This window comes from Paenibacillus tritici, from assembly GCF_013204885.1.
GTDB lineage: Bacteria > Bacillota > Bacilli > Paenibacillales > Paenibacillaceae > Paenibacillus_AQ > Paenibacillus_AQ tritici.
The window spans coordinates 1-94,364 of sequence record NZ_JABMKX010000023.1; the positions used below are offsets into that span (position 1 = coordinate 1).

Here is a 94,364-nt window from a genome sequence, read left to right on the forward strand (position 1 = left end):
TTCGGGTAAAATAGGCATTGGTAGGGTTCCTCCTTAGTGGTTTCGCAATCCTGAGGATACCCTACTTTTTTGTTGCCTGACTAGGCTCCAAATACTGGTACACAACTTATTTTACGCCATCTGCAATTACAGGACGTAGTTGGATAAACAGCACTTACTCAATCCGATTTCCACTAAATCCTTAATATATGGAATATTAAGTGTACTTTTTCCAACTACTTACCCGCAATACTCCATTCCGACAGAATTAAGTGCCTTTTTTCCACCTCTTCTCTTACACCAGCCTAACTCAACACAAAATCTTCCTCACTCTACCTAAACTAGCTCTAACTTAGCTCTAACTCAGCTCTAACTTAGCACATACTCTCCCTTACTCTACCCAACCTTAGCCCTAACTTAGCACTTACTCTCCCTTACTCTACCCAACCTTAGCCCTAACTTAGCACATACTCTTTCTTACTCTTCTTAACCCCTCCCCAACTCCGCCCGTACTCCGCCCTATTCCGCCCTATTCCACCCTTTATCTTCCTTACTCCTCCTTACTCTTCCTTAACTGTATACCAACTCCGCCCTCACTCCCCTGCTTCCGCAGACGGCGCCGTTTCCCCGGGAAGCGGTTCTCCTGGCACGGGTTCGCCGGGCACAGCGGGCTCTTCTTCCCAGCGCTTGCGGATGAACAGCTGATAGAGCTTAACGATGATGATCTTGAGCATCATATAGACCGGAATAATCACCAAGATGCCGATAATTCCGCCGAAATCGCCTCCGGCCAGGACCAGAATGATGGTCGTCAGCGGATGGATATCCATGCTTTTGCCGAAGATATAAGGGGCTACCAGGTTATCCTGAATCTGCTGCGCGACAAGCACCACTACAATGGACCAGATGGCCGTAGACGGTGACTCAATCAAGCCGAAGATGAAGATCGGCACAGTGGACAGAATCGCTCCGATAAACGGGATAAAGTTCATCAGCACAGCAACCAGCGTCAGCAATAGCGCATACGGCAGGCCGATGATCAGGAACCCGATGTACATCAGGACACCCAGCGCCAGATTGACCAGCACTCTGCCGACGATGAAGCTGCCCATTACCCCGTCGATTTCAGCAATAACCCCCGCACCCTCTTCATGATACCGCTTGGGGAAGAAGCTCACGAGCTTGTCGCCGAACTTCCCGCCCTCCTTCAGCATGTAGAACAATAGGATCGGAAAGGTAAAGAGCACAATCGCGAAATTGGAGACGAAGGAGAATAGTCCGGACACATATACCGACGCCAGCGAGAAGCCTTTGTTCAAATAGCCCATCAATTGGTTGGACAGATTCATATTCGCGGGGATCAGATTCGACAGCAGCTCACTGTTCTCCAGCTTACTGAGCTGATCGCCCACCGCCCTCAGCACACCGGGCATATTATTAGCCAGATTCAACAGCTGATTCTGCAGCGAAGGCCAGACGCCTACCGTGAATCCCAGCAGCAGAACAGCGATAACCAGGTAGACCAGCAGGATGGCTAAGGAACGGTTCAGCTTGCGCGAGGACAGGTAATCAATCAACGGACGAAGCAGATAATAGAAGAAGACGGCCAGCATCAACGGCACAATCACGACGTTGAAGAGCGAGATAATCGGGTTAAAAATAAAATTCACCAGCGAGCCTACATAGATAATGCCCAGCACCAGCAGCACTGCAATGCAAATACGGATAAATAAATTCAATTTGACCATGGTTGACTCCCGTTCCCATATTTTGAGCGGCTATTTCTTTGTCCCTTAAATATAGTCGGTCATTCTTAATTCAGACTAAACTAAGTCTAAAGAAAAGCTAAAGATTCGGGATGGAGTAAACGCATGATCACCATCGAAACGGAAGTCCCGCTATTAATGAAGCAGCCGTCAGCGCAGGTTAGCCGATGGTCTCTACCACGTTGCCCTCTTGGTCTTTGATGTAGGTCTTTCTTACCTGCACCTTCAGTTCTTTGGCGGTGGACAGCCGGAACTCGCCCTCCTTGGGCTGAAGCTTCGTTTCCAGCTCCAGGATAGATTCTTCACTCAGGCTGATACGGACGATCTCCCCGTCCTGTACACAGCCGGTCTCTTGAGCCGGTTCCAGTATGATCTGCAGCTTCGGGCAGGTTAACCTCAGCGGCTTCCCCTTCAGCAATCGTCCGCGTAGCAGGCTGGCTACTGACGCAGCCTGCCGTGCCCCCATGGTCAGGACCGCCGGTGCGGTGCCCAGCAGACGGCCTTTTGCAGGCTCGAAGCCCAATTCATCTACATACAGAATACCCGTCTGGGACCCGTCACGCTCGATGCCCAGGCGAACGGCTTCCTTAATGGCCGGAAGCCGGAGCAGCGAATCCCGGGCAAGATCGGTGATATATGCGGGAAGCATCTCCTCGCTGGCGTGCAGGAATGAGGTCGTATTCCAGGTCATCATGGCTTCAAGTTCATCTGCTGTAATTCCCACCATCTGCAGAAATTCAACCCGTCCATTAGGCGTATCCACAGCTGGAAGCTCAGGGTCATCAATGAAAGCCAGTGCAGTCAGCCGGGTGTCCGCGCCCAGACAAATGGGTCCGTTCGCATCCAGATAATGACCGGAGGCAAAGATATTCCCGCTGGAGAATACATACCGGGCCATATTCTGGAGCAGACTGATTCCCCAACCCGGAGGCTCCTGTTCCTCTGCACTGCGGGCCAGCCGGAAAGTCAGCTCAAACCCGTAGCCGCTGTATTCAAGGTTCTCTGACTCCTTATCATACAGCTCAGAGAAACCGAAGGTTACGAAATGCCAATGCGGATAAGGCTGCTGCGCTTCATAGGCACTGATTCCGCTCAGCGGGTCTTTACCCCCCAGCCTATATGGCAGCATTGCAGCATAATGCTTCGGCTCCTGCTGTCCGTACAACCTCTTCATCTGATCTTCAATGGCATCCCAGCCGGTTGCTTCCACTTCTTCCTCGCTCATGTTCGTACCCTCCAGTCTCAGATTTATGTATAGCCGGAGCATCCGCATCCAGCCCTGAATCTCCCATTGATTACCCGTAATTCCGCTGGCATAACCAGCCCAATGTCCAGCTCAGTCTTCCCCCTTTAGACGCGGCAAAAAACGGCAAGCTCATTCGTTGAGCTTGCCGTTTCAGTAATTAGTTTACGCCAACCAGCAGGTTTTTTCTGGCTACGCCGCTTTTGGATGCTGCCTGGGCTACAGCCATGCGAATTCTCTCTACTACACGGGGATCGAAAGCATCGGGAATAATATAATTCTCATGCAGCTCGGACGGATCAATCACCGAGGAAATAGCCTCTGCTGCCGCCAGCTTCATGTCGTCATTGATATCCGTGGCCTCACAATCCAGCGCCCCTCTGAATATTCCCGGGAAGCACAGCACATTATTAATCTGGTTCGGATAGTCGGAGCGGCCCGTCGCCATTACTCTTACATGCGGAGCAGCAATCGCGGGATCAATCTCCGGCATCGGGTTCGCCATGGCGAACACAATCGGGTCTGCGGCCATGTTCAGCACATCTTCCAGCTTCAGCACATCCGGTGCAGAGACTCCGATGAATACATCCGCTCCTTTAATGACATCGGACAGACTTCCGATTTCAAGATAAGGGTTCGTAATCTGGGCGTAATCGCTCCAGTGGCTGCGCTCATAATCCGCAAGCCGGTTAATCGCGCCTTCCCGGTCCACGCCGATCAGGTTCACCGCTCCGGCATGCAGCAGCATTTTGGAGACGGAGATGCCTGCTGCACCTATGCCGTTGACTACGATTTTGACATCCTTAATATCCTTACCGCATACCTTGAGTGCGTTCAGTAGTCCGGCAGTTACGACAATTGCCGTACCATGCTGGTCATCATGGAAGACCGGGATATCCAGCTCCGCTCTTAATCTTGCTTCAATCTCGAAGCAGCGCGGAGAGGAAATATCTTCGAGATTAATGCCGCCGAAGGTTGGGGCAAGCGCTTTTACAATCGCAATGATCTCTTCCGTATCCTTGGTATCGAGACAGATCGGCACGGCATCCACATCTGCGAACTGCTTGAACAGCGCCGCTTTGCCTTCCATTACCGGCATCGCCGCCTTAGGCCCGATATCCCCAAGTCCCAATACAGCGGTTCCGTCGGATACGACAGCTACGGTATTTTTCTTCGTTGTTAGCTCATAGGCCTGAGATTGATCTTGGGCAATCGCCTGACAGACCTTTGCCACACCCGGGGTGTAGACTTTGGACAGGTCCTCCTTGCACAGAATCGGATGCTTCAGGGTAGTCTCGAGCTTGCCGCCCTGATGCAGCAACATGATTTCTTCTAATAATTCCACAATATCTCCTCCATTCAACTGGTTCACCGCTTGTTCAATCCACTGCTGATCTTCACTATGGTCCACGGAAATGACGACATCCGCACCGGTAAGGCCCGTACCCAGCTCCTTCAGCTCAGCCTTCTGGATAGTGCCCTTATAGTTCTCGGCAATACTCACCAGATTGGCCAAATAATCGCTGTTGCTGAGGTACTGGACACGAAGGGTGAACACATGGGACGGTCTGCTTACTGAATTCATAGGCTTAACCGCCCCATACAGCAATGAGCAGCGTCGCAGCAACAACGGTAATGGCTCCGCCGATACGCGTTGAGATCTGTGCGAATGGCATCAGCTCCATACGTCCGGAAGCCGACAGAATGGCTACATCGCCCGTTCCGCCAAGCCCGCCGCGGCAGCCGGTGACAATGGCCGCTTCGACCGGATACATATTGACCCATTTGCCGGTAAAATAGCCGGTGATCGTCATCGCCACGATAACGGTAGCGCAGACAATAATATAAGGAAGCGAGATCAGGGCCGCGACATCCTTCAGCGGAATGTACAGCATCCCCAGGCCGACCATGAGCGGCCAGGTTAAAGTACCGGACACAAGCTTGTAGAGCTGATAAGCGCCTTGCTCGATTTTGGACGGGAGCAGCTTGGAAATCTTCAATAATGCCGCTGTGAAGATCATCAGGATCGGGCCCGGAATGCCGACGAATGGCGACACCAGGTGCCCGGTGATGAATAAACCGCAGGCGAACAGCAGGCCGGCGCCCATCAGCAGGAAGTCCGGCTTCATACTGTCATACGTGCTGCCCGCCAGCTTCTGTCCGTCCTTCGCTTTTACCAGGACACCATTACCGGTAATGGACGGATTCTTATCAGCCATTCTTTTGAGCAGTCCGGCAACAATAATTGCAAACACATTACCGATAACCGCCGCTGGAATCATCTGAGCCACATAAGAGCCAGATTCCCCGCCTAGGATCTGCGAGAACGCGATGGACAGCGGGAGAATCCCTTCGCCTACGCCGCCGCCTATAATCGGTACGATAATGTAGAATAAGGTCCGGTGTGCGCTATAACCAAGCAGCATTCCTACGCCCAGCCCCGCACCAACCGCAGCCAGCGTTCCGGCCATCATCGGGATGAAGATGCGGATGAACCCGCTGATGAGTGTGGTACGGTTCATGCCAGTAATACTTCCGGCTACCAGAATAGAGATATACAGGTAGAGGAAGTTCGACGTTTTCATCAGGGTGTTGACCGATTCGAGGACCGAAGGGTCAAGCACATTCCAGAACACCAGGAACGATGGAATCATTAATGAGAGGATGGCGGGGCCGCCGATGTTCCTCAGAACCGGAAGCTTGAAGCCCAGATCACTGAGCAGCACCCCCAGAACGATAATTACTGCAAAGCCGCCGATCATATCGTTTGGCAGTTCACCAAGTACAGATGCCGCAAAAATAATAAGTGCAAATACCACGTACAGCGGAAGCGGAATGACGCCTACCTTCAATTGCATGAGCCGCTGGGCCAAGCCTTGTTCTCCTTGCTTCAGTACATGCTGCTGATCCGGTACCGAAAGCGGGGGCTGAATTGCTTTTTGCATGTTTACCTTACCTCCTTAACTCGTTTACAAATTCATCATAGCGGCTTTGTAAGCGCTTTTGTTTTTATGTAAGTAATAAAGAGGTTTTGTAAATTATTAAAGTAAGCGTTGTCACTGGGGGGGGAAGCGGTGGTGAAGTAGAGATGACGAGGGGATGATGTATGCATGTGATGAGGAAGGGATAAGAGGTGGTGAAGAGAAGACGTGTAATAGGGATTGCTAGAGTGTGGTAAAGGGATGGAGAATGACACAGAGTTGACTGGAAGGTGGTGAGGGGATCGCGAGTAACACTGGGTTGGCTAGAGGGTGGCAAGTAACACAGGGATGACTGGAAGGGCGGAACCGTTAGTGGAACAAATTTTGCTCGTCACACTTACTCCCAAGAAATCCAAGGGTATTTATACACCTCATTTACTCATTACACCCAATTTCAGGGAATTCAAGGGTACTTATACACTTCATTTACTCATCCCGCCCACTTCCAGGGAATTCAGGGGTACTTATACACCTCATTTACTCCTTCAGCCCAGTTTCAGGAAATTCAAGGGTACTTATACACCTCATTTACTCATCCCACCCACTTCCAGGTAATTCAAGGGTATTTATACACCTCATTGGCTCCTTCAGCCCAGTTTCAGGAAATTCAAGGGTACTTATACACCTCATTTACTCATCTCGCCCACTTTCAGGTAATTCAAGGGTACTTATACACCTCATTGGCTCATTACGCCCACTTCCAGGTAATTCAAGGGTATTTATACACCTCATTTACTCATCCCGCCCACTTTCAGGTAATTTAAGGGTACTTATACACTTCATTTACTCATCCCGCCCACTTTCCAGAAATTGAGAGGTACTTATACACTTCATTTACTCATCCCCCCACTCCCGTCCTTTCGCTCACACTAGCAACTATAGAACTATAGCGTAAGCTATAAACATTCCTCCGCAACTCAAAAAAGCTCCGCCGCAGGCGGCAGGAGCTTCAGCTTCCGTTAGATATACTTGGTAATCAGGGATTTGCCGTTCGGGGCGAGTCTGTATTTCTGAACCGGCCTGCCGATGCTTCCGTAGACCAGATCCATTTCCAGCACTCCCATCTCCGTCAGCCCGACCAGATACTTACCGGCAGAGACCCGGGAGATGCCCGACACCGCCGAAATATCCTCCGCCGAGAATAAATCGCAATTGCAGGCCTCCACCGCCTTCCAGATCGTCTGCAGGGTCTGGCGGGTGAAGCCTTTGGCCAGCTCCTGTGAAGCAGCCGGTTCCTGTTTGAATCTGGACAGCCTGTCCAGCTCGGACTGGTTCAGCCGTTCCTGGGTGCGGAACAGCCGGTTCTGCTCCCTGTATCCGTTCAGGGCAGCCCGGAGTCTGGAGAACTCGAACGGCTTGATCAAGTAGTCTACGGCTCCGTTCTGCAGCGCTTCCTGGATACTCTCCTTATCGCTTGCCGCCGAGATGACAATGACATCAATCTTGATGCCCTTGCGCCGGATCTCTGACAGCAACTCCAGGCCGTTGCTCTCTTTCATATAGATGTCCAGCAGAATCAGGTCATAGACCTGCTCCTCCAGCATCTCCAGCACCTCTTCCCCAGAGCTGGCCCACCCTTGGGCGCGGAAGCCTTCGACCTGCTCCAAGTAGAATTTGTTCATTTCCGAAACCATCGGGTCATCCTCAACGATAAGTACTTTTATCATAATGGCATATCATCACTCTTCACAGGTATCATCACTTTTCATGGATTATCGTCACTCTTCATAGGTTATCATCACTCTTCGCCATATAGGGTAGCTGAACAATAAAATCAGTTCCTTGACCGGCCCGGCTGAGATAGCGGACTGTCCCGCCCAGCTTGGCCACACTCCGGTGCACCAGATACAGCCCGACGCCCCGGTCCTTGCCTTTGGTAGAATAGCCCTGTTCGTACAGGTGGTCTCCGTTCTCTGGTGAAATGCCTGTACCGTTGTCGCTGATCTTGAGGGTAAGCAGATGATTCTCATGCCGGAATCCAAGCTCGATCTGCTTGTTGTCCGCGCCTTGGACAGCCTCCAGCGCATTGTCCAGCAGGTTGCCGGCAATCGTGACCAGCTCCCGCGAGACCTCATGATCCGCAGCTTCAGGCAGCACCCCCTCCTCCAGAATGACCAGACGCACATCTGCCTCTCTGATCCGGCTGAGCTTGCCCAGCAGGAAACCGACCATCACCGGGTCTTTGACCAGCCGGACCACGGAGTCTGCTTCCGTCTGGATGCTCTGTACCATATCCGTGAGATATTCCTCCAGCCGGTCGTAGCTGCGCATATTGGTCAGCCCCATAATAACATGCAGCTTGTTCATGAATTCGTGGGTCTGGGCACGCAGCGCCTCCGCATACAGGGAGATGCCCGAGAGGCGCTCCATTAGGATACTGATCTCGGTCTTGTCGCGGAACGTGGCAATAGCCCCTTCGATAATGCCGTTCACCCTTACCGGAACCACATTCACCAGCAGCGTGATCCCGCTCTGCTCCAATTCTTTATCCTGCGCGGCTTCCCCGGTATCCAGTACCTTCTCCATCCGCAGCAGGGGCCAGAACTGTTCCACCTGCCTGCCCACCGGGTCTTCGCTCAAGCCGAGGCTGCCCATCAGCCTTCGGGCCTCCGCGTTCACCAAGGTAATCCGGGATTCCTTATCTACAGCCAGGATTCCCTCCTTGGCCGATTGGAGCATCGCACTCCGCTCTTCCAGCAATTTGGCGATTTCCTCCGGCTCCATGCCGAACATCATGCGTTTGATTTTGCGTGCCAGCATGACGGCCCCGAACACCCCCATCAAACCGCCAACCAGTATCCCCCAGTAGATGATCCACCGGTTCTGCTGCACAGCTGACTGGACACTGTCCAGTGAAATCCCCACAGCTACAGCACCGATCTGTGTGCGATTCGGGCCGAATATCGGTGAGAACGCTCTCACGGAATAGCCCAGTGAGCCTTGGGCCGTAGATATTGTCTCCTTGCCATGCAGCGCTTCCGTCTCGTCGCCTCCCATGAAATGCTTGCCGATCTGGGCAGGGTCGGGGTGGGAGCGGCGAATGCCTTCCATATCCATCAGCACAACAAACTGGACATTATTAATCTCGCTGATCTCGGTCGCATAATGCTGGATGCTGCCGGAATCTGCCCGCTCCAGCAGACCGTCCACAACCACCGGCGTGCGCGAGAGCGTGCGGGCAATCGTGATGGCCTTGTTCTCCAGCGAGGCCTGGGCCTCACGGGAGAACTTCAGGCCGAACATGACATACACAATCAGCAGCACAACCACGACGATGCCGCAGGTCATCAGGGTGATGGCGGTCTGAAGGCGTAATCTTTTGGGGCCAATTCTCATCATGCTCCTCCCGCTCTATTCTGTAATTACCGTCCGGTTCCGCCCCTTGCTCTTCGCCAGATATAAAGCCTGATCTGCCTTCCCCAGCAGTCCCTCCAGTTCAGAGGCGTGTGAAGGATAATGGGCAATCCCCTGGGATACCGTAAGCTGTTCAGGAATCGGTGCCTTGCTCCGCTCTACGGCCTTGCGGATTCTCTCGGCAGCGCTGAAGGCTTCGGCAGGCAGGGTACGGGCCAGCAGAATGACGAACTCTTCACCGCCATAGCGGTAACAGACATCGTCCGGGCGAAGCGAGGTCACGATCATCCGGACCACATGCTTCAAGACTTCATCGCCCAGGTGATGGCCGTGGGTATCGTTCACGAGCTTGAAGTTGTCCACATCCAGCATGACCAGCGAGAAGGGTACACCGGAAGCTATCCATTGACTGATCGTATGTTCAAGTGATCTCCGGTTCATCAGACCGGTCAGAACATCCGTTGCGGCTTCCTGAGTCAACTGCTCCGTCTGCTGCTGAATGTTATCCAGGGCAAGCGATACCCCGTCGGTCAGCAAATAGGCCTCCCGGCTCCAATACCGCTTCGCTTCCTGCAATTCGATCTTTTCCGTGCCCATCCTGCTTACCACATCCGCCAGATAGACAAAAGGGCGCGCAAACTTGCGTGCCAGGAGAATAACCCCCAAGAGCAGAATGATGAACGGACCCAGACAATACCAGATCAGAATACGGATATGCCCCACCAGCTCATGCTGAATTTGACTCACCGGGGAGACGACCACGATACCCCATCCATTGGCCGGTACACTGGAGTACCCTGCAAGCAGGTCGATCCCTTTGAGGTTGCGGACGGGTTGTTCCCCGCTTTGCTTGTTCAAGAGCTGCTGCACAACGGCATTACTGCTGACATCCTGGCCGATGCGCTGCTTGTCCGGGTGATACACCAGATGACCTTCAGAATCCACAATATAATAATAAGCGCCCGAATCATCCTCTTGACCGTTGTCAAAAATCTCGGACAGAATGTTATTCTCCTGAAGATAGATGGTGCCGCTTAACATCCCGAGATAAGTACCGGCAGAACTAACAACCGGCTGGCTCAAAAACACAATTAACCGCTTGGTATTGGCAGTCAGGTAAGGGGAGGATATGTAAGGTTTACGGAGCGCCAAAGCTACCTGACTATTCTTCGAGGTGATGTGCTTGCCTGTTGTTCCCAAGCTGGCTGGGGAGACATTGCGGATGAATCCGCTGGCTTCAACCATCGTAATGGAATTGAAAAAATTGCTGCTGCTCCGCATCTGATCCAGGGATTCATTCACTTGCTCCGGCGCCATGGCTTCAATATCCGACAACCTCGCGGAGTTGTATTTCAAGCTGCTCCGCATGGATACAAACAAGGAATCCATGGTCCGCGACATACGGTCAGCATTGATATAATTCAAATGAAGCGTGGTCTTCATCAGGGATTGCTTCTTGGACTCATAGGAGCCGATCAGGAGAATACTCGAGGTCAACAGAATCACCAGCGTCACCAGACCCGTGAGCAATGTGGTGAGACTCAGTTTTTTACTTTGACAGAACGTACTCTTTAACCCTCTATACAAAACTGTAATCCTCCTTGATACCTGACAGCCATAGTAAACCCATCATACCGCAAATGCCTATAATGTTCGACACCGGATGTACCGCAGAAGAGGTTAGGTCTGCAGAAGTTCATCCACCCGCTCCTTCGCACCCTGCCAGGAAGTCATCAGGGGAAAAGCATATTCCTCCCGTGCCCTCAGGTTCCAGGGATGAGGAATACAGAGTACCTTCCTCCCTGCCTGCACAGCGGGCAGCAGGTTATGCGGGCCGTCATCAATAAGCAGATCGAAGCCGATCAGATGCTTCCGCTTGCAGGTGAAGAAATTGTCGGCCGGGATGTACGGCATGTGCTTTTGCAGCCAATTCCATTTCTCAAGCACGGTCTTCGGTACGGCTGCCGTCACAATAATGACATCATACGCGCGGTGAAGCTTCTCCATCTCTTCCACTACATATTCATCGAACAGCTCCAGCTCCTCGTACAGGCCCGGTCTGCCGAAGAACAGATCCATTGTGCTGTCCGGGTGGCGCAGGTGGTCCGTGTTCCAATCCATCATATCTTCATAACGGAGCGGATGCGTAGGAAACTCAATGTTGTTGTGGTATATCGCACGTTTGACGAGATGGCAGATCGTATCGTCCATATCGACGGCGATGATCGGTTTATGCATTGATTCTCCTCCAATTACATTTTCATTTCATTCATTATAGGCAACCGGGGAATAGGTGTCCAGACTGGCGGGTAATATGGGACTTTACTGCAACACAAGCGGAAACGGCTTTGCCGTCCTTTTAAACATATAAATTCTATATTTTGAAAAAGCACACCTCATCCTATAAAAGGAAGGGCGTGCTTTTTATGCTTTTTCGTATACGGATTTACGGGTTGCATCAAAGTGTATTTCAATCGTCGTTATCTGCGGGATCGCCCCTTGATCAGGTTAACTACGAACAATACCGCAGCGACAAACAGCAGCAGATGAATCACATTGCCCACGAGGTCAAAGATGAAGCCAAACAGCCATACTACAATCACTAGTCCAATTAATCCCCACAGCATAAGCTTACCGCCTTTCTCTTCCGGGTTATTTGTCTCTATCTTACCCGCGTGAGGGAGGGTTCAAACGGAAGCCGGCAGAATGGAAGACACTTCCGGATTGCTTAATGATGAGGCAAGCTGTTATACTGTTTTTAAATAATACACTTGTATTAAAAAGGAGAATCATCAAACATCATGAAAAACTCATCCAGTAACCGGGCATCCGCTGGCCCCAAATTGCGGAGCAGGCTGCTGAAGCTGCTGCTTGTTCTTGTGACTCTGGCCGGGCTTATCACAGGATCGGGATTCCTGTACGAAGCTATCGCCTCCACATCAGCCGCTAAAGACTATCCGGCACCGGGTAAGCTGGTGGATGCCGGAGGCTATAAGCTGCACATCCGGCAGCAAGGAGCCGGTGCCCCCACCATTATCATGGAAGCAGGCAGCGGTGAAACCAGCCTCTCCTGGAGAGATATCCCCGAACAGTTAGCCGAAGCAGCTACCGTTGTCACTTACGACCGGGCTGGGTATGCCTGGAGTGAGCAGGCCGATACCGAACGCTCTGGAGCCCATATTGTGCGCGAACTGCATACCGCCCTTCAGAATGCAGACCTTCCCGGCCCTTATCTGCTGGTCGGCCACTCCCTCGGGGGCATGTACGCCCGGCTGTTCACTCAGACTTACCCGGAGGAAGTAACCGGGCTGGTGCTGATTGACGCCAGACCGGAGAATGACGACCGGGAGACGAAGCCGATTCTGGAGGCTGAGAAGGTTGCCGGCAACCCCAGCGCTTCCCTGCTGAGCCTGCTCAAGCGATCCGGTGCGCTTCGGTTGTTCCAGGACCAGCTGCTTAAGGGACTAGTTGCGGAACAAGACCGCGGGGCATTCATTAATGTCATATCTACGCCAGAGTATTTTGCCGCCAAGGAGCAGGAAGCAGTACTGGCTGGCTCTACCGAGGATGCTATCCGTGGTCAGAACTTCGGCGCACTCCCGGTAAAAGTAATCGCCCGGGGCTTGCCCCAGGATTATGCATCCTTCGGGGTTTCCGAAGAAGCGGGCCGGCAGCTCGAAGCTATGTGGCAGGAGGGCCAGCGCAACATGCTGAATCTCTCTTCCAATAGTCAGCTTATCGTAGCTGAACGAAGCGGGCATATGATCATTCACGATCAGCCGGAGCTGGTCGTCCAGACCATTCGGAGTGTGCTGGAAGGGAAGTAACTCATGGATACATCGGCTTGATTACATTCCAGTTGGCGTGCATATACGAGGTTACCGGGGAACAGCCATTGGGCATCAGAACGCCAAGCCCATAGCTATGCTCGAATTGTACTGCATAGTACTGCATCTGCAGATCTCCCCATAAGCGGTACACGCCGAAGTCGTCATGCATAGCCGCAATATCATGGAACAGAATAACACCGTGATCCGCCAGCTTAGGCAGCCATGACTCATAATCATGCTTGACCGCCTCATAGGTGTGAAGACCGTCAATATGCAGCAGATTGATGCTATGGTCCGGAAATTCATGCAGCGCCTCATCGAAGGTCATGCGAAGCATACGGGAGATTCCGGGGTAATAGATACCCGATGACGATTGCACCGACTGATACAAGGATTCGTCATACAGCCCCGTATGCTTATCGCCCAGCCACGTATCGACAGCATAACATTCCGTGGGAAGTCCATGATCCTTAACCGCCTGACAGAAGGCGAAGTGGGAAGCGCCGTAATACGTCCCTAATTCTACGATCCTGCCAGGCTCCATATAACGAACCAGGTCGTAAGCGAATCTGCGATGCCCTTCCCAGGCGGTATTCAGATGCGTCCCCCGTTCATCCGTCTCAAACACAGGTCTGCTGCTATTCCATCCGTTCATGTATCCACCTCCTGATGAACTTCTTGATACAAGTTAGTATATTCGGACCCAGTGGATTTGGTTGCAAAAAAGCGGTACAAACCCATGCTCATTCTTCAATGAGCTTGCCGTTTGTACCGCTTATCTTCCGCTATTTCAATACGCGGAATCCGCAATAATCCATAATCAGTTCACAGAACAGCATGTTGGACCAGGAGAACCAAGGCCGGGTGAAGGCGCTGGCATCATCAGCGGAGAAGCCTTCATGGGTGAAGCCTGTATCTGCATCGGTATCCTGAATCAATTGCAGTAATCGTGCTTTCTCGCTGCGTTCCGGCGAAGTAAGACCTTGCATGGACAAGGCGATATGCCAGATATAACCCTCTGGGGTATGCGGACTGCCAATTCCTTCCGCAACCTGTCCTTTATAGTAATAAGGGTTATTTTCGCTGAGGATGAACCGCCGGGTATTACTGTACACCTCATCATCCCCGTCCGTGTAGCCCAGATACGGCAGCGACAGCAGACTTGGAACATTGGCATCGTCCATGAGATTATAGTTGCCTAGCCCATCGGTTTCATAAGCGTAGATTCTTCCATATACCGGATGATTATAAATCCCATGTTCCTGAATGCCCTGGTTAATCTCATCGCCCAGTTGCCGCGCGGCTGCCGCAAGCTGCCGATCCCCGTAAATCTCATTTGCAATTTCTTCCAGATAACTCAGAACGACAACAGCAAACATATTGGATGGAATCAGATACCCATACTTACAGTTATCATCACTTGGACGGAAGCCCGACCAGGTCATTCCGGTAGATGCCGTTTCACTGCCTTTCCCTTCTCTTGCCAGCGTGTCCGTAACCGGTGCATCCAGCCGCTGGAACGTATAAGCGGACTCTGTCTCATGCTGCTGCTCTACTCTCCATACCTTCATAATCTCATGGGCAGCCTTGCGAAAAGTCTCATCGAACTGCGTGACACAGCCGCTATTCTTCCATAGCAGATAACTGAGCTGAATCGGATAAGCCAGCGAATCAATCTCATATTTACGTTCCCAGATCCACGGGCTCATTGAAGTAAGGTCCGATTGGTGACCCTGGCCGTTCGCCTCTTCATTGAAGGCATTGGCGTAAGGATCAAGCAGAATATACTTCATCTGCCGCTGAACCAGACCGGCAATCATCGCCGCCATGTTAGGATCCTCTCCGGCAAGCAGCAGATAAGGCCGCACCTGGGCGGCGGAGTCACGCAGCCACATAGCTGGTATATCACCTGTGATAACAAAAGTGGTGCCATCCGCCTGTTGCGAAATTGTCGTTCCGATCGTATTTATGAGACAGTCCTCGAACATTTGTGCCAGTTTGGGGGAGTTTGGCAGTTCCCCCCTGACCTTTGCGATTAGAGCATGTACTGATGTTGGAATCTCATTCTTCAGCTTCAAGGTTATATATCACACCTCCAAAATAGTATACAAACAATTCAAACGCTTTCACCATAGTAAACAAATGATATAAATATGTCAATATAATAAATGGTATGTATTTAGATTGAAATATATGATAAATATGCATTATTGATATGTCATTATACACATTTGATATGTAGGAAATTCTTGTAATGCTCATTATGTAACTTATTGACCTCTTTTCAGTCACCTGAGGTAGCGTCCCCCACGCTCATCCCACCTATGTTTGTGGGATGAGGTGCACTTCTGCTCTCTATTTCCTCTCCCGGCCTACGTTTGACTAATTTAGGGGCACTTCTGCTCCCTATTTCCTCGTCCGACCTACGTTTGACCCATTAAGGTGCACTTCTGCTCCCTATTTCCTCGTCCGACCTACGTTTGACCCATTGAGGTGCACTTCTGCTCCCTATTCCCACGCCCCACCTACGCTCGACTAATTGAGGTGCACTTTTGCTCTTTATTCCTTCATCCAGCCTACGTTTGACCCATTGAGGTGCACTTCTGCTCCCTATTCCCACGCCCCGCCTACGTTTGACCCATTGAGGTGCACTTCTGCTCCTTATTTTCTCATCCAGCAAGCTTTCAGCGGATTCAGAGGGATTTATCCCTTTGGTTTCCTAGCTCAGCCAACTTTCGGCGGATTCAGAGGGATTTATCCCTTTGATTTCCCCACTTAGCCAACTTTCAGCGGATTCAGAGGGATTTATCCCTTTGCTTCCCTCGCTCAGCCAACTTCCAGCGGATCCAGAGGGATTTATCCCTTTGGTTTACTCACTCCGCCAGCTTCCGGCGGATTCAGAGGGATTTATCCCTTTCGTTTACTCGCTCCGCCAACTTTCGGCGGTTTATGAGGGTCAGTCCTTACGGACCGGCGCTGTGGATCTGCCCTTAATTAAGGCAGCCGGTAAAAGAATACGGGAAATGGACGGTTCGTTCCCTTGCATGGCAAGCACATTCTCGAAGGCCTGCTTGCCGATGCTGAACTGATCCTGCCGCATATGCGTGATCCGGCAACCCTCATGCGGCTCGGGACTGTCGAAGCAGATGACGGACAGGTCCTCAGGAATCCGCAGGCCGAGCTTGCCCGCCGCCTCTTCCACCATCAATGCAATGTTATATTCCGCAGCGAACAGGGCTGTGATCTGCGGATGCTTGCGGAGATGCTCCACCAGCCTGTCCACATCCTCTACGCGGGCCTGCGGGTCAAATACATTCGGCATGGTAGACGTCAGAGTCTCCATCCATAATTCACGGTTCACCAGCAGATTATGCTCCACAAAGGCAGCGAGAATACCGTCGATCCTTTCCTCTATAGCTGTTGTATTCGCCGGGGGTGGCGCCAGAAATCCGATATGCCGGTGCCCCAGCTCAAAAAGATAACGGGTAGCCTCCTGGGCTGCCTGAATATGGTCGGTACTTACAGAGGATGCCGGAATCCCCTTCAAATACCGGTCAATCATGACGAACGGGAATTTCTGTATGACCAGCTTCAGGATCTCGGCACTGAAATATTCGCCTTGCGCCGGAAAGATAATCAGCCCGTCCACCCCAAGCTCGAGCAGCTGTTGAATCGTCGTCTCTTCCAGCCCGGAAATCCCGAAAGACCGCCGGACAATAAGGAAGGCGTCATTCTCCCGGGAGGCTTCTTCCATGCCATAGATCAGCTCTGTACCATACATATCACTGAAGTGTGTGATAACCAGTCCGATCACCCGTCTCTTACCGGAGGTCCGGGCGATTTGCGGGAAATCAAACGGTTTCAATACTGCCGAAGCCGAAGCCGTATCGGCAACGAAGGAACCCCTGCCCGGCTGGCGAACGATCAGATGCTCATCGGCCAGCATTTTCAGCGCTTTTTTGGAAGTAATCCGGCTCACCCCGAATTCACTGCAGAGCTCTTTCTCGGAGGGAATCCGTTCTCCGGCTTTATATTCATTCTTAGTAATCCGTTCGCGCAGCGTGTGAAAAATCATCTCGTACATCGGCTTCGATCCAGTATTCTTAGCCATACCAAGCACCTCCATTACTACTTTCTCTCCAAATGTTACATCCCAATATACCATGTTATATTTGTAATGTGAAGAAAGGGTTTGCCAGGATATTTTCCGAACACCGGATAGCCTCCCGTCTCTCCAAACATAATAAGGAGACTAATGTAAGGAGGGCCCTGAGACCATGCCACAAGACAAGTTATGGATTGCCGCTTTAGGCGGAGTTCATGAGATCGGTAAAAATATGTATTTTCTGCAAGTGGGCGACGATATTATTGTCATCGACTGCGGGTCCAAATTCCCGGACGAGAGCCTGCTTGGAATTGACCTGATTATCCCGGATATCGCTTATTTACAGGACAATAAGGATAAGGTACGGGCACTGATTGTTACCCACGGGCATGAGGACCACATCGGAGGCATCCCCTATCTGCTCAAGCAGATGAACATCCCGCTCTACGCCTCCCGTCTGACGCTTGGATTAATTGAGATCAAGCTGAAGGAGCACAGGCTCCTCCGGGATGCCACGCTCCATTGTATCGACGCTGATTCCGTACTCACCTTTGGTCCGGTGACCACCAGCTTTTTCAGTACGAATCACAGTATTCCGGACTGTCTGGGTGTTGTCTTCGATACCCCTGAAGGAACGGTTGTCCACACGGGAGATTTCAAATTCGATATGACCCCGGTCAACAAGCAGTATCCGGATATCCATAGAATGGCTGAGATCGGTACAAAAGGAGTCAGGTTCCTGCTCTCGGAGAGCACGAATGCGGAGCGTCCCGGCTTCACGCCTTCCGAGCAGCTCGTCGGGGCGCATATGGAGGAAGCGTTCAAGCAGGCTGACCGCCGGATTTTTGTATCCACCTTCGCCTCCAATGTCCACCGGCTCCAGCAGGTTGTGGATGCTGCCGGACTTACCGGGCGTAAGCTTGCCCTACTGGGACGGAGTATGGTCAATGTTGTAGCCGTGTCCAAGGAGCTGGGTTATCTGAGCATCCCTGAGGGAATGCTGGTCGAGCCTGCGGAGGCTGCCAAGCTGCCGCCGCAGGAAGTAGCTGTGCTGTGCACGGGAAGCCAGGGCGAGCCTATGGCCGCATTATCCCGCCTGGCGAATTCAAGCAACCGGCAGATGGAGATTCACGCCGGCGATACCGTGCTTCTTGCGGCCAATCCTATACCAGGCAATGAACGCAATGTCTCGCGGATTGTAGACAATCTCTATATCCTCGGGGCCAAGGTTATCTACGGGTCCCGCAGCGAGCTGCATGTGTCCGGCCACGGCAGCCAGGAGGAATTGAAGCTGATGCTGACCTTAATGAAACCGGAGTATTTCATCCCCATTCACGGCGAATACCGGATGCTGCACCATCACCGCTTGCTGGCGGAAGCTGTCGGGGTGCAGGGAGACCAGATTTTTCTGTTAAAAAACGGGGATCTGGTGGAATCGGCAGGCGGCGTGGTCCGGCAATCGGGACGGGTAACGGCCGGACAGATCTTCGTGGATGGACTGGGAATTGGCGATATCGGCAATGTAGTGCTGCGGGACCGCCGTCAGTTGTCGGCAGACGGGGTTCTGATTACGGTCATCACCTTAAGCCAGGCCGACGGACGGCTGCTCAATGAGCCGGATACGATCTCACGCGGGTTCGTCTATGTCCGCAATTCAGACACCCTGATGGATGAGATCAACCAGCTCGTTAAGGCCACCCTTCAGAAGATGAGCAGAGCGGATCTGGAGCAGTGGAATATCATCAAGCAGACGCTTAAGGATTCGTTAAGCAAGTTCCTGTATGACAAAACAAAACGCCGTCCGATGATTCTTCCGATCATTATTGAAGTGTAATTCCGCAGCAAGAAGGCCCGCGATCATTCGCGGGCCTTCTAAATGAATGAGGACCTTCTACCCTGCTAAATTAGGCGAATAACGCTAAGAAAGGCACTGGTGCCAGCTCTCCCATTACGATTAGATATAGTTAGGGTTGCGTTAGAAGTATTGACAACGGAAAGGACGCTTCCTGCTGCAAGATTTCGAATATATTCCCCTCCAATTTGATAAGCGTTACTACCACTAGGTACAATTGTGTAGAACTCGCCCCCAGGAATAACCGTTCCATTTACGGCGACAGCCCACGCTATTATTTGTACTGAAACTGCTGTGGTGACCTGAAAAGCAATCCGGTAAGTTCCCGCTGTAGCGACCGTAAGCGAAGTATTGGCATCTGTTACAGTAATATCTGATGTTCCTATACCAGGAAGATTAAATATAACCTTACCTCTATTCGCAACAGTAACATTTCTTTGATTCGAAATGACATAACGATAAGAGGAAGGAAAACCAAATCCGGTTACACCCGGCTTGCCGATTGGGCCGGTTACGCCTGTCACTCCTGTCAGCCCTCTCACACCTCTGAGTCCCCTCACACCTGTAGGTCCCACTACACCTGTGGGTCCCCTCGTACCTGTCGGACCGGTGGCACCCGTTGGACCGGTTACACCAGTGGGGCCAGTGTGGCCAGTGGGACCAGCGGTTCCCGTTGGGCCGGTTACACCGGTTGGCCCCGTCACCCCTGTAGCACCTGTCATCCCTGTAGCACCCGTCAGACCTCTAGCCCCCGTCACACCGGTAGCCCCCGTCACACCGGCAGCCCCCGTCACACCGGTAGCCCCCGTCACACCGGTTGGGCCGGTTACACCGGTCGGGCCGGTTACACCGGTCGGGCCCGTCACTCCGGTTGGGCCGGTTACACCGGTAGCCCCCGTCACACCGGTAGCCCCCGTCACACCGGTCGGGCCCGTCACACCGGTTGGGCCGGTCACACCGGTAGCCCCCGTCACACCGGTAGCCCCCGTCACACCGGTAGCCCCCGTCACACCGGTACCCCCCGTCACACCGGTAGCCCCAGTCACACCAGTCGGGCCGGTCACACCGGTCGGGCCAGTTACACCGGTGGGTCCTGTCACACCCGTCGGTCCCGTCACACCGGTCGGGCCGGTCACACCTGTGGGTCCCGTCACACCGGTCGGACCCGTCATGCCTGCCCAGCCGGTTACACCCGTGGGGCCCGTCATACCCGTGGGGCCCGCCACTCCTGTGGGTCCTGTCACACCTGCCAGGCCGGTCACACCCGTTGGACCTTTTAGCCCCGTGGGGCCGGTCATCCCCGTTGGTCCCGTCATACCTGTCGGCCCCCTGACACCCGTGAGTCCCCTAACACCCGTGGGACCCGTTACACCGGTCGGACCGGTTACACCCGCCCGGCCGGTTACACCTTTGGGGCCGGTTATCCCTGTGGGACCCGTTACACCTGCCCGGCCGGTCACACCCGTTGCTCCTGTTACACCGGCTGGACCGGTTAACCCAATCGGACCGGCTACTCCTGTGGGACCCGTTACCCCCTTCTCCCCGGTGGCTCCTACCCCAACAGGCCCTGTTGCCCCTTGCTCGCCGATCGGAAGCCATCCGCCAGGATACGTTAGACCGCCGTCCTGACTGCTGCGGTAATACAGCGCAGGGTTGGAAATATACAGCTGCTGGACATAATTATCTACACGGGACACATAAATAGTCCATACCGATGGGTGTTCCACCTGTGGCCCGTCTGGCGGTGCAGGACCCGTGGGACTGTCTGAACTGTAGACACCCGGCTGATTATACAGCGCCAGTCGATTGCCCGACGGATCTTCATTGAGGGGGAAGACCCCGTTATCTGCGTTCAGAATGATATCGCCGGTCTGACCATTGACACTGAACACACCTCCGGCGAAGCCTGTTGGCCCCGTGGGACCTGTGGGACCAAGGATCGTTGGAATACCGGCTGCGATAAGCATCTTCGAATCCAGCATAATCTCTTGACGGAAAACGGTGTCCAACATAGCTTGTACATTGCTGTTAACCTGAAGCACCTCTGGCAATGTAGCAGGAGTTGAACCGGGAAGCGTGCCCAGAGCGAACTGAATCTTCTCTCCTTCGGCATTGATGATATGTGCCAGACCCAACTCCTCCATGGCGATTGATGAGAACAATAAATTCAATACATCGGCCCGCGACAAGGAGAGGGCCGGAGTAATATTGGGTATATTGGGATTGGACATGGTAAGGCCTCCTTTAGCTTATCAACCAATTCTGATTACACTCAGGAAACCATTGTCTTCACCAACATTAGCCCCTGATATCCTTTGCACTGTAGTCGCGGTATTCGTTAGAGTAAGCTTATCACCAGCATTTAAGCGGATAAGATATTCTCCTCCTATCTGATAATTGTCGCCGGTACTGAAATATCTGTGAAATTCACCGTTGGGAATAGGTGTGGCATTGACCGAAACTGTCCATCTTTTGAGTGGAATTGACTGATTCGCTATCGTTAATTGAAAGACAACTAAATAATCGCCGGCTGTATTAACCGTTACTGTGGATTGGCCATCGAATGCGATATCAGACGTCCCTGCACCAAGAACGTTGAATACAACATTATCATTAGGATTTATGGGAACATTACCGGCAGTTGTAGAAATGTACCTATACGAGGAAGCGAATCCTACTCCTGCTGAACCAGTTGAACCAGTGTGACCGTTTGGACCCCTCAGACCTGTCGGACCGGTTGGACCGGTTACACCTGTCGGGCCTTTTACACCTGTCGCACCCCTTACACCTGTCGCACCCCTAACGCCTGTCGGACCCTTCATACCGGTCGGGCCCGTCACACCGGTCGGACCCGCCACGCCAGTAGGACCGGTCACGCCGGTTGGACCGGTTACTCCCGCCCGGCCCGTTATCCCTGCCCGGCCCCTCCCACCTGTGGGACCTGTCGCACCCATCCGGCCCGTCACACCGGTCGGACCGGTTACGCCCGTTGGGCCGGTGACACCCGTTGGTCCGGTGACACCCGCTACTCCCGTTACGCCCGCCCGACCCTTCACCCCAGTCGGGCCGGTGACACCAGTGGGACCGGTAGCACCGGCCCTACCAGTGATACCCGTTGGTCCTGTCACACCTGTTAGGCCGGTCATGCCGGTCACACCGGTCGGGCCGGTTATACCCGCCACTCCGGTTATACCCGTTGGACCCGTTATACCCGCCACTCCGGTTATACCAGTCACGCCAGTTACACCTGCCCAGCCACTGACACCAGCCCGGCCGCTCACTCCCGCCAGACCTGTTACACCTGCCCGGCCCGTCACACCTGACCGGCCCGTCACACCTGCCTGACCCTGGACACCTGCCAGGCCGCGTACACCCGTCAGTCCCTTCACACCCGTAGGACCTGTCACACCTGTCGGTCCGCTCAAGCCTGCCCGGCCTGTCGGACCTGTAAGCCCCCTACCACCTGCCCGGCCCGTTACACCTGTCATCCCCGTCACACCTGCCGGACCATTCACACCTGCCCGGCCGCGTACACCCGTTGAACCCGCCAGACCAGTGGGTCCCTGCGCTCCGGTAAGCCCACTAGCGCCGCCCGGACCAGTTACACCCCTTGGCCCCGTCATACCTGCCGGGCCGCTAATACCTGTTAGCCCCCTTGGACCCGTAGGTCCCGGCGCTCCGGTGAGTCCTGTAGCGCCCCCCGGACCTGTGATACCTGAGTTCCCTCTCACTCCTCTAGGTCCTGTAGCCCCTGTACCCGTCGGACCCGTCGGGCCTCTTTCGCCAATTTCTATCCATAGCGACCAGGTAATCCCCGAATCCTGACTGTTGCGGTAGTACAAATGCGGGTTGGATATATAGAGCTGCTGGACAAAGTTACCAACCCGTGACACATAAAGAGTCCATACGGATGGGTGCTCCACCAGCGGACTGTCCGGCGGTGAAGGGCCTGCGGGATTATCTGAACTATACACGCCCGGCTGATTGTAATGAGTCAGACGATTGCCCGATGGCTCATCATTGAACGGGAGAACCCCGATCTCTGCGCTCAGAATGACATCGCCGGTCTGACCATTTACACTTAGAACACCACTCGCCGCCCCGGTAGGTCCTGCTGGTCCTGTAGGTCCAACCAAGGAGGGAACGCCCGAGGCCGTTCTCAGCTTGGAATCAAGTATGATTTCCTGGTGGAAGATTGTATCAAGCATCGCCTGACTACTGCTGTTGACATCTAAGACTTGTTCAAGCGTCGCAGGTGTGGCTCCCGGAAGGGTCCCTAGGGCAAACTGAATTTTCTCACCTTCAGCGTTGATGATATGAGCAAGCCCTAGCTCTTCCATCGCAATGGATGAAAACAACAAGTTCAATACATCATCCCGCGACAATGTGATGGTTGGTGTGATATTGGGAAGATTAGGATTCGACATGTTAATGCCCCCTTACATTCGAAATCGCAGACGGAAATATCCCTTTATTCATGCGATCCTGATTATATTTAAAAATGCACCTGTCCGGTTGACATTACTTCCTCCTACTACTAATTGGGCTGTTCCTGTATTTTTCAACGTAAGTTGAGAATTTGCAGCAAGCTGAACAACAAACTCGCCGAACATCTGAAAATATCCTGTAGTAATCTGTTGATGAAATTCACCAGTTGGAATAGGGGTTCCATTAACTGCAACCGTCATCTCCTTCTTGGCTCCGTGATCCTCATTTAGAACCGCCAGAAAGGTAATGCGGTAAATCCCCGCCAAGTCCACTGTAATCGTGTTACTCCCGTTAAAATGAACATTGGATGAAATTACATTAACGGTATTAAATGGAGTACTGCCCCCGATAGCAACGAATGTATTAATCGCTTTATTCAAGGTAACGTTACAATAAGCAGGAATAGGTCTTAATGCGGGGCCAGTCAAGCCGATGTGGCCAGTTGCACCGGTTGGACCGTTACGACCTCTGAAGCCAGTTGCACCGATTACACCGGTGGCTCCAGTGTGACCCGCGTCTCCCGTCGAGCCGGTGATCCCCGTCGGGCCGGTGGCTCCGGTTGGGCCAGTGGCTCCAGCCAGGCCGGTCGGGCCGATGATCACCCCCGTAGGGCCGGTTGCACCGGTAGGGCCGGTAGCACCTGTCGGACCAGTGGGACCGGTCAGGCCCGTGGCTCCCGCCCGGCCGGTTAACCCTGTCGCGCCAGTCGCACCCGTGGGGCCTGTCACACCTGCCCCGCCAGTGACTCCTGTCGGGCCGGTCACTCCGGTTGGGCCCGTCACTCCTGCCAGGCCAGTTACACCGCTTGGACCGCTCACCCCTATTGGACCGCTCACGCCTCTCAGGCTCACGCCAGTCGGGCCTCTCACCCCTGTCGGACCGGTGGCTCCGGTTGGACCCGTAGCACCAGTCACCCCGGTCTGACCAGTCACACCCGTGGCTCCTGTCCGACCTGTCGGGCCTGTCACTCCTGCCCGACCTGTCGGACCAGTGGTGCCCGTTGAACCGGTTGGCCCGGTGGCTCCCATCGGGCCGGTCAGGCCCTTTGCTCCCGTCGGACCCATAGCACCTGTTAGGCCGGTGACTCCCGTCGGACCAGTGGTGCCTGTCACTCCCGCCCCGCCGGTTGCCCCCGCCGCGCCCGCGGCTCCGGTCGGTCCTGTTAGCCCTGTCAGGCCGGTCGCGCCCGTAGAACCGGTCTGGCCGACCGGGCCAGTCGCACCCGTCGGGCCGGTCACTCCCATCGGGCCGGTCGGGCCCGTTGGACCAGTAGCTCCCGTTGGACCGGTTAGACCCGTTGCACCCGTTACACCCTTCACACCTATCGCACCCGTCGGACCCGTTGCACCCGTTAGACCCTTTGCACCGGTCACTCCGGTCGCACCTGTAAGACCCGTTGCACCCCTCACACCTGTCGAACCTGTAAGGCCGATCGCTCCCTTAGAACCGGTAACCCCAATCGGGCCGGTCCCACCCGCCCTACCCGTTACACCTGCGCCGGTTGGACCGGTAGGTCCCCGCTCGCCGATGGGTACCCACGGAGTCCAGTTTAAGCCGACATTCTGGCTGCTGCGATAGTATATAGCCGGATTGGAAATATAGATCTGCTGAACATAATCACCTACACGGGATACATAAATCGTCCACACTGGCGGATGGTCCACTATCGGACCGTCCGGCGGACCCGCAATCCCGGCAGCGCTGCCTGAGCTGTAGACACCGGGTTCAATGTAATTCCCAAGAATACTGGTCGGCGCCTCAACGTTGTCGATCGGGAAGATGCCATCTTCTGCAGTCAGAATCACTTCCCCCTCCTCTCCGTTGATACTGAGAACACCGCCGGGTTCTCCTCTGGGCCCTGTCGGTCCGATGGGACCGCTTACCACAGGTATGTTAGAAGCGGTCTTGAGCCTGGAATCTAGTATCATCTCTTGGCGGAAGATGGTGTCCAGCATAGCTTGGGTGCTGCTATTGACCTCCAGGACCTGTGCGAGGGTAGCAGGGGGACCGCTGATCCCCGGAAGCGTACCCAGAGCGAACTGTATTTTCTCGCCTTCAGCGTTAATAATATGGGCTAGTCCAAGCTCCTCCATGGCAATGGAGGAGAATAGCAGATTGACAACATCATCCCTTGATAAGGTGATCGTGGGAGTGATGCCCGGAATATTGGGATTCGACAATATACTTCCCTCCTTATGCTAGAGTTAATCTATCTTATTAATATCAAGCTCAAAGTGCGTGTAGTAGATGCCCTGTCGGGTAAACAATTCAGCTAATTGACTAAAAAGGTTTAATTAATCGGATTGCTAACCACATGTAATTCCGCAGCAAGAAGGCCCGCGATCATTCTCGCGGGCCTTGCTTGTTTGGTTGTCCCAGCAGCCTAGTCTGCTGGAATAACCTCGCGATCACCATACCGCCTACCGCACACGCTGGCGCAACGGATTGCCTTTCTTCATCTTATGCTCGCTGCGAACCGGCTGGCCGCCTCCTTCAGAATCCTCCTTGCTTGGCGTCACTGCGAAGAAGGACAGCAGCCCGCCGACTGCGCCTACACCCGCCATGGTCCCAAACAGGGTCCAATGCCCGCGGTTCATCAGCAGGGACACCACCGGCGGCCCCAGCGCAACGCCGATGAACCGCATGCTGCTATATAAGGAGGTAATGGTCCCCCGGCTCTCTTCCTCGATCCCTTCCGTAATCAGGGCATCCATACATGGCAGGACCACACCAATTCCAATCCCGCTTAAGCTTAAGAAGCCTACCATGAAATAGATATTGTCGCTTAAAACCGTAATCAACATGGCAGCCGTAACGATAACCATACCGCCGAAGCCGATCCACTTCATCAAAGGCTTGTTCTTGCCGATGACCTTACCGCTCCCATAGGACGCCAGACACAGCAGCGCCAGCGGAATGGCCAGTACGAAGCCTTTGTAGGCCCCATGCAGATTATACTTCGCTTCTAATGTCTCGGATAAATAGAATAACACCCCGAAGGTTGCAAACATGCAGATTCCGCCAATGGCGAAGATAGCGTACAGCCAGCGGCCCCGCTCATGCAGCGTTTCTTTGATGCCGGTCATGAATTGCTTCAGGCTTTTGGGCTCTGCCTTGTCCTCCGTCTTCGGCTTATGCACGAGAAAGATAACCAGTGCGCAGGAAATCAGACATAGCACCGGAATCGCAATGAAGGGAGCATACCACAGTATAGTCCCCAGATAAGCACCCAGAATCGGGCTTAATACTTTACCGAACGTATTCGAGGTCTCAATGATTCCAAGTCCCTTACTGACCTCTTTCTCATCCTTGAACAGATCGCCTACGAACGGAATAACAATGGGAAAGGCGCCCGCCGCACCAATCCCCTGGATGAAACGTCCTCCAAGGATGATCCAATACGCGCTGATTCCGGTGGAGAACCAGGCGGCTGCCACACATACCGCTCCGCCCACAGCTGCCAGGATCAGGCTGGGCAGAATTACTTTTTTTCGCCCATAGCGGTCTGATAAATATCCGGCCACGGGAATCATCAGAATGGCGATCAGGCCATAGACCGTGATGAGCATACTGACTTGAAAGGCAGTGATCCCCAGCTCCTTGGAGATCTGCGGCAGGATCGGCAACAGCATTGAATTGCCCAGTGTCATAATTAGCGGGATGGAAGCAAGTGCGATTAATGCCCCTTTTGACCCTTTCATTGGACGAACCACCTTCTTGTATAGTTGCATCCTGCTTATTGTGGTTCTAACGCCCGGATTTATACAGATTGTCAAGAAATGTCGGCAGCATAAAGGACAAGCGGTTAAGGGTATGCTATTGCTTGTTCAAAATTCAGCATAAAAGGAGCCTGATTATGACTGGGATTCTAGGCGGTAACCCGAAGGAAGAACCGATGCATTATGGAGAGATCTATGCGGTATGGCAAGCCTCAATGGCTGCCAAGGGAGCAATATCGTGTTACCGGGCTTATATGTATCATGCCGGTGACAGTGATCTGAAGAAAATCATTGCTGCGATGATTGATCAGGCGGAGCTGGAGATCAGTGAGTGCGACACGCTGCTGTCCGAGCAGGGGCTCGCGTCTGCGCCAGTCATGCCGAACCGGCCTGAGGCAAAGCTGGAGGATATCCCTGTCGGTGCACGGTTTACAGATCCTGAAATAGCGGCTATGCTTGCAGCGAATCTGGCTGCCGGACTTGTGGCTTGCAGCCAGGCGATGGGACAATCCATCCGTGAGGATATCGGAGCTTTGTTCGCCAAGTATCATCTGACCAAGGCGGCCCTCGGTGTGAAGAACCTGCATTTGCTGAAGAAAAAAGGCTGGCTGATCCCTCCTCCGCTGCTGGTGAAACGGCCGGAGCCTGTTAAAGCCTAAGTCTGCACCCCTGCACCTTTATTCGGTTTGCAGCAGACATCACGCAACACAAAGGACCGTCCATTATGAGGGCGGTCCTTTTAATTATCCGTATTTGTTCGTATGGATCAGCGAATCTCTCCTCTGGAAGCAATCAGCTTCTGATACCAATAGAAGCTGTTCTTCCGTACACGGCGGAGCTCCTTCAGATCGAATTCTTCGCGGTCCACATAGATGAAGCCGTACCTTTTACTGGAGCCCTGATGCGTGCTGACCAGATCAATCGCTGACCACGGACAGAATCCGAACACCTCTACACCGTCTGTCAGTGCGAGCTGGATCTGCTCGATATGCTTGCGGAAGAAGTCCATCCGGTATTCATCATTTACCGTTCCATCGTCTTCAAGCTTGTCGAACGCACCCAACCCGTTCTCCGTGACAATCAGCGGCAGATGATAACGGGAATAGATCTGGCGGAGCGTCGTTCTGAAGCCGACAGGATCAATCTCCCAGCCGAACTCTGTAGTCTGCAGATTAGGGTTCACAGACCCCCTGTAGGCTCCCGGTTCTCCGACGATTTCGTGTTGATCGCCCGTGTGAGAGTAATCATTGCCGTCATTTTTACTCTCGCCTACCGTCTGGGAGGTGTAATAATTGAAGGCAATGAAATCAGGGTGACCTTGTCCGAGGATCTCCATATCTCCTTCCTCAATGACAGGCTGATATCCTTTCTCCACCAGATAGCTCCAGGCGATATGATTATAACGTCCATAGACCGCCATATCTAAATACAGCCAATTGCGGATGGCGGCATAATTATCTGCGGCCAGCATATCCTCCGGCTTGGAGCTGGCCGGGTAGATGACCCCGATGTTGGGGGCGGGACCGATTTTGGCGTCCGGGAGCATCTGATGACATAACACCATCGCTTTCGCCTGGGCCAGGAGCATATGGTGATTCTGCTGGTACAGCTCTTTTTGCGGGTCGGTCATGTTCTCATTCAAGGTTCCAATGGACCCCGGATGCAGAATAAGCATATTCTGTTCATTGATGGTCAGCCACCATTTCACGCGGTCCCCGTAATTCTCATACAGCGTCTTGGCATATTGCTCAAAAGCATCAATAGTAGCCCGATTCGACCAGCCTCCCCGCTCTTCCAGCGCATAGGGCAGATCAAAGTGGTACATGGTTACGATGGGTTCAATCCCATACTTAAGCAGCTCGTCGATCAGCAGGCTGTAGAATTCAAGACCCTTCGGATTGACGGCTCCGTCCCCTTGCGGATAGATCCGGCTCCAGGCAATGGAGAAGCGGTAAGCCTTGAAGCCCATTTCCGCCATCAGAGCTACGTCCTCTTTATACATATGGTAGTGGTCACTGGCAACCTTGAAGTCAGTCACCCCTTCCACATGGTTGGCCAGATCAATCACGGAAGGCCCTTTGCCGTCTTCATCCCAGGCTCCCTCCAGCTGATAGGCCGAAGTAGAGCCCCCCCACAAGAAATCCTCCGGAAAAGCGTTAAGTTGTTTATGCAGCATATCGTTTCCTCCTCTGTATTGTTTAATCCACCAGGGTCAAAATAACATCGTTCTTCTCTACCTGCTTCTGGCTGGTCTCAAAGACCTCAACCTCTTTGGGAGTCAGCGTTACAATGACCGGTGTAATTGTCTGATAACCGGCTGCCTTAATCTGCTCCAGGTCGAACCGGATGAGCAGATCCCCCTGTGACACCAGGTCTCCTTCCTTGACCATAGGCGTGAAGTGCTTGCCTTTCAGGCCCACGGTATTAATTCCGATATGAATCAACAGTTCGGTTCCTGCTGCGGAAGTAATACCGATCGCATGACCCGTCGGGAAGATAGAAGTCACTGTACCGTCCACGGGAGCAACCACTTCTCCGATGACAGGATCAATTGCAAGCCCTCTGCCCATCGCCCCGGAAGAGAAGGCCTCATCAGGAACACTGCTTAGCGGGAAGGCGGCACCGGACAGCGGACTGAAAATATGCTCTTTCCTAAGGTCTGCCACCAGCGCTGATGGCTTGTCCGGCAGTACGGGGTCAACTATGGGTTGGGGCACCGTTTCCGGAGCAGAACCTTCATTCTTCGCTTTGCTCTCATACCCGAACAGCAAGGTCAGCAGCAAGCCTGTACCCAGGGAGACCACCATGGAGATAATGAAGATGGACATCGGCTGCTCGACAGGAATGGAGAATATATTATGGAACACATAAGCCGTATACAGGACGCCGAAATGACCATTGATGGCTCCCCCCAGCGCCCCGGCAATAATAACGATCGGGATCACCCGCTTATAGCGGAGGATCAGGCCGTATACGATCGGCTCGCTGACTCCGGCCAGCAGTCCGGTGATTCCCGAAGAAGCGGCGATACTCCGCAGGGAACGGTCTTTCTTGGCCTTCAGGAAGATCCCAAAAGCTACACCAATCTGGGCAAACACCGCAGCCGAAGCCATCGCCTCAATCGGATCACCGCCATTTGCTATATTCTGCAGGGTGATCGGAGTGAATCCCCAGTGAAGTCCTAGCACGACCATGAACGTCATCCCCCCGCCCAGCACAATGCCTGACAGTATACCGCTGACGCCAATCAGCCAGGTCACACCGGATGCGATCCAGTCTCCGACACTGGTGCCGAATGGACCGAAGGCCATCACAGACAGCGGAACCATAATCATCAGCGAGAGCATCGGAACCATGAAGATCTGCAGATCTTTGAGGATGATCTTCTTCAACAGCTTGTCCAGCAGTGCATAGATGCTAATGGCAATGAAGATCGGGAATACACTGGAGGCATAACTGACCATGACAACCGGAATACCTAAGAAGGAGCGTGCGGTATCCCCTTCAAGCATCCCCGTAAAGTTCGGTTCCATCAGCGCCGCACCTATAGCTCCCGCTACATAAGGATTAGCTTTTAATTTGATACCCAGCGTGATCCCCAGGAATATCGGCAGGAAATAGAATACTGCATTGCCTGCTGCGGACAGGATCAGATAGGTATCGCTTGAATCGGACATCCAGCCCAGCAGCGTAAGCACGGTCAGCAGCGCCTTGAGCATCCCTGATCCTGCCATGACGGGAATCAGCGGGGAGAAGCTCCCGGAGATGATCTCGAACACCTTGGATACGGCAGAGGTCTTCTGGCCGGAATTCTTATCGTCTGTGGAGGTGCCGGACAGGAAGCTGGTGTTCTTGACAATCTCGGCATATACATTCGCGACATTGCTGCCGACGACAACCTGGAATTGCCCCCCGCTCTCCACCACCGTAATTACACCTTCATGCTTCTCCAGCGCTTCCCTCTGCGCCTTCTTGTTATCCTTGAGGCTGAATCTCAGCCGGGTGGCACAATGGACAAGATCGTTGATATTCTCTTCCCCGCCAACAAGCCGGATGATGTCTTCGGACATTTTTTGGTTATCCATGCTGATTCTCCTTTGCTTTACAGCCAAAAAATGGGCATAAAAAAAACCTAAACGAAGATTGTGAGATCACACAAGGGTGATCCACATCTCGTTTAGGTATCGCCTGCTTTGGCAGTAACAATCCTTAGATTTAAGTTGTGACTCCAATATAGCGGATTAAGTAATCGTTTGCAAGCACTTTTACCTTTCCTTTTTCTTACACCGGATTCATATCCCGAGTAGTTACCCGCTGAATATGGATCGTAAGATAGACCTTCTCGTCAATCGACATGGCATTGCCGTATTCCTGTTCCAGGTACTGATTGATCTTGCGGGTACACTCAAAAGCCTTGGGAAATTTCTCCTTAATCTGATCGTACAGGAAGTTGTCGCCTGAAGCTGACCGCTCCTGTTCCCCGCTGATCATCCGCTGGAGAAAATACTGGAGATGGGTAAGGAACCTGGAGTAGTTGAACGAATTCTCATTGAGCTTCACCTGATATTCGTCCGTCAGAATGCTGAAGATCTCGCTCATCGCCCTGGTGACCTCTACCGTACGCTGCATCTCCTGTCCACCCTGACGGGCATTGACGAAATGCATCGCAATAAAGCTGGCTTCATCCTGATCCATATCGAGCCCGAAATGCTTGTGGATCAGACTCAGGGCATGTACACCAATGGAGAACTCCTTGGGATAGAATTTCTTGATCTGCCAGAACAATGCATTCTTCAGATTCATCGACTTCCTGTAGCGGGCAATGGCGAAATGAATATGATCAATTAACGTGATATAAATATTGTCGTTGAAGATGTCGCCCATTTCTGCTTTGGCATAGCCTATAATTTCATCGGCCAGTGAGAAATACTCAGCAGAAGTCTCTCCAATCAAATCAATTAATTTACGCGGGACTTTATCGGGCTTCAGCATGAATGTCTTCTCTATTCTGTCCTCTTCCACCCTTTGCCCAGCCTTCTTCTTGTAGCCTAACCCGTTCCCAATGACAACATATTCATGCCCGACCTGGTCCTCCGCGCGAATCACGTTGTTATTGAAAATTTGCCGGATAATCATGCCTTCACCTCTATCTGTAGACTCCCTAAAAATATATCCTAAGATAACACAGCAGTGTGAACAAAGACAAGGGGTGACGGCTGCAGGAAGAGGCCCGCGAATCTCCCGCGGGCCTGCTTCTGGTTGTCCTATTCCTGCCTTCAGATGAATAAGATATCTAAAAAGGAGGAGGACAACATTAACATATTCCTAAGCTATATGGTTCTGGGGTTATCCCTGTCGGCACCGATCGGCCCCATTAATGCAGCGCAGCTGGACAAGGGTCTGCGCGGAGGCTTCATGCACGCCTGGGTGGTCGGCCTGGGGGCCATTGCCGCCGATGTCATCTACATGCTGCTGGTCTATCTGGGCATGATTCATCTCCTGGACGCTCCATTCGTCAAAGCCTTCCTGTGGCTGTTCGGCTTCTTCGTCCTGGTCTATACCGGGGTGGAGAGCATTAAGCATTCAGGTGAGCTGTCGGCCGCAGACATGAGGGGCAGTGAGGCCTCCCTGTCCAAATCCTTCACGGCCGGGTTCCTGATGTCCCTGTTCAACCCTCTGTCCATCCTGTTCTGGCTGGGAATCTACGGCTCTATCTTAGCCAAGGCTGTCAATGATTATCCGATGCAGCAGTTACTGATTTACAGCGGCGCCATCGTCCTTGGGATACTGCTCTGGGATGTCACCATGGCCGCAGCCTCCAGCATTTTCCGCAGATTCCTGACGATCCGGGTACTGCGGGCCATCTCCGTTTGCTCCGGCCTGTCGCTGGTCGGCTTCGGCTTCTATTTCGGCATCCAGGCTGCCCGGCTGCTGTTCTTCCATTAGATCTTGTTCTTCCGCAGCCGGATGCCCTTAATCCGGAAGCCCGGACCCCCGTGCAGAGAATGGTATTGTCCCTCCTCTGCTTCCGGCTTGTCTTCCTTAGCTGAAGCAGCACTCTTGTTGCGGAAATGCTGCACGATCCAGTCCCCAAGCGCAATCAGCGATACAATCAGCAGACTGATATAGAAGCCCGGACGGCTGAGTGCATGGAACAGAGTGCCTGATACAGCAGCCATAATCAGCACCAGCCCCGTCCAGCGCTTCACTCCTCCCAGAAGACTGGGCTTAAGCAGCTTGCCCGCAGAGAGCAGGATGAACGACCAGTTATAGAGGATCATCAGTCCGGCAGCGGTGGTGATATATTCATACACCTTCCCCGGCAGCATCAGGGACATCACAATAGCACCTGTCAGACCGGCGGCAATCAGGCACAAGGCGAAGAACGGATACTTCTCCTTCCATTTCTTCGAGAACACCTTAGGCGCATCCCCCTCCTGCGCGAGAGTAAGCATCATCGAGGTGATCGCATACAGCGAGGCGGTCATCGTAGAGAAGCCTGCAATGATCAGTACTCCGTTGAACAGATGCGGCACGAAGGCCATATGGTCGCTGCGCAGGGCAAGTACGAACGGACTCTCCTTCGGATTAAAAGCGCTCAGCGGCACCATAATCACCGCCAGCCCAATTGACAGGATATACACTGACGCCAGTCCCACCAGCATCACCTTCCCCGCCTTCGGCGCCTCCTCCGGATTCTTAAGCCTGTAGGACATAATCCCAAGTACCTCTATGCCGCCATAGGCATAAAAAGCAAAAATAAACGCGGACCACAGCCCGATGCTTCCCGCTGGAAAGAGCGCCTTATAGCCCAGGGGCACCTTCGGTGTGAACGAAGCGCCGCCAATCCAGCCAGCCAGGAGCGCAGCAGCTATACCGAGGAACATAAGAATAGCCGCCACTTTGATGATGGCGAGCAGATTCTCTACCCGGTCGAAGCCTTTATTGCCGAAGAACACAATCAGCAGGCTCACCGCCGCGAATCCGGCAGCGAACACCCACATCGGTACAGCCGGGAACCAAAAACGCGAGAAAATGGATAGCGCGGTTAGCTGGCTGCCCATAATCAGCAGTTCCGAGAACCAATATAACCAGCCGCTGCCGAAGCCGGCCCAGCTGCCGAATGCTTTTTGAGCATAGGAACGGAAGGATCCCTGCTCAGGATGCTCCGCCGTCATCCGGGCCAGCGCATCGAATACAACATAAGTCCCTACTGCCGCAAGCAGGTAGACGAGCAGCACCGCCGGACCCCCGATTGAGATCGCCAGACCTGAGCCGAGAAAATACCCGGTCCCTATCGTCCCCGCAATGCCGAGCAAGCTCAGCTGCCACCATTTTAACTTCTTGTCTTTTTCAGTTGTACCGGAAGCTTGATTCATGAATTCCGTCCTCACCGTCTTCAGAATTGGAGATTTCTCTCCAATTGTAGAATTCCCGGTCCGTGCGGATTCATGAATTTTATTTTATTGATTATGGACTTGGAGCGGTGTTGAAGGTCCATTTCGTCTCATACGGAAAGTTGCTATAATCAATTTTTTTCACGATTAGACGTGCTCCGCTGCTTGTTGAATAGTTCTCGGGTGCCAATCGTTAATCCCCCTGAGCTCTCAATTCCGTACGGATGCAGCCCCCAATGCTGGGTAGGCGATCCATTATTGCATTCCGCGAGAACGAGGGGCGCTCCATCCGGAGGAGAGGAGCCGGCATCCAGACAATGCGTCTGGGTGTGCAGCGTCCCGTCTGAGGCAAATACAAAGACCTGATTGCTTGCGTTGGTGCAAGCATACTGGATCAGCTGCGCTCCTACCTCGCTGCTGCCGTTCATAACATCCGCGCACAGCCCGTTCGCCTGATTGATCAGCTGACCGCCCGGAGAGTTCCCAATGCCGTACTCCTGAACAACCTGATTCCCTTTTACCATAATCTTGCTGGTTCCCGGACAATCGGAGCTAACAGTCAAACCGAGATAGGGTGCTGTTTTAACTTTGCCGTTATAGATGGTGGTGGGTGCATAAATGGAAATTCTCGAATGAGGTTCATCGCCGCAACGGGTGTTCGTGTTGTTCCAGTCAAAATATTCTGTAAAAAGCTTAGTTCCAGTTCCTGATATTTCCAGACCCGGAGCAATCTGCACTTGACCGAGATCAAACGAAGTGCCAGCCGTAACATCTCTAACCACTACCCCATAATAACTGGGGGACCGTTCCTTCAGATGAAACTGATAGGTGTGGCCTGTAAAGACCGCAAATCTCGCTTTAGCGAAGACTTTGCGGTTTTTTCAATACATAACTCAAATATCAATCCTCGAAGCCCTCGTATTGCCGGGCACTTATTTCATTTCTATGGGCTACTTTACCCCCCGAATGATTAGCCCACACATATACTGAACCATCCATCATTAAGGAGGGCTTTATTTGTCCACGCCCAATATTCCTAATATCACTCCGTCAATCTCATTGACGCGGGATAACGTAATAAATCTGATTTTCTCTTCTATCGCTATGGAAGAACTTGGTTTGGCGCACATTATTAATGCTGAGGGAGAAAAAATTCAGTTCGCCTTAGGCACACTGCCGGGATTAAGTGGTCCACCGGCCACCCTGGCACAGATTCTACAGGTGAATAGTAGTACGCAAGGCATGATGGAAAGCATCTTACGGCAGGAAATGATGCTGGGCTCGAAGCTCAAGACGGCTGCTGGCGTCCCCAGCTTGGCGGGCTCGACAGGTCCTGTCGGGCCGACTGGCGCTCCAAGTCCCGTCACCAGCGTCAACGGCCAGACTGGAGCTATTGTGCTGGACCCTGCTGACGTAGGGGCCCTGCCCAACAATGAAGAGCCTTCCAATTCCAATTTGAAGTCGTTTACCGCGGCCGGCGTCTACAGCTCTAACAACCCCTTTGGAGCAGTGTCCCCGGATAGCCCGCCAGTAGCGCATCCGTCGGTCTGGACCCTGTATGTGTCTCAGGTTGGACGTTACATTCAGCAGATATATATCTCCAACCCTGCCCTTTATTACCGCAGCAGTTCCGATGCCGGGGTTACCTGGACGCTCTGGCAGGAAATTGGGGAACGGGGTGCGACAGGAGCAACAGGCCCGAGCGGCGCTGGCGCTACCTGAGCTCCACAGGGTGCTCTCGGATCTACTGGGCCGACCGGCGTCACAGGACCCACGGGTATCAGAGGCATCTCAGGCGCTACCGGCATTACCGGGGTCACTGGCGTCACTGGTGTTACGGGCGTTACCGGCTACACCGGCCTCACGGGGCATACCGGACCAACCGGCGTTACAGGCTCTACCGGGCATACCGGTGTGACCGGCGTCATGGGGCACACCGGCGTGACGGGACATACCGGGCCTACTAGCGTGACCGGCGTCACCGGACATACCGGGCCTACTGGCGCGACCGGCGTCGCTGGACATACCGGGTATACGGGCGTGACCGGCGTCACTGGACATACCGGGTATACCGGCGTGACTGGCGTCACGGGGCATACCGGGCATACCGGCATGACTGGCGTCCCGGGGCATACCGGGCATACCGGCATGACTGGCGTCACAGGGCCTGCCGGGTCTATCGGTATTTCCGGCTTCACTGGCCTTACCGGACCTACCGGTGTTTCCGGCATCACCGGACATGCCGGGCCTACCGGCGTTTCCGGCTTCACTGGTCTAAATCGAGGCATTACCGGTGTTACCGGTGCTACTGGCCACACTGGACCTAATGGCGTTACCGGTGTAACAAGCCTTACCCGAGGAACTACCGGCGTTACTGGCATCTCCGGACATACCGGACCTAACGGCATTACCGGCGTCACCGGTCTTACCCGAGGAACTACCGGCGTGACCGGCGTCACCGGACATACCGGGCCTACTGGCGTGACCGGCGTCACCGGTTTTACCGGACCTACCGGCGTGGCCGGGGTTACGAGCCTTACCCGTGGACCTACCGGCGTCACCGGCGTCACCGGACATACAGGACCTACCGGCGTCACCGGTGTCACGAGCCTTACCCGTGGAGCTACTGGTGTTACTGGCGTCACCGGACATACAGGACCTACCGGCGTTACCGGCCATACCGGTCCTGTAGGATTATCCAGCAAGTTTTTAAATGCCACTATCTCAAATGATGTAGTTCCTGTTATTCCAGGTAATTCCTTTATCCCTTTCGATTCATACATTCCATTTAATCCAGATAACACTATATACCCGGTTCCTAATACAGGAATATTCGTTTTAACTGGCGGTCATATTTATCTGGTCATCTATTCCATAGGCTCCCGGCAAGATAAGTCCTTTCAGCTTGTGACAGGTATCGATCCGAACGATCCAGATACCTTGGTACCAGGAACTCTTACACTGGCCACAAACGGTTCAGATGCCAATCACACTTCGTCCGCAGTTATTGATCTTAGCGCTGTACAAAGTTTAACAACACTGGCCGTCCAAAATGCCCAAGCTACTGAAGCTATTATCGATAATGACCGATGTCAATTGACTATTGTGACTCTGAGATAACGTCCATCACATCATGAAGGAGCATTCTTTTGGATGCTTTTCTTTCAGTCCAGTAGGCCATCTTCCTTCCTTATGATAAATATCGACATATACTGAAGCATCACAATATGAAGGAGGGTTTTATTTGTCCACACCCAATATTCCTAATATCACTCCGTCAATCTCATTGACGAGAGACGACGTAATTAATCTGATTTTCTCTTCTATCGCTATGGAAGAACTTGGTTTGGCGCACATTATTAATGCCGAGGGAGAGAAAATCCAGTTTGCCTTAGGCACACTGCCGGGATTAAGCGGTCCACCGGCCACCCTGGCACAGATTCTACAGGTGAATAGTAGTACGCAAGGCATGATGGAGAGCATCTTACGGCAGGAAATGATGCTGGGCTCGAAGCTCAAGACGGCTGCTGGTGTCCCCAGCTTGGCGGGCCCGACAGGTCCTGTCGGGCCAACTGGCGCTCCAAGTCCCGTCACCAGCGTCAACGGTCTGACTGGAGCTATTGTGCTGGACCCTGCAGACGTAGGGGCCCTGCCCAACAATGAAGAGCCATCCAACTCTATTTTAGGTTCCTTTATCGAATCAGGTGTCTACAGCTCCAATAATCCCAACGGAACCCCGCCTCCGGACACCCCGCCTGTAACGCATCCTGCGGTCTGGACCCTGTATGTGTCTCAGGTAGGAACTTATATTCAACAGATTTATATCTCCAACCCTGCCCTTTACTACCGCAGCAGCCCGAATGCCGGGGGGACCTGGACGCCCTGGCAGGAAATTGGTGAACGCGGTGCAACAGGTTCGGTGGGCCCGACCGGACCAGGTGCTACCGGAGCTCCACAAGGTGCTACCGGACCCACTGGGCCTACCGGAATCACCGGAGCCACCGGCGTTATCGGGCCGACCGGCGCTACCGGACCCACCGGTGTTACCGGACCCACCGGTGCTACCGGACCCACCGGAATCACCGGAATCCGGGGCGTTACCGGACCCAGCGGCGTTACCGGGCCGACTGGTATCACTGGACCGACTGGTGCTACCGGGTCCACTGGCGTCAGAGGTCCAACCGGAATCACCGCCGGAGCCACTGGCGTCACCGGACCCACCGGTGCCACCGGGCCGACCAGTACTATAACCGGACCGACCGGTGTTACCGGACCCACCGGTGCCACCGGACCGACAGGTGTCACTGGACCCACGGGCATCACTGGACCGACTGGTGTTACTGGACCCACCGGTGTTACTGGTCCCACTAGCAGCGTCACCGGACCTACAGGTGCTACTGGGCCGACGGGCGTCACCGGACCCACCGGTGCCACCGGACCTACGGGTGCCACCGGACCAACTGGCGTTACCGGACCCACCGGTGTCACCGGTCCGACCAGCACTATAACCGGAGCCACTGGCGTTACCGGAGCCACTGGAGCCACCGGAGCCACCGGCATCACCGGGCCAACGGGTGTCACCGGTCCGACCGGCGTCACGGGAACCACCGGCATCACGGGTCCTACGAGTGTTGTCACCGGTCCGACCGGTGTTACTGGGCCGACCGGCGTCACCGGGCCCACAGGCATTACCGGACCTACGGGTGTCACCGGGCCTACTGGCGCCACGGGTCCAACCGGCGTTACCGCAGGACCCACGGGCGTCACCGGGCCAACCGGCGTCACCGGACCTACGGGTGTCACAGGTCCGACCGGCGTCACCGGACCTACGGGTGTTACGGGTCCAACTGGTGTTACCGCAGGACCCACGGGCGTCACCGGACCCACGGGCGTCACCGGAGCCACGGGCGTCACCGGAGCTACCGGGCCAACAGCATTATCCAGTGACTTTGCCAATGCGACAATCGCTGCTACGGATCCTAACATTCCTCCAGGCACCCCTGTCCTTTTTGATACTATTGCACCTTCAGGAGGAAGTAACAATATAAAGCTTGATAATCTAACGGGAATATTCACTTTAACGGGCGGCCATATTTATCTGATCATCTACTCGGTAGGGTCCGGTCAGAACAGGACATTCCAGCTCGCTACAGGTACTGCCGGTTCTGTTCCGGCAACAAGGATACCGGGAACACTTACAGATGCATCAAATGGATCTGATTCTAACCATACTTCTTCCGTGATTCTTGATCTTCTTGCACAACCAAATACTGCACTGGCAGTACTGAATGCTGGAGCTACAGCTACTGTTGTCATTTCTCCGAGATGTCAAGTAACTATTGTGACTCTACAATAACATTCTAATACGGGCATCCAGTTCAGATTGTCCGTATGCTTTCACTCAATTCTTCCGTTCCACTGAACTATCAAATCATGAAGGAGGGTTTTATTTGTCCACACCTAACATTCCAAATATCACTCCGTCGATTTCATTGACGCGGGACGACGTAGTTAACCTGCTATTCTCTTCCATTGCTATGGAAGAACTCGGCTTGGCCCACATTATTAATGCGGAAGGAGAGAAGATTCAATTTGCCCTGGGCACGCTGCCAGGGATGAGCGGTCCGCCAGCCACTCTGGCACAGGTGCTACAGGTCAACAGTAACGTGCAATCCATGCTGGATACCGTCTTCAAGCAGGAGATGATGCTGGATTCGAAGCTCAAGACAGCCGCCAACCTGCCTATTGTCATCGGACCCAGCGGACCCACGGGGGCTACCGGTCCTGCAGGCGGCGCTCTAAGTGTTAACGGCCTAACCGGAGCAGTCGTACTGGAGCCTGAGGACATCGACGCCCTGCCCTTAACCGAAGAGCCATCCGCTTCCCCCTTAAGCTCGTTCACTCAAGCTGGCGTGTACAGCTCGAATGATCCCAATGGAACGGCTCCCCCTGATAGTCCGCCGGTAATGCACCCGGCCGTCTGGACCTTGTATGTCTCCCAGGTTGGAGCTTATATTCAGCAGCTATATATCTCTAATCCTGCGCTCTATTACCGCAGCAGCCAGAATGGGGGAGCAACCTGGACGGCCTGGCAGGAGATTGGTGAACGCGGTGCAACCGGGCCTGCCGGACCGACCGGGGCAGGAGCAACCGGGGCAATTGGTATCACGGGGCCAACCGGGGTCACCGGACCCACGGGGGTTACAGGGCCAACCGGCGTCAAGGGTTCTACAGGCAACAGTGGGCCCATCGGCGACAACGGCCCCACAGGGATCAAGGGACCAACCGGTATTACAGGCGCGACTGGCCCGAAACTGAGGGGCATGAGCGGACCCGCCGGCCTGATTGGACCGACTGGGGTTACCGGGCCCACGGGAATTACAGGGCCCACGGGGATCACTGGACCCACTGGCATCACCGGACCTACCGGAATTACGGGGCCTACAGGGATTACAGGGCCTACAGGGATTACAGGGCCGACGGGGATTACAGGACCGACCGGCCTTACAGGGCCAACAGGAGTTACAGGGCCAACAGGAGTTACAGGACCGACTGGCCTTAGAGGGCCGACCGGGGTTACCGGACCCACCGGCGTCACTGGACCCACCGGCGTCACTGGACCCACCGGCGTCACCGGACCGACCGGCGTTACCGGACCCACCGGCGTTACCGGACCCACCGGGGTTACCGGACCCACCGGCGTTACCGGACCCACCGGGGTTACCGGACCCACTGGCGTTACCGGACCCACTGGCGTTACCGGACCCACTGGCGTTACCGGACCCACCGGAGTTACCGGACCCACCGGCGTCACTGGGCCCACCGGCGTTACCGGACCCACCGGGGTTACCGGACCCACTGGCGTTACCGGACCCACTGGCGTTACCGGACCCACTGGCGTTACCGGACCCACTGGCGTCAACGGACCCACTGGTGTCACCGGACCCACCGGGGTTACCGGACCGACCGGCGTTACCGGACCCACCGGCGTCACCGGACCCACTGGCGTCACCGGACCTACTGGCGTCACCGGACCCACCGGCGTCACCGGACCGACTGGCGTTACCGGACCCACCGGCGTCACCGGGCCTACCGGAGTGTCAGGTTCAGCGACTGACTATCTCTATGCAACAATAGGAACAGCAGGTACAACTGCAGGCGTTTCGGGACCTGTGAAGTTCGACACAACTATCGGAACAAGCGACGATGTAACGCTTTCAGCTGGAACCTTTAGATTAAAAGCCGGGCACGCTTATCTAGTCATATACACGGTAGGGGCTGCTGCTAATAACACTTTCCGCTTAGCCCGGGGTGATTATCCTAACGCTCCAAGCGTTTTTGTTCCAGGAACTCTCTCATCAGCTTCCAATAATACAAATGTCAATCATACTACTAGTGCTATTATTGATCTTCGCTTAGTAGCAGTTGATGCTACTTTGGAGGTTCAGAATTTTGGAGGTGCGGTTGTAACTGTTAACTCTGACAGATGCGGGCTGACGATTAATACCTTGATCTAACGAACTATTGAACCATCACATTATGAAGGAGGGTTTTATTTGTCCACACCTAATATCCCCAATATATCTCCAACTATCACGTTGACGCGGGATGATGTCGTTAACCTGTTATTCTCGTCGATCGCTATGGAAGAACTCGGCTTGGCCCACATTATTAATGCAGAGGGGGAGAAGATTCAGTATGCCCTTGGTACACTGCCTGGAATAAGCGGCCCGCCTGCCACTCTGGCACAGGTGCTGGAGGTGAACAGCAGCACGCAAGCCATGCTGGATACCATCTTCCGGCAAGAAATGATGCTGGATTCGAAATTACGGGATGCCTCTCTCATTCCAACGATAACCGGGCCCACAGGACCCACGGGACCCACGGGACCTGCAGGAGCAGTCACCAGCGTCAACGGCCAGCTCGGAGCGGTCATACTGGACCCTGCGGACGTAGGGGCTATGCCCTTTAGTGAAGAGCCCTCCGCCTCACCACTAGGTTCCTTCACCGAAGCCGGCGTCTACAGCTCCAATGATCCTAATGGAACCGCGCCGCCTGACGGTCCGCCCGTCTCGCATCCGGCCGTCTGGACTCTATATGTCTCCCAGGTTGGAGCTTATATCCAGCAATTGTATATCTCCAACCCTGTCCTCTATTACCGCAGCAGCCAGAACGGGGGAGCAGCCTGGTCGGCATGGCAAGAGATTGGTGAGCGCGGTGCAACAGGACCTGCCGGACCCACCGGTCCGGGCATCACCGGGCCTACCGGACCAATTGGCGAGCGTGGACCCGACGGTGCTAACGGGGCCACTGGTGCCACTGGACCGACTGGCGTCACCGGGCCTACTGGCGTCAACGGGCCTACCGGTGTCACGGGGCCGACTGGTGTCACCGGGCCTACCGGCATCACCGGGGCCACTGGTGCCACCGGACCCACCGGCGTCACCGGATCGACCGGCGCCACGGGGCCTACCGGCGCCACGGGGCCTACCGGCGCCACGGGGCCTACCGGCATCACTGGACCCACTGGTGTCACTGGACCGACAGGCGCCACGGGGCCTACCGGCATTACTGGACCGACAGGCATCACTGGACCCACTGGCGTTACCGGACCGACCGGCGTCACCGGACCGACCGGCGTCACCGGACCGACCGGCGTCACCGGACCCACGGGCATCACTGGACCCACTGGCGTCACCGGACCGACGGGTATCACCGGACCGACTGGCGTCACCGGACCGACGGGTATCACCGGACCGACCGGCGTCACCGGACCCACCGGCGTCACCGGACCCACCGGCGTCACCGGACCCACCGGCGTCACCGGACCCACTGGCGTCACCGGACCTACGGGCGTCACCGGACCCACCGGCGTCACCGGACCCACTGGCGTCACCGGACCCACTGGCGTCACCGGACCTACGGGCGTCACCGGACCCACCGGCGTCACCGGACCCACTGGCGTCACCGGACCCACCGGCGTCACCGGACCCACTGGCGTCACTGGATCTACAGGTGTCACCGGACCTACAGGCGTCACCGGGCCCACTGGCGTCACCGGACCGACCGGTGTCACCGGACCCACGGGCGTCACCGGACCGACCGGCGTCACCGGACCCACGGGCGTCACCGGACCCACTGGCGTTACCGGACCCACTGGTATTACCGGGCCCACGGGCGTTACCGGACCGACTGGAGCAACTGGTCCGACAGGCGCAGCAATTGACTATCTATACTTCACTATAGGAGGAGGTACAGGTGCTAATCCTACAGTTGGTGCAACAGGTATAGTTCCGTTTGACACTCCAAGTAGAGCAAGTAGTACTGTAGCAGTAGCACCTACAGGGGTTATTACTCTTACAGGCGGGCATGCTTATCTGGTTATATATTCTGTTGCGGCTACGGGAACTAATCGTTCGTTCCGCCTCATATCTCCAGTCGTTCCAGCTACCCTGGTCCCTGGAACACTTGCAGGAGTATCCGGTGGTTCAGATGTTAATCATACTGCAAATGCTGTGATTGATCGCCGCGGACTAGGAGATATTACCTTGGCAGTGCAAAATGTTCTTACTAGCGCTATATCTATGGTTCCAGCCAGATGCGAAGTGACGATCATTACTTTAGTTTAATATAACGGAATTGCCTTACAGATGAGCCCGGGAACATTAAAGATTTCAACCCCTATTTTGAATCATAGCCTCTCCATCGGTAATATGGATGGGGCTTTTTCTTTTTTTATGCCAAATATTTCATTTGCTTCAATTGCATTCACCGGGAGTATTATCAGATAAGCAGCCAATACTCCGGTTGAACCATCACTGACCGTATCAAGCAAAAGCGCGAACAAAGGTCACCCACTAAAACATCACAAAGACGACGTCTATTCGGTTCTCTGAATAAACGTCGTTCTTTTGATCTATTTTCTTTAAAGTGTGGTTACTCCACAAGTCTCAACATTCGTTTTAAATTCACAGCGAATATCATTATAGTTCCCTGAATTTCATGCCAATCAATCCTGAGGAGGATGCAACATTGTACCCGTGTCTGTGCTTGAGTCCACTATTGGTAGCACCCTTCCTTCAGCGGGTATTGTTTACACTTTTCAATATCATAACTTTCAATATATCGAAAAAAAGAGACACCCTTTGTGTAGAATGTCTCTTAAAGATCTTAATGGGCTTTTTCAGTGGCCTCCATTCTTCGCAGGTGACCTTTGTTCGCGCTTTTTGTGCTATGACTTTAAGCTTGTTACCATCACAGTATCAGGTTAATCTATGCATAGACCATATAATACCTGAATCTGTAGCACCCAAATCAATAGCAAGGTTTAAACCATCAGCCTGATAGAGGACAGCAATCTGATCATTAGCCGTAAGTTCAACTTCGCCTGCCAGAGTAACCGTGCCGCTAGCCAGGAGTGTTCTAAGGGTTAAGGTTCCTGTGATATCCACATCCAGCACCGGCAATAATCCGGTCACCAGATCTATAGGTGTCGGAGTAATTCTTCGCACCACTACATATGGATTCTCATTTGCCCCGAGCGCAGCCGCGATAGCCGCGTTAGTTGCGAAATTGACGGTAGCTTCAATAGAGTATCTTCCCGTTACCGGAACGGTGAACACCCCACTTGTCTCGTTGAACCCCAGGTAACCATAATAAGGTGCTATTATCGTCCAACCGACAAGTTGTTGATCCGCATTCACAGCGAACGTAGTTAGAAATGCCGAGAATCCTTGAATGGCCAAAATCGGACCTGTGGCTCCAGTTGCTCCGGTCGCTCCAGTTGCTCCGGTCGCTCCAGTTGCTCCGGTCGCTCCAGTTGCTCCGGTCGCTCCGGTGGCTCCGGTCGCTCCAGTTGCTCCGGTCGCTCCAGTTGCTCCGGTCACTCCAGTTGCTCCGGTCGCTCCAGTCGCTCCAGTTGCCCCCGTCACTCCAGCGCCGGTTGGTCCGGTTACACCTGTAGCTCCTGTGACTCCCGTGGCCCCCGTCATGCCTGTAGCTCCGGTCGCCCCCGTTACCCCAGCACCAGTTGGTCCGGTTACACCTGTAGCTCCTGTGACTCCCATGGCTCCCGTCACGCCTGTAGCTCCGGTCGCCCCCGTTACGCCTGCACCAGTCGGTCCGGTCACACCTGTAGCTCCTGTAGCTCCTGTGGCACCCGTCACTCCAGTCACTCCAGTGGCCCCAGTCACCCCTGCCCCGGTTGGTCCGGTCACACCTGTAGCTCCTGTGACTCCCATAGCTCCCGTAGCTCCTGTGAGTCCCTTCTCTCCTACGCCAGGTCCAGTTGGTCCTCTTGCTCCGGTTGGTCCTGTAGGTCCCGTCACTCCTACGCCGGGTCCAGTTGGCCCTCTTGCTCCAGTTGGTCCTGTAGGTCCCGTCACTCCTACGCCGGTTGGTCCGGTCGGCCCGGCATCACCCGGCGCACCGGTAGGCCCCGTTGCACCTACTCCGGGTCCGGTCGGTCCAGTCGGTCCCCTTGCTCCAGTGGGCCCTGCCCCTCCACCGTTATTGTCTCCGAGCAGTTCTTCTGATACCAGCCGGTGTGCCGTTACGAGTTGGCCTGTACTGCTCTTACCCCACACCGACACTTGAACCGGACCGCTATCTTGAGACGCTTCCGGTATAACAAAGGTAAATTCAAAACCGTTAAAATCAGCGTAATAATTCCTCGTAATCACTTGATTCGCTGCAATATGATGTAATTCGCTTACATACATGGTTCTCGCTCCGGCACTCAAATAATATCCCTGAATCGATACTGTGGAAGCCGTGTCAGCACTGCGGTTATCAATTTTCACGGTAACCTGCTGAGTAGGCCTCACTCCGCTAACCGGGTTATTCTCGATCGGCCCTGTGGATAAAAAAACCATTATTCCATCACTTCCTGAGTATATTTGGATTTCATTTCAGCATACGCCCGGAATAATTCGGCATGGCCGATGCACTCCAGTCCCCCTTTTTCACTCCGCCGCCCTTCCTTAGTCATACATGCCGAGTCCGCACATATAACCGGAAATACTCCAGTCAGCAGCATGCTGAATTGATTATTATAGTAATATTCCGAGTTAACGGTTTGGTGTGGACTTCGGGCCGACAAGCTGTAATGGGGCTGATGAATAACAAAAGAGACCCTCCCGGGGGTTCACAAACCTACGGAAGGGTCCCTCTCGAATGATTATCCAGTAATATTTGCGGTTCTTGCAGTTTCTGCAGCATCCATAGGCAGAATTGTTGTACATGGACAACGGCCCACGCATAGACTTAGACAAAGACAATTTCAAATGGAGGTGCAATCTTGTCCAACCCTAACATTCCCAATATTACTCCAACCATCTCCCTGACCCGGGATCAGGCCATTAACCTGCTGCTTGCTTCCATAGCGATGGAGGAGCTGGGTCTGGCCCATATTATTAATGCAGACGGCGAGAAAATTCAATACGCCCTGGGTACGCTCCCTGGTTCTAATCATACCAAATCTTCGATTAAGGAAATTCTGGCGGTGAACGAAAGTGTAAGGGATATGCTGGAGACTGTATTTAAGGAGGAAATGATGCTGAATTCCAAGCTTCAAAATGTACTAAAACTGCTTCCTGACCGCCACTGCTAACCAAATGTCCTTAGTAGAATCTTTTAATATGAAGTAGATAGGTTCATATCCGGTTCGCCAAAAACGATCAGAGAATATTGTGGATTAATCCAACTTAAGGAGGTTGTTGTATTGTCCAATCCCAATATTCCCAATATCACTCCTACGATTGCCTTATCGAGGGATGATGTCGTCAATCTGTTATTCTCCTCCATTGCCATGGAAGAGCTTGGACTAGCTCATATCATTAACGCCGAAGGCGAGAAAATCCAGTTCGCCCTGGGTACGCTCCCGGGGATCAGCGGTCCCCCTGCCACACTGGCACAGGTGCTGGAGGTCAATAGCAGCACCCAATCCATGCTCGACACTATCTTCCGCCAGGAGATGATGCTCGACTCGAAGCTGAAGACCGCCGCCAATGTTCCCACGCTGGCCGGTCCTACCGGTCCTCCCGGACCTACTGGTGCCGCCGGAGCCGTCACTAGTGTCAATGGACAGACCGGCGCGGTTGTGCTGGATGCGGAAGACGGCGTCTTCCCCATCAACAATGATGAACCCTCGAACAGCACACTCGCTCAGTTCAACGACCCTGGTGTCTACAGTTCGGCAGACCCGAACGGGCTGGAGCCGCCGGATGGTCCAACCGGCGTCGACCATCCGGCCGTCTGGACCATTTATGTCTCCCGCGTGGGCAACTATGTTCAACAGCTCTACATCTCCAATCCTTCCCTCTACTACCGCAGCAGCCAGGATGCCGGGGCTACGTACACCCCCTGGATTCCTATAGGGGAACAAGGACCCACGGGACCCACGGGGGCGGGAGCTACGGGAGCGATCGGGCCGACGGGCGTAACAGGTGTCACGGGGGCAACCGGTGCTACCGGCGCCACGGGGGCAACCGGTGCTACCGGCGCCACGGGTGCTACTGGGGCTACTGGAGTTACGGGAGCTACCGGCGTAACAGGTGTCACGGGGGCCACGGGTGCTACTGGGGCTACTGGAGTTACGGGAGCTACCGGCGTTACCGGCGTTACCGGCGTTACCGGTGTGACTGGCGCTACCGGGGCCACGGGGGTTACGGGTGCTACCGGCGCTACTGGAGTCACGGGCGCTACCGGGACCACGGGGACTACTGGTGCTACTGGAGTTACAGGAGCTACTGGAGCCACGGGCGCTACCGGGGCCACGGGGACTACTGGTGCTACTGGGGTAACTGGAGTTACAGGAGCTACAGGAGCTACAGGAGCTACAGGAGCTACAGGAGCCACGGGGGCCACCGGCGCTACCGGAGCCACGGGGGCCACCGGCGCTACCGGAGCCACGGGCGCTACCGGCGTTACTGGGGCTACTGGAGTTACAGGAGCCACCGGCGCTACTGGCGCTACCGGCGCTACCGGGGCCACGGGTGTCACCGGCGCTACCGGAGCCACTGGCGCTACCGGCGCTACCGGCGCTACCGGCGCTACCGGGGCTACTGGCGTTACCGGAGCCACCGGTGCTACCGGGGCTACTGGCGCTACCGGCGCTACCGGCGCTACCGGTGCTACCGGTGCTACCGGTGCTACCGGCGCCACCGGCGCCACCGGCGCCACCGGCGCTACCGGCGCTACCGGACACACAGGCGCCACAGGTCAACCCGGAACATTGCATTCCCCAATGCTGTACGTAGGGACTAATGGGGGGAATGCAGCTAATAGACGTGTGTCGATCATTAACGCCTTAACGAACGAAATCGTCTCAACCTTTTCAATTGCCGCAACGTACTTCGATAGTGCGGTCGTAGACTCACAACGGCATATTCTCTATTTTTCTAACAGCACCAACATTATTCAATATGACGAACAGATGAACCAGATTACTGCCACTTACGCTCTGGGAGCGGGAACTCCCCGCGGGATGGCCATCAATACCTTGACGAATAAGCTATACGTGGCTAACAACATATCCACAGCCACTAATATTTGGCAAATAGATGTTCAATCAGGTGTAGTTACAACCATTTCCGGGGTTACAAGCTTCCCAGTAAATATCGATATCAATCCACTGACCAATACTCTTTACATCTCTTCTAATTATATTTCAGTCCTTGATGGAAATAACAATACAGTGATTACGACATTTGCCGCTGCTACCAGACCGCATGGCATTCTGATCGACCCTCTTCGCGACCGGTTATGGGTCTCACATTATACGAGCCCAGGCATTGTAAATGTTTTTGATTCAACTAACTATCAGATTGTAGGCACGGTTACCGTCGGTACTAATCTTACAAATATCTCAGCGAACTTGCTGACCAACCGCTTTTATGTAACAAGTTATAGCGCATCCTATGTTAGTGTCATCGACGGAAATACCAATACTGTCGTCGGTACGATTACAACAGGAAGCAATCAAGATTCACCTGCTGTGAACCCATTCATCACCCTATTGCGGAATACTGTTCAATCTAATCTGGTCTATGCCAGCATTGGATCGGCGGGTGCCGTGGTCGTGATTGATCAGAATACCAATAAGTTGCTTGCTACCATTCCGGTAGGAGACACCCCCTTCTGGAGTGTTATTGATCCGTTTATGTTTTAACGCAGGCCGAGAACGGACCAACGGTCTGTGTTTCAGGTAATCCAAGGAGAGGTGCGTCTAAGCAGTCGCGCACCTCTCCTCTATGTAAAATTGGATAAGGAGGGGAAGCTGTGGCTACAATCAGTTTGTGTCTAATTGTCAAGAATGAAGAGCAGAACCTGGATCAATGTCTCTCTTCCGTACAAGGCATTCCCGATGAGATCATTATTGTCGATACTGGCTCAACGGATCGCACCAAGGAGATTGCAGCAAAGTGGACGCAGCATATCTATGATTTCGAGTGGATTGATGATTTCTCTGCTGCCCGGAATGAATCCTTCAAGTATGCCACCAAGGACTATATTCTCTGGCTGGATGCCGACGATATTGTGACTCCCGAGAACAAAATTAAGCTAGAGCAGTTAAAGGAGGCGCTTACCGAAGAAGTAGACGCCGTTTCTATGAATTACGAAATTCCGCAGGACGACAGCCGGAGATTCATCAGTAACACCACAAGGCTGCGGCTTGTCAAACGGAACGCAGGCTTCAGCTGGAAAGGAATCGTACACGAAGATATCACTACAGAGGCTCCGTATCATTTCATGAAATCCGATATTACCGTTACCCATACTAAGGTAGGCGATGCCCAGGGCGGCCGTGCTCTCTCCAGGAGAAATCTGGACATCTATGAACGGCATCTGGCGAAGGGGTACATCTTCACCGTACCCGATATGCTGAATTATGCCCGGGAGTGCCACTCTCATAAGCTATATAAACAAGCCATTCATTATTATGAACAATGCAAGGATCATCCTGAGATACCCTTGGAGAACAGAGTATTCATCCTTCACAAGCTGGCCACCTGCTATGTATACAACAACCAGCCGGAGAAAGAATTGGAGCTTACGCTTGAAGCTTTGAGCATGGATGTCCCTTACCCCGCCTTCAGTTGCCGGATGGGAGAGCATTTCCTGAAATCTGGCAATCTGGAGGCGGCCATATTCTGGTATCGATCAGCTTATTCATCCCCTCCGGGAAAACGGTATAGTTGGTCTCCCATTGACCATGTCTATCACACCTGGCTTCCGCATCAACAACTCTCTCTATGCTATGAGGCGTTGGGAGATACAGCCCAGGCGAAGCATCATCAGCAGTGGGCTGAATTCTATCGTAAGGAATAGGTAGCCGCCCTGTTCATTGTTTCTTAATATTACTTATAAAAGATCAAGCACAAGGAAACCGATGGTTATTATCCATCGGCTTCCTTTTTTATTGGAGCAATTTTTAGCATAGATAGTTCCTATCCAGTTCACCTGTGAGGTTCACAGAGTATTGTGAATTAATCTAAATTAAGAAGCTAGTACGTAACGGGAAGTAAACCAAAGAGAAACAGCAACTCCATCAGACTTACTGGAGGTCTTCCTGCAGCCAAAATAGAGATTAATTGCGGTGAGCGAACAAGGGAGAATTATAATTTATAGTGGGAGGCTATGCTATTGTATAACCCCAATATCCCATACATCACCCCGACGATCGCACTATCAAGGGATGATGCCGTCCGTCAACCTACTGTTCTCCTCCATTGCCCTGGAGGAGCTTGGACTGGCCCATATCATTAACGCTGAAGGGTGGGTATCCATTCACTGCTTCTTATTATTTATAATTGATTCAAATTACAGGAAGCCGATTGTCTTATCAATCAGCTTCCTTTTGTATTTGATCCACTCTTTAACCGTAAATAGGAGTAAATAGGTTCGTATCCGGTTCAACCGTGAGGTTCAAAGAATATTGTGGATTAATACAATTTAAGGAGGTTAACATCTTGTCTACTCCCAATATTCCGAACATCACTCCTACGGTTGCCGTATCGAGGGATGATGTCGTCAACCTATTATTCTCTTCCATTGCCATGGAGCAGCTTGGACTAGCCCATATCATTAACGCAGAAGGGGAAAAGATCCAGTTCTCCCTCGGCACACTGCCGGGAGTTATCATGGATTTGAACATATAATTTACTGACAGGAAGTGATAGTGTTATGGCTTTTTTATCTACAGGACCGATCGAGAATAATCCGGTTGGCGGAGTGAGGCCTACTCAGCAGGTTACCGTGAAAATTGATAACCGTAGCGCTAACACGGCTTCCACAGTATCGATTCAAGGGTATCATTTGAATTCCGGACTACGAGTCCTGTACGTAAGCGAATTACATCATATTGCAGCGAATCAAGTCATTACGAAGAATTATTACGCTGATTTTAATGGTTTTGAATTTACTTTTGTTACACCGGCTGAATCTGAAGACAGCGATCCGGTACAAGTCTCGGTGTGGGGCAAAAGCAGTACAGGCCAACTCGTAACGGCACACCGGTTAGTGTCTGAAGAACTGCTCGGAGAACATAACGGCGGAGGGGCAGGAGCAACAGGACCGACCGGGGCTACCGGCGCTGCTGGGCCTCGTGGTGTGACCGGACCGACTGGGCCAGGGGCTGGAACTACGGGACCCACTGGTGCGACGGGGCCTCGTGGAGCGACCGGTCCAACAGGGCCAGGGGCTGGAGCTACCGGACCCACTGGTGCGACGGGGCCTCGTGGAGCGACCGGTCCGACAGGGCCAGGGGCTGGAACTACGGGACCCACAGGTGCGACGGGGCCTCGCGGGGTGACAGGACCGACCGGGCCAGGGGCTGGAGCTACCGGACCCACTGGTGCGACGGGGCCTCGTGGAGCGACCGGTCCGACAGGGCCAGGGGCTGGAACTACGGGACCCACTGGTGCGACGGGGCCTCGCGGGGTGACAGGTCCGACCGGGCCAGGCGCTGGGGCTACCGGACCCACTGGTGCGACGGGGCCTCGTGGTGTGACAGGTCCGACCGGTTCAGGGGCTGGAGCTACGGGACCCACTGGTGCGACGGGGCCTCGTGGTGTGACAGGGCCGACCGGTTCAGGGGCAGGGGCTACCGGACCCACTGGTGCGACGGGGCCTCGTGGTGTGACAGGGCCGACCGGTTCAGGGGCTGGAGCTACGGGGCCGACCGGAGCTACAGGACCCACCGGACCCACCGGGGCTACCGGCGCCACGGGCGCTACTGGGGCCACGGGCATTACCGGAGCCACAGGCGCTACCGGACCCACGGGCGCTACCGGAGCCACAGGCGCTACCGGACCCACGGGCGTTACCGGACCCACAGGTGCTACCGGAGCCACAGGCGTTACCGGAGCCACGGGCGCTACCGGACCCACGGGTGCTACCGGACCCACGGGCGTTACCGGAGCCACGGGCGTTACCGGAGCCACGGGCGTTACCGGAGCCACGGGTGCTACCGGAGCTACGGGTGCTACTGGCGCTACCGGCGCTACCGGCGCATCAGGAACATTACATCCTCCAATGTTGTACGTAGGAACTAATAATCGCGTATCTGTCATTAACGCCTTATCGAACGAAATCGTTACAAGCTTCGCAATTACCAGTACGAACTTCGATAGTGCGACGGTAGATACACAGCGCCACCTGCTCTATTATTCCAACGCCGGTAACATTATTCAATATAACGAAATGATGAACCAGATTACCGCCACCTATACTGTAGGGGGAACGCCTCGCGGGATGGCCATCAATACCTTTACAAATAAGCTATATGTGGCTAATTCAATCGCTGCATCTACCAATATTTGGGTAATAGATGTTCCCACAGGTACGGTTACAACGGTTGCAGGTGTTACAACCTTTCCTGTAAATATCGATATCAATTCACTGACCAATACTCTGTATGTTTCTTCAAATTATGTTTCGGTCATTGACGGAAATAATAATGCCGTTATCACGACATTTACTGCCGCTACCAGACCGCATGGAATTCTGATCGATCCTATAGGGAATCAGCTATGGGTTTCCCATTATGCAAACCCAGGTATTGTGAATGTTTTTGATGCAACCAGCTTCGCGATTTTAGGAACGGTGACCGTCGGTGCTAATAACACAAATATTGGAGCAAATCTAATAACCAACCGTTTTTATGTAACGAATTACAACGCACCCTATGTTAGTGTCGTAGACGGTAATCCTCCCTATCCTATCGTTGGTACAATTACGGTCGGAGCCAATCAAGACTCTCCTGCTGTGAACCCATACATCACACTACTGCGGAATACCATTCAATCCAATCTGGTCTATGTCAGTGTTGGAGCTACGAGTAGCGTTGCTGTGATCGATCAGAATAGGAATACGCTGCTTGCCACCATTCCGGTAGGAGCCGCCCCCCTTTGGAGCGTTATTGATCCGTTTATGTCCTAATGTAGAGTGAAAATAGTTGAACAGGCCTTGTCTCAGGTAATACAAGGAGAGGTATGCCTAAGGAGTCGCGCACCTCTCCTTTATGTGAGACAAGACTAGGCGCGGGGCGTTGCATCATCAATGGGATGAATTCTACCGAAAATAAGTAAGTGTGGCATCCATTCATTGTTTCTAGATAAATGATTCAAGTTACTGGAAGCTGATCGCTTTATCTATCAGCTTCCTTTTCCATTGTGCCAACTCTTTCACCGTAAATAGGTTTGTATCCGGTTCAACCGTGAGGTTCAAAGAATATTGTGGATTAATCCAACTTAAGGAGGTTAACATCTTGTCCAATCCCAATATTCCAAACATCACTCCTACGATTGCGTTATCAAGGGATGACGTTGTCAATCTTCTATTCTCCTCCATTGCAATGGAGGAGCTGGGACTTGCCCATATCATTAATGCCGAAGGCGAGAAAATCCAATTTGCCCTCGGCACACTGCCGGGGATCAGCGGTCCCCCTGCCACACTGGCTCAGGTACTGGAGGTTAACAGCAGCACCCAGGCCATGCTAGACACCATCTTCCGCCAGGAGATGATGCTCGATTCCAAGCTTAAGACCGCCGCCAACGTTCCGACGCTCGCTGGACCTACCGGCCCTGCCGGACCTACCGGTGCCGCCGGTGCCGTCACCACGGTCAACGGACAGACCGGTGCAGTGGTATTAGACGCTGCAGATGTAGGTGCATTTCCCGAAAATGTGGAGCCTTCTGGTTCCAATCTCAACACCTTCGTAGAAGCCGGTGTTTATAGCTCCAATAATCCCACCGGCCCGGCCCCTCTGAACGGTCCGACGGGAGTAGCGCATCCACCGGTCTGGACCCTGTATGTCTCACAGGTAGGAACCTATGTGCAACAGATCTATATCTCGAACCCTGTCCTTTTGTACCGTAGCAGCCAGAATAGCGGAGCTACCTGGACTCCGTGGATCGAAATTGGACAACGTGGGGCAACCGGCTCTGTAGGGCCGACCGGGGCAGGGGTTACCGGACCTACAGGAATTCCTGGCGCTACCGGCAACACTGGAGTTACTGGCGCTACCGGGGCCACTGGCGCTACCGGGGCTACCGGAGCTACTGGTGCTACTGGTGCTACTGGGGCCACTGGAGCCACCGGCGCTACTGGAGCCACTGGAGCTACAGGCGCTACCGGCGCTACCGGCGCCACTGGCGCCACTGGCGCCACTGGCGCTACCGGCGCTACTGGTGCCACCGGCGCTACTGGTGCCACCGGCGCTACTGGTGCCACCGGCGCTACTGGTGCCACCGGCGCTACTGGTGCCACCGGCGCTACCGGCGCTACCGGTGCTACCGGCGCTACTGGTGCTACTGGTGCTACCGGCGCTACTGGTGCCACCGGCGCTACCGGAGCCACCGGCGCTACCGGAGCCACCGGCGCTACCGGAGCCACTGGAGCCACTGGAGCCACCGGCGTTACTGGAGCCACCGGCGCTACTGGTGCCACCGGCGCTACCGGTGCTACCGGCGCTACTGGTGCTACCGGCGCTACTGGTGCCACCGGCGCTACCGGAGCCACCGGCGCTACCGGAGCCACTGGAGCCACTGGAGCCACCGGCGTTACTGGAGCCACCGGAGCTACTGGTGCCACCGGAGCTACTGGAGCTACCGGAGCCACCGGCGTTACGGGTGCAACAGGAGCTACTGGTGCTACTGGTGCCACTGGCGCTACCGGAGCCACTGGCGTTACTGGAGCCACCGGCGTTACGGGTGCAACAGGAGCTACTGGTGCTACTGGTGCTACTGGTGCTACTGGAGCCACGGGTGCCACCGGAGCCACCGGCGCTACTGGAGTCACCGGCGCTACTGGAGTCACCGGCGCTACTGGGGCCACTGGGGCTACCGGAGCCACCGGGTCTACCGGTACGATGCAATTCCCCAAAGTATATACTGCCACCAACACTGGGCAGGTCGTATACTCCATTAACGCACTTACCAATCAAGTGATCGCTACCTGGCCTCTTAACCAGCCAGGTACGGGTTTAAAAACAGGTTATGGTGCAGCAATTGATACACTTCGTCACAAGCTTTTCTACTCGGATGGATTCAGCGTCGTCAAAGTGGATGAACTGACAGATCAGATAGAAACGGTGTATGTGGTAGGCGCCCAACCACGCGGTATGTCGATTAACACGATTACCAATACGCTTTATGTTACAAATAATACCAATACCAGCAATAATATTTGGGCTATTGATGTAGATACAGGTGCAATCAGCACAATTACGGTTAGTGCAACTGCTGTACAACCAATCCAGGCTGAAGTTAATCCCTTCACTAATAGGGTGTACACATTACAATCTGCAGTACCTGGGATTACTGTTTACGATGCCAGCACCAGTGCCATTGTTCAAACCATTGCACTGACAGGCACCAACCCTCATGGCCTCGTGGTAGACCCTTTCAGAAATAGACTATGGATAACTTATTACGGCTCTAATTATATCAATTCGTATGATCTCACAACAAGTACGATTGAGACCAACATCGTAATTGCTGGTAGTATTAGTAATATATCCGCAAATCTGGTCACTAATCAGTTGTACGCCACTGGCGCGGCAGTCTATGTAATTGATGGAGATAGCAGAACTGTGGTCGCAACGATTAGTACAGGCGGCAACTCAAATGAACTACCTGCCGTTAACCCTTATACGACCCTTGTTGCAAAGTATCCAGCGAATTCCGTATATGCCGCAGTAGGTCAGAGAAATTATTTGGCAGTTATCGATCAAAAAACGAATACTATAGTTTCTACAATCTTAGTGTCGCAAACCCCGCTTTGGACTGCCATAGATCCTTTTGTGAATTAAATGTTGGAAAAGGAATTACTTGAGGAACACATACTCCTCACTAGGAGGCCAGGATGATATCCATTAGCTTGTGCATGATTGTCAAGAACGAGGCGCACACCCTTAACAACTGCCTGGCATCCGTCAAGGGAATCCCTGATGAGATCATCATCGTCGATACAGGCTCGACAGATCAGACCAGGGAAATCGCCAAGGAATGGACGGATCAGGTATATGACTTCTCTTGGACGGATGACTTCTCAGCGGCGCGCAACGCCTCCTTCCAATACGCCACGAAGCAATACATTCTCTGGTTGGATGCGGATGATATCCTGCTGCCTGAGCAGCGGTCGAAGCTTCTGCAATTAAAGGAGACGTTAGCTGATCACGTGGATGCCGTGAGCATGCCATATGAAATCCCGCAGCAGATAGACCGCGGAGTGGTGAGCTACACGGTTCGTATACGACTGGTGAAGCGCGATAAAGGCTTCGGCTGGCAAGGCGTGGTCCACGAGGATCTTGCAACCGACCAGCCTTACCAGTATCTGTCCTCTGACATTAAAGTGACACACACGAAATCAACCAGCGGGACAGCAGCAAGTCCATCACGCCGCAATCTGGATATCTATGAACGCCATCTGGCCAGGGGCTATAAGCTTACGGTCTCGGATCAATTTCACTATGCCAGAGAGTGCCAGCAGCACCATTTGTATGACCAGGCGATCGAATTCTATGAGTTATGTGTGGACCACCCGGATGTCTCGCTGGAGAATCAGATCTTTGCGATGCATAAGCTTGCGACTTGTTATGTCCAGGCGGGCCAACCGCATAAGGAGCTGGAGCTGACGTTAAAAGCGCTGGCCAAGGATGTCCCCTACCCTGCCTTCAGTTGCCGCATGGGGGAACACTTCCTTAAGCAAGGCCATATTGAGGCAGCGATTCATTGGTACAGCACGGCCTATCTTCATCCGATGAAGGAGCGTTACAATGCTTCTGTCGTGGATACAGCCTTTCAGACCTGGCTCCCTCATGAACAGTTGGCTATGTGCTATGAGATGCTTGGCGATGCCAAGCAAGCCGATACGCACAGACAATGGGCCGGATTTTACAAAATGGGGATCACGGAAAAACCTTATAAACTTAGTAAGAGCTCTTCCGGGAATACAGGGTAACTTTGAGGCAATTTATAATGAAAGGAAGCCGACCGTACTTTAGTCAGCTTCCTTATTTTAGTACTATTTTCTAAGTAAGTTACCATTAGTTATAGGGTCAATAGCAGCTCCAGGAGTAATCAAGCTCTGGAGCTGCCTCTTTCTATTATACATCTGCCCGATTATAGTACGCTCTGCCTCTAAATCCACACCAAACTGGTAAGGCTGAATATTTCTATATTAATCAATTAGTATGCTGCTGACTGGAACGAAATACAAATTACGGACAGGAAGTGATGAAGCAATGGCTTTTTTATCCACAGGACCCATCGAGAATAACCCGGTTAGCGGAGTGAGGCCTACTCAGCAGGTTACCGTGAAAATTGATAACCGCAGTGCTGACACGGCTTCCACAGTATCGATTCAGGGATATTATTTAAATGCCGGAACGAGAGTCTTGTATGTAAGTGAATTACATCATATTTCAGCGAATCAAGTGATTACGAGGAATTATTACGCTGATTTTAATGGTTTTGAATTTACCTTTGTTATACCGGAAGCGTCTCAAGACAGCGGTCCGGTGCAAGTGTCGGTGTGGGGCAAGAGCAGTAACGGTCAACTGGTAACGGCACACCGGTTAGTGTCTGAAGAACTGCTCGGAGAACATAACGGCGGAGGGGCTGGACCGACTGGTGCTACGGGACCTCGCGGTGTGACTGGACCGACCGGGCCGGGAGCTGGAGCTACCGGAGCCACTGGCGCGACGGGACCTCGCGGTGTGACCGGACCAACCGGGCCGGGAGCTGGAGCTACAGGGCCCACGGGTGCCACGGGACCTCGCGGGGTGACCGGACCGACCGGGGCGGGAGCTGGAGCTACAGGGCCCACGGGTGCCACGGGACCTCGCGGGGTGACCGGACCGACCGGGCCGGGAGCTGGAGCTACAGGGCCCACGGGTGCCACGGGACCTCGCGGGGTGACCGGACCGACCGGGCCGGGAGCTGGAGCTACAGGGCCCCGTGGAGTGACTGGTCCTACAGGTCCGGGAGCTGGAGCAACGGGTGTTACTGGAGCCACCGGCGTTACTGGAGCCACCGGCGTTACTGGAGCCACCGGCGTTACTGGAGCCACCGGCGTTACTGGAGCCACCGGCCCTACTGGAGCCACCGGCGCTACTGGAGCCACTGGCCCTACTGGAGCCACAGGCGTTACTGGAGCCACCGGCGTTACTGGAGCCACCGGTGTTACTGGAGCCACCGGCGTTACTGGAGCCACCGGCCCTACTGGAGCCACCGGCGTTACTGGAGCCACCGGCCCTACTGGAGCCACCGGCGTTACTGGAGCCGCCGGCCCTACTGGAGCCACTGGCCCTACTGGAGCCACCGGCCCTACTGGAGCCACCGGCGTTACTGGAGCCGCCGGCCCTACTGGAGCCACTGGCCCTACTGGTCCCTCAATAATTAATAATAATGCCCAGTTTTCTCCGACTGGTCCAGTAGCAGCAACTCAAACTGCGACACCATTCACGGTAGATTTTATCAATGGAAATGGGATCCAGCTTGGTGGACCTAACAATACGGAAATTACGATTTTACCCAACAGTTTATATTTTATCGCTTATACAGTCAGACTTACTTATGCACCCGGTACTGCTGATATTAGCAGCTCAGAAGCTCTTCTTTACCTCAATAACAGCCCGGTACACTTATCTGCACTCAACAAATTCGCAGCTCCGGCTGGCGCTCCAGCAGGCCCCACTGCTATTTCCTTAAACAGTAGTGGATTATTGCAAACCGGAAATGCAGCTTCTCAAACCTTGCGATTAGATTGCAGTTTGAGTTCACCGACTACATTAACTACTCGTGCATTTAATGCAAGCTGGTCCAACTTAAGTATCATTCAAATTATGTAACCGATAAAAGTTGAAAATAGATATTGCATTAGCAAGCTCTAATAGAAGCAACTCCTGTAAAGGAGCTGCTTCTATTGTCTTTTTACAAATCCGGCACATCTGCTGAATCCGTAAATAACCTTACCGGATGGCTATCATTCCCCAGCAAGACCGGCAAGTCTGATTTCTTCATATAATTCTCTTCATAATACAGGAACGGAGCATTTTGACTCGGCGTCTAATGGACTTTCTGTTGTTCATCAACCTTTTATAGCCGGTCTCCTGAGCCCACACCAAACCAGTAAACCTGAATAATACTATATTAATCATTTAGTATGCTGCTGACTGGAACGAAATCCAAATCTACCGACAGGAAGTGATAAAGTAATGGCCTTTTTATCAACAGGACCGATCGAGAATAATCCGGTTAGCGGAGTGAGGCCTACCCAGCAGGTTACCGTGAAAATTGATAACCGCAGCTTGGACACGGCTTCCACAATATCGATTCAGGGATATTATTTAAATGCCGGAACGAGAGTCTTGTATGTAAGCGAATTACATCATATTGCAGCGAATCAAGTAATTACGAAGAATTATTACGCGGATTTTAATGGTTTTGAATTTACCTTTGTTACACCGGCTGCGTCTGAAGACAGTGATCCGGTACAAGTCTCGGTATGGGGTAAGAGTAGTACAGGTCAACTGGTAACGGCACACCGGTTAGTGTCTGAAGAACTGCTCGGAGAACATCATGGCGGGGGGACGGGGCCTACTGGAGCAAGGGGTCCGACCGGACCGACCGGACCCGGAGTAGGTGCAACGGGGCCTACCGGTGCGCCGGGTGATCCCGGGCCTACCGGAGCAAGGGGACCAACCGGACCGACCGGATCAGGGGGAGGAGCAACGGGACCCACTGGTGCGCCGGGTGATCCCGGGCCAACCGGACCAACCGGACCAACCGGTGTAGGAGTGACGGGACCTACAGGCCCAACCGGAGCAAGAGGCCCAACCGGGCCTGGCGTAGGAGAGAAGGGACTCACAGGAGCTACGGGAGCTACGGGAGTCACAGGAGCTACGGGAGTCACAGGAGCTAGAGGTGTGACTGGACCGACCGGGGCAGGTGTGACTGGGGCCACGGGAGTGACGGGTGCAACAGGAGTCACAGGAGCTAGAGGTGTGACCGGACCGACCGGGGCAGGTGTGACTGGGGCCACGGGAGTGACGGGTGTCACGGGAGTCACAGGGGCTACAGGCGTAACCGGACCGACTGGTGCTGGAGTGACGGGGGCGACTGGAGCTACTGGAGCTACCGGAGCCACGGGCGCTACCGGAGCTACTGGCGTCACCGGAGCCACAGGCGCTACTGGCGCCACCGGCACTACCGGAGCCACGGGCGCTACTGGCGCTACTGGCGTCACCGGAGCCACTGGCGTTACTGGAGCCACTGGTGCCACTGGCGTCACCGGAGCCACCGGCGCTACTGGAGCCACGGGCGCTACTGGCGCTACTGGCGTCACCGGAGCCACCGGCGCTACTGGCGCCACCGGCGCTACTGGCGCCACCGGCACTACCGGAGCCACGGGCGCTACTGGCGCTACTGGCGTCACCGGAGCCACTGGCGTTACTGGAGCCACTGGTGCCACTGGCGTCACCGGAGCCACCGGCGCTACTGGAGCCACGGGCGTCACCGGCGTTACTGGGGCCACGGGCGCTACAGGTGCTACAGGCCATACCGGACCGACCGGCGCCAGGGGCCATACCGGACCGACCGGACCCACAGGCTCTCCAAGTACAGCACGCCATCTCTTCATTGGAAATAACCTTTCCACTACGTTTGCTGCCAACACACCAGTTGTGTTTAATCAGACGCTTGTCGATAACGGCGCTCCTGATATTATACTTACAGCACAAACTTCGGTTACTCTGCTAAGAGGATACTATTGGATTTCTTGGAATATAAGCGGAGGTCTTGTCGCTGGAGGTACCGTTTTTTCCTTTGCCTTGCGCAAAGGCGTGAACCTAATTGAGGGTGGCAGAGCAGCAACTAGCGTTGCGCCTGATGCTCCGGGTACTTTTTCTATAGGAGCCGATCTAATTGTAGGTGTAACGGGCGCCAGTAATGATATTAATTTATTTAACGATGGTGACAGTGCGGCTTTAACTGCAGTAGCTGGCCGACTGGCAGCCCAAATGTCCATTATGAAAATATCGGATTAACCGCACCTGTATGTGGAATACTGAATTTCGATCCTGATGGAAAACCAGGAAGCAGCCTCTTTTACAGAGGCTGTTTTTCATTTCTGCTTGGAAGTCCGGTCCGTCTGACAAGTCCGGCACATCTGCAGAATCCGCAATTGCCATGGCTGTAGGAATGCCATTCCTTAGCCCATAACCGTAAAGTCTGCTTTTCCAGATAATTCTCACCACAAATATTACTAATGCCTAATATTCTGGAGACAACAGCCATACATATAGTATAAGGAAGGGCGCAATTATGGACTCAGCGGCTAACTTGCATGAGATCTATTCTTGAGGATACATCTGCGATGCCTTATTCCCGGTGTGCTAACTGACGATTAGAGGAGGATATAGATCGTGTCAATGCCCAATATTCCTGACATTACGCCCTTGATTACCCTGACCCGAAGCGAAGTCATTAATATGCTGCTGTCTTCGATTGCGCTGGAGGAGATCGGTCTTTCTCATATCATGAATGCTGAAGGCGAGAAGATCCAGCGAATGCTGAAATTCGATAGCATCTCTCTGGATGAGATCCTCCAGGTGAACCGCAGCGTGGAACGCATGCTTCGCACCATTCTTAAGAATCAAATGATGCTGCAGTTCAAGCTGGAGGATGTGATTGATCTTGCCGCCAAGAATGAGGGCCCGCCTGATGAGCAGGAAGAAGAATAAACGAAGTCATTGCCTGAATTCAGTCACCCGCCTGGAATAGGCCTTACAGCCGTGATGGCTTAGCCAGACCCGTTACATAGCTGTGACGCTGAGGAACGCGCCAAGCACTTCCCTTGGCTCCCGGTGCTGTCAGATATACTCTTGCCTCCTGTGACAGAGAGCACAGACTCCAGTTGCTGAAGCATTCGATAGTGGGTATCCATACGGCACTGCAGGCGGCTTGCCCTCATACTTTCGTGGATAGCGTCATTGCCGGAATCATTCCTCATACTTCTCAAGCAGCTCGGCAAGCTCCTTAATCTGCAGGGACAGCTTCTCCAGGGAACTCGCCAAATCACGTTTGAAGCCCTCATTGCGCAGAGAGATTACGGATGCCGGATTACCGCTGGATTCACCGGAACCGCCCGGATTGGGATATAACCTGCCAGCTTCAGAATCATTCTCATGGTATAACGGAAACCCCTCTTCAATCAGAATCCGTACGATCGTTCCCAGGTGGTAACGTTCTTTCCTTAGCGTCTCAATCCGTTTCAGCAAGTTCAGCGCCTCATATTTGTACATCACGCTATCCCCCTTCTTCACAATAGGCATAAAGAGGGAATAGTAGGTCAGCCAGCGCTTGACGGTGGTCGGCGGCAGCCTCAACATCTGAATCAGTTCCAATTGGCTGTAAGCTCTACTCATCAACCTTCTCCTTTCGTTATCGCATTATCCGGGATGAATGTAGCCTGAAATATCTGCTATTCTAAAATCTATCCACGAAGTTCGTAATTCATGAGGAAAAAATAAAAAAAATCCGTTTTCTTCCATTTTCAAGGACGAACTATCCATCTTGGAACAATGTAAAAGAGACGCCTGCAGAAGCTGAAGGTTCAGCTGCCTGCAGGCGTCTCTTGTTCTTGAATGACTTCCGGCCGCTTCAGAAATCCATTTCCTTAAGCAATTCCCTCGCCTCCGGGTAATCCGGATTGAGAATCAGCGCCTCCTGTAGCGCAGTCTGCGCCAGCTTATGATTGCCGCTGGACAGATAACAGCGTGACAGGTAATAACAAGCCAGGAAGCTTCCAGCTCCCTTGGTGGTCAGATGCTCATTGCGGTCTTCCCCGAGGGCGATACACTTCTGAAAGACCTCCTCCGCCTCCCGGAATAATTCCATCTCGAACAACATTACTCCCTTGGTGTAATAGAGATCTACATAGTCTGGATAGAGCTGAATCGCCAGATCAATTCCCGCTACGGATTCCCGGGTTGGAGAGGTAACCAGCAGAATCGAATATTTCAATTTGTATAGCAGAGAAGGCGGCAGGTATCCCTGATCCATAAATTGAAGGATGGATGAATTCACATATTCGTAGGCCTCGGCGAAGGCTTCTCTGCGGTACAGGACGCTTGCCATATGGTAATCAATCCACGGATCAGGAGAGCCCTGGTTCTTCTCTTGCTGCAGAAGCAGCATGTTACGCTTGTCTTTGTCCCGCAGACTAACGGTTTCATCCAGATAACCATAATGATAGACGGTCACAGGAAGCTGAAAAATCATGGACTGTACTATAGCCCGGTCAGACAGATGAAGCTGCTCGTGTACACTGCCCTGGAAGCGGAATCCGCTCTCCCGACGGAACATTCGTACCTGGTTCATCCCATGCGCCCGCCGCGGGTCCGGCGGATTCTCACCATAATAGCTAAGCAGATGGATACCTCCCAGCAGGATGGTCTCTGCATCCGTCTCCAGTACTTGCCTGACGCTCATGGCGTCACCGCCCTGCACTTCTTCATCGGCGTCCAGCCAGAGCACCCAATCTCCGGTTGCCTGCTCCAGGCTGTAATTGCGGGCTGCCGAGAAATTTTCCTGCCACTTATAGTCATATACCGCCGCGCCAAAGTCTGCCGCAATCTCTTTGGTGCGATCCGTAGAGCCGGTATCCACGATGATGATTTCATCCACAGCCTCCTGAATACTGCGGAGGCAGTTCTCCAGCCACTGCTCCTCGTTGCGAACAATCATGCACAGAGACAGCTTCTTCTGAGTGTTCAACTTCACAGCCCCCCCGTTACATGGTGAACAGCTTATGGATCACATCCGCAGAATACGACAACATCTCTTCCGTGAGGCCGGGATGCAGTCCAATCCAGAAGGAACGGTTCCTGACTGTGTTCGTGTTCGTCAGCGGCCCTACAATCCTGTAGGTGGCGGTGCTGTATTGGAACTGTTCCAGCGAAGGACCGGGAAACAGCAGGCGGGTACCCACGCGGTGTTCTTCGAGACTCTGGATCAGCTCATTACGCCCGATCGGAGAATGCTCTTTCACAGTGAGCGGAAATCCGAGCCAGTTCGGCTCGCTTCCCGGTGTCTCCTCCGGCAAGTGCAGAGCATACTGCAAAGGCTCCAGAGCATGGTATAGAAATTGAAAATGCTCTCTTCTCTTCCGCGAGAATTCAGGAAGCTTATGAAGCTGCGTCAGACCGATCGCCGCATGGAGATCCGCTGCGTGCAGATGGAAGCTCATGGGGATTAAGAGGCTGCTCCCGGCATATCCCCCAGGAGCCCGCCCCATCTCTGCCGGGGCATTCTTATAGGCATGAGGAGATGCGTTGCCGAGGTCGCGCAGGGATTCCACGATCTGCTTAAGTAGCGAGCTTGAGGTGAGCACCGCCCCTCCTTCGCCCATGGTAATCTGCTGTCCCGGGAAGAAGCTAAGGGTCGCCAAATCACCAAAAGATCCGACCGGTTGCCCCCGGTACATAGACCCCAGAGCATCGCCGGCATCCTCAATCAGCCAGAGGCTGTGCCGGTCTGCAAATTGCTTCACATATTCGATATCAAAAGGATTGCCCAGTGTATGAGCCACCATGACAGCCTTGGTCTTCTCAGTGACCGCCTGATCCAGCAGCTCCGTCTCCATGCTGTAAGCCGGAAGCGTCACATCCACAAATACCGGAACCAGTCCATGCTGGAGAATAGGAATAACGGTGCCGGGAAATCTGCTGGCAATCGTAATAACCTCATCACCAGGTTGTAATCTCCTTGCTCCCAGATAAGGAGAGGTGAGGGCAGAAAGTGCCAACCTATTGGCACTCGTCCCGGAGTTCACCAGGAGAGAGGACCGTGTTCCTGTCGTTTTGGCCAATCGCCTCTCAAACCGTGCGGCCTGGTCTCCTTCAGACAGACAATAATCAAGCGACGCATTCACCAGACCCACAAGCTCCTGCTCGTCGAACACTTTTCCGCTTGCAGGAATCATATCAACTCCCGGTCTGAATGAATGCTCGGGCCGTTGCTCCCTGTAATATAGTGCAGACAATTCCATTATTTGATCTCTTCGGATTGAGTTCAAGCCATCCTCTCCTTTGCTGTTTCATTCATTCCCGGTTCTCACGGATATTGTGGCCTTGGGATAATATATGCGGCTAACGGTAACATAGAAATGATTTATCCTAAGGAAATGAGCAAAGGCTTGTCCATTATGTAATGCAATTGTGGATGCGGCGGACTGGTGGATGTCCACTGTGTTACGGGACAGCTGAAGAACCCGGCAATGCTGAGATGAATGCACAGCCAGGTCCCCTGAATCCGCTGCTGAAGGCAGGAATAATATTAACGCTGCCGTGCAGGATTGCCGACAACGGTAGCTCCGGGCACAACATCCTTGGTTACAACCGCTCCAGCCCCTACAACCGCCTGACTGCCGATTTCTATTGGAAGCAGAGATGCGTTATTGCCTATACGGGCACCCCTGCGGATTCGCGGCCCGCGGTGATGACCTTTGCCGCTGGCCATATACTTATCATTGGACATCGAGCAGCAGGGCCCGATGAAGACCTGATCCTCAATCACCGTATCCGCCGTAATATACGAGCTGGTCTGAATCGTTGTCTCTGATCCGATGATGGTATTCGGCTCGACCATAACATTCCTCCCCAGAATCGTATCCTGCCCAATGACAATCTGTTCGCGGATGCTGGCATGATCTGCAATCAGAACACCGCTGCCGATCACGGAACCGGCATACACCGTAACCTGACTGCCGATCCTTACATCAGCTTCAATGAATAAAGCCGGAAGATCTTTGGCAGGTTTCCTGGCCATCTTCCGGTTCGCACCGGGTTTCTTGCCGAGAATCGTCAGATCCCCTATCACTGTTCGATCTCCAATCTGTGTACCCGCTTTGATCACACAGTGGTGACCGATAGTCACCTGGTTGCCGATGACAACCCCCTCTTCCACTACCACATACTCTCCAAGCTCCACATCCTGCCCGATTCTTGCGCTCTCATGAATGCTCAACGCTCATTCTCCTCACATCTGGTTTAGATTGATTGCAGACGTTGATATATTTCAAGTATCCGCCGGCTGTTCTTGACCATATCATGGTGCTGCTCCACATAGGCTCTTCCTCGGATACCAATCTCCGGCAGACAATCCCGTTCTTGCAGCAAATTCTCCAGGACACTCTGAATCGTATCCGGATTGGCACGGATCAGGGGCAGCTCTGCCGGGTATTGCTCTGTCATGTAATCACTGATCCAGCAGATGACCGGTTTGCCAAGCGCCATACTCTCCACGGCCAGAAGGCCATAGCTGCCGATATGCAGCTGATCAATAATCAGATCCGCCTGCTTATAAATTTCCTTGGCCTGCTCATGAGACATTCCCTGAACCAGTTTGAAATCAAAATTGTACTGCTCCTTCAGTGCTTCAATGGCCTTCAGTACAAAGTTAGTCCCCTTGATTCCCGGATGCGATGGCGCATGGACAATCAGCAGCCTCTCGTTCGGCTTCCATTCTTCTTCTACGGTGTAGTGGGTTAAATCAATCATCACCGGAACAACTGATACCTGGGGATAATACTCCTTCACGTATTGCAGAAGCTCTTTATCGGCAACAATGCAATGCTGAACATGGCCAGATACCCGGGAAAGCCGCCGCCTTACGATCTGTTCATTCTGCTTGACAAGCACGTAAGGATTGCTTTTCTTCGCAACCGAATACAATCTGACATCACTACCCCAGTGCTGCATAACTACTGATTTGCCTGCTTGCTGCAGAAGGGGATAGTCCGTCTGATCAAAAGTGATGCTCTGAGCAAAATGAAAATGAAAAAGATCATATTTCGGAATCAGAGCGAGTGTAAATCTTCGTAATCTATCATATATATCAGGACTTCCGAGTTCAGAAGCCAGCCGCCAGAAGTAATCTGAACCATAGCCCAGATAACTTGAGGAATAATCCAGGTAGTGTGCCATCACCCCGTGAGCTTGTAATCCGCGAGTTAAAGTATTCATTTGATTGGCAATTTCCATGGTCCCCTGAAATACACGCAATGAAGCTGTAGGAAACCTGCTATCAGCTTGTAAGTATAAGTCATTTAACACCTTGTTCTCCGGATAATACTCCAACCCTCTCCATAACCAAAGCCAGCTGTTATGACCATCGTCGTGCAGAGCTGACAGCTCTGCACGATACTTATAATAGACTGAAGTGAGGTCTCCCTCCCTATCCCATCTATTCAGTAAGGACTCCACAGCATCCCACTGCCCCGCCCTACTAGCGGCCTCAACTAACGCTTCAATTTCCCTAGTAATGGCTTCATCCCTCCTTCTGCATGCATCCTTGCTAGCAGCACATAAACTTCTCTTATACCGTGATCACCGGTGCCATTTTCCCGCCTTCATGATCTCTGTGGAGAATTCCGTCAGGGGAAGGGTCACTCTGCGACCTTCCAGAGCTGAACGGTAGATAGCGAAAATAGCTTCTAGAGATTTGCTGGCCTCTGGAGCATCGACAACCATTCCTTCTGGCCCATTCTGAATTCTGTCCAGATAAGCTTCATACATTCGCAGCTGCTCATCCCTGTCTGCTTCGAGCCGGCGGAGCTCCTCTTCCGCTATCTGAACACCCCTTACTTCAAATCGTTCAATGCGCTCCAGCTGGTTCCCGCTAATAATCAGCGTGCCTTTCTCTGCGAACAAACGAAGGGAATAGCCGAAATTGCCGGGCCTGGTAACCGTATTGGCTTCAACAAGCCCCTTGGTCCCATTGCGGAAGGATAAGACGGCAAGCGCTACATCCTCAATTTCTTTGCCAGGCTGGAGTTTTTGCAACTCGCCATACGCCCCCTCTACATCTCCCAGGAACCAGAGAAGCAGATCAATGAGATGAATACCCTGGTTCAGCAGCATACCGCCATCCTGGTCCCAGGTTCCTCTCCAGGCGGCCTGACGGAAATAGTCCGGGGTACGACTGATTTCAATTGAAGCCACGCCATAATACAGATCTCCAAGCAGCCCGCTGGTAATGTAGTTTTTGATTCTCAGCATCGGCAAGCGGTAACGCATCTGATGGCAGACCAGCAGATTCAGACCGCGCTGACTGGCCAGCTTAGACAGCAGCCGAGAATCCTCCAGTGTGAGCGCAAGGGGCTTCTCTATAATGACATGCTTACCAGCAATCAGCGCATCCCCAGCCATATCCGCATGATGTCCGCTGGAAGTCGCAATTACAATAACATTTACCTCGGGATGAATCAGTAAATCCGCATAGTCGGGATACATCGCGATCTCATTTGCAGTATGCCCCGCAGCTTCGGTCAATTGGCCGTGGATAATCTCCATACGCTCTATAGATATATCGCTGATAGCCACAACCCTGGCAGAGCCCAGCCGCGATAGGGTTGCGGCATGCTTCTCTGTAATCCGTCCGCAACCGATAATGCCAATGCCAAGCTTCATGTGATCATTCACTCCTTCCCTGAATAGTTCAGAGCAACCTCCAGGACCTCCTGCTGTTCCACAGCAGACAAGAACGGATGGAGCGGAAGGGCGAAGAGCCGCTCAGATTTGCTCTCTGCAACCGGAAGATCTCCCGGCTTATAGCCGAGCTGCCGGTAGACCTGCTGCAGATGCAGAGGCAGCGGATAATAAGACCCGCTGGCGATGTTGTTAGCCTGCAAGTATGCCATGAAGTCATCTCTCTGTTCATGCTCCACACAATATAGATGATAGACATGAGAATTGCCCTGATACCGGTTCACCGGTGTGCTCAGCCCGCTCTTCCCGTTCAAGCTGTCGTACACCTGCGCAAGAGCGCGGCGTACTCCATTCCAGCCGTCGATATGCTTCAGTCCCCTGCGGAGTACTGCCGCATGAATTTCATCCAGCCTGCTGTTGAAGCCAATCTCTTCATGATAGTATTTCTTCACACTGCCATGATGCCGGAGCTTCCGCAGCCGACCGGCCAATTCTCCGTCCCTTGTCACCAGCATTCCTCCGTCACCGATGGTGGACAGATTCTTGGTTGGAAAGAAGGAGTAGCAGCCGATTCTGCCAATCGTTCCGAGCTTGACTCCGTTATCCTCCGCTCCGAAGGCCTGACAGGCATCTTCAATCAGCTCCAGACCGTATTGTTCAGCCAATACCGAGAACGCCTGCATACCGCAGGATTGGCCAAAGATATGCACCGGCAGAATAGCTTTGGTCTGCGGGGTAATTCTTGCTTCAACGGATGCCGGGTCCAGATTATAAGTCTCTGGATCAATGTCCGCGAAGACCGGTGTTGCTCCAACTCTTGAGATCGCCTCTGCTGTAGCGAAGAAGGTGAACGGCGTCGTAATGACTTCATCTCCCTCACCAATATTAAGTGCCGTCAGGGCCATAACCAATGCATCTGTCCCGTTACCGACAGAGACGGCATAGGGGACCTGCAGATAGGCTGCTGCTTCTTCCTCGAAACGTCTTACCTCTTCGCCAAGAATAAACTGGCCGCGATCCAGTACATCTCCAACTGCACTTAGAATTTCGGATTTCATGGACTGGAATTGTCTGTCGATCTGAATCAGTGAGATCAAGCGATTCACGCTCCTTAAGCGGATGGATTCGGTGTTGAAACGGTGCAGCCTGGCATCCTTCCAGGTTCTTCACTCTCCAAATGGCGCATATGTTATTCATGCATAAATATGGATGTAGGAGGCTGGCAATTATGAACCTTGCGGATTTCCCGGATTTCAGCGGGAAGCATGTTTTTATTACCGGAGGAGCCGGGTTTATCGGCTCCTCACTGATCGGTGCAATTATTGAACATAATAAGGTGACAGTGTATGATAATTTCTCCCGGAATGCATTGAAGTTCAAACCCTACCGCAACCATCCTAATCTGAACATCGTACATGGTGATATTCTCGATCCGGAAGCGCTAAAGACTGCTATTCAGGGCGCGACCCATGTCGTCCATGCCGCAGGCATAGCAGGGATTGATACGGTGATCCGAAATCCCGTGCAGACGATGAAGGTCAATATGATCGGCTCCTCCAACCTGCTGGAAGCAGCGGCCACTCTGGATCACTGTGAGCGCGTAATCTGCTTCAGCACCAGCGAGGTCTTCGGGCAGGTTGCCTTTCGCGCCAACGAGTCCAATGCCACCGTGCTGGGAGCTGTAGGCGAAGCAAGATGGACCTATGCGGTAAGCAAGCTTGCCGAAGAGCATCTAACTTATGCCCACTATAAGGAGTTTGGCTTGCCCACCGTCATTATCCGGCCATTCAATATCTATGGTCCCGGACAAATCGGAGAAGGCGCCATTAAGACGATGATTGAGCTTGCTCTGCAGAACCAGACCATTCAGGTGCATGGCAGCGGGACTCAAATCCGGGCCTGGTGTTATGTCGATGACATGGTTGAAGGCATTATGCGCTGCCTCACGGTAGATGCAGCAGTCGGAGAATCCTTCAACCTGGGTAACGAATCTACCATTATCACTATTTATGGCCTTGCCAATACCATTGTGCGCGTGCTGGGCTCCAAGTCTCCTATTCAGTTCCAGGCGAAGGACACCGTCGATGTCGAACTGCGCATCCCTGAACTTAACAAAGCCAGACAGGTGCTTGGCTTCCAGGCCAAGATCGACCTGGAGGAAGGCATCAAGCTTACAGCCGCCCATATCCGTCAGGGGATGGATAATAATTCTATATGAAGGGGCTTAACACATGAACACTACACACTATGACCGGATATTCATCACCGGCTATTCCAGCTTTATCGGGAGTCATGTATTCAGCCTTCTCAGAGATTCGGGAATGGACGGTCAGGTCATCTTGCTAGGGCGTAAACCGCAGGTCCGTACTTCCGCCTCCTGGCAATACTTAGATCTTACGGAGCCGCAGCCTGCGGGCCTTCCCTACAGCGGCCGTAATCTTCTTATCCATTACGCGGCACAACTGCCCGGCTCTACTTCTGTAGATTATAAGAAGCTGTTCAACAGCGAAGCAGATTTCCTGGAGCGTTGCCGGATTATGCAGATTACAGATGTTGTATATGCCTCTACTGGAGGAGTCTATGGATATTCCGGCAGCAGACGGGAGAGTGATATACCCCATCCGGAAGATCCCTATTCTGCATACAAGTTCGCAATCGAAGAGAATATCGCCTGTCTGTGGCCGCGCAGCCACCTGATTCTGCGTTATTTCTTCCCCTTCGGGGGCGGTCAGAGAATCCCCCGGCTTATTCCGGGGCTGATTCATAAACTTATGGGTGATGAGACGATACGGATAGCCGGAGAGCGCCATGGTCTGGTACTGAATCCCGTCTACATCGCGGATGCTGCTGAAGCATCTGTCTGGTTGATCCGCAATAATCTGCACGGCATCTACAATATCGCTGGCCGCCACAGCCTGACTCTGCTCGAGCTGGTTCAACAGTTATCGAGTGGGCTGAACCGGACACTCAAGCTTGAATATTCTGATGAGCAGGACAGGGAAATGACCGGCTCCGTCGATAAACTGCTATCTATGCACAGTGGCCTGTTATCCACCCCCTGGAACGAAGCCATCCGCCGTACAGTGATATATCATGTGGACCCCTCAGCATCTTTAAGCGAAGGAGCGGTCAGAGATGAAGCAATGGAAAAGTGAGGGCAGCGGTGAGATCAACCGTAGACTCCTGGGAAGCTGCGGAGACAACGTCATCTTCGAAGACGGTGTCCGCATCTTCCACCCTGAGAATGTACACCTTGGCGACAATGTATACATTGGCCACAACACTATTCTTAAAGGTTATTACAAGCACGAACTACGCATTGGTTCACATAGTTGGATAGGTCCCGGCTGCTTCCTGCATGGTGCAGGAGGTCTATATATTGGTGAATACAGCGGAATCGGTCCGGCTGTGCGGATTCATGGAGCCACCCATATCGAAGGAGAGGAACCGGAAGCGCCTATGGTTTTTGCACCACTCACCTTTACTTCCATCCAGATCGAAGAGAACTGCAATATTGGAATCGGGGCAACCATACTGGGCGGAGTGACCATTGGTGCCCATAGCCGGATTGGAGCCGGTGCAGTGGTCAGCCGCACTGTCCCAGCTTATAGTGTTGCTGTAGGTATACCCGCTAAGGTTATTCGGCACCGGAACCAAGGCACGGCTGATACTATGAAATAATATCCCTTTTGGCGGAAGCCATGCCGCTCCTCCAAGAAGGAGCGGCAACGCATGGAGAGATAACTGTCAAGCGATATTCAATGGGTGCGAGGAATCCTGGTCAGGAATGACTATGAAGGGTTCCTCCTATTCTGTTGGCGTTTCTTCCTTGGGCTTAACTTTTCCCTCGAACCATTGGCGATTGTGGAGGATCGCAGCATCAGTCGGACGGAACGTCGCGGCCAGCTCGTTGTGTTCATTCGCCTTTTCGAGATCTCCTAACTTGGAATAGCAAAGGCACATCTGCAGGTGGGGGTACCAGGTGGAGTATGCAGGATAACTGAAGCTCCATTGATTGTCATCCGGCTGAAGCTTGGTGGCCAGGTCATACCAGAATATGGCGTGCTTATATTCTTTATTTACCTGAAAGTTATAACCGATTCGGCTGCAGGCCTCTGGACGGGGTGTACGCGTGAACTGGAACGACTGCAGCAGCGAGGCGAGCTCATTGAAGCTGTCACCGAGCGCGCGGTAGCAGTCACCCTTATTAATGCAGGCATAGAATTTGTCTTCGACCCATCCATCCTTCATCTCAATATTCTTGTCATACGCCTTGATGGCTTCTTCCGGGTGGCCGTTCTCGCGCAGTTCATTCCCGTAATAGAAATAATCGCGGGGGGAGAATACATCTCCCCGTTCAATCCGTGTCTTGTATATGGACAGGTTACGTCCTACAGAATGCTTGATCTTCTTATGGGTGACCGAGATATTCTCGTTGATGATCTTGCCAAAGACATTCAGATATTGGTGAGCCTCTCCCTGCCACTGGAAATTGCGGTCCCGGCGTACCATACGGTTGCGGCGGTACCGCAGAGTAACATTTCCATAAGCGTCTGTCCCAGCGTCATAGAACATAGATACAGAATCTACCGAAGGATCGAGGGTCTCCTTGAGCTTGCGCAGCTTCTCGCGGTCTTCGTCCAGAATGACATCATCCGCATCCAGATACAGCAGGTATTCCTTCGTAGCATGTTTGAAGGACTCCGTACGGGCTTCAGCAAAGCTTCCTGTCCATGGAAAGAAAAATACGCGGTCCGTATAACGCTTAGCAATCTCCACTGTGCTGTCTGTTGAACCGGTATCGATAATATTAATCTCATCCACAATGTCATGGATAGAGTCCAGGCAACGGGCCAGCACCGCTTCTTCATTCTTAACGATCATACACAAGCTGATAGTAATCATATGATTTCCTCCTTGAATTTAAAGTTTGGCAACATGAGAATAAGCAAGCTCATAGCAGTTCCTGGTATCGAAAATCAGTGGCGCAGCGCGAAGGATCATCTCGTAATCGACACTCTGGTGAGCGGTGGAGATCACTACGCAGTCATATTCATTAAGAACCTCTTCGCTCAGAGGCACATGATGGTATTCATGACCGCCTGCTGTGAAGCTCGGAATAAATGGATCGTGATAGTCCACCTCGTACCCCTCGGCTACCATGAGCAGAAACAGGCTGATCGACGGTGATTCCCGCAGATCAGCAATATTGGCTTTGTAAGCCAGCCCGATTTGCAGAATCCTCACCCGGTCGTTCCTGTTACATTCGGCCAGCAATTGCTTGATTCGGCCCATTACATACACAGGCTGCGAGTCGTTGATGCTCTTAGCTAGGTCAATGAACGGCGTCTCCAGCCCTTCCAGATTGGCCTTCCATTTCAAATAGAGCGGATCTACCGGAATGCAGTGGCCTCCAATGCCGGGACCGGGATCATAGCTGGTGAAGCCATAAGGCTTGGTAGCTGCAGCCTCAATAACCTCCCAGACATCAATGCCCATCCCCTCGCAGAGCCTGCCAATCTCATTAATGAAGGAAATATTAATGAAGCGGTAGGTATTCTCCAGCAGCTTGGTCATCTCAGCCGCTTTGGTTGAACTAACCGGTACAATCGTCCGGAAGACCGTCTGATAGAGACCCACGATGCGCTCCAGACAGCCCGTAGTGGCTCCGCTAACCACCTTCGCGATATTCTCCAGTGAATACATCAGGTTGCCCGGATCAATGCGTTCGGGAGAATAGCCTACGAATACATCCTCGCCGACAGTGTATTGATGCTGCTCCAGCAGCGGCACGAATTCCTCCTCAGTAGTTCCTGGATAGGTGGAGCTCTCCACGACAATGAGCTGCTGCGGTCTCAGATGGGGCAGGATAGACTGCATGGCGCCCTTCAAATAGCTGAGATCCGGATCACTGCTCTCCGACAGCGGGGTAGGAACACAGATAATAATCGCTTCCGACTCGCTTACTCTGGAGAAATCACCGGTGTATTCAAAGCTCCCGGACGCATTCAGCCATCCGATTTGGTCATCGCTAATGTCAGAAATATACGATCTTCCCTCGCGCAGCTTTACTAATTTGTCATCGTCCACATCAATACCAATGACATGATAATCCTTCTGATGAAACAACAGAGCCAGTGGAAGACCGACATATCCCAAGCCGACGACCACAATTTTTCGTTTCATAGATGTACTCCTTTCACCAAATTATCCGGCTCGGGTCCGTATATCGGCTCGCCTCAGGACCGGAAGGGCCTTAACCATAGTCAGCATATGTAGTTGTTCCTGAAAGGTGCATTCATTCATGGACTTAGAGGACGAAATTTGCTTAAGGCATAAAAAAAGAACCTGACGATTCTCAGGTTCTTCTCAGCCCTTCAGTTTCAAATTGGAGGAGGTTTGGATATCTGCAATCTGAGCCGTGATCGTTGTCCTTTGAGGCTGGGATAGCTTGGCTTCCGGTTTAAGCGGCGGGGCAGGTTTGTTATTTTTCTTATTCATTTTTGCTTGATTTCCTGGGGCCTTCCTTTTCTTAGGCTTCGGACGCTCGGGCAACTTCAGGCGCTCGAGCAGCTCCGGCTTCCCAGGGGTCTGACGAATAGCAGAGAGGGGCTCAGCTACACTACGGAACAGTGATCTGCCGCCGGCTCTGATACTGCTTACTCTCCGGAAGACCACCGGTTTGCTGTCCTTTGCAGTCTCAGGCTTGGGGATCCCGGTTTCACCTTCGCTCCAATGAAAGAGGAGCCTGGTTTTGGCGATTAACTCATCCAGTTCTTTTTCGACCTGAACCGGAATCAGCCGGCTCGCCTGCTTGAATGCTTCCATCTGATCTAGCGCTTCGCCCACAGCCTTCTTCAACTCTTCAACGACCGGTCCGGAAGTCTCAGGCTTCACTGTTATCCACCTCGTCCAGCAGTCGGCTATTGATGGTGACGTACTGAAGCAGGATCATCTGTCTTCGCGTCAGAGCCTGAAGCACCCGGATGACGGCCCTCTCCAGACGGGACAACCGCCCGGGCGGCTGATACTGCCGCTCTTCCGCCTGCTCGGCAGCAACAGCCTGTAACATGGATGTCAGAGCTGCCAGCAGAATGACGATAGCCCTTTGCTCAACAGCCGCAGCCAGAAATACCGCTTCCGTAATTTTTGGTTTCGTCCGCAATTCCTACACTCCTTTAACAGGTGCACAGATGCTTAATATTATATTTTATGCAGCTTGCTCCCTTAATATATCGGACTTTTCGGATTTCGGACGCCGCGAAAGAATAGGTGGAATAGATACGGCTTGTTCCTTATATATTGATACTATAATAGTTCCGGATCTTGCAGCCGGTCACAGGAGGTGCCCAAGGATGTCCTTGCCTGATTCTCCCGAAATGAAGCCCGGCCAATCAATCACTAAGCGCGAAAGCCTAGCCCTCCTGCTCACTTCCGTGGCCATGAATGAAATCTCTTTGTCCCATATTATCAGTGCGGAAGCAGATGCCATTCAAGCCTTCGTTAAATCCCGTCCGGAGGAATTAAGCTATATGAGCGTTATCCGCATCAACAATACGGCTTCCAGACTGCTTGAAGAAGTCTCGAACGGACAATGGTTAAGCCTAAGCAAGCTGGACCGCATTCTTCGCCTGCTCACAGACGACAACGAGACCTATGGTGAATTCGTTGAACCGGATGAACTGGATGAACTGGGAGAGCTTGATGAATCGAAGGAACCGAAGGAACCGGATGAGGAATAACTGGCGAAATACACACCCTCCTGTGCTTCACTAGTCTAATACCCCTATACACTTCCCCCTATTGAATATCGTCATATAGTATAAGATCCGACCATAAAGGAGGGTCTTATTTGTCTACCCCCAATATCCCCAATATTACTCCATCCATTACCCTGACCAGGGATCAAGTTGTTAATCTCATCATGTCATCCATTGCTATGGAAGAGCTGGGTCTTGCACACCTTATCAATGCCGAAGGTGAAAAGATCCAGTATGCTCTTGGCTCGCTTCCGGGGATCAGCGGACCGCCTGCCACACTGGCACAAGTGCTGGAGGTGAATAACAGCGCAAAATCCATGCTGGATACCATCTTCCGCCAGGAAATGATGCTGGCCTCCAAGCTGAAGACCGCCACCGCCATGACTCCCGTAATTGGGTCTCCCGGGGTTACCGGACCGGCGGGAGCGGACGGAGGCGTCATCAGCGTCAATGGACTGACGGGCGCAGTTCAAGTGGACTCTGCCGAGATAGGGGCTCTGCCCTTAAGCGAAGAGCCCTCTGCTTCTCTCTTGGGATCATTCACCCAGCCTGGTATATATAGCTCCAATGACGATAACGGTGCTGCGCCTCCGGACGGCCCGCAGCCAGTAAGTCATCCGGCGGTCTGGACACTGTATGTCTCCCGTGTAGGGGATTACGTGCAACAGCTCTATATCTCCAACCCTGCCCTGTTCTACCGCAGCAGCCAGGATGGAGGTGTCTCCTGGAACCCTTGGCAACCCTTAGGACTACGCGGCGTTACCGGACCAAGAGGACCTGCGGGACCCGGTGCTGTGGGGCCTTCAGGTGTCAGGGGACCAGCCGGGGTTAGCGGCAGCCGGGGCATTACCGGACCCGGCGGGCCTGAAGGACCAGCAGGCTTCCACGGACCCACAGGCGTCAGAGGACCTGAGGGCTTCACCGGGCCGACTGGGGGCATCGGTTCAACCGGCGCAGCGGGTCAGACCGGTGCCACCGGACTCCGCGGACCCGGTGGTTCAACCGGAGACACAGGGCCGTCCGGGCCCATTGGCCCAAGCGGGGTCATCGGACCAATGGGTGCCACCGGCGGGACAGGCATGGCTGGGCCCAGAGGCAACACCGGCGTCATAGGCACTGCCGGAACTGTCGGCGCTGCCGGAGCTGAAGGGGTTACCGGGCCGACAGGAAATACAGGCCCTACCGGTACCAGAGGGCCGACAGGCCCTACCGGACCTGCCGGAATCACAGGACCTACTGGTGCAACTGGACATACGGGGCTCACCGGACCGACAGGGGTAACAGGAATACAGGGAATCACAGGACCTACTGGCGTTACCGGACCCACCGGCGCAAACGGCTCCGCCGGTGCTATTGGCAAGACAGGTGTTGCCGGGCCGACAGGCAGTATTGCCGGACCTACCGGTGCTACCGGACCCACCGGCGTTACCGGACCCACCGGCGTCACCGGGCCCACTGGCGTTACAGGCATCACCGGCATCACTGGGCCCACCGGCGTTACCGGACCCACCGGCATTACCGGGCCCACCGGCGTTACCGGGCCCACTGGCGTTACTGCCGGGCCCACCGGCGTTACTGGGCCTACCGGCGTTACCGGACCCACCGGCGTTACCGGACCCACCGGCCTTACGGGGCCGACCGGTAGTACTGCCGGGCCCACTGGCGTTACCGGACCCACCGGCATTACCGGGCCGACTGGCATCACCGGACCCACCGGCGTCACCGGACCCACCGGCATCACCGGACCCACCGGCGTTACGGGACCGACAGGCGTTACAGGAGTCGAAGGCCCCTCAGGTGAGGCTATCGCCGCCTACAATGCAGTGTTCCAGCCCCTGGCTATGCCCTTAAGCAGCACAAATTTCCCATTCTCGTTCCTTGAAGCCTTCAATCACAGCAACGGAACCATAACAACAAATGGCAGTCCGGATACGATTAATTTACAGCCGGGCAGCCTCTATTACGTCTCCTTCTTTATCCGCATCAATCTTACTCCGGGCGACGTAGCGGTAACCTCTGTGGAATTATTCTTAACGCTGAATGCTGCAGCACTGCCAGTGGCCATTTTTGGAAGCAGACCGGTGAGTCTGACTGGCACTTCATTGTCCTTCACGCTGGGTTCAAGCGGATTCGTACTAACCGGTGCCGATCCCGAACAAGCACTGCAGCTAATTTCAAACATTGTTCTGGACGGGACCGCTGATGCTCAATCGGATTTCACGGGGTCCAACCTGAGCATTATCCGGCTGGGTTGAACATCCTGATAACAATCATGAAGGGGGTTTAACATTGTCTACACCCAATATTCCAAATATCACCCCGTCAATTACACTGTCTCGGGACGATGTTGTTAATCTGTTGTTCTCTTCCATTGCTATGGAGGAACTGGGTCTGGCACACATTATCAACGCAGAAGGAGAGAAAATACAGTTCGCCCTCGGTACACTGCCGGGATTAAGCGGCCCCCCTGCTACCCTGCAGCAGATTCTGGATGTGAACAGCAGCACACAAGGCATGATGGATACCCTCTTCCGGCAGGAGATGATGCTGGACTCCAAGCTGAGGACCGCTGCGGGCGTTCCGACTCTTCCGGGTCCCACTGGTCCAGCCGGGCCGACAGGTGGGGCCGGAGCCGTAACAAGTGTCAACGGGGAGACCGGAGCCGTTGTACTGGACGCTTCAGACATAGGTGCAATGCCTTATAATGCGGAGCCTTCTAATTCTATTCTGGGCTCATTCATAGCCGCCGGAGTCTATAGCTCTACGAATGAGAATGGTTCCCCGCCCCCAGACAGTCCGCCTTCCGTTCATCCCTCGGTCTGGACTCTATATGTCTCCCGGGTTGGAGCCTATGTCCAGCAGATTTATATCTCGAATCCTTCCCTCTTCTACCGCAGCAGCCCGAACAGCGGAGCCGCTTGGACTCCCTGGATAGACATTGAACAACGCGGTGAAACCGGACCCACCGGGCCGACAGGAGCAGGTGTGACGGGGCCGGCTGGGGCTACCGGACAGCCAGGTGCTCCTGGAACCCCCGGTATAACAGGTCCCAGCGGCCCCACCGGTTCTAGGGGCATGACGGGAGTGCTTGGCCCCACCGGTCTAGACGGAATCACTGGAGGCAGAGGGATCGCAGGACCGGTTGGCGTCACCGGACCCCGGGGAGCCACCGGATCAATTGGGCTTCAAGGCATTACGGGATCAAGGGGGTTCCGGGGCGGTAACGGAGACAAGGGAGCCATAGGAATGCAAGGAGGGGCCGGGCCGATCGGACACACCGGTGTGAAGGGTTCCAGCGGACCAACAGGACCCGCAGGCAACAGGGGAAGCACCGGGCCCAGAGGATTGACAGGGAATCCAGGCAGATCAGGAACAACAGGGCCAACTGGAATACAAGGCATTACCGGTCCGGGGGCGCGCGGCGCCACCGGACTCGCAGGCATTCAGGGCACTACAGGCCCCACCGGTGTTCCGGGAGCAACAGGGGCTACAGGCCATGCCGGTGTAACTGGGCTGGATGGCCATCGGGGCGCTACCGGACCACAAGGAGACAAAGGTATTACCGGCCCAACAGGAATGGGCAGGAGAGGAATTACAGGATCAGAAGGGCCAACCGGGAATCGGGGAATCCCGGGAAGACAAGGTGTTACGGGGATTAGGGGCCTAAGAGGATTACGCGGGCTTCAAGGCAGCCGGGGAAATACGGGGATGGGTGGGATACAAGGCCCTAGCGGACCAAGGAAGCCCGGAGTTCGCGGACCATCAGGTCTGAGAGGAGCCAGCGGCGCAGCCGGACCGGCAGGAGTTCGGGGGACTATCGGGCCAGGGCTTAGGGGTAGTGCGGGTCCAACTGGGATGCGTGGAACTACCGGGTCGGCAGGCCTAACCGGTGTGCGGGGACTCGCTGGACAGACGGGTCCGACGGGGGCTCGGGGAGCCGCCGGGTTAGCCGGACACCGAGGCTCCACCGGCGCTACAGGACCCCATCTCCTATTTGTCAACAATGCATTGTTCCAGCCAGGTGCAGAGATACCGAGAAATACAACAACTATAATTACATTTACTGAAATATTCAGCGACGGCAGCATTTACCTTGATAATACCCAACAGAAGATCGTTCTGGAGCCGGACAGCGTCTACTACATCTCTATATCCTTTCTGATTAATATCTTCTCTCCAGGGGACAATTTCGACATCCGGCTGCTGGAAATTATTACTTTCCTAAATGATACTCAGACCTATGTGTCGCTTGTTGACTCTGCATTATTCGGTCCCGGCAATGCGCCTGCGAACTATACGGCTCTGGCTGGCGGATTAATCCTGACCGGTGCAGACCCCGTTCAAACGATGCAAGTGCAAATCTCGATTTCGCTGGACGGTCAGGCGACTCCTGCATTCACTACTGACCTGTCGGGATTAACCATTTATCAAATCGAATGAGTTCCTAAAACCCAAATATCTCCATAAAAATCAAGCCCTATTTTTATGGGTGTTTCATATAGGCACTTATCCATACCGGATAAGAACGTGCAGGAATACGTTATAACATCCCACCCAATAAGGAGGTTTTTATTTTGTCTACACCTAATATCCCCAATATTTCCCCGACGATTACATTAACACGGGATGATGTGGTGAACCTCTTGTTCTCTTCCATTGCCATGGAAGAGCTGGGTTTAGCACATATTATTAACGCGGAAGGAGAGAAAATTCAGTTCGCCCTCGGTACGCTGCCGGGAATAACCGGACCAGGCGCAACACTGCAACAGATTCTGGATGTAAACAGCAGTACACAAGGTATGCTGGAGACCATCTTCCGGCAGGAAATGATGCTCGACTCGAAGCTGAAGACGGCTGCCGGTGTCCCAACCCTGCTGGGACCCACCGGGCCCACCGGACCCACTGGTGCTGCCGGTGCCGTAACCACAGTCAACGGCCAGGCTGGCACTGTCGTATTGGACGCTGAAGACGTAGGTGCATTTCCCGAGAACGTGGAGCCTTCTGGTTCTAATCTCAACACCTTCATAGAAGCCGGTGTCTATAGCTCCAACAATCCTGCTGGCCCGGCGCCTCTGAACGGACCTCCCGGCGTCACCCATCCCGCGGTCTGGACCTTGTATGTCTCGCAGGTTGGAACTTATGTGCAACAGATCTATATCTCGAATCCTGTCCTCTTCTACCGCAGCAGTCAGAATAGCGGGGCCACCTGGACCCCGTGGATAGAAATTGGACAACGGGGAGCAACAGGGTCCATAGGCCCCACAGGAGCAGGCCCTACCGGACCTACAGGCATCACTGGACCAACAGGTGCTACCGGACCGAGAGGTCTTACCGGAGCTACCGGGATTACGGGTGCTACCGGGTTTACGGGTGCTACCGGGGTAACAGGAGCTACGGGTGCTACGGGTGCTACGGGCGCTACGGGCATTACCGGCGCTACCGGCGCTACCGGAGCCACCGGCGCTACCGGCGCTACCGGCACGACCGGCGCTACCGGCGCTACCGGAGCCACCGGCGTGACTGGCGTTACCGGCGCTACTGGCGCTACCGGCGTTACCGGCGCTACCGGCGCTACCGGCGCTACCGGTGCTACTGGAACCACCGGTGTTACCGGAGCCACCGGCACTACCGGCGCTACCGGGGCCACCGGCGCTACCGGCTATACGGGAGCCACTGGCGCTACCGGCGCTACCGGTGCTACCGGCGTTACCGGCGCTACTGGCGCTACTGGCGTTACCGGCGCTACTGGCGCTACCGGCGTTACCGGCGCTACCGGCGCTACCGGCGCTACCGGTGCTACTGGAACCACCGGGGTTACCGGAGCCACCGGGGTTACCGGAGTCACCGGCGCTACCGGCGCTACTGGCGCTACTGGGGCTACCGGCATTACTGGCGTTACCGGCGCTACCGGTGCTACCGGCATTACCGGCGCTACTGGTGTTACCGGAGCAACCGGTGCTACCGGCATTACTGGCGTTACCGGCGTTACCGGGGCCACCGGCGCTACCGGTGCTACTGGTGCTACTGGCGCTACTGGCGCTACTGGCGCTACCGGCGTTACCGGCGTTACCGGCGTTACCGGCGTTACCGGCGTTACCGGCATTACTGGCGTTACCGGAGCCACTGGCGCTACCGGAGCCACTGGTGCTACTGGCGCCACTGGCGCTACCGGAGCCACCGGAGCCACCGGAGCCACTGGCGCTACCGGGGCCACTGGCGTCACCGGCGCTACCGGCGCTACCGGCGCTACCGGCGCTACCGGGCCTACGGGCGCTACCGGCGTGAACTACAATGCCATGTTCGCACCAACAGGAACTTTAAGTACTACACCAATTACGGTAGTACTGGATCAGCAATTTAATAACAGTGACGGAACAATTACAGTCTCCGGTGGAAATAGCCTTGGTCTACAGCCTAACACCACTTATTACCTGTCCTTTTCATTGAGATTTAGGATAGTTCCAGGTACTGCAGTTGTATCTCAAGGGGTAGTACAGTCCTTCCTGAACACCAACCCTCTTCATATCACCAATGTTGGAAGCAAAGGTGCTGGTAGCGGAACTGCATCAGCCATGACACTGGAATCAAGCGGTATATTCCGGACGGGTACCACCGGACCACAGGCCCTCACTCTGCAGGCAAGCATTACTTTTACCGGAACAGCCGCTACGATTTATCAACCGTGGTCCAATGTGAGCATCTTCCAGATAGAGTAAGCTTCTCAGGCTAGGGATTCCCCTCTTTCGCAAGCTTTTTCTACCGCAGAGAGGGGAGCTTTGTTTAAAGAAACGATGTGAAATCTAATGCACTAGTGAAGGAGGGTTTTCATTGTCTACACCAAATATCCCCAATATTACACCGTCCATTTCATTAACACGGGATGATGTCGTTAATCTGATCTTCTCTTCCATCGCGATGGAAGAGCTGGGTTTGGCACACATTCTTAACGCAGAAGGCGAGAAAATTCAGTATGCCTTGGGCACCCTGCCGGGACTAAGCGGTCCCCCCGCGACACTGGCACAGGTTCTGCAGGTCAACAATAATGTACAATCCATGCTGGACACGATCTTCAAGCAGGAAATGATCCTGGATTCTAAACTTAAGACCGCCGCGAATCTGCCCGTTGTCATCGGACCAAGCGGTCCTTCAGGCCCTACGGGGGCTCCCGGTGGCGCGGTTACCGTCAACGGCCAGGCCGGGGTGGTTATCCTCGATGCTGCAGACGTAGGCGCAGTGCCGCTTAACGAGGAGCCTTCCAATTCGACACTGGGTTCCTTCAATCAACCAGGCGTCTACAGCTCTGATGATCCCAATGGCCAGCCCCCTCCAGACAGTCCGCCGGTCGTTCATCCAGCGGTCTGGACCTTGTATGTCTCTCGGGTAGGGGCATACGTCCAGCAGCTCTATATCTCGAACCCTGCCCTGTATTACCGTAGCAGTCAGAACGGAGGGGGCACCTGGACAGCATGGGAGGAGATCGGGCAGACCGGGGCTACAGGACCTACCGGCCCGACTGGGTTCGGTCCGACTGGAGTTGACGGAAGCATTGGATCAACAGGCATCACTGGAATCACCGGGGCCACGGGGATCAGAGGGGCCACGGGCACTGAAGTGACTGGAATCACCGGAGCCACGGGAATCACTGGCGTTACGGGAGCCACAGGTGCTACGGGGGCTACGGGGGTTACGGGGGTTACCGGCGCTACCGGCGCTACTGGCGCTACCGGATCCACCGGAGCCACTGGCGCGACTGGCGCCACGGGTACTACAGGGGCTACCGGCGTTACTGGCGCTACCGGCGTTACCGGCGCTACCGGCGCTACCGGGGCCACGGGCGCTACCGGCTCTACCGGCGCTACCGGCTCTACCGGCGCGACTGGCGCTACTGGCGCTACTGGCGCTACTGGCGCTACTGGCGCTACCGGCGCTACCGGCGCTACCGGCTCTACCGGCGTTACCGGCAGTACTGGATTTATCGTTCATGGGGTCACTGGGGCTACTGGGGCCACGGGGGCTACTGGCACTACTGGCACTACCGGTGCTACCGGAGCCACTGGCGCTACTGGCGCGACTGGGATCACGGGCGCGACGGGTGTTACTGGCGCTACTGGGGCCACCGGAGCCACGGGAGCTACTGGCGCTACTGGTGCGACTGGTGCGACTGGCGCTACTGGCGCTACTGGTGCAACTGGTGCGACTGGCGTTGGTATAATAGGTGCGACAGGTGCTACCGGAGCCACGGGTGCTACTGGCGCTACTGGTGCTACCGGCATTACCGGGGTTACCGGGGTTACCGGAGCTACAGGTGCGACTGGCATTGGCTTAACGGGCGCTACTGGCGCTACTGGTGCGACTGGCGTTACCGGCGCTACCGGCGCTACTGGCGCTACTGGCGCTACTGGTGCTACCGGCGCGACTGGCGCGACCGGCGCGACTGGTGCTACCGGCGCTACCGGGGCCACTGGCGTTACCGGGGCCACTGGCGCTACCGGCTCTACCGGCTCTATGGGTATAATTCCAATTATCAGGTATGCCATGTTCCAACCCACCGCTCAAAACTTGACTACATCACTTGCAGCGATAACATTTACGTTATTGAATAGTGACGGCGGCGGAAGTATAGCGCTTGCTGCCAATAACCAAACTATTAATTTGACCGTGGGTCGCATCTATCATGTTTCCTATACTATGCGCGTAACGGTGCCCGCGAATCGAGATGTAACAGGCTCTGAAGTTTTTGTATATCTCAATACTACTAGCAACAATGCACGTATAACCTATTTTGGCTCTGAAACAGGCTCCACAACCAGTTCGTGGGATTATACACTTCAATCCTCCGGTTTGGTCAGCGCGACTACCGGGTCAAATGCTCTTAATTTCCAGATAAACGCTACATTAACCGGAACAGGAGCTGCTGCCGCCTTAGATATAAACCTGTCCAACGTAAGCATATACGAAGTAGGATAGTCCCCGCATCAATACAGCACCCCCTCCCGCAGAACAGCAATTTCTGCTCAGGAGGGGGTTGCTGTTATTTCTGTCCCAGCTCATCCATATATCCGGCCAGCCGGTACAATTCATCTGCGATCAGCAGGATGGAAGAGATAATACGCTGCTGTTGCTCCCTGCTCTTCAGCTCTTCTGAATCTGCTGAACTGCCTGGCTTGTCCATATGGGGTCCTGACATTTCTCTTGGAGTGCTGTACATAGGGAAGCCTTCCTCAACCAGAATCCGTACGATGGTACCCAGATGGTACCGGTCCTGCCGGAGTTCACTCACACGCGTCAGAACTTTGAGAGATTCGTATTCAAAGAATTTGCTGTCCCCCCTCTGAACCACAGGGATGAAATGTGTGAAGTATTCGAGCCAGCGCTTGATGGTAGTAGGGGGTAGCTTCAATAACTCGATCACTTCCAATTGAGTATACAGTTTTTTGGTCACCATCATACTACCTCCCATAGTCTTTCAATGTTATACATTAGATATATTCATCTTCCTATCAATAAATGAGTAAAATTACCTATTTATTCAGCAGCCTATCAAACAGCACTGTCAAGGCTGCTTCAAAAGGCTCCGGGCAGAGAACGCAGTCCCTGCATGAGCCTCTTTACGATTCTAGCCGGACGCCACAACCAAATGAGATTTATTGGAATTTAAATTCCAATTTTGTTCAGTTCTTGTCTATGAGGTCTCTCTATAATGGGCTTGACTTGAAACGAAACCATCATGGAGGGATACACAATGGGGAGACTCAGGGCGATTAATGAAAGAAAATGCACGATCGAAAACTGCGATAGAAGGCATTATGCGAAAGGGTTGTGCAAGCAGCACTACTGGCCGGCCTGGAAAGCAGGACAAAAGACCGAATCTGACACGAATCCAAGTTCACATGACCATTCGCAGCAATCTCTCCAGATTGTTCAAGAATTTATTTAATGGCGTAGAAGGTTAAGCCTTTCCTTTGTCGAACTCATTACACTATGATGAATACAAATTCCAGATATTACTTCAAACATTCGATTTTAATCATGTTATATATGTCTTTGCTCCTGGGAATGCACACGGGTTGGCAGCAGATCTTTGCTTCTCCGCAGCAGCCTGGTGCGTCCGGAGGCAAGCTTGATTTGCGCGGCTGGAATCTCAAGAACGCCCACTCGCTGGTCCTTGACGGTGAATGGGCCTTTTATCCGAACCGGTTGGTTACAGAGAGCGATATCCGCTCGGGGATTGCCGGAGCTCCGCTCCTGATTAACGTTCCGGGTAACTGGAAGTCCTCCCTGTCCGGTTCTTCTCTCGGCTACGGAACCTTTGCTCTGCGTATTCTCGTGGATCACCCCCTGGACGAACCCTATTCCTTCTGGGCACAGCAGATCCAGGCCTCTTCAAGGATCGAAGTCAACGGCCAGACGTTCCCGTCAATGGGACAGCCTGCTGCGCACAAGGAGTTATACCGGCCGATGGCTATATCCTATAATGTTGACTACCCCCTGCCTGCGGGTAAGCAGGAGATGCTTGTCCTGATCCAGGCAGCCAATTACGAGCACGGGGAGAAGGGCGGAATCTCTTACTCCATCCGCTTCGGCGCCCAATCCTCCATTCAGAAGGAGCGCTGGTACTCCACGGCTTTTCAGCTAACCACCATCATCATCCTTCTGATCCACGCCCTGTATGTCTGCATTCTGTATGTGCTTGCCAAGAAACAGCGGACCTTGCTGCTGTTTGCTCTTATGCTGATTACGACAGCTCTCTCCATTGCGGCGGACAACGATGTCCTGCTGCTAATTGTGCTGCCGCTGAACTATACGTGGATGTTCAAGATCAGGCTCCTGTCTTATGTGTGGATGGTCTTTTTCATGCTGCTGCTGACCTACAAGTTCTACAGCGCTCAGCCCGTAGGCCGGGCCTTCAAGATCTACAGCTTCCTCCTTGTTCTGTACACTCTCTGCATAGGTGTACTGCCGATTCACATCGTATTGTCCCATGCCACTATTTATTTCAGCCTTTTGTATATGATTCCTCCCTGCTGGATGTTTGTAATATTCGGAATAATGGTATATAAACGAAAAAGGGACGTCAGCTTTCTTACCTTCATTGCTTCCTGTATTGTATCAGGGGTCATATGGGGGAATACGCTGAACGGTGACCGGCAGAACCTACCGTTCTACTCTATTGACATTCTGGCAGCTATTGTCGGGTTCTCCGCCTACGGCCTGAAGCAATATATCCGGCGCTCCGATGAGAACAGAGTGCTCTATGAACAGCTGGTGCAGACGGACAAGCAGAAGGAACGGTTCCTGATCAGCACCTCGCATGAGCTGCGGACGCCGCTGCATGGAATGATCAGCATTGCTGAGACCGAATACGACAAAAGGCGGTCAGCCTACCCTGAGGAAGAATCCGGCGACTTGGAGCTGCTTGTCCGCATCGGACGCCAAATGTCGCAGCTGCTGGATGATCTTATGGATCTGACCCTGCTGCGGGAGAACCGGATGGTTCTTCACCCCGTGCCGTTATCAATCTCAACGATTGCGGCAGGAGTTGCGGACATGCTCCGTTATTTAACGGAAGGCAGAAACCTTACACTTCATGTAAGCGCATCCGAAGCGCTTCCGCCTGTATGGGCCGATGAGAAGCGGCTGATACAGATTCTATTCAACCTGATTCATAATGCTGTGAAATTCACAGCATCCGGCAGTATACGGATATCAGCCGAGGAAACGGACGGCCAGCTTCTGATCAGCGTTGCCGATACCGGTGAAGGCATCGGTGAGGAAGAACTCAGCCGTATCTTCCAGCCCTATGAACAAGCTGGCGGGCCGGACCGGGGCGGCCTGGGTCTGGGCCTGAGCATTACCCGGCACCTCGTGGAGCTGCACGGGGGCAGGCTTACGGTGGAGTCCAGGCCGGGAGAAGGCTCCATCTTCCGTTTCAACCTGCCGCTGGCAGACAGGGCTTTCTTCACGGACGGAAGATCCGGCGAGAACGAAGCAGAGGAATGGCCGGACATTACGCTGAACGCTCAGTCACCCTATTTCCAAGGCAGAGGCGAAGACCCGCTCCCTGCCGCTGCTCCTCTGTTCGCAGCGGCTAAGGAGGAGCAGGATGAAGCTATACTCCACATCCTGGTGGTTGACGATGATCCGGTGAATCTTCGGGTGCTCTCCACCATTTTGCATGAGGATATGTACCGGCTGACCCCGGTGCTGAGCGGTGAAGAGGCACTGAAACGCCTGAGAGAGGAATCCTGGGACCTGTTAATCACGGATGTGATGATGCCGCAGATGTCAGGGTATGAGCTAACCCGGAGAGTCAGGGAGCGCTATTCGGCATCCGAACTGCCGGTGCTGCTGCTGACGGCGCGTGCGCGGCGTGAGGAGATCTATTACGGCTTCCGGCTGGGGGCCAATGATTATGTGACCAAGCCGGTCGATAGCCTGGAATTGAAGTACCGGGTTACGGGGCTGGCGAGGATGAAGCAGAGCATCCAGCACAATCTGCGCCTGGAGATCGCCTACCTCCAGGCGCAGATCCGTCCTCACTTCCTGTTCAATGCGCTGAATTCGATCTCAACGCTCAGTCAAATTGATATCCGCCAGATGCAGGAGCTGATTGATGCCTTCTCCTCCTTCCTGCGCGCCAGCTTCGATCTGATGAATACAGGGAAGCTGGTTCAATTACATCAGGAGCTGTCGCTGGTCGAAGCCTACTTGTATATCGAGCAGGTCCGGTTCGGGGAACGGCTGGAGGTCGTGTGGGAACGGAATTACAGCGGCTTGCTGCTAGTCCCCCCTCTGATCCTGCAGCCGCTTGTGGAGAATGCCGTCCGTCACGGGCTGCTTAGCCTTATCGAGGGAGGCACCCTCATGATCCGCATTGAAGAGCAGGAGGATCATGTCCGGTTCGAGATTCAGGACAACGGCAAAGGCATGGATCAGACTGTAATCGAACGCTTGCTGAAGAAGAACAAAGACACGGACTCCGGGATCGGTATTTGGAATACCAACCGGCGGCTGATCGAACGTTACGGGCAGGGCTTGTCTATCCGGAGCCGTCCCGGCCATGGAACCACCGTCTCCTTTATTGTTCCCGTCCGGTGGATGGAGTGAACCCTTCCTCCACCGGCTATATCCTGTATGAGGAGGTGAGCCAATGCTTCGGGTAGTGCTGATTGATGACGAACGACTTGCTCTGATCCAGTTGGAATCCACACTCAGGGCGCTGGGATCGGCCATTGTAACGGCAACCTATACCAATCCGCTGCTGGCTCTGAACGAAGCATCCGGCTGGGATGCAGATATTATTTTCCTGGATATTGATATGCCCGGAATGAACGGCATGGAGGCTGCGAAGAGGCTGGAGGAGATTTGCCCCGGTTCTGCCCTTGTATTCGTAACCGCCCATAACAGCTTCGCGCTGGAGGCGTTCGAGGCCAGTGCCCAGGATTACCTGCTCAAGCCGGTCCCCAGAGAACGGCTCAGCAGAACCATCCAGAGAATCAGGAACCGCAAAACCGCCATGCACCAAGAAGTCAAAAAAGATTCGTTGCTGATCCGCGGCTTCAATTCTATCCAGTTCGAGCGGGATGGGGTGCCGATCAGGGATTTTCGCTGGCGGACCTCCAAGTCTCAGGAATTGTTCGCTTATCTGCTCTATTACCACGACCGGATCGTCGTCAAGGACAAGCTGGTGGAGCTGCTGTGGCCCGAAATCTCGCTCAAGCGGGCGTCCACCCATCTGTATACGGCGATCTATCAGCTCCGGCAATCGCTGAAGCGGGCGGATATCGGCCTCGTCATCAGCAATGCAAGCGTGGGAGAAGGTTATATGCTGGAGAGCGGGGACGCGCAGATTGATTTTGTCCTGTGGGAAGAAGGCATTGTCTCGCTGGACCCGGTCGGTGATCATAACGCCTCGGTGCATGAAGAGCTGCTGAAGCTCTATACCGGCGATTTCCTGGGCGATTACGATTACCTCTGGGCCGAGAGTGAGCGCCAGCGGCTGAGGAACCTCTCCCTGCAGCATGCCACAGAGCTGGCCGATTATTATACCGCCAAGGAGAATATCACCAAGGCCGTCAACACCTATCAGCGGATTGTGGAGCTTCATCCCTATCATGAGCCGGGCTACCTGGCGCTGATGGAATTCTACAACCGGCTGGGGGAGCTCAGCTTCGTCCAGGAACAATATGAGAAGCTGCGCAGACTTCTGTGGCGGGACCTGCGGCTCACCCCGTCCGCCAAGGTGGAGCGCTGGTATGGGAACTGGAAGCGGCTATACACCTGACATTGTGGAAATTCCCGGGCGGGTAGCCGACATTATCACGTGAATGTGCCGATTGGCAAATCCTGCCCATAATACAACATTCCTCTGTTTATTTCGGCTCTATTTCTAGATTGTTGCACAAAAGGATGCATTTCTCCTCCTCCAAGTGAGCTAGCGGGGATGATTGCTGCAATTTGTGCAACAAGCCTTATGAACACTGGTTATTCTGGGATTCAAGTTGCAAAAAGTACAATATTTCCACGGATGCAGCGTGTGTTTAACCAAATAGAAACGGCTGCGCTGTCCTTCTAAAAGACGGCATAAATGAAACAAAACGGTATGCCTCTTCCCCAACTTGCGGGTTAACGGCATACCGTCTCTTGTTGCTCCCGTATCTCCATCCTAACGGCAGGACCTGCACATGGCGCTGTCCCTTCCTTTCAGTGACAAGCTACGGGGATTGTGAGTCCGCTGACACACCGGTGTACACCGTTTTTGTGCAATAGCTACCCATGCTAGACGAAGCGTCACACTTTTGTAGTACCCATTCCTGTAAACTATAAACGCTCTGCGCCAGGCATCAGCGGCTCATGTAAGCTACGTCGTAATCAGGGAAATCCTCCATCCATTTGGTAATGGTCGCGGGCAGCATGTTGGTACCCGGTACGTTCGTGTAGAACCGGACATAAGGATCACCGCTGCCTTCCACTTCATCGCCTTCCTCCGTGTCAAGTACGGCTGCCCAGTAGCGGCCCTGCTTATCATGCATGATGATGGCTTCGCTCAGGGTATACAGCCCCCGCACGCCGCCCTGTACCACTCTCGCATTCAGACCATCCGAGTCCTTCGACTCATCCAGCTGCTGCATACTGTACAGGAACAGATCGTAGTCCTCCCCTACCACCTTACGGAAGGCCTTGTCCTCCGCAGCCGTCTTGAATACGCCCGTATCCTTCAGGGTGTAGACCACCTCATCGGCAGGCTCTCTGGTGTACTCTCCGGTGTAGGTTACGTCTGCTCCGGCAGAATACACCGGCGAAGGACTGGTTACGTACATCCTGCCGTTAAGCAGATAGAAAAAGACTACCGAGCCGTCCTCTTCCTTATATACGGCCATCCGTTTGCGGACCACCGCCGATTCGTCATACAGCTGGCCGGAATGACCGCCATCGAAGGCATCCAGGGAGAAGACCAGCTTATCGCTCTTCACATTGCTGAATTCAACATACGCCCCATAGAAAGGTGATTTGCTCGCCATGTACCATTCCCCGCTCCAATCGGCCGCCTTAGGCACCTTGAGACTGGCTGCCGCTGTGCTCGTGAGCGCCTCTACCGGCAGCTGCCGGGTACCGTCCGGGTTGCTCCATACCCCGGCGAATCCGGTGCCGGGAATCCACCAGCCCTGGAAATGGCCGGTCTCCTTGCCTTTGGCATCGTATTCATACATATGGGCGATTTTGCCGTTGACATTGCCGGTGAGCCGGATCGTTTGTTTGTATTTGTCATAATAATAGCTGCCGGTCAGCTTGCCGCCGCTCTCCACCTTAATCGACATATGGATCGGTAGATTGCCATTGATCGCCCCCGTCAACGGAACCAGGCCGTTCGTTGCCGGACTTGGGGTTGCCGATGCCGCTCCCACCTGAACCGGCGTAGCCTTCTGTTGCACGGCAGACGCCTCCGCCGCAGGCAGCGCAATAAGTGCGGGCAGCAGCAGGGCAGCCGCCAGCAGTGCACCTATTTTACCTTTGAATTTCACAATGAACCCTCCCTTTCACAGCCATCTACAACAGGAATATTATTATATTACACTGTATGCCGTAAATTACCCGAATATTGTCTGGTTGAGCCGCTGGTTGGGGTAAATAATATCAAGTAGATACTATATATAAGACGCAATATAAGACGCACTTAAGATTTGAACTTGAAGCTTCATCGTCACTGCGGTGAACATTTGGACTTCCGGCCGCTGCCCGCCCCCAGATTTCTTGATTTTGAACCGCTGTTCGCGGGTGAAATCCGGTGACTGCTGATGCTTCCGAAGCGAGCTTTCCTGCGGAAAGCTTTCAGGCGGTCGCTTCCGCTCCTACAGTTCCAAATTCCCCCTCCGCTCCTTTTGCTTTTTGTTAATTTCTTTAGTGCCTCTTATATAGAATGAACTTGAAAGTCTAACTATTCCTCATGCGCCTACTTCTGGCAGTAGTCGGCATAATGAGGTGCATTAATGCTCCTTATTAGATCAATTAGGTAGCGTCAAGAAGTTTGTGTAAGAGAGTAGAAGTACCTCCCCGGGTTACGGGTTGGGGGTGCAGGTGTTTCTGGGGGAGGGGGAACCCCGACTCCCAGAAACTGGATTCATCCGCTATTCTTCATCGGGTGTAGGCACGGAAGGGTAGCGGGATTCAAAGAGCTCAAGGAGCTTCTTTTTAACGGGTTCCATCCCAAAGCCAGGGACGACCCGCTGCGCATGACGTTCATTGTAGTCGAGCATTTCCAGATACACGATTTTCTCTGCCGCATCCATATTCGTCAGACTGTTCATCGGTTTCAGGCGTTTGCGGATTTCCTTGTTCATTCGCTCAATCGGATTCGATGTGTAGATCGCTTTGCGGATGGGCTCCGGGTACTTGTAGA

The 94,364-nt window shown here is 53.7% G+C and carries 63 protein-coding genes and 2 pseudogenes; 29 read left to right on the plus strand and 36 right to left on the minus strand.

Features of this window, described 5'->3' with window-relative positions:
- Positions 1–572: 572 nt before the first annotated feature.
- The 9 genes from HQN87_RS28370 to HQN87_RS28410 all read right to left on the minus strand — a co-directional run bounded on the left by HQN87_RS28370 (position 573) and on the right by HQN87_RS28410 (position 11,950).
- Positions 573–1,727 (minus strand): AI-2E family transporter, encoded by a 1,155-nt coding sequence (locus HQN87_RS28370; protein ID WP_173140162.1) that lies wholly within the window; start codon positions 1,725–1,727, stop codon positions 573–575.
- Positions 1,728–1,905: 178 nt separating this feature from the next.
- Positions 1,906–2,970, minus strand: coding sequence for a suppressor of fused domain protein (locus HQN87_RS28375; RefSeq protein WP_173140164.1), 1,065 nt, complete (start codon positions 2,968–2,970; stop codon positions 1,906–1,908).
- 178 nt (positions 2,971–3,148) lie between these two features.
- Positions 3,149–4,573 (minus strand): NAD(P)-dependent malic enzyme, encoded by a 1,425-nt coding sequence (locus HQN87_RS28380; protein WP_254075710.1) that lies wholly within the window; start codon positions 4,571–4,573, stop codon positions 3,149–3,151.
- Positions 4,574–4,577: 4 nt separating this feature from the next.
- Positions 4,578–5,933: a 2-hydroxycarboxylate transporter family protein gene (locus tag HQN87_RS28385; RefSeq protein ID WP_173140166.1), complete on the minus strand. Its 1,356-nt coding sequence runs from the start codon at positions 5,931–5,933 to the stop codon at positions 4,578–4,580.
- Between the two features lie 995 nt (positions 5,934–6,928).
- Positions 6,929–7,636: a response regulator gene (locus HQN87_RS28390; protein ID WP_173140168.1), complete on the minus strand. Its 708-nt coding sequence runs from the start codon at positions 7,634–7,636 to the stop codon at positions 6,929–6,931.
- 58 nt (positions 7,637–7,694) lie between these two features.
- Positions 7,695–9,308: a DcuS/MalK family sensor histidine kinase gene (dcuS, locus tag HQN87_RS28395; RefSeq protein ID WP_254075711.1), complete on the minus strand. Its 1,614-nt coding sequence runs from the start codon at positions 9,306–9,308 to the stop codon at positions 7,695–7,697.
- 12 nt (positions 9,309–9,320) lie between these two features.
- Complete coding sequence (locus HQN87_RS28400) at positions 9,321–10,910, minus strand: sensor domain-containing diguanylate cyclase (RefSeq protein WP_173140170.1); 1,590 nt, start codon at positions 10,908–10,910, stop codon at positions 9,321–9,323.
- 93 nt (positions 10,911–11,003) lie between these two features.
- Positions 11,004–11,561 (minus strand): 5' nucleotidase, NT5C type, encoded by a 558-nt coding sequence (locus tag HQN87_RS28405; RefSeq protein WP_173140172.1) that lies wholly within the window; start codon positions 11,559–11,561, stop codon positions 11,004–11,006.
- 242 nt (positions 11,562–11,803) lie between these two features.
- Positions 11,804–11,950, minus strand: a complete 147-nt coding sequence (locus tag HQN87_RS28410; protein ID WP_173140174.1) for a lmo0937 family membrane protein — start codon at positions 11,948–11,950, stop codon at positions 11,804–11,806.
- Between the two features lie 174 nt (positions 11,951–12,124).
- Between HQN87_RS28410 and HQN87_RS28415 the strand changes: the two genes are divergently transcribed.
- On the plus strand, positions 12,125–13,150 hold the full coding sequence (locus HQN87_RS28415; RefSeq protein ID WP_173140176.1) for an alpha/beta fold hydrolase: 1,026 nt from the start codon (positions 12,125–12,127) through the stop codon (positions 13,148–13,150).
- Between the two features lies 1 nt (position 13,151).
- On the opposite strand, the gene HQN87_RS28420 is transcribed toward HQN87_RS28415, so the two are convergent.
- The 3 genes from HQN87_RS28420 to HQN87_RS28430 all read right to left on the minus strand — a co-directional run bounded on the left by HQN87_RS28420 (position 13,152) and on the right by HQN87_RS28430 (position 17,264).
- A complete protein-coding gene (locus HQN87_RS28420; protein ID WP_173140178.1) occupies positions 13,152–13,808 on the minus strand; it encodes a class I SAM-dependent methyltransferase in 657 nt (218 codons plus the stop codon).
- Positions 13,809–13,938: 130 nt separating this feature from the next.
- Entirely contained in the window at positions 13,939–15,231 is a 1,293-nt protein-coding gene (locus HQN87_RS28425; protein WP_436836497.1) for a glycoside hydrolase family 125 protein, read from the minus strand.
- Between the two features lie 878 nt (positions 15,232–16,109).
- Positions 16,110–17,264 carry a GntR family transcriptional regulator gene (locus HQN87_RS28430; RefSeq protein ID WP_254075712.1) on the minus strand — a complete coding sequence of 385 codons (1,155 nt, stop codon included), beginning with the start codon at positions 17,262–17,264 and terminating at the stop codon, positions 16,110–16,112.
- A 166-nt stretch (positions 17,265–17,430) separates the two neighbouring features.
- On the opposite strand from HQN87_RS28430, the gene HQN87_RS28435 reads away from it, so the two are divergent.
- On the plus strand, positions 17,431–19,092 hold the full coding sequence (locus tag HQN87_RS28435) for a ribonuclease J (RefSeq protein WP_173140184.1): 1,662 nt from the start codon (positions 17,431–17,433) through the stop codon (positions 19,090–19,092).
- A 65-nt stretch (positions 19,093–19,157) separates the two neighbouring features.
- Here the strand turns inward: HQN87_RS28435 and HQN87_RS32860 are convergent, their stop codons facing one another.
- From HQN87_RS32860 to bcbE, 4 genes are all read right to left on the minus strand, one after another.
- Positions 19,158–21,341: an alpha-helical endospore appendage domain-containing protein gene (locus HQN87_RS32860; RefSeq protein WP_173140186.1), complete on the minus strand. Its 2,184-nt coding sequence runs from the start codon at positions 21,339–21,341 to the stop codon at positions 19,158–19,160.
- 21 nt (positions 21,342–21,362) lie between these two features.
- Positions 21,363–23,537, minus strand: a complete 2,175-nt coding sequence (locus tag HQN87_RS28445; RefSeq protein ID WP_173140188.1) for an alpha-helical endospore appendage domain-containing protein — start codon at positions 23,535–23,537, stop codon at positions 21,363–21,365.
- A 48-nt stretch (positions 23,538–23,585) separates the two neighbouring features.
- Positions 23,586–25,778 (minus strand): alpha-helical endospore appendage domain-containing protein, encoded by a 2,193-nt coding sequence (locus tag HQN87_RS32865; protein WP_216857480.1) that lies wholly within the window; start codon positions 25,776–25,778, stop codon positions 23,586–23,588.
- 240 nt (positions 25,779–26,018) lie between these two features.
- A complete protein-coding gene (gene bcbE, locus HQN87_RS28455; RefSeq protein ID WP_173140190.1) occupies positions 26,019–27,299 on the minus strand; it encodes a bacillibactin exporter BcbE in 1,281 nt (426 codons plus the stop codon).
- A 155-nt stretch (positions 27,300–27,454) separates the two neighbouring features.
- Between bcbE and HQN87_RS28460 the strand changes: the two genes are divergently transcribed.
- Positions 27,455–27,976, plus strand: coding sequence for a DUF3231 family protein (locus HQN87_RS28460; protein ID WP_173140192.1), 522 nt, complete (start codon positions 27,455–27,457; stop codon positions 27,974–27,976).
- 107 nt (positions 27,977–28,083) lie between these two features.
- Here the strand turns inward: HQN87_RS28460 and HQN87_RS28465 are convergent, their stop codons facing one another.
- From HQN87_RS28465 to licT, 3 genes are all read right to left on the minus strand, one after another.
- The gene (locus tag HQN87_RS28465) at positions 28,084–29,493 is read right to left on the minus strand and encodes a glycoside hydrolase family 1 protein (protein WP_173140194.1); all 1,410 of its coding nucleotides are present in this window, start codon (positions 29,491–29,493) and stop codon (positions 28,084–28,086) included.
- Between the two features lie 22 nt (positions 29,494–29,515).
- Positions 29,516–31,402, minus strand: coding sequence for a beta-glucoside-specific PTS transporter subunit IIABC (locus HQN87_RS28470; RefSeq protein WP_173140196.1), 1,887 nt, complete (start codon positions 31,400–31,402; stop codon positions 29,516–29,518).
- A gap of 196 nt (positions 31,403–31,598) precedes the next feature.
- Entirely contained in the window at positions 31,599–32,453 is an 855-nt protein-coding gene (licT, locus tag HQN87_RS28475) for a BglG family transcription antiterminator LicT (protein WP_173140198.1), read from the minus strand.
- 198 nt (positions 32,454–32,651) lie between these two features.
- Here licT and HQN87_RS28480 point away from each other — a divergent pair, with 198 nt between their 5' ends.
- Positions 32,652–33,263 carry a LysE family transporter gene (locus HQN87_RS28480; RefSeq protein WP_254075713.1) on the plus strand — a complete coding sequence of 204 codons (612 nt, stop codon included), beginning with the start codon at positions 32,652–32,654 and terminating at the stop codon, positions 33,261–33,263.
- Here the strand turns inward: HQN87_RS28480 and HQN87_RS28485 are convergent.
- Both HQN87_RS28485 and HQN87_RS33135 read right to left on the minus strand, forming a co-directional pair.
- Complete coding sequence (locus HQN87_RS28485) at positions 33,260–34,696, minus strand: amino acid permease (protein WP_173140200.1); 1,437 nt, start codon at positions 34,694–34,696, stop codon at positions 33,260–33,262. The genes HQN87_RS28480 and HQN87_RS28485 overlap by 4 nt on opposite strands.
- Before the next feature lie 149 nt (positions 34,697–34,845).
- Positions 34,846–35,496, minus strand: coding sequence for a ricin-type beta-trefoil lectin domain protein (locus HQN87_RS33135; RefSeq protein WP_173140202.1), 651 nt, complete (start codon positions 35,494–35,496; stop codon positions 34,846–34,848).
- Positions 35,497–35,731: 235 nt separating this feature from the next.
- On the opposite strand from HQN87_RS33135, the pseudogene HQN87_RS32870 reads away from it, so the two are divergent.
- The 4 genes and pseudogenes from HQN87_RS32870 (at position 35,732) to HQN87_RS32570 (ending at position 44,343) form a co-directional block, all read left to right on the plus strand.
- Positions 35,732–37,834: pseudogene (locus HQN87_RS32870) on the plus strand (alpha-helical endospore appendage domain-containing protein).
- 124 nt (positions 37,835–37,958) lie between these two features.
- The gene (locus tag HQN87_RS32560; protein ID WP_246552880.1) at positions 37,959–40,070 is read left to right on the plus strand and encodes an alpha-helical endospore appendage domain-containing protein; all 2,112 of its coding nucleotides are present in this window, start codon (positions 37,959–37,961) and stop codon (positions 40,068–40,070) included.
- A 94-nt stretch (positions 40,071–40,164) separates the two neighbouring features.
- Positions 40,165–42,231, plus strand: coding sequence for a collagen-like protein (locus HQN87_RS32875; protein WP_173140204.1), 2,067 nt, complete (start codon positions 40,165–40,167; stop codon positions 42,229–42,231).
- 39 nt (positions 42,232–42,270) lie between these two features.
- Entirely contained in the window at positions 42,271–44,343 is a 2,073-nt protein-coding gene (locus tag HQN87_RS32570; RefSeq protein WP_246552882.1) for an alpha-helical endospore appendage domain-containing protein, read from the plus strand.
- Between the two features lie 633 nt (positions 44,344–44,976).
- Here the strand turns inward: HQN87_RS32570 and HQN87_RS32575 are convergent.
- The gene (locus HQN87_RS32575) at positions 44,977–46,587 is read right to left on the minus strand and encodes a collagen-like protein (protein WP_173140206.1); all 1,611 of its coding nucleotides are present in this window, start codon (positions 46,585–46,587) and stop codon (positions 44,977–44,979) included.
- A gap of 425 nt (positions 46,588–47,012) precedes the next feature.
- Between HQN87_RS32575 and HQN87_RS28520 the strand changes: the two genes are divergently transcribed.
- The 11 genes and pseudogenes from HQN87_RS28520 to HQN87_RS28565 all read left to right on the plus strand — a co-directional run bounded on the left by HQN87_RS28520 (position 47,013) and on the right by HQN87_RS28565 (position 62,960).
- Positions 47,013–47,324 carry an alpha-helical endospore appendage domain-containing protein gene (locus HQN87_RS28520; protein ID WP_173140208.1) on the plus strand — a complete coding sequence of 104 codons (312 nt, stop codon included), beginning with the start codon at positions 47,013–47,015 and terminating at the stop codon, positions 47,322–47,324.
- A gap of 111 nt (positions 47,325–47,435) precedes the next feature.
- Entirely contained in the window at positions 47,436–49,883 is a 2,448-nt protein-coding gene (locus HQN87_RS32880; protein ID WP_301953235.1) for a YncE family protein, read from the plus strand.
- Positions 49,884–49,993: 110 nt separating this feature from the next.
- The gene (locus tag HQN87_RS28530; RefSeq protein WP_173140210.1) at positions 49,994–51,043 is read left to right on the plus strand and encodes a tetratricopeptide repeat-containing glycosyltransferase family 2 protein; all 1,050 of its coding nucleotides are present in this window, start codon (positions 49,994–49,996) and stop codon (positions 51,041–51,043) included.
- 370 nt (positions 51,044–51,413) lie between these two features.
- A complete protein-coding gene (locus HQN87_RS33270; RefSeq protein ID WP_485020540.1) occupies positions 51,414–51,614 on the plus strand; it encodes an alpha-helical endospore appendage domain-containing protein in 201 nt (66 codons plus the stop codon).
- Positions 51,615–51,684: 70 nt separating this feature from the next.
- Positions 51,685–51,852: pseudogene (locus HQN87_RS28535) on the plus strand (alpha-helical endospore appendage domain-containing protein); the annotation flags it as partial.
- A 46-nt stretch (positions 51,853–51,898) separates the two neighbouring features.
- Positions 51,899–54,154, plus strand: coding sequence for a collagen-like triple helix repeat-containing protein (locus tag HQN87_RS33140; RefSeq protein ID WP_254075715.1), 2,256 nt, complete (start codon positions 51,899–51,901; stop codon positions 54,152–54,154).
- Between the two features lie 328 nt (positions 54,155–54,482).
- The gene (locus tag HQN87_RS32890) at positions 54,483–57,026 is read left to right on the plus strand and encodes an alpha-helical endospore appendage domain-containing protein (RefSeq protein ID WP_301953236.1); all 2,544 of its coding nucleotides are present in this window, start codon (positions 54,483–54,485) and stop codon (positions 57,024–57,026) included.
- 74 nt (positions 57,027–57,100) lie between these two features.
- Positions 57,101–58,177 carry a tetratricopeptide repeat-containing glycosyltransferase family 2 protein gene (locus HQN87_RS28550; protein ID WP_173140212.1) on the plus strand — a complete coding sequence of 359 codons (1,077 nt, stop codon included), beginning with the start codon at positions 57,101–57,103 and terminating at the stop codon, positions 58,175–58,177.
- A 283-nt stretch (positions 58,178–58,460) separates the two neighbouring features.
- Positions 58,461–60,068: a collagen-like domain-containing protein gene (locus HQN87_RS32895; RefSeq protein WP_173140213.1), complete on the plus strand. Its 1,608-nt coding sequence runs from the start codon at positions 58,461–58,463 to the stop codon at positions 60,066–60,068.
- Positions 60,069–60,434: 366 nt separating this feature from the next.
- Complete coding sequence (locus tag HQN87_RS28560; RefSeq protein WP_173140215.1) at positions 60,435–62,264, plus strand: collagen-like protein; 1,830 nt, start codon at positions 60,435–60,437, stop codon at positions 62,262–62,264.
- Between the two features lie 378 nt (positions 62,265–62,642).
- Entirely contained in the window at positions 62,643–62,960 is a 318-nt protein-coding gene (locus HQN87_RS28565; protein WP_173140217.1) for an alpha-helical endospore appendage domain-containing protein, read from the plus strand.
- A 258-nt stretch (positions 62,961–63,218) separates the two neighbouring features.
- Here HQN87_RS28565 and HQN87_RS28570 read toward each other — a convergent pair whose 3' ends face one another.
- From HQN87_RS28570 to HQN87_RS28600, 7 genes are all read right to left on the minus strand, one after another.
- Complete coding sequence (locus HQN87_RS28570) at positions 63,219–63,644, minus strand: MerR family transcriptional regulator (RefSeq protein WP_173140219.1); 426 nt, start codon at positions 63,642–63,644, stop codon at positions 63,219–63,221.
- A 235-nt stretch (positions 63,645–63,879) separates the two neighbouring features.
- Complete coding sequence (locus HQN87_RS28575) at positions 63,880–64,995, minus strand: glycosyltransferase (RefSeq protein WP_173140221.1); 1,116 nt, start codon at positions 64,993–64,995, stop codon at positions 63,880–63,882.
- A gap of 16 nt (positions 64,996–65,011) precedes the next feature.
- A complete protein-coding gene (gene rfbH / locus HQN87_RS28580; protein ID WP_301953237.1) occupies positions 65,012–66,295 on the minus strand; it encodes a lipopolysaccharide biosynthesis protein RfbH in 1,284 nt (427 codons plus the stop codon).
- A gap of 260 nt (positions 66,296–66,555) precedes the next feature.
- A complete protein-coding gene (locus tag HQN87_RS28585) occupies positions 66,556–67,245 on the minus strand; it encodes an N-acetyltransferase (protein WP_173140225.1) in 690 nt (229 codons plus the stop codon).
- Positions 67,246–67,268: 23 nt separating this feature from the next.
- Positions 67,269–68,243, minus strand: coding sequence for a glycosyltransferase family 4 protein (locus tag HQN87_RS28590; RefSeq protein WP_173140227.1), 975 nt, complete (start codon positions 68,241–68,243; stop codon positions 67,269–67,271).
- A 363-nt stretch (positions 68,244–68,606) separates the two neighbouring features.
- Positions 68,607–69,689 carry a Gfo/Idh/MocA family protein gene (locus tag HQN87_RS28595; protein ID WP_173140229.1) on the minus strand — a complete coding sequence of 361 codons (1,083 nt, stop codon included), beginning with the start codon at positions 69,687–69,689 and terminating at the stop codon, positions 68,607–68,609.
- An 8-nt stretch (positions 69,690–69,697) separates the two neighbouring features.
- Positions 69,698–70,813 (minus strand): DegT/DnrJ/EryC1/StrS family aminotransferase, encoded by a 1,116-nt coding sequence (locus HQN87_RS28600; protein ID WP_343221787.1) that lies wholly within the window; start codon positions 70,811–70,813, stop codon positions 69,698–69,700.
- A 122-nt stretch (positions 70,814–70,935) separates the two neighbouring features.
- On the opposite strand from HQN87_RS28600, the gene HQN87_RS28605 reads away from it, so the two are divergent.
- Genes HQN87_RS28605 through HQN87_RS28615 form a run of 3 tightly spaced genes read left to right on the plus strand, consistent with a single transcriptional unit; the run spans position 70,936 to position 73,388 of the window.
- Positions 70,936–71,925, plus strand: coding sequence for an NAD-dependent epimerase/dehydratase family protein (locus tag HQN87_RS28605; protein ID WP_173140233.1), 990 nt, complete (start codon positions 70,936–70,938; stop codon positions 71,923–71,925).
- 13 nt (positions 71,926–71,938) lie between these two features.
- Entirely contained in the window at positions 71,939–72,862 is a 924-nt protein-coding gene (locus HQN87_RS28610; protein ID WP_173140235.1) for an NAD-dependent epimerase/dehydratase family protein, read from the plus strand.
- The gene (locus HQN87_RS28615; RefSeq protein WP_173140237.1) at positions 72,843–73,388 is read left to right on the plus strand and encodes an acyltransferase; all 546 of its coding nucleotides are present in this window, start codon (positions 72,843–72,845) and stop codon (positions 73,386–73,388) included. Before HQN87_RS28610 ends, HQN87_RS28615 begins: the two co-directional genes overlap by 20 nt.
- A 126-nt stretch (positions 73,389–73,514) precedes the next feature.
- Here HQN87_RS28615 and HQN87_RS28620 read toward each other — a convergent pair whose 3' ends face one another.
- From HQN87_RS28620 to HQN87_RS28635, 4 genes are all read right to left on the minus strand, one after another.
- Positions 73,515–74,612 carry a glycosyltransferase gene (locus HQN87_RS28620; protein ID WP_173140239.1) on the minus strand — a complete coding sequence of 366 codons (1,098 nt, stop codon included), beginning with the start codon at positions 74,610–74,612 and terminating at the stop codon, positions 73,515–73,517.
- A gap of 18 nt (positions 74,613–74,630) precedes the next feature.
- Positions 74,631–75,893, minus strand: a complete 1,263-nt coding sequence (locus tag HQN87_RS28625) for a nucleotide sugar dehydrogenase (protein ID WP_173140241.1) — start codon at positions 75,891–75,893, stop codon at positions 74,631–74,633.
- 183 nt (positions 75,894–76,076) lie between these two features.
- Positions 76,077–76,604, minus strand: coding sequence for a hypothetical protein (locus HQN87_RS28630; protein WP_173140243.1), 528 nt, complete (start codon positions 76,602–76,604; stop codon positions 76,077–76,079).
- Positions 76,594–76,872 (minus strand): hypothetical protein, encoded by a 279-nt coding sequence (locus HQN87_RS28635; RefSeq protein ID WP_173140245.1) that lies wholly within the window; start codon positions 76,870–76,872, stop codon positions 76,594–76,596. Before HQN87_RS28635 ends, HQN87_RS28630 begins: the two co-directional genes overlap by 11 nt.
- A 190-nt stretch (positions 76,873–77,062) precedes the next feature.
- Here HQN87_RS28635 and HQN87_RS28640 point away from each other — a divergent pair, with 190 nt between their 5' ends.
- From HQN87_RS28640 to HQN87_RS28660, 5 genes are all read left to right on the plus strand, one after another.
- Positions 77,063–77,449 carry an alpha-helical endospore appendage domain-containing protein gene (locus HQN87_RS28640; RefSeq protein ID WP_173140247.1) on the plus strand — a complete coding sequence of 129 codons (387 nt, stop codon included), beginning with the start codon at positions 77,063–77,065 and terminating at the stop codon, positions 77,447–77,449.
- A 110-nt stretch (positions 77,450–77,559) separates the two neighbouring features.
- Complete coding sequence (locus HQN87_RS32900; protein WP_301953238.1) at positions 77,560–79,722, plus strand: alpha-helical endospore appendage domain-containing protein; 2,163 nt, start codon at positions 77,560–77,562, stop codon at positions 79,720–79,722.
- A gap of 34 nt (positions 79,723–79,756) precedes the next feature.
- On the plus strand, positions 79,757–81,907 hold the full coding sequence (locus tag HQN87_RS28650; RefSeq protein ID WP_173140249.1) for a collagen-like protein: 2,151 nt from the start codon (positions 79,757–79,759) through the stop codon (positions 81,905–81,907).
- 134 nt (positions 81,908–82,041) lie between these two features.
- Positions 82,042–84,183, plus strand: coding sequence for a collagen-like protein (locus HQN87_RS32605; RefSeq protein WP_301953239.1), 2,142 nt, complete (start codon positions 82,042–82,044; stop codon positions 84,181–84,183).
- 112 nt (positions 84,184–84,295) lie between these two features.
- Positions 84,296–86,434 carry a collagen-like triple helix repeat-containing protein gene (locus tag HQN87_RS28660; protein WP_246552895.1) on the plus strand — a complete coding sequence of 713 codons (2,139 nt, stop codon included), beginning with the start codon at positions 84,296–84,298 and terminating at the stop codon, positions 86,432–86,434.
- 64 nt (positions 86,435–86,498) lie between these two features.
- On the opposite strand, the gene HQN87_RS28665 is transcribed toward HQN87_RS28660, so the two are convergent.
- Entirely contained in the window at positions 86,499–86,912 is a 414-nt protein-coding gene (locus HQN87_RS28665) for a MerR family transcriptional regulator (protein WP_173140251.1), read from the minus strand.
- A 536-nt stretch (positions 86,913–87,448) separates the two neighbouring features.
- Between HQN87_RS28665 and HQN87_RS28670 the strand changes: the two genes are divergently transcribed.
- Positions 87,449–90,574, plus strand: a complete 3,126-nt coding sequence (locus HQN87_RS28670) for a hybrid sensor histidine kinase/response regulator (protein WP_173140253.1) — start codon at positions 87,449–87,451, stop codon at positions 90,572–90,574.
- Positions 90,575–90,617: 43 nt separating this feature from the next.
- Positions 90,618–91,751 (plus strand): response regulator, encoded by a 1,134-nt coding sequence (locus HQN87_RS28675; protein ID WP_173140255.1) that lies wholly within the window; start codon positions 90,618–90,620, stop codon positions 91,749–91,751.
- A 559-nt stretch (positions 91,752–92,310) separates the two neighbouring features.
- Here the strand turns inward: HQN87_RS28675 and HQN87_RS28680 are convergent.
- Positions 92,311–93,489 (minus strand): hypothetical protein, encoded by a 1,179-nt coding sequence (locus HQN87_RS28680; protein ID WP_173140257.1) that lies wholly within the window; start codon positions 93,487–93,489, stop codon positions 92,311–92,313.
- A gap of 603 nt (positions 93,490–94,092) precedes the next feature.
- Positions 94,093–94,364 (minus strand): transposase (locus HQN87_RS28685; protein WP_173140259.1); only part of this gene is annotated, 272 nt, incomplete at its 5' end.

Bases quoted from the DNA above. Each gene is read 5' to 3' on its own strand.
- HQN87_RS28370 (WP_173140162.1), bottom strand. From the start codon at position 1,727: ATGGTCAAATTGAATTTATTTATCCGTATTTGCATTGCAGTGCTGCTG.
- HQN87_RS28375 (WP_173140164.1), bottom strand. From the start codon at position 2,970: ATGAGCGAGGAAGAAGTGGAAGCAACCGGCTGGGATGCCATTGAAGAT.
- HQN87_RS28380 (WP_254075710.1), bottom strand. From the start codon at position 4,573: ATGAATTCAGTAAGCAGACCGTCCCATGTGTTCACCCTTCGTGTCCAG.
- HQN87_RS28385 (WP_173140166.1), bottom strand. From the start codon at position 5,933: ATGCAAAAAGCAATTCAGCCCCCGCTTTCGGTACCGGATCAGCAGCAT.
- HQN87_RS28390 (WP_173140168.1), bottom strand. From the start codon at position 7,636: ATGATAAAAGTACTTATCGTTGAGGATGACCCGATGGTTTCGGAAATG.
- dcuS (WP_254075711.1), bottom strand. From the start codon at position 9,308: ATGATGAGAATTGGCCCCAAAAGATTACGCCTTCAGACCGCCATCACC.
- HQN87_RS28405 (WP_173140172.1), bottom strand. From the start codon at position 11,561: ATGCATAAACCGATCATCGCCGTCGATATGGACGATACGATCTGCCAT.
- HQN87_RS28410 (WP_173140174.1), bottom strand. From the start codon at position 11,950: ATGCTGTGGGGATTAATTGGACTAGTGATTGTAGTATGGCTGTTTGGC.
- HQN87_RS28415 (WP_173140176.1), top strand. From the start codon at position 12,125: ATGAAAAACTCATCCAGTAACCGGGCATCCGCTGGCCCCAAATTGCGG.
- HQN87_RS28420 (WP_173140178.1), bottom strand. From the start codon at position 13,808: ATGAACGGATGGAATAGCAGCAGACCTGTGTTTGAGACGGATGAACGG.
- HQN87_RS28430 (WP_254075712.1), bottom strand. From the start codon at position 17,264: ATGGCTAAGAATACTGGATCGAAGCCGATGTACGAGATGATTTTTCAC.
- HQN87_RS28435 (WP_173140184.1), top strand. From the start codon at position 17,431: ATGCCACAAGACAAGTTATGGATTGCCGCTTTAGGCGGAGTTCATGAG.
- HQN87_RS32860 (WP_173140186.1), bottom strand. From the start codon at position 21,341: ATGTCCAATCCCAATATACCCAATATTACTCCGGCCCTCTCCTTGTCG.
- HQN87_RS28445 (WP_173140188.1), bottom strand. From the start codon at position 23,537: ATGTCGAATCCTAATCTTCCCAATATCACACCAACCATCACATTGTCG.
- bcbE (WP_173140190.1), bottom strand. From the start codon at position 27,299: ATGAAAGGGTCAAAAGGGGCATTAATCGCACTTGCTTCCATCCCGCTA.
- HQN87_RS28460 (WP_173140192.1), top strand. From the start codon at position 27,455: ATGACTGGGATTCTAGGCGGTAACCCGAAGGAAGAACCGATGCATTAT.
- HQN87_RS28465 (WP_173140194.1), bottom strand. From the start codon at position 29,493: ATGCTGCATAAACAACTTAACGCTTTTCCGGAGGATTTCTTGTGGGGG.
- HQN87_RS28470 (WP_173140196.1), bottom strand. From the start codon at position 31,402: ATGGATAACCAAAAAATGTCCGAAGACATCATCCGGCTTGTTGGCGGG.
- licT (WP_173140198.1), bottom strand. From the start codon at position 32,453: ATGATTATCCGGCAAATTTTCAATAACAACGTGATTCGCGCGGAGGAC.
- HQN87_RS28480 (WP_254075713.1), top strand. From the start codon at position 32,652: ATGGTTCTGGGGTTATCCCTGTCGGCACCGATCGGCCCCATTAATGCA.
- HQN87_RS28485 (WP_173140200.1), bottom strand. From the start codon at position 34,696: ATGAATCAAGCTTCCGGTACAACTGAAAAAGACAAGAAGTTAAAATGG.
- HQN87_RS32575 (WP_173140206.1), bottom strand. From the start codon at position 46,587: ATGGTTTTTTTATCCACAGGGCCGATCGAGAATAACCCGGTTAGCGGA.
- HQN87_RS33270 (WP_485020540.1), top strand. From the start codon at position 51,414: ATGCCGTCCGTCAACCTACTGTTCTCCTCCATTGCCCTGGAGGAGCTT.
- HQN87_RS33140 (WP_254075715.1), top strand. From the start codon at position 51,899: ATGGCTTTTTTATCTACAGGACCGATCGAGAATAATCCGGTTGGCGGA.
- HQN87_RS28550 (WP_173140212.1), top strand. From the start codon at position 57,101: ATGATTGTCAAGAACGAGGCGCACACCCTTAACAACTGCCTGGCATCC.
- HQN87_RS32895 (WP_173140213.1), top strand. From the start codon at position 58,461: ATGGCTTTTTTATCCACAGGACCCATCGAGAATAACCCGGTTAGCGGA.
- HQN87_RS28560 (WP_173140215.1), top strand. From the start codon at position 60,435: ATGGCCTTTTTATCAACAGGACCGATCGAGAATAATCCGGTTAGCGGA.
- HQN87_RS28570 (WP_173140219.1), bottom strand. From the start codon at position 63,644: ATGAGTAGAGCTTACAGCCAATTGGAACTGATTCAGATGTTGAGGCTG.
- HQN87_RS28590 (WP_173140227.1), bottom strand. From the start codon at position 68,243: ATGAATACTTTAACTCGCGGATTACAAGCTCACGGGGTGATGGCACAC.
- HQN87_RS28595 (WP_173140229.1), bottom strand. From the start codon at position 69,689: ATGAAGCTTGGCATTGGCATTATCGGTTGCGGACGGATTACAGAGAAG.
- HQN87_RS28605 (WP_173140233.1), top strand. From the start codon at position 70,936: ATGAACCTTGCGGATTTCCCGGATTTCAGCGGGAAGCATGTTTTTATT.
- HQN87_RS28610 (WP_173140235.1), top strand. From the start codon at position 71,939: ATGAACACTACACACTATGACCGGATATTCATCACCGGCTATTCCAGC.
- HQN87_RS28615 (WP_173140237.1), top strand. From the start codon at position 72,843: ATGAAGCAATGGAAAAGTGAGGGCAGCGGTGAGATCAACCGTAGACTC.
- HQN87_RS28620 (WP_173140239.1), bottom strand. From the start codon at position 74,612: ATGATTACTATCAGCTTGTGTATGATCGTTAAGAATGAAGAAGCGGTG.
- HQN87_RS28625 (WP_173140241.1), bottom strand. From the start codon at position 75,893: ATGAAACGAAAAATTGTGGTCGTCGGCTTGGGATATGTCGGTCTTCCA.
- HQN87_RS28640 (WP_173140247.1), top strand. From the start codon at position 77,063: ATGTCCTTGCCTGATTCTCCCGAAATGAAGCCCGGCCAATCAATCACT.
- HQN87_RS28665 (WP_173140251.1), bottom strand. From the start codon at position 86,912: ATGGTGACCAAAAAACTGTATACTCAATTGGAAGTGATCGAGTTATTG.
- HQN87_RS28670 (WP_173140253.1), top strand. From the start codon at position 87,449: ATGATGAATACAAATTCCAGATATTACTTCAAACATTCGATTTTAATC.
- HQN87_RS28675 (WP_173140255.1), top strand. From the start codon at position 90,618: ATGCTTCGGGTAGTGCTGATTGATGACGAACGACTTGCTCTGATCCAG.